The organism is Winogradskyella sp. A2 (assembly GCF_046762865.1).
Lineage (GTDB): Bacteria > Bacteroidota > Bacteroidia > Flavobacteriales > Flavobacteriaceae > Winogradskyella.
In genome coordinates this window covers 259,508-374,850 of record NZ_JBKQXM010000003.1, presented here as the reverse complement: position 1 = coordinate 374,850, position 115,343 = coordinate 259,508, and the positions used below count along the sequence as shown (strand labels likewise).

General features: G+C 33.5%; 104 protein-coding genes and 1 pseudogene (2 of these 105 running past the window's edge). 26 read left to right on the top strand and 79 right to left on the bottom strand.

Annotated features, from left to right (window positions below; translation table 11 throughout):
• The 7 genes from ACFWV9_RS07625 to ACFWV9_RS07595 all read right to left on the bottom strand — a co-directional run.
• Nucleotides 1-2,624: the 5' portion of a choice-of-anchor L domain-containing protein gene (locus ACFWV9_RS07625; RefSeq protein ID WP_411894654.1), read on the bottom strand. The gene continues 2,230 nt to the left of window position 1, outside the view; the window shows 2,624 of its 4,854 coding nt (coding positions 1-2,624); its start codon is at nucleotides 2,622-2,624; the stop codon falls past the left edge of the window.
• Between the two features lie 134 nt (nucleotides 2,625-2,758).
• Entirely contained in the window at nucleotides 2,759-7,585 is a 4,827-nt protein-coding gene (locus ACFWV9_RS07620; RefSeq protein WP_411894653.1) for a choice-of-anchor L domain-containing protein, read from the bottom strand.
• Nucleotides 7,586-7,821: 236 nt separating this feature from the next.
• On the bottom strand, nucleotides 7,822-9,603 hold the full coding sequence (locus ACFWV9_RS07615) for a gliding motility-associated C-terminal domain-containing protein (protein WP_411894652.1): 1,782 nt from the start codon (nucleotides 9,601-9,603) through the stop codon (nucleotides 7,822-7,824).
• 35 nt (nucleotides 9,604-9,638) lie between these two features.
• Nucleotides 9,639-12,101 carry a T9SS type B sorting domain-containing protein gene (locus ACFWV9_RS07610; protein WP_411894651.1) on the bottom strand — a complete coding sequence of 821 codons (2,463 nt, stop codon included), beginning with the start codon at nucleotides 12,099-12,101 and terminating at the stop codon, nucleotides 9,639-9,641.
• Nucleotides 12,098-15,487 (bottom strand): T9SS type B sorting domain-containing protein, encoded by a 3,390-nt coding sequence (locus tag ACFWV9_RS07605; protein WP_411894650.1) that lies wholly within the window; start codon nucleotides 15,485-15,487, stop codon nucleotides 12,098-12,100. Before ACFWV9_RS07605 ends, ACFWV9_RS07610 begins: the two co-directional genes overlap by 4 nt.
• 105 nt (nucleotides 15,488-15,592) lie before the next feature.
• On the bottom strand, nucleotides 15,593-16,420 hold the full coding sequence (locus ACFWV9_RS07600) for an ABC transporter permease (RefSeq protein WP_411894649.1): 828 nt from the start codon (nucleotides 16,418-16,420) through the stop codon (nucleotides 15,593-15,595).
• 48 nt (nucleotides 16,421-16,468) lie between these two features.
• A complete protein-coding gene (locus ACFWV9_RS07595; protein WP_411894648.1) occupies nucleotides 16,469-17,365 on the bottom strand; it encodes an ABC transporter ATP-binding protein in 897 nt (298 codons plus the stop codon).
• A 112-nt stretch (nucleotides 17,366-17,477) separates the two neighbouring features.
• Between ACFWV9_RS07595 and ACFWV9_RS07590 the strand changes: the two genes are divergently transcribed.
• Nucleotides 17,478-18,539, top strand: coding sequence for a hypothetical protein (locus tag ACFWV9_RS07590; protein WP_411894647.1), 1,062 nt, complete (start codon nucleotides 17,478-17,480; stop codon nucleotides 18,537-18,539).
• Nucleotides 18,540-18,542: 3 nt separating this feature from the next.
• On the opposite strand, the gene ACFWV9_RS07585 is transcribed toward ACFWV9_RS07590, so the two are convergent.
• Genes ACFWV9_RS07585 through ACFWV9_RS07570 form a run of 4 tightly spaced genes read right to left on the bottom strand, consistent with a single transcriptional unit; the run spans nucleotide 18,543 to nucleotide 21,969 of the window.
• Nucleotides 18,543-19,058, bottom strand: coding sequence for an IS1096 element passenger TnpR family protein (locus tag ACFWV9_RS07585; RefSeq protein WP_411894646.1), 516 nt, complete (start codon nucleotides 19,056-19,058; stop codon nucleotides 18,543-18,545).
• A 25-nt stretch (nucleotides 19,059-19,083) separates the two neighbouring features.
• Nucleotides 19,084-20,100, bottom strand: a complete 1,017-nt coding sequence (locus ACFWV9_RS07580; protein WP_411894645.1) for a COX15/CtaA family protein — start codon at nucleotides 20,098-20,100, stop codon at nucleotides 19,084-19,086.
• Nucleotides 20,087-20,554 (bottom strand): GNAT family N-acetyltransferase, encoded by a 468-nt coding sequence (locus ACFWV9_RS07575; RefSeq protein WP_411894644.1) that lies wholly within the window; start codon nucleotides 20,552-20,554, stop codon nucleotides 20,087-20,089. The genes ACFWV9_RS07580 and ACFWV9_RS07575 overlap by 14 nt, the downstream gene beginning before the upstream one ends.
• On the bottom strand, nucleotides 20,554-21,969 hold the full coding sequence (locus tag ACFWV9_RS07570) for a CCA tRNA nucleotidyltransferase (RefSeq protein ID WP_411894643.1): 1,416 nt from the start codon (nucleotides 21,967-21,969) through the stop codon (nucleotides 20,554-20,556). Before ACFWV9_RS07570 ends, ACFWV9_RS07575 begins: the two co-directional genes overlap by 1 nt.
• 226 nt (nucleotides 21,970-22,195) lie before the next feature.
• Between ACFWV9_RS07570 and ACFWV9_RS07565 the strand changes: the two genes are divergently transcribed.
• Nucleotides 22,196-22,960, top strand: coding sequence for a lipopolysaccharide kinase InaA family protein (locus ACFWV9_RS07565; protein WP_411894642.1), 765 nt, complete (start codon nucleotides 22,196-22,198; stop codon nucleotides 22,958-22,960).
• Here the strand turns inward: ACFWV9_RS07565 and ACFWV9_RS07560 are convergent.
• Nucleotides 22,957-23,718 (bottom strand): glycosyltransferase family 2 protein, encoded by a 762-nt coding sequence (locus tag ACFWV9_RS07560; RefSeq protein ID WP_411894641.1) that lies wholly within the window; start codon nucleotides 23,716-23,718, stop codon nucleotides 22,957-22,959. The genes ACFWV9_RS07565 and ACFWV9_RS07560 overlap by 4 nt on opposite strands.
• 10 nt (nucleotides 23,719-23,728) lie before the next feature.
• On the opposite strand from ACFWV9_RS07560, the gene ACFWV9_RS07555 reads away from it, so the two are divergent.
• Both ACFWV9_RS07555 and ACFWV9_RS07550 read left to right on the top strand, forming a co-directional pair.
• Nucleotides 23,729-24,589 (top strand): glycosyltransferase family 2 protein, encoded by an 861-nt coding sequence (locus ACFWV9_RS07555; protein WP_411894640.1) that lies wholly within the window; start codon nucleotides 23,729-23,731, stop codon nucleotides 24,587-24,589.
• A 1-nt stretch (nucleotide 24,590) separates the two neighbouring features.
• The gene (locus tag ACFWV9_RS07550; protein ID WP_411894639.1) at nucleotides 24,591-25,211 is read left to right on the top strand and encodes a YrbL family protein; all 621 of its coding nucleotides are present in this window, start codon (nucleotides 24,591-24,593) and stop codon (nucleotides 25,209-25,211) included.
• 42 nt (nucleotides 25,212-25,253) lie between these two features.
• Here the strand turns inward: ACFWV9_RS07550 and ACFWV9_RS07545 are convergent, their stop codons facing one another.
• From ACFWV9_RS07545 to ACFWV9_RS07530, 4 genes are all read right to left on the bottom strand, one after another.
• The gene (locus tag ACFWV9_RS07545; protein ID WP_411894638.1) at nucleotides 25,254-26,198 is read right to left on the bottom strand and encodes a stealth family protein; all 945 of its coding nucleotides are present in this window, start codon (nucleotides 26,196-26,198) and stop codon (nucleotides 25,254-25,256) included.
• A 27-nt stretch (nucleotides 26,199-26,225) separates the two neighbouring features.
• Entirely contained in the window at nucleotides 26,226-27,095 is an 870-nt protein-coding gene (locus tag ACFWV9_RS07540) for an ATP-grasp fold amidoligase family protein (RefSeq protein ID WP_411894637.1), read from the bottom strand.
• A 176-nt stretch (nucleotides 27,096-27,271) separates the two neighbouring features.
• Complete coding sequence (locus ACFWV9_RS07535) at nucleotides 27,272-28,198, bottom strand: ATP-grasp fold amidoligase family protein (RefSeq protein WP_411894636.1); 927 nt, start codon at nucleotides 28,196-28,198, stop codon at nucleotides 27,272-27,274.
• Between the two features lie 43 nt (nucleotides 28,199-28,241).
• A complete protein-coding gene (locus ACFWV9_RS07530; protein WP_224478486.1) occupies nucleotides 28,242-29,057 on the bottom strand; it encodes a 2,3,4,5-tetrahydropyridine-2,6-dicarboxylate N-succinyltransferase in 816 nt (271 codons plus the stop codon).
• A gap of 391 nt (nucleotides 29,058-29,448) precedes the next feature.
• On the opposite strand from ACFWV9_RS07530, the gene ruvX reads away from it, so the two are divergent.
• The 4 genes from ruvX to mazG are packed head-to-tail and all read left to right on the top strand — an operon-like array spanning nucleotide 29,449 to nucleotide 31,703.
• Nucleotides 29,449-29,862 (top strand): Holliday junction resolvase RuvX, encoded by a 414-nt coding sequence (ruvX, locus tag ACFWV9_RS07525; RefSeq protein WP_411894635.1) that lies wholly within the window; start codon nucleotides 29,449-29,451, stop codon nucleotides 29,860-29,862.
• Between the two features lie 38 nt (nucleotides 29,863-29,900).
• The gene (def, locus tag ACFWV9_RS07520) at nucleotides 29,901-30,491 is read left to right on the top strand and encodes a peptide deformylase (RefSeq protein WP_411894634.1); all 591 of its coding nucleotides are present in this window, start codon (nucleotides 29,901-29,903) and stop codon (nucleotides 30,489-30,491) included.
• A gap of 10 nt (nucleotides 30,492-30,501) precedes the next feature.
• A complete protein-coding gene (locus tag ACFWV9_RS07515) occupies nucleotides 30,502-30,927 on the top strand; it encodes a DUF5606 domain-containing protein (RefSeq protein WP_411894633.1) in 426 nt (141 codons plus the stop codon).
• Between the two features lie 2 nt (nucleotides 30,928-30,929).
• Complete coding sequence (gene mazG, locus ACFWV9_RS07510) at nucleotides 30,930-31,703, top strand: nucleoside triphosphate pyrophosphohydrolase (protein ID WP_411894632.1); 774 nt, start codon at nucleotides 30,930-30,932, stop codon at nucleotides 31,701-31,703.
• Nucleotides 31,704-31,943: 240 nt separating this feature from the next.
• Here mazG and ACFWV9_RS07505 read toward each other — a convergent pair whose 3' ends face one another.
• From ACFWV9_RS07505 to ACFWV9_RS07395, 23 genes are all read right to left on the bottom strand, one after another.
• Nucleotides 31,944-33,881 (bottom strand): DUF349 domain-containing protein, encoded by a 1,938-nt coding sequence (locus ACFWV9_RS07505; protein ID WP_411894631.1) that lies wholly within the window; start codon nucleotides 33,879-33,881, stop codon nucleotides 31,944-31,946.
• Nucleotides 33,882-33,959: 78 nt separating this feature from the next.
• Nucleotides 33,960-34,718, bottom strand: coding sequence for a shikimate dehydrogenase family protein (locus tag ACFWV9_RS07500; RefSeq protein WP_411894630.1), 759 nt, complete (start codon nucleotides 34,716-34,718; stop codon nucleotides 33,960-33,962).
• The gene (locus ACFWV9_RS07495; RefSeq protein WP_411894629.1) at nucleotides 34,687-35,706 is read right to left on the bottom strand and encodes a DUF368 domain-containing protein; all 1,020 of its coding nucleotides are present in this window, start codon (nucleotides 35,704-35,706) and stop codon (nucleotides 34,687-34,689) included. The genes ACFWV9_RS07500 and ACFWV9_RS07495 overlap by 32 nt, the downstream gene beginning before the upstream one ends.
• Complete coding sequence (locus ACFWV9_RS07490) at nucleotides 35,707-36,675, bottom strand: DUF368 domain-containing protein (RefSeq protein ID WP_411894628.1); 969 nt, start codon at nucleotides 36,673-36,675, stop codon at nucleotides 35,707-35,709. It abuts the gene before it with no gap.
• Nucleotides 36,676-36,713: 38 nt separating this feature from the next.
• On the bottom strand, nucleotides 36,714-38,120 hold the full coding sequence (locus ACFWV9_RS07485) for a tetratricopeptide repeat protein (RefSeq protein WP_411894627.1): 1,407 nt from the start codon (nucleotides 38,118-38,120) through the stop codon (nucleotides 36,714-36,716).
• Between the two features lie 158 nt (nucleotides 38,121-38,278).
• Entirely contained in the window at nucleotides 38,279-39,457 is a 1,179-nt protein-coding gene (locus tag ACFWV9_RS07480) for an aspartate aminotransferase family protein (RefSeq protein ID WP_411894626.1), read from the bottom strand.
• A gap of 6 nt (nucleotides 39,458-39,463) precedes the next feature.
• Nucleotides 39,464-41,257, bottom strand: coding sequence for an OstA-like protein (locus ACFWV9_RS07475; protein ID WP_411894625.1), 1,794 nt, complete (start codon nucleotides 41,255-41,257; stop codon nucleotides 39,464-39,466).
• Between the two features lie 79 nt (nucleotides 41,258-41,336).
• Nucleotides 41,337-42,617 (bottom strand): adenylosuccinate synthase, encoded by a 1,281-nt coding sequence (locus tag ACFWV9_RS07470; RefSeq protein WP_411894624.1) that lies wholly within the window; start codon nucleotides 42,615-42,617, stop codon nucleotides 41,337-41,339.
• Nucleotides 42,618-42,630: 13 nt separating this feature from the next.
• Complete coding sequence (locus tag ACFWV9_RS07465) at nucleotides 42,631-43,083, bottom strand: Fur family transcriptional regulator (RefSeq protein ID WP_411894623.1); 453 nt, start codon at nucleotides 43,081-43,083, stop codon at nucleotides 42,631-42,633.
• A 25-nt stretch (nucleotides 43,084-43,108) separates the two neighbouring features.
• The gene (locus ACFWV9_RS07460; protein ID WP_411894622.1) at nucleotides 43,109-45,316 is read right to left on the bottom strand and encodes a RelA/SpoT family protein; all 2,208 of its coding nucleotides are present in this window, start codon (nucleotides 45,314-45,316) and stop codon (nucleotides 43,109-43,111) included.
• A gap of 79 nt (nucleotides 45,317-45,395) precedes the next feature.
• Nucleotides 45,396-45,566 carry a hypothetical protein gene (locus tag ACFWV9_RS07455; RefSeq protein ID WP_411894621.1) on the bottom strand — a complete coding sequence of 57 codons (171 nt, stop codon included), beginning with the start codon at nucleotides 45,564-45,566 and terminating at the stop codon, nucleotides 45,396-45,398.
• An 11-nt stretch (nucleotides 45,567-45,577) separates the two neighbouring features.
• Nucleotides 45,578-46,288, bottom strand: coding sequence for a membrane or secreted protein (locus tag ACFWV9_RS07450; RefSeq protein ID WP_411894620.1), 711 nt, complete (start codon nucleotides 46,286-46,288; stop codon nucleotides 45,578-45,580).
• A 60-nt stretch (nucleotides 46,289-46,348) separates the two neighbouring features.
• The gene (locus ACFWV9_RS07445; protein ID WP_411894619.1) at nucleotides 46,349-48,172 is read right to left on the bottom strand and encodes a glycoside hydrolase family 2 protein; all 1,824 of its coding nucleotides are present in this window, start codon (nucleotides 48,170-48,172) and stop codon (nucleotides 46,349-46,351) included.
• A gap of 3 nt (nucleotides 48,173-48,175) precedes the next feature.
• Nucleotides 48,176-50,563, bottom strand: coding sequence for a glycogen debranching protein (locus tag ACFWV9_RS07440; protein ID WP_411894618.1), 2,388 nt, complete (start codon nucleotides 50,561-50,563; stop codon nucleotides 48,176-48,178).
• 20 nt (nucleotides 50,564-50,583) lie between these two features.
• Nucleotides 50,584-51,459, bottom strand: a complete 876-nt coding sequence (locus ACFWV9_RS07435; RefSeq protein ID WP_411894617.1) for a glycoside hydrolase family 16 protein — start codon at nucleotides 51,457-51,459, stop codon at nucleotides 50,584-50,586.
• 8 nt (nucleotides 51,460-51,467) lie between these two features.
• A complete protein-coding gene (locus ACFWV9_RS07430) occupies nucleotides 51,468-52,400 on the bottom strand; it encodes an alpha/beta hydrolase family protein (protein ID WP_411894616.1) in 933 nt (310 codons plus the stop codon).
• A 5-nt stretch (nucleotides 52,401-52,405) separates the two neighbouring features.
• Complete coding sequence (locus tag ACFWV9_RS07425; protein WP_411894615.1) at nucleotides 52,406-53,266, bottom strand: family 16 glycosylhydrolase; 861 nt, start codon at nucleotides 53,264-53,266, stop codon at nucleotides 52,406-52,408.
• A gap of 3 nt (nucleotides 53,267-53,269) precedes the next feature.
• Nucleotides 53,270-53,656, bottom strand: a complete 387-nt coding sequence (locus ACFWV9_RS07420; RefSeq protein ID WP_411894614.1) for a VOC family protein — start codon at nucleotides 53,654-53,656, stop codon at nucleotides 53,270-53,272.
• 126 nt (nucleotides 53,657-53,782) lie between these two features.
• Complete coding sequence (locus ACFWV9_RS07415; protein WP_411894613.1) at nucleotides 53,783-55,309, bottom strand: phospholipase D family protein; 1,527 nt, start codon at nucleotides 55,307-55,309, stop codon at nucleotides 53,783-53,785.
• A gap of 78 nt (nucleotides 55,310-55,387) precedes the next feature.
• A complete protein-coding gene (locus tag ACFWV9_RS07410; protein WP_411894612.1) occupies nucleotides 55,388-56,746 on the bottom strand; it encodes an ADP-ribosylglycohydrolase family protein in 1,359 nt (452 codons plus the stop codon).
• Between the two features lie 63 nt (nucleotides 56,747-56,809).
• On the bottom strand, nucleotides 56,810-57,574 hold the full coding sequence (locus ACFWV9_RS07405) for an endonuclease/exonuclease/phosphatase family protein (protein WP_411894611.1): 765 nt from the start codon (nucleotides 57,572-57,574) through the stop codon (nucleotides 56,810-56,812).
• A 236-nt stretch (nucleotides 57,575-57,810) separates the two neighbouring features.
• Complete coding sequence (locus tag ACFWV9_RS07400) at nucleotides 57,811-59,043, bottom strand: M48 family metallopeptidase (protein ID WP_411894610.1); 1,233 nt, start codon at nucleotides 59,041-59,043, stop codon at nucleotides 57,811-57,813.
• 1 nt (nucleotide 59,044) lies between these two features.
• Nucleotides 59,045-59,842 (bottom strand): TrmH family RNA methyltransferase, encoded by a 798-nt coding sequence (locus ACFWV9_RS07395; protein ID WP_411894609.1) that lies wholly within the window; start codon nucleotides 59,840-59,842, stop codon nucleotides 59,045-59,047.
• A gap of 69 nt (nucleotides 59,843-59,911) precedes the next feature.
• Here ACFWV9_RS07395 and ACFWV9_RS07390 point away from each other — a divergent pair, with 69 nt between their 5' ends.
• Nucleotides 59,912-60,709, top strand: a complete 798-nt coding sequence (locus tag ACFWV9_RS07390; RefSeq protein WP_411894608.1) for a DUF6503 family protein — start codon at nucleotides 59,912-59,914, stop codon at nucleotides 60,707-60,709.
• Between the two features lie 53 nt (nucleotides 60,710-60,762).
• Here ACFWV9_RS07390 and ACFWV9_RS07385 read toward each other — a convergent pair whose 3' ends face one another.
• The 3 genes from ACFWV9_RS07385 to ACFWV9_RS07375 form a co-directional block, all read right to left on the bottom strand.
• Nucleotides 60,763-62,076, bottom strand: coding sequence for an amidohydrolase family protein (locus ACFWV9_RS07385; RefSeq protein WP_411894607.1), 1,314 nt, complete (start codon nucleotides 62,074-62,076; stop codon nucleotides 60,763-60,765).
• 4 nt (nucleotides 62,077-62,080) lie between these two features.
• On the bottom strand, nucleotides 62,081-65,074 hold the full coding sequence (locus tag ACFWV9_RS07380; protein WP_411894606.1) for an amidohydrolase family protein: 2,994 nt from the start codon (nucleotides 65,072-65,074) through the stop codon (nucleotides 62,081-62,083).
• Nucleotides 65,075-65,188: 114 nt separating this feature from the next.
• Nucleotides 65,189-66,259, bottom strand: a complete 1,071-nt coding sequence (locus tag ACFWV9_RS07375) for a DUF3810 domain-containing protein (RefSeq protein WP_411894605.1) — start codon at nucleotides 66,257-66,259, stop codon at nucleotides 65,189-65,191.
• A gap of 88 nt (nucleotides 66,260-66,347) precedes the next feature.
• Here ACFWV9_RS07375 and ACFWV9_RS07370 point away from each other — a divergent pair, with 88 nt between their 5' ends.
• Nucleotides 66,348-67,808: an aminoacyl-histidine dipeptidase gene (locus ACFWV9_RS07370; protein ID WP_411894604.1), complete on the top strand. Its 1,461-nt coding sequence runs from the start codon at nucleotides 66,348-66,350 to the stop codon at nucleotides 67,806-67,808.
• Nucleotides 67,809-67,871: 63 nt separating this feature from the next.
• Here ACFWV9_RS07370 and ACFWV9_RS07365 read toward each other — a convergent pair whose 3' ends face one another.
• Genes ACFWV9_RS07365 through ACFWV9_RS07355 form a run of 3 tightly spaced genes read right to left on the bottom strand, consistent with a single transcriptional unit; the run spans nucleotide 67,872 to nucleotide 70,661 of the window.
• Nucleotides 67,872-69,071 carry a peptidylprolyl isomerase gene (locus tag ACFWV9_RS07365; protein ID WP_411894603.1) on the bottom strand — a complete coding sequence of 400 codons (1,200 nt, stop codon included), beginning with the start codon at nucleotides 69,069-69,071 and terminating at the stop codon, nucleotides 67,872-67,874.
• A complete protein-coding gene (gene gldI / locus ACFWV9_RS07360; RefSeq protein WP_411894602.1) occupies nucleotides 69,064-69,642 on the bottom strand; it encodes a gliding motility-associated peptidyl-prolyl isomerase GldI in 579 nt (192 codons plus the stop codon). Before gldI ends, ACFWV9_RS07365 begins: the two co-directional genes overlap by 8 nt.
• Nucleotides 69,639-70,661, bottom strand: a complete 1,023-nt coding sequence (locus tag ACFWV9_RS07355) for a DHH family phosphoesterase (protein WP_411894601.1) — start codon at nucleotides 70,659-70,661, stop codon at nucleotides 69,639-69,641. The genes gldI and ACFWV9_RS07355 overlap by 4 nt, the downstream gene beginning before the upstream one ends.
• 133 nt (nucleotides 70,662-70,794) lie before the next feature.
• On the opposite strand from ACFWV9_RS07355, the gene ACFWV9_RS07350 reads away from it, so the two are divergent.
• On the top strand, nucleotides 70,795-71,214 hold the full coding sequence (locus ACFWV9_RS07350; protein WP_411894600.1) for a nucleoside-diphosphate kinase: 420 nt from the start codon (nucleotides 70,795-70,797) through the stop codon (nucleotides 71,212-71,214).
• A gap of 130 nt (nucleotides 71,215-71,344) precedes the next feature.
• Here the strand turns inward: ACFWV9_RS07350 and ACFWV9_RS07345 are convergent, their stop codons facing one another.
• From ACFWV9_RS07345 to ACFWV9_RS07285, 13 genes are all read right to left on the bottom strand, one after another.
• Entirely contained in the window at nucleotides 71,345-71,959 is a 615-nt protein-coding gene (locus tag ACFWV9_RS07345; protein ID WP_411894599.1) for an SGNH/GDSL hydrolase family protein, read from the bottom strand.
• Between the two features lie 351 nt (nucleotides 71,960-72,310).
• The gene (locus ACFWV9_RS07340) at nucleotides 72,311-73,102 is read right to left on the bottom strand and encodes a PfkB family carbohydrate kinase (RefSeq protein WP_411894598.1); all 792 of its coding nucleotides are present in this window, start codon (nucleotides 73,100-73,102) and stop codon (nucleotides 72,311-72,313) included.
• Between the two features lie 53 nt (nucleotides 73,103-73,155).
• Nucleotides 73,156-73,842, bottom strand: coding sequence for a DUF6624 domain-containing protein (locus ACFWV9_RS07335; protein ID WP_411894597.1), 687 nt, complete (start codon nucleotides 73,840-73,842; stop codon nucleotides 73,156-73,158).
• Between the two features lie 602 nt (nucleotides 73,843-74,444).
• Complete coding sequence (locus ACFWV9_RS07330) at nucleotides 74,445-74,879, bottom strand: DUF1801 domain-containing protein (protein ID WP_411894596.1); 435 nt, start codon at nucleotides 74,877-74,879, stop codon at nucleotides 74,445-74,447.
• A gap of 127 nt (nucleotides 74,880-75,006) precedes the next feature.
• Complete coding sequence (locus tag ACFWV9_RS07325; protein ID WP_411894595.1) at nucleotides 75,007-75,432, bottom strand: hypothetical protein; 426 nt, start codon at nucleotides 75,430-75,432, stop codon at nucleotides 75,007-75,009.
• A gap of 20 nt (nucleotides 75,433-75,452) precedes the next feature.
• Nucleotides 75,453-76,148: a hypothetical protein gene (locus ACFWV9_RS07320; RefSeq protein ID WP_411894594.1), complete on the bottom strand. Its 696-nt coding sequence runs from the start codon at nucleotides 76,146-76,148 to the stop codon at nucleotides 75,453-75,455.
• Between the two features lie 115 nt (nucleotides 76,149-76,263).
• Entirely contained in the window at nucleotides 76,264-77,022 is a 759-nt protein-coding gene (locus ACFWV9_RS07315) for a DUF6090 family protein (protein ID WP_411894593.1), read from the bottom strand.
• 145 nt (nucleotides 77,023-77,167) lie between these two features.
• Nucleotides 77,168-77,716: a hypothetical protein gene (locus tag ACFWV9_RS07310; protein ID WP_411894592.1), complete on the bottom strand. Its 549-nt coding sequence runs from the start codon at nucleotides 77,714-77,716 to the stop codon at nucleotides 77,168-77,170.
• A 59-nt stretch (nucleotides 77,717-77,775) separates the two neighbouring features.
• Entirely contained in the window at nucleotides 77,776-78,357 is a 582-nt protein-coding gene (locus ACFWV9_RS07305; RefSeq protein ID WP_411894591.1) for an outer membrane beta-barrel protein, read from the bottom strand.
• A gap of 33 nt (nucleotides 78,358-78,390) precedes the next feature.
• The gene (locus tag ACFWV9_RS07300) at nucleotides 78,391-78,879 is read right to left on the bottom strand and encodes a hypothetical protein (protein ID WP_411894590.1); all 489 of its coding nucleotides are present in this window, start codon (nucleotides 78,877-78,879) and stop codon (nucleotides 78,391-78,393) included.
• Between the two features lie 80 nt (nucleotides 78,880-78,959).
• Nucleotides 78,960-79,451 (bottom strand): hypothetical protein, encoded by a 492-nt coding sequence (locus ACFWV9_RS07295; protein ID WP_411894589.1) that lies wholly within the window; start codon nucleotides 79,449-79,451, stop codon nucleotides 78,960-78,962.
• A gap of 152 nt (nucleotides 79,452-79,603) precedes the next feature.
• On the bottom strand, nucleotides 79,604-80,041 hold the full coding sequence (locus tag ACFWV9_RS07290; RefSeq protein WP_411894588.1) for a hypothetical protein: 438 nt from the start codon (nucleotides 80,039-80,041) through the stop codon (nucleotides 79,604-79,606).
• 68 nt (nucleotides 80,042-80,109) lie between these two features.
• Complete coding sequence (locus ACFWV9_RS07285) at nucleotides 80,110-81,918, bottom strand: serine hydrolase (protein WP_411894587.1); 1,809 nt, start codon at nucleotides 81,916-81,918, stop codon at nucleotides 80,110-80,112.
• Nucleotides 81,919-82,101: 183 nt separating this feature from the next.
• On the opposite strand from ACFWV9_RS07285, the gene ACFWV9_RS07280 reads away from it, so the two are divergent.
• Genes ACFWV9_RS07280 through ACFWV9_RS07245 form a run of 8 tightly spaced genes read left to right on the top strand, consistent with a single transcriptional unit; the run spans nucleotide 82,102 to nucleotide 86,766 of the window.
• Complete coding sequence (locus ACFWV9_RS07280; RefSeq protein WP_411894586.1) at nucleotides 82,102-82,524, top strand: DUF2141 domain-containing protein; 423 nt, start codon at nucleotides 82,102-82,104, stop codon at nucleotides 82,522-82,524.
• Between the two features lie 13 nt (nucleotides 82,525-82,537).
• The gene (locus ACFWV9_RS07275; protein ID WP_411894585.1) at nucleotides 82,538-83,164 is read left to right on the top strand and encodes a hypothetical protein; all 627 of its coding nucleotides are present in this window, start codon (nucleotides 82,538-82,540) and stop codon (nucleotides 83,162-83,164) included.
• Between the two features lie 16 nt (nucleotides 83,165-83,180).
• Complete coding sequence (locus tag ACFWV9_RS07270; RefSeq protein WP_411894584.1) at nucleotides 83,181-84,536, top strand: histidine kinase; 1,356 nt, start codon at nucleotides 83,181-83,183, stop codon at nucleotides 84,534-84,536.
• Nucleotides 84,537-84,547: 11 nt separating this feature from the next.
• On the top strand, nucleotides 84,548-84,862 hold the full coding sequence (locus ACFWV9_RS07265; RefSeq protein WP_411894583.1) for a 2TM domain-containing protein: 315 nt from the start codon (nucleotides 84,548-84,550) through the stop codon (nucleotides 84,860-84,862).
• Between the two features lie 8 nt (nucleotides 84,863-84,870).
• Nucleotides 84,871-85,209, top strand: a complete 339-nt coding sequence (locus tag ACFWV9_RS07260) for a 2TM domain-containing protein (protein WP_411894582.1) — start codon at nucleotides 84,871-84,873, stop codon at nucleotides 85,207-85,209.
• Between the two features lie 2 nt (nucleotides 85,210-85,211).
• Nucleotides 85,212-85,535, top strand: a complete 324-nt coding sequence (locus tag ACFWV9_RS07255) for a 2TM domain-containing protein (RefSeq protein ID WP_411894581.1) — start codon at nucleotides 85,212-85,214, stop codon at nucleotides 85,533-85,535.
• The gene (locus tag ACFWV9_RS07250) at nucleotides 85,532-86,011 is read left to right on the top strand and encodes a DUF2306 domain-containing protein (protein WP_411894580.1); all 480 of its coding nucleotides are present in this window, start codon (nucleotides 85,532-85,534) and stop codon (nucleotides 86,009-86,011) included. The genes ACFWV9_RS07255 and ACFWV9_RS07250 overlap by 4 nt, the downstream gene beginning before the upstream one ends.
• The gene (locus tag ACFWV9_RS07245) at nucleotides 86,011-86,766 is read left to right on the top strand and encodes a LytR/AlgR family response regulator transcription factor (RefSeq protein ID WP_411894579.1); all 756 of its coding nucleotides are present in this window, start codon (nucleotides 86,011-86,013) and stop codon (nucleotides 86,764-86,766) included. The genes ACFWV9_RS07250 and ACFWV9_RS07245 overlap by 1 nt, the downstream gene beginning before the upstream one ends.
• 10 nt (nucleotides 86,767-86,776) lie before the next feature.
• Here the strand turns inward: ACFWV9_RS07245 and ACFWV9_RS07240 are convergent, their stop codons facing one another.
• Nucleotides 86,777-87,949, bottom strand: a complete 1,173-nt coding sequence (locus ACFWV9_RS07240; protein ID WP_411894578.1) for an LETM1-related biofilm-associated protein — start codon at nucleotides 87,947-87,949, stop codon at nucleotides 86,777-86,779.
• 139 nt (nucleotides 87,950-88,088) lie between these two features.
• On the opposite strand from ACFWV9_RS07240, the pseudogene ACFWV9_RS07235 reads away from it, so the two are divergent.
• From ACFWV9_RS07235 to ACFWV9_RS07225, 3 genes and pseudogenes are all read left to right on the top strand, one after another.
• A pseudogene (locus ACFWV9_RS07235) lies at nucleotides 88,089-89,327 on the top strand (DUF4331 family protein).
• 73 nt (nucleotides 89,328-89,400) lie between these two features.
• Nucleotides 89,401-90,675 (top strand): cell surface protein, encoded by a 1,275-nt coding sequence (locus tag ACFWV9_RS07230; RefSeq protein ID WP_411894577.1) that lies wholly within the window; start codon nucleotides 89,401-89,403, stop codon nucleotides 90,673-90,675.
• A gap of 2 nt (nucleotides 90,676-90,677) precedes the next feature.
• Entirely contained in the window at nucleotides 90,678-92,897 is a 2,220-nt protein-coding gene (locus ACFWV9_RS07225; RefSeq protein WP_411894576.1) for a TonB-dependent receptor domain-containing protein, read from the top strand.
• Nucleotides 92,898-93,086: 189 nt separating this feature from the next.
• Here the strand turns inward: ACFWV9_RS07225 and ACFWV9_RS07220 are convergent, their stop codons facing one another.
• The 12 genes from ACFWV9_RS07220 to ACFWV9_RS07165 form a co-directional block, all read right to left on the bottom strand.
• Nucleotides 93,087-93,755 (bottom strand): hypothetical protein, encoded by a 669-nt coding sequence (locus ACFWV9_RS07220; RefSeq protein ID WP_411894575.1) that lies wholly within the window; start codon nucleotides 93,753-93,755, stop codon nucleotides 93,087-93,089.
• A 19-nt stretch (nucleotides 93,756-93,774) separates the two neighbouring features.
• Nucleotides 93,775-94,329 carry a toxin-antitoxin system YwqK family antitoxin gene (locus ACFWV9_RS07215; protein ID WP_411894574.1) on the bottom strand — a complete coding sequence of 185 codons (555 nt, stop codon included), beginning with the start codon at nucleotides 94,327-94,329 and terminating at the stop codon, nucleotides 93,775-93,777.
• Between the two features lie 56 nt (nucleotides 94,330-94,385).
• Nucleotides 94,386-94,565: a hypothetical protein gene (locus tag ACFWV9_RS07210; protein ID WP_411894573.1), complete on the bottom strand. Its 180-nt coding sequence runs from the start codon at nucleotides 94,563-94,565 to the stop codon at nucleotides 94,386-94,388.
• A complete protein-coding gene (locus ACFWV9_RS07205) occupies nucleotides 94,562-94,732 on the bottom strand; it encodes a hypothetical protein (RefSeq protein WP_411894572.1) in 171 nt (56 codons plus the stop codon). Before ACFWV9_RS07205 ends, ACFWV9_RS07210 begins: the two co-directional genes overlap by 4 nt.
• 167 nt (nucleotides 94,733-94,899) lie before the next feature.
• On the bottom strand, nucleotides 94,900-95,688 hold the full coding sequence (locus ACFWV9_RS07200; RefSeq protein ID WP_411894570.1) for an anti-sigma factor domain-containing protein: 789 nt from the start codon (nucleotides 95,686-95,688) through the stop codon (nucleotides 94,900-94,902).
• The gene (locus tag ACFWV9_RS07195) at nucleotides 95,678-96,220 is read right to left on the bottom strand and encodes an RNA polymerase sigma factor (RefSeq protein WP_411894569.1); all 543 of its coding nucleotides are present in this window, start codon (nucleotides 96,218-96,220) and stop codon (nucleotides 95,678-95,680) included. The genes ACFWV9_RS07200 and ACFWV9_RS07195 overlap by 11 nt, the downstream gene beginning before the upstream one ends.
• A gap of 106 nt (nucleotides 96,221-96,326) precedes the next feature.
• Nucleotides 96,327-97,115, bottom strand: coding sequence for a cupin domain-containing protein (locus ACFWV9_RS07190; protein ID WP_411894568.1), 789 nt, complete (start codon nucleotides 97,113-97,115; stop codon nucleotides 96,327-96,329).
• Nucleotides 97,116-97,259: 144 nt separating this feature from the next.
• A complete protein-coding gene (locus ACFWV9_RS07185) occupies nucleotides 97,260-98,075 on the bottom strand; it encodes a LytR/AlgR family response regulator transcription factor (protein ID WP_411894567.1) in 816 nt (271 codons plus the stop codon).
• Nucleotides 98,072-99,427: an alpha/beta hydrolase gene (locus tag ACFWV9_RS07180; RefSeq protein WP_411894566.1), complete on the bottom strand. Its 1,356-nt coding sequence runs from the start codon at nucleotides 99,425-99,427 to the stop codon at nucleotides 98,072-98,074. The genes ACFWV9_RS07185 and ACFWV9_RS07180 overlap by 4 nt, the downstream gene beginning before the upstream one ends.
• 11 nt (nucleotides 99,428-99,438) lie before the next feature.
• The gene (locus tag ACFWV9_RS07175) at nucleotides 99,439-100,233 is read right to left on the bottom strand and encodes a formylglycine-generating enzyme family protein (RefSeq protein ID WP_411894565.1); all 795 of its coding nucleotides are present in this window, start codon (nucleotides 100,231-100,233) and stop codon (nucleotides 99,439-99,441) included.
• Nucleotides 100,234-100,240: 7 nt separating this feature from the next.
• Nucleotides 100,241-101,656 carry a hypothetical protein gene (locus ACFWV9_RS07170; RefSeq protein ID WP_411894564.1) on the bottom strand — a complete coding sequence of 472 codons (1,416 nt, stop codon included), beginning with the start codon at nucleotides 101,654-101,656 and terminating at the stop codon, nucleotides 100,241-100,243.
• A gap of 85 nt (nucleotides 101,657-101,741) precedes the next feature.
• On the bottom strand, nucleotides 101,742-102,323 hold the full coding sequence (locus ACFWV9_RS07165; RefSeq protein ID WP_411894563.1) for a superoxide dismutase family protein: 582 nt from the start codon (nucleotides 102,321-102,323) through the stop codon (nucleotides 101,742-101,744).
• 194 nt (nucleotides 102,324-102,517) lie between these two features.
• On the opposite strand from ACFWV9_RS07165, the gene hemN reads away from it, so the two are divergent.
• Both hemN and ACFWV9_RS07155 read left to right on the top strand, forming a co-directional pair.
• The gene (gene hemN, locus ACFWV9_RS07160; protein ID WP_411894562.1) at nucleotides 102,518-103,882 is read left to right on the top strand and encodes an oxygen-independent coproporphyrinogen III oxidase; all 1,365 of its coding nucleotides are present in this window, start codon (nucleotides 102,518-102,520) and stop codon (nucleotides 103,880-103,882) included.
• 10 nt (nucleotides 103,883-103,892) lie between these two features.
• Complete coding sequence (locus ACFWV9_RS07155) at nucleotides 103,893-104,726, top strand: universal stress protein (protein ID WP_411894561.1); 834 nt, start codon at nucleotides 103,893-103,895, stop codon at nucleotides 104,724-104,726.
• A 123-nt stretch (nucleotides 104,727-104,849) separates the two neighbouring features.
• Here the strand turns inward: ACFWV9_RS07155 and ACFWV9_RS07150 are convergent, their stop codons facing one another.
• The 8 genes from ACFWV9_RS07150 to ACFWV9_RS07115 all read right to left on the bottom strand — a co-directional run bounded on the left by ACFWV9_RS07150 (nucleotide 104,850) and on the right by ACFWV9_RS07115 (nucleotide 113,471).
• Entirely contained in the window at nucleotides 104,850-105,551 is a 702-nt protein-coding gene (locus ACFWV9_RS07150) for a sulfite exporter TauE/SafE family protein (protein ID WP_411894560.1), read from the bottom strand.
• Between the two features lies 1 nt (nucleotide 105,552).
• The gene (locus tag ACFWV9_RS07145; RefSeq protein ID WP_411894559.1) at nucleotides 105,553-105,999 is read right to left on the bottom strand and encodes a FixH family protein; all 447 of its coding nucleotides are present in this window, start codon (nucleotides 105,997-105,999) and stop codon (nucleotides 105,553-105,555) included.
• Between the two features lie 8 nt (nucleotides 106,000-106,007).
• Entirely contained in the window at nucleotides 106,008-107,432 is a 1,425-nt protein-coding gene (gene ccoG / locus ACFWV9_RS07140) for a cytochrome c oxidase accessory protein CcoG (RefSeq protein ID WP_411894558.1), read from the bottom strand.
• A gap of 22 nt (nucleotides 107,433-107,454) precedes the next feature.
• On the bottom strand, nucleotides 107,455-108,438 hold the full coding sequence (locus tag ACFWV9_RS07135; protein ID WP_411894557.1) for a cbb3-type cytochrome c oxidase N-terminal domain-containing protein: 984 nt from the start codon (nucleotides 108,436-108,438) through the stop codon (nucleotides 107,455-107,457).
• The gene (locus ACFWV9_RS07130; RefSeq protein ID WP_411894556.1) at nucleotides 108,435-108,623 is read right to left on the bottom strand and encodes a CcoQ/FixQ family Cbb3-type cytochrome c oxidase assembly chaperone; all 189 of its coding nucleotides are present in this window, start codon (nucleotides 108,621-108,623) and stop codon (nucleotides 108,435-108,437) included. Before ACFWV9_RS07130 ends, ACFWV9_RS07135 begins: the two co-directional genes overlap by 4 nt.
• 6 nt (nucleotides 108,624-108,629) lie before the next feature.
• A complete protein-coding gene (gene ccoN / locus ACFWV9_RS07125; protein ID WP_411894555.1) occupies nucleotides 108,630-110,825 on the bottom strand; it encodes a cytochrome-c oxidase, cbb3-type subunit I in 2,196 nt (731 codons plus the stop codon).
• A 10-nt stretch (nucleotides 110,826-110,835) separates the two neighbouring features.
• Nucleotides 110,836-111,021 (bottom strand): cbb3-type cytochrome oxidase assembly protein CcoS, encoded by a 186-nt coding sequence (gene ccoS, locus ACFWV9_RS07120; RefSeq protein ID WP_411894554.1) that lies wholly within the window; start codon nucleotides 111,019-111,021, stop codon nucleotides 110,836-110,838.
• A 74-nt stretch (nucleotides 111,022-111,095) separates the two neighbouring features.
• The gene (locus tag ACFWV9_RS07115) at nucleotides 111,096-113,471 is read right to left on the bottom strand and encodes a heavy metal translocating P-type ATPase (RefSeq protein ID WP_411894553.1); all 2,376 of its coding nucleotides are present in this window, start codon (nucleotides 113,469-113,471) and stop codon (nucleotides 111,096-111,098) included.
• Nucleotides 113,472-113,581: 110 nt separating this feature from the next.
• Here ACFWV9_RS07115 and ACFWV9_RS07110 point away from each other — a divergent pair, with 110 nt between their 5' ends.
• Both ACFWV9_RS07110 and ACFWV9_RS07105 read left to right on the top strand, forming a co-directional pair.
• Nucleotides 113,582-114,259, top strand: a complete 678-nt coding sequence (locus ACFWV9_RS07110) for a Crp/Fnr family transcriptional regulator (RefSeq protein WP_411894552.1) — start codon at nucleotides 113,582-113,584, stop codon at nucleotides 114,257-114,259.
• 21 nt (nucleotides 114,260-114,280) lie between these two features.
• On the top strand, nucleotides 114,281-115,343 hold the 5' portion of the coding sequence (locus ACFWV9_RS07105; RefSeq protein ID WP_411894551.1) for an alpha-hydroxy acid oxidase. It continues 92 nt past the right edge of the window; the window shows 1,063 of its 1,155 coding nt (coding positions 1-1,063); its start codon is at nucleotides 114,281-114,283; the stop codon falls past the right edge of the window.

The following is a 115,343-nucleotide window of genomic DNA, read 5'->3' as shown; positions in this document are numbered from 1 at the left end:
AATGCGTCATTATAGGAAGTGAAAAATTCAATTTCAAATTCATCTAATTCTGTTGAAATTGATGGTAAAACGTTTAGTAAATTTAGTGTTGTAAAACCATCTTGATCATCATCGCAAACAATTATAGGTTCAGGTGATTGAAAGTCTAAACTTTCTACAATATTAATATCTAGCGTTGTAATCCAATAACATTGTGTATTACCATTAATTACTCTTGCAAAAAATTGTTGGGAGTTACCAGGAATATCATATGTCTGTTCAATTTCATTTTCATCATTATTTGCATCTTCAAATGTTTCATAAAACTTAACTTGTGGAGACGGTGTGTTTTGCACCATTATATCTCTATAATATCTCAGGTTAACGTTAGTAGTTCCGTCATCAGCATTAAAATTACCACAGGCATCTGCAGTTCTAGGCTCTAGAGTAGGGACATCGTTTAGCCTTAATGTAACTGAAGAGAAGTCAGAGCATTCATTTTTATAATTAATTCTAATATATAATTGAGTGTCAGGAATATTTACGGTTATTGGTATGTTTGGATCGACCGGATTAGTATCATTTTGCTGATCTTCTTCGCTTAGATAATATGTTAATGTTATGTCACCATAATTATCTAATAATTCATCTGTAACATCGATTAAATCAAAATTATAAATACCATCGTTTGATGGGTCATCGCAACGGTTTACAACCGCGTTATCACCAAGAATATTATAGGTTACGTTTTTATGGAGTTCTAACGGAACCACAGACGTACAATAGCCTCCTTGTTCAGCAACAGTCATATAAATGGTAAGTTGAGGATTCGCCATAGTAATTATCGGATCTCCAACAAAAAGAAATGCATTTGTTTGTGATAAAGCATCTTCAGCTGAAGGGAAAAAATTTACTCTTGGTTCCGGTATCCATTCACGTATTTGCTCTATAGCATCATTTAGATTAAAAATTTCTTCAACTAAATTATAGTTTTCATCTATGAATGTACATTTATTGATAATGATTCTATCATCACCAACAAAAGGACTTTCGTTAAACTCCATTGTAAATGGTACTACAGAATGACAACCGTTAAAGTCATCTACAACTCTGGCATAAATAACTTCCGTTTGAGTTGGATATGGGTAAGGTGATGGAATTGCATTTTCATTTAATTCTGCTTCTTCTTCGGTAAAGTGAAATGTGACAGTTCTATTAAATTCATAATTAGCAACCCAAAAATCATAAAATTCAAAATCAACTGCAGAAATTGATGGTATATAAAGTTCTTCACATACTATTATTGGTTCAATTTCAAGTGTATTTGGTGCCGCTTTTATTAAAATATCAAATGTTCCAATTTGAAGACAACTATCATCTAAACTTTCAATCCTAAAATAAATAGATTCAAAATCTTCAGTATTTTGATAAATCCCATTTATTGGGTTGTTATTAGTTTCGGCATCTTCAAGAGAAGTGAAATAACTTATGATATAATTGGTTGATGTAAGGTTGTCGTAAATCTCATCATTTCTTTCGGTAAAATCAAAATCATATATACCGTCACTTGGCGCTGGGTCACACACTACCAATTCAATTATTGGATCTGCCTGTTCAAAACCAAGAACTTCAATTTCAATTGAATCACCCAAAGTACAAGTGCCACCAGCAATAGGTAGTGTTATTTCAAAATCATACGTACCACTTTCTGTGATAAGCAGAGTAGGGCTGTTTGCTCCATTTATTAAGGTTCCGTTTTGATACCATGCATAATTAGCCTGATTATTATTTATATCAGCATCTAAGGTTAAAGCAGTACCACAAACTGCTTGATCTGGCCCGAGATCTATAGCATCACCAAAGCTTTCTGCCTCAATGAATACAGCAGAATCAAAGCGTTGATCAATATGATCTGCGATTACAAATTTAATGTGATAAGTTGTTCCTGGAATAACGCTCGTTGAAGCTGTCAAAACAGTTGAACTAGCATTAAAATTAATACCAATAGGATCATAACCTAAGAAATACGCCTCATTTTGTGCATTACAAAAACCATCAATTTCTGGTCTAATAGTGCTTGTGCTTACTTCAGATATGGTGTTGGGAACCAAAGCAATATTGGTATATGGTTCATTGTTACCAGCTGGCTTAACTAAAACAGCAAAAATATCTCTAAAATTACATGGATAATCTTGTTGGTACTCCTCAGATGCAAATAAATATTTAAATGCTATAAAATCATTCGCTGCTATTAAATCAAATTCAATTGATGTAGCATTTAAAGTCTGGTCTATACCTAGAACATTCAGTACATCTGGATCTGTTTCCCAATTTAACTCTCCCTCACTTAATGATTGAGGGATGAATGAATTACCTGCTGAATTCACACTTCCTGTAGATAAAACTAAACCACTGGCAAGTGGAAAATTTGAATTACCTCTTTCAAAGTATCCATAACTATTTATGTTATTTACTTGTCCATTTATATTTGAGGTTACATTTGAAGTTATCACACAACTTTCACCAATTAAATTGTCTATAAGTTGCTGTGGTTCAAGGGAATTGTTAGTAGAAATTTGTTGCGCAAATCCTAAATATAGGTACGCAAAAAAGAAGAGAAATATATATGCACTTTTCTTTTTCATTAAGGTAACTTCCGAAAATTATAGCAACAAAGAGAGTTGTTTATTCCTTTTTTTTGGAGTTAAAGATAACAAAATGAACCGAAAAGGTTGTTTTAAAGGAGTCCCTAAAACGTTAAATAAACAATAATAAAAGTTTAACGTCTAAGTGCAAAGTGACCTTTTACTTCAAAAGCTTCGTTGCCTTGTTGAATTTTTGCAACAAACCAGTAATCACTTGATGGCATCTTATTGCCATTATAAGTACCATCCCAACCAGGTGTATTAGAGCCGAGTTGTTTTAAAAGTTTACCGTAGCGATCAAAAACACACACAATACTGCCAGGTAAGGTCTCAATACCAACGATATGCCATGTGTCAAAATCACCATCATTATTAGGTGTCATGTGTTTTGGAGCATCAATTACGATTACCTCTTCAGTTACTTCTGAACATCCATTAAGATCAATTACGGTTATGGTGTGATAACCTAAACCTACGTTTTCAAAAATATTAGATTCTTGTGGTTCAAAATCATCTAATTGATAAAGATAATCTCCAATTCCGCTAACTGTAATTGTAATATTGTTAGGATCCGAGAAATCAACTGTTTCTGTCACTTCAATTATTGCCGCCTCAGACTCTGAAACGCTGAATACGCGAGTGTCTTCGCATCCTAAGGCTGTAGTTACGGTAACCCAATAGGTGCCAATATTATCAATCTGAATTTCTGGAGTTGTTTCACCCGTGGACCAGAGGTATTGGTCACTTCCAATATTTGTATTAGCTGAAACAATTAAAGGAAGGTCATCCAAACAAATTACCTGATCTGGAAGGTCTATAATAGGTAATGGATTAATAACTACTGAAAACTGATCAATAGTATAACAACCTGTGTTATTATTTTCTAGTCGCACATAAATTATTTCACTATCAAAAGCCATATAATCAGTTTCTAATGATGATACATTTTCAATGGCATCAGATTCATTGTTATGATAACTAATAGTATATTGTGAAGGACTGAGTAACCCTAGAATGTCATTGTTTTGTTGAGTTAAATCAAATTCAAACAATCCATCAAAATCATCATCACATGATACCAAATCATTTATCTGATTGACTGTTGGTGCTTCATTCACATTTAGATTAAACTCATAAATCGCATAACAATGAGTTGTTGTAAATTCCACTCTTGCAAAAATTGTATCAAAGTTTGTTTGGTATGTATAATTGGTATCTAGTGGGTTTAGTTGTATTTCTGCATCACTTAAATTTGAATAATAACTAAACTCAACATTAAAGTTAGAATCAGTTATTACCTCATTAATTTCATTTAAATTGAAGCTACTGGTGTCATTTTCACAAATATTATAAACTTGAAAATCATTAATAACAGGTGGTAGATATATGATTAATTCAATAGGAACAGCTACAAAACAGTTAGATATTGTATTTGTAACCTTAATGTATACTGTTTGTGGATTATTATTGTTTGTAAAATTTTCAGGGTCAGCTATCTCATTTGTATGATTTTCTACATCATTTAAAGATCTGAAGTAGGCTATTTCTATATTATCTTGTCTTACATCTAAAATATCAAATTCAGCCACAGTTAAATCAAAAATTGTTGATCCATCATAGTCTGTGTCACATTGTACTATTGGTTGAGAAGGATTAACTTCTGGTACTTGTATTACATTTAAATCAAATGATGTAACAGAGTTACAAATAGTTCCATTATCTATTTGAACATAGATTTGTTGTGGGTTTACAGTATTTGTAAATTGCTCAGGTAAGGGATTAATACCGTTTTCTGCATTAAACTGTGAGGTATAAAAAGTAACATTTAAATTTCCTGGAATACCTTGAGTGATTTCATCAATTTTGGCCGTAAAGTCGAAAGTTTCAAACCCATCATTAGAAGTATCGTCACAAACAAACCAGTCTGTAGGAATGTTGTAAGTTGGATTTGTGCCAACTTCAATAATAAAATTTGAAGTACCATAACAATCCTGATCTGATAAATTTTCTACTCTTGCAAAAATTGTTTGCGGATTACTTGTGTTTTGATAAATATTATTCTTGTCTATGGCATTTACACGATTGTCTGCATCATTTTGGTTTAGGTAGTATAATACTTGTTTGCCGGTTTGTCCGTTCAGTATTTCAGTATCTTTTGTGTTAAAAATAAAATCGCCAAAACCGTCGCTACTATCCTCACATATTTTATAATTACTAATATGATTAAAAACAGGAAGCGTATTCACTATTATTGATAATGTTTCAACCGAATGACAACCTGTAACAGTATTTTCTACTCTTATAAAGACTGATTGTGTTTGTGCATTATATGAAGTAGTGTTGTTAATTTCATTCGTTCCATTATCAGCATTTTGTTGACTACTATGAAAACTTATTGTGCGTTCATTAGTGTCACTAACAACCTCCGAAATTACTCCGTTTAAATCAACAATTGAAAATGCATCTTGATCATTATCACATATAATTATTGGAGTTGGTGTAGTGGTTATAGGTGCTTCTAAAACTGTAATATCAAACGCATTTACGTCATGACATCCAGTATCTAAAGACTGTATCCTAGGGTAGACTGTGAATGGATTTGAAATATTTGTATAGAAATTTGGTAATGCATTAGTGTTGGAGTCTGCATCACTTTCAGACAAGAAATATGTTACTCCAAAATTAGCCTGTCCTTGAGTTACTTGACTATCATATTGAGATAGATCTACAGTAGTAAAACCATCTTGATCTTCGTCACAAACGGTCTGATTGTTAATTGGGTCAAACTCCTGTACGGGCACTAGTATTAAGCTAATTTCTGCTACGTCTTGACAAGTTGTGCTTTCCAGTCTTATGTAAACGGTCTGAGGATTACTTGAAGGAATAAATGGAACTGATTGATCAATTGCATTAATGTCATTATCCCTATCGTTTTCGGTCTCATAGAATTCTACAGTAACATCATCAAGGTCGTTTATAATACCATCTGCAATATTAATCATATCAAATTCTTCAACACCATCATTGTCAACATCACAAAGTGAAACATCGGTAATATTTGTACCAGTTAATAATAGGTTAGAATGCAATTCTATTGGAGTTACCGTAGCGCAACCACTAGTATTACTTTCCACTCTAATATAAACAAACTGTACATCTTGGTCTACATTGCTATAGTCTGTACTATTGGTTATGGGGTTTGCACCAGATAAAGCATCGTTATATGAAACATGGAATGTAATAGTTACATCCGTTAGTCCTTGCAATACATCTGGTATTACCTCTGTTAAATCAAATTGGGCAAATCCATCATGATCAGGATCGCAGGCATCTATGTAATGATCATCTGTATTAATAACAGGATTGTCTAAAACACTAATATCTAATGTTGTAGTACTTAAACAACCCGTTTGAGGATTTTGAACACTCACAAAAACCGTTTCATTGGTATTTGTATTTACATAAGGCATTGGTAAAGGGTTGCTACCTGTTGATGCGTCGTTTGCGGTACTATGGTAGGTTACCACCAAATTATTTTGGCCACTCGTAATTTCATTATCTTTTATACTTAAATCAATTGTAGTAAATCCATCTACCGTTTGATCGTCACAAACATCCAAAGGTGTGGGATCAATAATATTCGGCATTTCATTTACAATTAGATTAAAACTCGAATATGCTAAGCAACCATTATCAATATCTTCTATTCTAACAAAGATTGATTGCGGATTTGCAGTATTTTGAATAGATCCTGAAATGGCGTTATTTCCATTAACAGCATCAGCACTAGAAACATGGTAAGATATACTATAGTTACCTGTAGGGACTGATCCCAAAACTTCTGTGTCTTTTGTAGATAAATTAAATGTTTCTACGCCATCATTACTACTATCATCACAGAGTTCGTAATTTGTTATTGGATCCGCAGATTGAGTAGAACTTAAGGTAATATTTATATCATCTTCAATCAAACAAACTCCGTTAGGCAATGGTATTTCAATTTCTACTCTGTAATTTCCAGTTTGAACGGCATCAAAGATTGGTGCGTTTGCACCAGGAATAGTCGCATTATTATAAAACCATGAGTAAGTAGCTTGTGAGTTTTGAATATCACCATTCAGTACTATATTACTTGCACATGTCTGAATATCGTCTCCCAAATCAACCGAAGCATTAAAACTACTCCCTTCTATAAAAACTGCGGAGTCATAGTTCTCATCTGTTTGGTCTGCTATAACCAGTTTTATTTGGTATTGTACATTGGGTTGAATTGTTGCAGAGGCTGACATTACTGTGGTCCTGCCATTAAAATTTGTATCTCCTAAATTATAGCCTTCAAAAAACTGACCGTTTGAAGCACTACAAAACCCAACAATTTCATCATGTACTGTATTTGTGTTTACAGGTATGGCTGTGCCAGGTACTAAAGCAATATTAGTATATGGATTACCGCTACCGGCTTCTCTAATTAGCAAGGCGAAACCATCTGAATATTGACAAGGAAAATTTCCAAAGTATTCTTCTGACGCAAGAATGTAGTTAAATTGAATTTGGTTTGAAATAGACACAAAATCAAATTCAATAGATGTAGCATTTAAAGTACCAGATATACCTAATGCTGTTTCTAGATCCGTATCTGTGGTCCATGTATCGTCACCTTCATTCAAGACTGCAGTGTTTTGTCCATTTCCTGCGGATAGAGCATCACCTGTGGTGAGTACGATTCCATTTTCGAACGGAAAAGAAGAACTCGCTCTTTCAAAATAGCCAAAGCTTCCTAGTCCAGAAACATTTCCATTTATTGGTGATGAGATGTTAGATACTTCCACACAACCTTGAATAAGAGTATTTTCAACCAAGCTTTGAGGTGAAATAGTATTATCTACTGTAATCTGTTGCGCAAAAGTTAGAGTGCTGAGCGTACAAAAAAGTATGAGGATAATGCGGTTAATGCGATGCATAGATTTCGGTTAAGTTTAAAGTGTAATTAGGTTAATTTGGGGCTAAGACTAAATTCTACTTTTAATGTGCGCGTTAAAGTATGTCTAATTCAGATTAAATACAAAAAAATACGATGAAATACAATAAACGTTAACATTTATCACCTGTTTATGCAAAAATTGATTGATTTGAAGGCTAATTCCGTTGCTTTTATATCTAAAATGAAGAATTCAGATACTAAGTTTAAAACTAAATATTAGTAATTAACATAGACCCAGCCAACCATTGATTCAAAGTTTGGATCGTTTAAATTAAGAACATAAAAATACGTGCCAACCGGCACAACTTTACCATTTGCATTTATCCCTTTATTTACCTCACCATTCCAGAGTTTATCATTATTACCTCTAAATATCAGGTCTCCATATCTATTGAATATTAAAAGCTCGTGCTCCGTGAATATGTCGTAAAGACCCTGTATGTTAAACCAATCATTAGCATTATCATCATTAGGTGAAAATCCATTTGGAACAATAGGTGGACAATTCTCAACACTTAGACTAAATTGATAGATTACGTAACAAGGAGGACTAACTAATCTAACAAAAACAACTTCTGGATTTGAGGTATTATTATAACTGGTTGGGATTAGTATTTCATTTGATTCATTTTCTAAGTCTTCAATACTTTGGAAAAAGGAAATATCTTCTTCATTAAATTCTAAAGATTCTAATGCCTCAAATAAATTAAAAGTTGAAATTTCAAATCCTTCATTACAACCCACCAGTTGAGGCAGCGGAATAATATCAGGTATTATAAGTAATTCAATATCTTCAAAAGTGATATTGTTGTCTTCATTTGTTTCTGTAATGGTTCCATTCATTTCTCCATCATCATCTACAATACCTACAATGGTTAATTCTGAGTCTGATTCTTCAGGAATATTTACTATAATAGAATTGTTTTCACTGCCATTTATCGGTATGTTATTTATGGTTTCACTTTGTCCAATTAAAATTCCATCTAAGTAAAACGCAATTGGTGTATTTGCAGGTAAAATAGCTGTGCTATTAAAGTTGTTTACAGTATAAAAAAGTTCTACACTATTATCTCCACAATTAACCAAATTACCATCAATACTCAATGTAGCATCTGGTAACTGACTATTTAAAACTGTGATTATATTATTTATCATCACAAAGTCTTGACCAGAAGTTAAGTTTATTGTTGCTAAGGTATCACCAATCGATATGTTGTCTTGGATATTGTAAACGTCAATATCCATATTAAAAAGATTAGTGGCACCAGTAAATGAATTAGTGCCATTAAAAGCATTATTTACAGGATTCAGCGGTAGATTGCTTATTACATTTCCATTGATGGTTAATTGTTCATTTACGGCCAAAGTACGGTCTCCTTCCCATGCTATAAAACCGATTTTAGCATCTTCATTATCTAATACATTAAGGTTGTCTAGTGTAATATTTAACGTAGTTGGTACACTTTGCAAACCGTCATAGACGTTTAGTTGGTTTAGTGGTAGATTATCGTCTTGATAGATGACCGTAATTGCCCAGCCACCAAAATTTGTTCCTGTTGGGCAGTATGGAGGGATTATGTTGGTTAGATCAAAATCAGATATAGTATAACTTGTATTGCCTTCTATAAGTACTTGTTCAGTAATATCCGCAAAAGCAGCAAAAAAGACACGGCTACTATCTAATGCATCACTAAAGGTTCGTTGGGCGTTAATTTCTGTCCCATTAAGCAATATGTTGAAATCTCCACTACCAGATCCAGCCCAGTATAAATATGCCGCTACAATATTTTGATTTAGCATTAAATTAAGCGTTGCTGATGATGAAGTTTGAATGGTACACGGAGTTCCAGGACCATTTTCAAAACTATTTAAGGTATTTCCTATAGCTGTATAATCATATCGACCATTAAATTGTTGAAATAGTGTTACGTCTTGTGCAAATAGAGGAGTAGATACACCAAACAAAAGAAAAATTATTATGTATTGAAACTGTTTCAAGAACGATAGTTTGGTATAACTAAGTTACATATTTTTTAACGCTTCAATGTAAAATGACTGGTAAAGCTCCTGCCATCCTGCAGTTTTACACTGAACCAATAGTCTGAAGTAGGCATTTTGTTTCCGTTGAATGTACCGTCCCAACCAGGTCCGAGGGGATTAAGTTCCTTGATCAATTTGCCGTACCTGTCGAAAATAAGGATTTTAGAGTTGGCCTGAAACTGTTCGCTGATGCCAAAGACCTGCCAGAAGTCGTTGTTGTCGTCACCGTTTGGCGTAAAGTATTTTGGGAAGCCTATAACCGAAACAAGATCCTCGGTGATGCCACAGTTGTTCTTGTCCCTTACATAAACCGTATAGAGCCCTGGTTGAACATCCGTAAACATATTGCTGTCCTGGTAAGGTCCGTTAATATTGTCCAGCGCATATTCGTAATCGCCTTCACCACTTACAAAAACCGTAATGGAATTGTTACGTGTAGCATCTACCACCTCTATATCCGTGATAGTTGCAATATTGGAAGGCAGTACCGTAATGGTCCTGTCCTTAAAGCATCCATTGGAATTGAACACACGTACGGTATAATTGCCTGGCTGGTTCACTTCTATGGTTGTGGTATTTTCTCCTGTGGACCAATCATAACTGTAGTTGCTTGGTGAATCATTGATGATACCACCATCCAATAGGATCGGATCTGGGAAGAAGTTGAGGCAGTAAAGTGCTTCGGTCTGTGTCTCTATATTTGGAAGTTCAAATACGGTAAGGTCAACTTCGCTGATACCGAAGCAAGCATTGTCGTTCTCGACCCTTGCATAAATGGTCTGGTTGTATGCAATGTTGTTTGTAAAATTATTTCCAAGAGGGTTGGCCTCGACCAAGGCATCGTTATAAGTTTCATAATAGACAACATCTAGACCTATAGGAGCACCAGCAAGCACTATACCATCGGCATCGGAGAGATTAAACGATACGAATCCGTCTTCTTGTCCGTCATCGTCACAGGCCTCAAGACTGGCATCATTGGTTGCTGTAACGCTAACCTCTAGAGAGACCTGGCTGAAGTTAAGACAACCTGTTGCAGGATTCTCCACACGAGCAATAATCACTTGCGGATTGACAAAGTTCTCAAAGGCATCACCATCGATAGGGTTGGACTGTGAATCTGCATCTGATTGAGAAAGATAGTATTCTACACTGATCTGGTTGTTTCCACCAGTGATGTCTCCAAGAAGCTGGTTGATATTGAAAACGGTAAAGCCTTCCGGTATGCCGTCCTCATCGCACTGCAATACAGAAACGTCGTTGGCCTCTGGGATTTCGTTGACCCTTATATTGAATGATGTGAAACCAATACAACCAGTGTCTAAATCTACAATTCTTACAAAAATATCAGTAGGGGTAAGCGTCGGATTATCATATAAGGTTGGCAAGGGACCATTAGCATTTTCAGCATCCGCTAAGCTTAAATAGTAAGTTATATCATAATTTACTACACCAATATTTTGAGTAATCTCCTGAGATTTAATATCAAAATCAAAAGTTGCGATACCATTGGTTTCATCTCCATCTGAATCATCATCACAAATTTCAAATGCTGTAGGTTGATTGAAGTTTGTTAAAGCAGTAACGTTTATGTCAAATTCATTCAATATATAACATCCTGTGGTCGTATTCTCAATTCTAATAAAGACCGTTTGGGTAAGTGGAAAGCTGTTAAAAATGTCCCCTAAAGGATTAATATTTATATTGGCATCGTTTTCTGTTGTGTGGTAACTTACTGCAATATCACCTTGACCATTTATAATATCTAAAGTTAGTCTTGTGAGATCAATTTCTGTAATGAAATCGTCATAAGGTGCTTGGCTATCACAAAAATCTAAATCTGGCAATTCGGTAACAAATGGACTACTTAATAATGGGTTTGTTGGATTATCAGGAAAGGTAGCTGTTCCTGTCCATTCCAATGAAAAAGGACTATTACCTATTGGTCTGTCTATGACGATAAAATAGCTTTCTCCTGCAAGTACATCTATAGCGCTTACAAAACTATTACCATTTGGGCCTGGTCCTTCTGATGTGTCTGTTTCGGTTGTATTTAAACCAGTAAGATTATTACCTTGATTTGCAGCTGAAGGATTGGTAGTTGAACATCTTATAGCCTGACCAATATTACCGCATGTAACATCAGGTCCAAAAATAAAAAAGTCATAGTCTTCAGTTATACTTGTACTACCTGGTGTTAAAGTAAATGCTAAGGTTCCTGAATTTGCAATATTAACCTGTAACCATATGCTATTATTCTCTTGGCTAGCACAAGTATTTGAACCAGATAATTCTTGTGTGCCGATTCCACTCACGTCCAGACTTAGGCTGGAATTTCCACAAATTGTAATTACATTTTGACAATCGTTTGGTGCTTGTCCATAGGTGTTAAATCCAGTGATAATGAATATAAATGAAGTTAAAATAGATTTAGGTAGCAATGTTCTAAATATCATCTTTTAAGTGTAAAGTGACTTGTAAAGCTCCTGCCATCCTGCAGTTTTACACTGAACCAATAGTCTGAAGTAGGCATTTTGTTTCCGTTGAATGTACCGTCCCAACCAGGTCCGAGGGGATTAAGTTCCTTGATCAATTTGCCGTACCTGTCGAAAATAAGGATTTTAGAGTTGGCCTGAAACTGTTCGCTGATGCCAAAGACCTGCCAGAAGTCGTTGTTGTCGTCACCGTTTGGCGTAAAGTATTTTGGGAAGCCTATAACCGAAACAAGATCCTCGGTGATGCCACAGTTGTTCTTGTCCCTTACATAAACCGTATAGAGCCCTGGTTGAACATCCGTAAACATATTGCTGTCCTGGTAAGGTCCGTTAATATTGTCCAGCGCATATTCGTAATCGCCTTCACCACTTACAAAAACCGTAATGGAATTGTTACGTGTAGCATCTACCACCTCTATATCCGTGATAGTTGCAATATTGGAAGGCAGTACCGTAATGGTCCTGTCCTTAAAGCATCCATTGGAATTGAACACACGTACGGTATAATTGCCTGGCTGGTTCACTTCTATGGTTGTGGTATTTTCTCCTGTGGACCAATCATAACTGTAGTTGCTTGGTGAATCATTGATGATACCACCATCCAATAGGATCGGATCTGGGAAGAAGTTGAGGCAGTAAAGTGCTTCGGTCTGTGTCTCTATATTTGGAAGTTCAAATACGGTAAGGTCAACTTCGCTGATACCGAAGCAAGCATTGTCGTTCTCGACCCTTGCATAAATGGTCTGGTTGTATGCAATGTTGTTTGTAAAATTATTTCCAAGAGGGTTGGCCTCGACCAAGGCATCGTTATAAGTTTCATAATAGACAACATCTAGACCTATAGGAGCACCAGCAAGCACTATACCATCGGCATCGGAGAGATTAAACGATACGAATCCGTCTTCTTGTCCGTCATCGTCACAGGCCTCAAGACTGGCATCATTGGTTGCTGTAACGCTAACCTCTAGAGAGACCTGGCTGAAGTTAAGACAACCTGTTGCAGGATTCTCCACACGAGCAATAATCACTTGCGGATTGACAAAGTTCTCAAAGGCATCACCATCGATAGGGTTGGACTGTGAATCTGCATCTGATTGAGAAAGATAGTATTCTACACTGATCTGGTTGTTTCCACCAGTGATGTCTCCAAGAAGCTGGTTGATATTGAAAACGGTAAAGCCTTCCGGTATGCCGTCCTCATCGCACTGCAATACAGAAACGTCGTTGGCCTCTGGGATTGGGTTAATTATTAAATTAAATGCTCTTGTTCTAAAACAAGTTGTATTTAATGTGTTTTCAGCTCTAATGTATATAGTTTCATTAAAAGCATCAGTATTAATGTAATTTAATGCAATAGGTGAATTGCCCATATCAGCATCGTCTTGTGTAGAGTGAAATGTAACATTGACTTGAGAGGCGTCTTGTTGGCCAAGTATATTTGGAATTAACGTATTTAAATCAATTTCTGCAACACCATCGGTTGGGTCACCAAAACTATCACAAAAAATTTCGTCATTAATATTTGCAATTTGTGGCGTATCAAATACATCAATTTCAAACGTATTTATGTCGAAACAATTGGCATTATTAATATTGTCTACTCTAACATAGATGGTTTGTGGATTTGAAATGTTATTGTAGGGTAGGGTAATTTTGTTTTCTTTATTTGTTGCATCATCAAACGATTCGTAATAACCAACAACAAATATTGAAGGGTCTTGATTTAGCAATACTTCCTGATCTTTATTACTAAAAAGAAATTCAGTGACACCATCATTAATGTTATCATCACATAGTGTGACATCAGTTAAAGGATTTGCAACGGGTATTTCAAAAATACCAACCACAGCACTGCCTTCAATAGGACACTCACCATTATTAGGTTCAATAAAAACTTCATAAAACCCAGGTGTATCCACAAATAATTCTGCTTGATTATTTCCGGCAATAGGTACTCCGTCAAATGACCACACATAATCAGCACCTGGTAAATCGTCAGCTTGTAATGTGTAAGAATCTCCAGTACATAGTTTCAATTCTGTTGTGCTGATACCATTTCTTATAATATCAGTTTGAGAGTTAAATAAGGATTGAATAAATGGTGGTAAGCCAATACGACTAGTATTTAATCCTACAGGATTAGTACTTAAAAACACACCTTGTTCATTATAAACCACATCGTCCCCATCAGCTTCAGGATTTTCTATAACGCCTAAATAACGTGATACATTGTTATCGCCATTAAAGCTGAATTGAGCACGGTAAATGCGTCTGTCAATACCTAATTGAAGGGCACCTGCACTTATAGTATTTGAAGTATGAACAATTTTTATAGAGTTCGGAATATTAGTACTTTCTAAATCCCATTGAAGAACTTGACTAGTCCCACCACCTCCTGGGCCAAAACCAATAGTTGCATATACTTTTCTGTTTTCTGCCGAGAATTCTACACCATAAGGGCTGTCATTATTTTGAGCACTGTATAATTCTAAAGAATTTGACACGACACCAGTATCATTATTAAAATCAAATAAATAAATTCCTCCTCCAGCATCTTCACTTAATACGGTAGATTCTCCAAAATTGGCTGAAACAAGTTTGGTTCCATCAGGTGAGGCTTTTAAATAACCTAAAGCATTACGTCTGTATCCCTCAACTGGGATATTTGGACCAACTGTTGAGGTTACAGGAGTCGTATTAACACCATTTTCATCTATTTTAAAGGCATAAAATGTATCGCCAAAATGTGTTAAAACCCAGAATGAAGAACAGTCGTCTGCGCGCACAGCGGTAATTTTTTCAGAACACTTCAATTCGCTTTCAAGTTGATTTGTTGTATCATAGGTAACTAGTGGAATATTCTTTTCAACAGCATCTACGGCTCCTAATCCGCCATCGTCTAAAATATTAATTCTAGAGTACATAAATCCGTCATTTATACCATCATTGGCACTCATAGTTGGGAATGCCGAGGTATTGTTATGATGCGGTTCATCTACTGTAAATAAGTAATAAAAATCTGGATCTTGAGGTTTAGGTACAATAAGGCCAGATGAAGTACTTGAGTCATCTCCTTTAAGACCTGTACCGTTAAGCATTAATTGATGATTTCTATTCCAAATGGTGCTTCCGTCAGAATAGAACAATAAGTTTCCATCCGTATCAGAAATAGATGTACAGCCTTCTAGTGTATTTAACTGACCATCTGTAACTGCAGTTACAGTACCTAAATCAGCATCAAAACGTACGCCTGCATTTTGACCAAAATACCAATAAGAAGCTTCATTCTGAGCTAATAATTGAGCACAAGCAAATAAGAAAATAAATAATAAAGGTATTCTCTTCATAACATCTTTAGCGTACTAGACACAAAAACATACTAATTAACAATAAGAACTTAAACTCTTATTCTTAGTATGTTGATTTTTTTATAGCAATAGCTATCAAAGATATTATAAATCTCTCTTTTTTAATAATCGATAGGATAAAAAGATGAAAAGCGCTGTCCAACCTAATACGACTGCAATTTCGTACCAATGCACTGCATAGTCATAGGCGATGTCTGTTTTCTCTGGAAACTTGGTCATAACTATACGTTGAATAGGTTGATCTATAAGCTTATACATTGATTCTAAAGGTAACAAATTCTTTACTTTAAAAGCATTATCAGCACTACCTAATGCTTCATAAGCTCCCCAAAATATTAACCATTCAAAAATGTACAATACAAATAAAAATCCTAATGCAAACGCAGATCGTTTTAATAACATTCCGAAGAACAAACACAAACTAAAGAATCCAACAAGTTTAACAAAATAGGCTAATAAGAACTCAATCTCCCTAAATATAATTACAGCTTCCGTATAACTTGAATAGTAAAGCCCAATTAAGAAAGTAGCCACACCAATCAATACAGTTGCACAGAGTGAAAAGAATACAATAGTGTAAAACTTTGAAAGTATAAACTCTTTTTTACTCAGTCCATCAATAAGGTTCTGCTTTAGTGTTTTGTTGCTATATTCATTACCAATCATACTCACTACAACTATAGCAAAAAAGAACTTGAAATAAGACGCAAAGAATGTCGTAATATGCCAAATAATCGGGAAATTAAATATGCCCAATTCACCAAGTTCTAAGGTGAAAAACCCGAAGAAATTTATCTTAATTGAGGATAATACTAAAACAGTAAATGGTAATATAAAGGATACAAAAATTAAGATGCGACTCACCTTGTTGAGCCATAATTTTTGTAGTTCTAATTGTATAAGACGTAACATATTATTGCTTGGTTTACTTCAAATTTTTTGAAGTTGATTTTTAATTGATTATTTGTCGTCGGTTAATTGCAAGAATTGCTCCTCTAAACTTTCTTTTCGTTTTACTAAATGTGAAAGTGTAATGCCTTTGTCAAACATTAATTTATTGAAATCTGAGGCTGACATTGGCTCGTTTAAAAAAGCTGTGATTAAATCCTCTTCAACCTTTACATTTCCAAAATTTTTGTGGTTTTCAAGAAGTTCGAAAAGTTCATCGTGTTTTTCTGATTTTAACTCAAAAAAACCATGACTGCTAATCATTTCATCTACACGGCCTGAATACAATTTTTCACCTTTTCTAAGTACTACAACATGAGAGCAAACTTTTTCTACTTCATCCAATAAATGCGAAGCCAATAAAATTGTTGTTCCATCTTTGGCAATGTCCTTAATAATTTGTCTAATTTGATGAATTCCCTGTGGATCTAGACCATTTGTAGGCTCATCTAAAATTAAAATGTCAGGATCGTTAAGCAAAGCAGAGGCAATAGCCAAACGCTGTTTCATACCAAGTGAGTAGGTTCTGAATTTATGATCTTTTCTATCAAAAAGGCCTACGACTTTTAACTTGTCTTCTATTTTACTTACATCAACGCCTTTAATTTTGCAAACCAATTTAAGGTTTTGCTCAGCCGTCATATAAGGATAAAAATTTGGTCGCTCTATAATTGCACCAACTTGCTTTAAGGCATCGTGAGTTGAGGTATTGCCATCGAACCAGTGAAAGTCTCCACTCGTTCTATTTACAACGTTCAGTACTATACCCAAAGTAGTAGATTTGCCACTACCGTTTGGTCCTAAAATACCATAAACATTGCCTTTGTTAATAGTGAAACTTAAATCTTTAACGGCTGTTAAATAACCGAATTTTTTAGTAAGATTATTGATTGATAAGATTGGTTCCAAATTGTGATTGATTTTAATGCTGATTTTAGATCAGCAAAAGTTGGTTATGAAGGTAAGACGATTGAAGCATTTATTTGTTACAAATTTTAAATAAAAGGTTTAAATTTAACCAATGGCAGACGATGTAAAAATATCAAAAAAGAAACCCTCATATCCTGTGTCAGAAAGGTTAGATGCTTATTTAGCTAAATACAGGAGAAATATAGATTTACCCATTTTTTATTCTGATTTATTACGTTTTCAAGGGTCGGTAGTTGTGTATGACGATAATGATGAAGATACCTTATGGATTAGGGTTTATTATAGCGATTCTGATAGAGAAGAAATAGATCTTAGCTTAAAAAAAGTATACTCCTACCTTGTATCTGATGGTGGTGATTGGATTTTAAAATATCTAAGCGTTGATGCTATTGACTACTGTACTTTTGGTAATTCTAAGCCATTTAGAGTAAAAGTAAGGAATATTTTAAACGATAACTACACATACTTTTACATAAAAAAGGCAGATGCTTCTAGAATATATGGTTTAGAATTAGAACATATGTTGTCACCATATGGCCTCAATTTTTTAGTATGTAAAAACACATTGATTGAGGAGCATATTGCAGGGATTCCTGGTGATGAATTTATTAAGAATAGTTTAGATGATCGCACAGAGTCAGAAAAAGCCCAAATAGCAAAAGAATTCATCAAATTTAATGAACGTTGTACAATTACATTATTGGGTGATATGCGCTCTTATAATTATGTTATTATACCGATACACGATTTTGACCAAGTCGTTTTTAAGATACGAGCTATTGATTTTGATCAACAGTCTTATGAGGGTAATTTAAAAATATATATGCCACAATTCTTTAAAGAGAATTATAAAATGGTAAAGATGGTACAAGATAGAATACAAGAAGAGTCTATTGAGCAATACAAGCTAGAAGAACGTTCTATTGTTGCAAAGCGTATTATTAGTTATAAAGATCGATTGAGTGCCCTGTTAAAATGTATGCGGTCTGATGAGCTTTCAGTAGAAAAGCATATCAATCAACTTAAAGAAGAAATTTATAATTATTCACTAGATAAGAATTTTAGAACCTGTACATCTATGGGAGATATAGTAAAGAATATCTTAGATTTTGTAAAGCGAAATTACGAGAATGTAAGTACTAGTAGATTTTAATTTTTAATTCCAATTTTCATCAAAATCTAGGTCAGTGTAGTCATCTGCATCAACGTCATCTTCAAATTCATCAAAGGCGTCATCGCTCTCTGCTTCAAATGACTTCTCTGGTGCCTCATCAGGTATTTGTCCGTGTACAAACATTAAGTTTGGATAATCCGTCCCTTTTGCTTCATCAACAATTTCAGCAAGTTCTACATAGAAGGTCCACATACTTAGAAAATCGTAAACATAAATCAGTTTTGGTGATGCTTCATGCACAACATCTTTAATGATAGTCTGATTCATTACCCTAACCTCATTACCAGCTTCGCTCATATCGAACATAGCAATCTCTTCACCTTGATTCCATTCGTCATCAGTAATGTAGAATGAAGCCATTTCCATACCATCAAAACCAAAGGATTGTGTAATGATATTATGAAGATCTTCCATAGTATCTGTTTCACGTATTTCTAAATCACGGAACACATCATCTTCGGTGTCATTATCTAATATGACTCTAAATCTGTAAATCATTTTGCAAAGTTAATTCAATTATTGACTATTTACTAAATCGGTGAAGTGTAAATATCATAAAACTTAACAAAATAAATGCGCCTACTTGATGAAGTACGCCTAACCAAACAGGAACAGCTAACAATAAGGTAAGCACTCCAAGAAAAAATTGAACACCAACCATTATCAAAAGGCCATTTATTCCTTTGGTTTGCCAGGAGGTTATTTCTATTCTTTTTGCTTTATACCAAATTGCTAATATGAATATTACTACAACATAGGCCAACGATCTATGCACAAATTGTACGCCACTTTTACCTTCTATAAAGTTTATATATGTAGGGTTTTGCTCGGTATATACTGTTTCATGGATTAACTTTCCTTCATTCATAAATGGCCAATGGTTATGAATCCAACCTGCATCTAATCCTGCAATGAATGCACCATAAATAATTTGTACTATTAATACAACTAGACTAATTCTAATGAAGTTCCTCAGTTTTGCATTAATTGATTTTTTATCCGGAAACATTAAATCTAAAGCTACCCAGAAAGTATAAGCAAAAGTTAAAAAGGCAGTAGTTAAATGCATGGCTAATCTATAGTGGCTAACATCTGGTCTATCTACAAGCCCACTTTTTACCATGTACCAACCTAAAAACCCTTGAAAACCGCCCATAAGGAGCAGTATGATTGATTTTTTGATTGTAGATGAGCTTAGTCGCTTCCTTATAAGGAAATACAGAAATGGTAGAATAAATATTAGACCTATAAATCGCCCAATGACTCTATGAATCCATTCCCAGAAATAAATATCCTTGAATTCTTCCAAGTTCATGTTGTAGTTTAATTTCTGGTATTCAGGATACTGCTTGTACAAATCGAACGCCTCATTCCATTCAATTTCATTCATTGGAGGAACAACTCCAGATATTAGTTTGTAGTTGGAAATTGACAATCCTGAATGTGTTAATCTGGTAATACCACCAACAATAACCATTATAAAAATTAGTATACAACCCGTAAGTAGCCAGTAAATAACTATTTTATTATCCTTTTTCATTATTCAATAATTTTTTTTCAAAACATAGACTATTTTCCATTTCTTTATACTGTCCGTATTTAGGAATAGGAGTGTAATTGTTTTTTTTATAAAAATTTACCGCTTCAAATTGACGTTGTCCTGTTTCAAGAACAGTAAAGTGAAAACCTAGTTCTAGGGCCCAAACTTCTAACTCTTTAAGTATTTGTGCGGCCATTCCTTTATCTCTTTCTATAGGAATAGTAAACATCCGTTTTATTTCAACTTTATCGTTATCAAAAGGTTTAAATGCACCACAGCCAATTGGATTATTATTTTTATAAGCAATGACGACATTATTAAGAATGTCAATAGCGTTAAATTGATTGTAAAAATTATGTTCTTCGCCGTCAGTTATTTTTAAATAAGCATCCAGTTGTTTTACAAGATTGATAAAGTCTTCGTTTTTGGAATTTGTTCTAACGAGTTTCACCATTATTCTTCAGTTTTTAGACCTAAAGATTTTCCTTTTTCTAACATTAATTTGAAGGCGGACTCATATTCATTTGGGATGTCTCCTTCTAAAATTGCTTCTTTTATTGCTTCTTTAATAATCCCGATTTCTTTTGATGGTTTTAGGTTGAAGGTTTTCATGATTTCTTCTCCTGATACTGGAGGTTGGAAATTTCTAACATGATCTCTTTCTTCTACTTCAACTATTTTTTCTCTTACGATCTTAAAATTGTTGTGGTATTTATTGAATTTTTTTGGATTCTTGGTAGTAATATCAGCCTCACAAAGCGTCATTAAATCATCGACAGAATCACCAGCATCAAACACTAATCGTCTTACAGCAGAATCTGTAACACCTGATGCTAAAACAATTGGTCTGGAGCTCATTAATACCATTTTTTGGACAAACTTCATTTTGTCATTTAACGGCATTCTTAATCTCTTGAAAAGCTTGTATACCATTTTAGAACCTACAAACTCATGGCTATGGAATGTCCACCCAACTTTTTTACTGAACTTTTTTGTTGGAGCTTTACCTATGTCGTGCAATAAAGCAGCCCAACGCAACCAGAGATTGTCAGTTGTTTTGCAAATATTATCAACTACTTCAAGTGTATGATAAAAGTTGTCTTTATGTCGTTGTCCTTCTTTTTCATCAATTCCTTTTAGAGCAGTTAATTCAGGTAAAATAAAATCTAATAATCCTGTTTTTTCCAACAGTTTAAAACCAACGGAAGGTTTATTACTTTCAAGTATTTTATTCAATTCAACAACGATTCGCTCTTCCGATATGATTTTAATCCGATCTTTATTTTTAGTAATTGCATTTAATGACGTTCCTTCTATTTTAAAATCTAATTGTGTTGCGAACCGTATGGCTCTCATCATTCGAAGTGGGTCATCGCTATAAGTTATATCTGGATCTAAGGGTGTTCTAATTATACCTTTTTTGAGGTCAGATAGTCCGTTAAAAGGATCTAATAAATTACCAAAATGAATTTTGTCTAAGTTTAAAGCTAGTGCGTTGATAGTAAAATCACGTCTGTTTTGATCATCTTCTAATGTGCCGTGTTCTACCAATGGATTTCTGCTATCTTCAGAATAGCTTTCTTTTCTAGCACCAACAAACTCAATTTCAATATCATCATACCTTAGCATTGCAGTACCATAGGTTTTAAAGATTTTAACCTTTGGTTTGTTGTCGAGTTTTTTCGATACTTTTTCAGCAAGTTCAATGCCACTGCCAATGGCCACGATATCAATATCTTTTGCGTCACCTCTATTTAAAAAATAATCACGCACAAAACCGCCAATAACGTAGCTGTCTATATTTAATTCCTGAGCCGCGTCAGATATAATTTTAAAAATTTTATGATGTAGTGCTTTTGTGTGATTCATACCTTTCTCAAACCGCAATTAATTTTATTTTTTTTGAAACATTAATTGCTTTTTTTGATTGGGCAAAGATACGATATAAGCCTTATGTATTAAAGTCTGAAAGACTAATTTCTTTAAGTCTTTTAGTAATCATTTTAAGAATGGTATTTTTGCTTAAAATACTACGATTCAACTTTATGTTTAGGATTCTTCTGGTTCAAATGATAAATAAAATGAGAAAATATAAATGAGAGAAAATAAGACTATACATACCAGTTTTATTTCTTTCACAAATGAAATTGACGATATCATTAATAATTATGATATCAAAGGCGAGGCCTATGGTAACCAAAATAGAAATTCCTTAAGGTTGTTTCAATTAAATGAGAAGACAGTAAATGTAAAGTCATTTAAAATTCCCAACCTAGTAAATCAAATAGCATATAGATTTTTTAGAAAAAGTAAAGCACAGCGTTCTTATGAGTATGCAATGAAATTGCAGGATTTGGCAGTTGGAACACCACAGCCAATTGCATATTATGAATATGTTACGACTTTTCTTTTTAAAAAAAGTTATTACATGACTTCTCAACTAGATTGTGATTTAACCTATAGAGAATTAACACTTGATTTGAACTACCCAAATCACAATGAAATTTTACGTGAATTTACGAGGTTTACGTATAGTCTACATGAAAAAGGAATTAAATTTTTAGATCATTCACCGGGTAATACATTAATTAAAAAAAGAGGTAGTACTTATGAGTTTTATTTGGTAGATCTGAATAGAATGGAATTTAAATCTTTATCCTTTGAAGAACGAATTGAGAATTTTAAAAGATTAACTATTCATAAATCAATGGTTGAGGTAATGAGTAAAGAATATGCTAAGTGTATTGAAGAGCCTTATGAAAAGATCTTTGATCTTATGTGGTCAGAAACTCAGAAATTTCAGCGCAAATATAAAGCACGAAGAAACATAAAAAAGAAACTCAAATTCTGGAAAAATTAATTCTTGTTGTTGCGATATAATTCTCTAAGCTTAGAATATTTTAAGAAGGTAATATTGGCGGTTTGAGCGCATATTACAAAACCATTAAACCCATCTAAGAACCCAAGTCTTAAGAAGTAGGCTTTAAAAAAGGCCCAAGTGGGATTCCAGATTACTTTCCAAAATGATGCAGTTTGCCCTTTATCATAATATGCTTTGGCCGCGATTGTAGAAAAGTATTCTGTTTTCTGATTAAACTCGGAATAACTTTGATAGGTGTTATGCAGAATATCACCTTTAAGTCTACTGGTTTTTGTATTAGGAACTAATTGAAAATTATCATGCGGATTTATCCCAGCCCATTGTCCTTTCCTTTTATCAAACACCCTAAGTTTTCTGTTGGGATACCAATCAGAATATTTAATCCACTGACCACAGAAATTATTATATCGGTTGCAGTAATAACCATCAAACTTCCAGTTGGTTTTTAAATCTATAATAGACTTCTGAAGTGTTTCAGAAAGTGATTCATCACCATCTAATGAAACAATATAATCGTTGCTTGCTTGTTGTAATGCAAAGTTTTTCTGTTCTATATAACCCAAAAATTCCTGTTCAATAAATGTAACATTGAATTTATTGCAAATGTCCTTTGTATTGTCAGTAGAATAAGAGTCTACAACAATAATTTCATCCACTACTTTGGTTAGTGATTTTAAGCATCTTTCAATGTTGTCAGCTTCATTAAATGTTATTATAACACCAGATAGTTTAATCATAAATCTGTAAATGTATGAGTTTGTAAAAATAACTATTTTTGCACCAATGAATTCTATTGATACCTCAGTTATAATTAGTACCTATAATAACCCAAAATGGTTAGAAAAAGTACTTTGGAGTTTTGGCCAACAATTGTTCAAGGATTTCGAGGTTGTTATTGCCGACGATGGCTCGAGTGAAGAGACAAAGCAATTAATAGATAGAATGAAGGTTGATCTGAACTTTCCAATACAACATATTTGGCATGAAGATAATGGATTTCAAAAAACAGTTATTTTAAATAAAGCAACGGTTGCTAGCAAGGGTGAATATTTAGTTTACACAGATGGTGATTGTATGGCCAGAGCCGATTTTTTGAGTGTTCATAAATCCAAAAGAGAACGTCGTTATTTCTTATCTGGTGGTTATTTTAAACTACCAATGAATATAAGTGAGCTTATAGGTGAAGAAGATATCAAAACACAGCGCTGTTTTGATATTGATTGGTTAAAGTCTAATGGGCTAAAATCTTCATTTAAGAATAATAAGATAACAGCCAGAGGATTTAAACAAAAGTTTTTAAACTTCATAACACCTACAAAAGCAACATGGAATGGTCATAATTCTTCTTGTTGGAAAGATGATATAATGAAAGCAAATGGTTATGATGAACGAATGCAATATGGAGGAGAGGATAGGGAATTAGGTGAGAGATTATTCAATATGGGTATTAAATCAAAACAAATTAGGTATAGTGCCATATGTTTGCATTTAGATCATTCTAGAGGGTATGTGCAGCCAGAAATGATAGAAAAGAATAATAGAATAAGGAAAACAACAAAAAAGGAAAAAATCACAAAGACATCTTTTGGTATAGAAAAACTTAATTAAAATGTTAGAGATTAAAGATGAGGATTACATTTCTGAGGGTGTTGCACGTAAGGTGTACTATCATCCATCCGATAGAAATCTATGTGTTAAAATTGGTAAACCTAATATAGAGGTGGATCATCTTTATAAGGAGATAAAATATTTTAAAAAAATAAGGAAAAAGGATACGTCTAAATTTGAATACCCATTTATAGCGAGATTTCTTGGTGAAGTGAATACAAATTTAGGCACGGGCTTTATTTATGAACTGGTCAAGGATGAGCCGTCAGGTAATATTTCAATAACGTTAAGGGATTACTTAGAAATGGAAGATTCTCCTGTATCTGACGAGCAAATAGAATATGGTTTATTGAGATTAAAGCAAGAAATGATTAAGCATAAAATATTTGTTGGAGATTTAAGAGCAAGAAATATTTGTGTAAAAATCCTTAAGGATAAGTCTATTGAACTTGTTGTTATTGATGGTATTGGTCATCGCGATTTTTTTCCTTTTGCAGATTGGTTTCACCACTTTGCGGTAAAAAAAGTTGAGCGGCGATTTTTTAAAGCAAAATTGAATTCTCTTGAGGTGCAACGAAATTATCTTAAAGCTTTAAGAGCTTCAGGAGCTGAATTTGTTTGAGTAGTTAACCTGGTGATTTTTAAGACGGGATATTCTGTGCAATTACGTAACACGTTTTGAAAGCCAACCAAGGATATAATCTAATTTTTTTTCTGGGCAGTTATTAAGACTCTGTAATCCAAGGAACAATTTCTTTTTCCCCTTAATATTCAATTTAAATTTATACCAATACAAGGATTTTTTATAAGATCTAAAATAAAGTAATTGAAGATCTTTTTTTAATACACAGGTCTTTTGTTTTATTTCTAAATGATTGGCAAATCCTTGAGGAGTAAACTGTTTTGGGTTTCTGAATTTATATTTGATGTTTTCAATAAATACTTGTGGATGTTTTTTAAAGTAATTTTCAAAGGTTGACTTTCTAAGAGGATGGGGTGTATGTCTAAAATTATAATATTTTTTGAATCCTAAAATTTTAGCACCTAATTGTTGTGCATGCTTATGTCCAGTTTTTGCTTTCTTAAATTTATTTTTGAATTTATCTTCAGAGAACTTCAACCATTTTCCTCTAAGAATTGGCATACCATTTTTAAAGAAATCTTCTGGTTTTGTTTGATTAATTAAAAAGAAGTCATCATTAAAGTAAATAAAATGTTCAGACATATCAGGTATGCGGTGCATACAGGTTTCAATAGGTCTGTTATTGAAAGTTGGTAAATAATCTTCGTAATCTTTAAAAATGGTTTTGTGATCAACAATCTTAACATTACCATATTTATCTTTTCTTTCGTTTTCTCTTAAGAAAGAAGGTGTTTGATTATCTGTAATGATATAAATATTTCTTATAAATGTGGCGAACTTTAAAATAGAGTCAATGGTAAATTTTATCTCATTAACTTGGAGGTAGCGTGTTTTAAAACGGTCAGAATTCACCTTAGATTTATCTTCTAAATAAGGCAACATTTTAGAACGATGTTTTTTATCATTACCATCTACCCAGAGGATAACAGCGTCAATAGGATGTTTTTGTTGCTCATGTTTTCCCATTATTTTAAAATACCATAGAAACTTTAGCTAATTAATTTCTGTTATTTCTTTTTGCCCTACTTTAAATATAGGTAATTCAATATAATCTCCGATAATTTTATTGTACTCTTCTGGTATATAATCTTTTCTTCCATCTGACGGATAAAAGGTCATCTCTCCAAAAATAGTTTTACCCTCAATAGAATAAAGGTCTACACGAACGAAAGGAAAATCACCTGCTAAAATTTCGGATATTTTTATCATTTCATCCATGTTACTTGGTTTTTCTACTTTTTTGGAAATACTTTTTTCTAATGAAACATAGCGAAATGGTAAAAGGTTGAGTTCAAAATCATAAAAAGCTCTTTTATGATTGTCTGCTCTATCCATGTGCACTTCTAAAAACTTTGCTGTTCCTTTAAAGCAATAAAATTTATAATCTATGAGCGATCTTTCTTCTTTATCCTTTAAAAATTTTTCGACAATTAATCTCGGTGGTACATTTTTATAAGCCCATTCTTGCCCAATTCTATAATATTGATTTTTGCCTAACCATTTTTTAAACGATTTAAGAGCATTAGATTTGTTAAGGTTATTTTTATCAGTCACTATCAAATTATGACTACTAGTATGAGTTGCTTTAATTATAAATTTATTAGGCAATTCATCGAACGGAACATCCTTAGGTTTGTTATAAACACCATAGATTTTGTTGAGATATTCATCACCTATCTTCTCTTTAACATATTCTCTAACGGCATATTTATCTACTAATTGAGTGAGAATTTTTGGATGATAATAAACTTTTAACCATTGAATTTTCTCATTAAACTCTTCAGGATTACTTAAGTTTAATTTTTTACCTGTGTAGTATTGATACGAAATCTTTGTGTAGATTTTTGGTGGTAGCCAACGCATTTTACGTAGCTGTTTTAAGAAGAACCGATGTAATTTAATTGGCATGTTACATTATTAATTTATAAACTATAGGTTTAGTCTTCTTTCCAAAGTTTTTCCAAGTTTTGATTTGCAAAGCAAGGTGCTGTAGTTTTTACACTAAATTTAAATCCGTTTTTTATACCATTAAATTCTGGTTAATATTCAATTTTTTCTAAGCTGTTTATAACAGTTTTATCGCTACTAAGTTTTGGTAACTTAAAATCATCACCTATTACTTTATTGTATTCTTCTGGATAAAATTTGTTTCTGGCATCGCCAGGGTAAAATGTTAATTCTCCGAATATTGTTTTCCCATTTACAGAATAAAGATCAACTCTAACAAATGGTAGTTTTTTAGCTAACAGTTTTGCTACCTTAACCATTTCTTCAAAATTAATGGGTTTTTGTAAATCTGAAGGACTACTATTAAACTTTTTACTTTTTACAAAAGGAAGCAGATTAAACTCTAAATCATAACACCCTGATTTATGATCTTCTTCTCTGTCTAAATGGACATCTATAAATTTTGGTTCTCCATTAAAACAATAAAACTTATAGTCTGCCAAGGTATCCTTGTCATCTTCCTTTAAGAATTTTTCAATAACTATCTTTGGTTTAATATCTTTATAGGCCCATTCTTGACCTCTTCGATAGTATTGATTTTTACCCAACCATTTTTTAAACTTTTTGATTACCTTTTTCTTATCTAGATCTTTCTTGTTTTTTACAATAATGTTATGACCATTGGTATGATTAGCTTTGATAATAAAACTATTAGGTAATTTGTCAAAATCAATTTTTTCTGGACTATCATAGACTGCATAAAGTTCATTAAGGTATTTTGCACCAATTTTTTCTTCGACAAAAGACCTAACTTCATACTTGTCTGCAAGAGTGGTTAAGATTTTTGGTCTAAAATACACTTTGTACCATTCAAGTTTAGCATTAAAATCCTGTGGATTATTAAGATCTAATTTTTGGCCAGAAAAATACTCGTAGTGAATTTTTACATAGATTTTGGGTGGCAAAGATCTGATTTTACGTAAATGCCTAATGAAAAAACGACGAATAGAACTTGCCATTGATTTTAGAGTTTATTTTAATAAAGTATATAATAATTTAGATTTAAACAGCCACGTCATATTCTCTAAGTGCATCGTTTAGTGAGGTCTTTTTATCTGTACTTTCTTTACGCTTGCCAATTATTAATGCACAAGGCACCTGAAATTCTCCGGCATTGAATTTTTTGGTATAGCTACCTGGTATCACAACCGATCTTGCTGGTACTACACCTTTCATTTCAACGGGTTCATTGCCAGTTACATCAATAATTTTAGTACTCATTGTTAGTACTACATTGGCACCTAATACCGCTTCTTTTTCTACTCTAACTCCCTCTACGACGATACATCTAGAACCAATAAAAGCTCCATCTTCTATTATAACTGGTGCAGCTTGTAAAGGCTCTAAAACGCCTCCGATACCTACACCTCCTGAAAGATGAACATTTTTACCAATCTGAGCACAGCTACCAACTGTAGCCCAAGTATCTACCATTGTGCCCTCATCTACATATGCACCAATATTAACATAACTTGGCATCATAATGACACCTTTAGAAATAAAAGCACCATGTCTGGCAACAGCATGAGGAACAACTCTGATACCTTTTTCTTTGTAATTTCTTTTTAATGGTATTTTATCGTGATATTCAAAAATGCCTACTTCAAACGATTCCATTTTTTGAATAGGGAAATAAAGAACGACTGCTTTTTTTACCCATTCATTAACTTGCCATCCACCTTCAATTGGTTCAGCTACACGTAGCTTGCCTTCATCAATTAGGTCAATTACATTTCTTATGGCATCTATTGTTTGTTGCTCAGATAATAATGAACGATCATTCCAAGCACTTTCTATGGTTTTCTGTAATTCTTTCATTTAATAATCAAAATTTGTAGTGCCAAAGATAACCCTACAAATAGGCATCAGGAAAAAAAAATTAAAAAATTGTGACCTATATTAAAAAGTTGTGTCTTATTAATAATTGAATCGAGGATAATTAACTACATAGTGAGTGTATCTGAGAATTTAATTAATAGCTAATTATGAAAACTCCTCTCCCCTGTAATTGAGGAGTTTTCTTTTAAGAAGAAAGAAAAAATATTATATAAACGTGACCTGCTTAAAAATTTAGTGTCTTATAAATAATTAACGACATGATTTATTTAAATGAGGGAAATAAAATCATAACTTAATTGATAGCTAAATTAAGAACGCTTCTTTTACAAGGAGCGTTTTTTTATTCAATAAGGTTGTACATTTGCAAAATATGGGAAGAATATTGGCCATAGATTATGGGACAAAAAGAACAGGTATTGCTGTAACAGACGAGTTACAAATAATTGCATCTGGGCTAACAACTGTAGATACAAAATCTCTTATTTCCTTTCTAGTTGATTACGTTAATGAAGAAAAAGTAGAAAAGTTTGTAGTTGGTTTACCAAAACAAATGAATAATACAGCTTCTGAAAGCGAGATTCATATACAATCCTTTTTAAAGAAACTGAATAAAGCTATTCCCAAAATACCAGTAGAAAGGATCGATGAAAGATTTACATCAAAAATGGCCTTTCAAACCATGATAGATAGTGGTTTAAAGAAAAAACAAAGACAGAATAAAGCACTCGTTGACGAAATTAGCGCAACTCTAATATTGCAAAGCTATTTGGCTTCAAATTCTTAAATAAGAATTGTACTTTTGCTCCCGTAAATAAACAAATTATGATTTTACCCATTGTTGCATATGGCGATCCGGTATTAAAAAAGAAAGCAAAGGATATTGACAAGGATTATCCAAGGCTTTCTGAATTAATTGAAAACATGTACGAAACAATGTATGGAGCTTATGGTGTTGGTTTGGCCGCACCTCAAATTGGGTTACCAATTCGTTTATTTTTGGTTGATACGGAACCATTTGCAGAGGATGATAGTTTTTCTGAAAAAGAACAGGAGCAACTTAAAAATTTCAAAAGAACGTTTATAAATGCACAGATTCTTGAGGAAGAAGGTGATGAGTGGGCCTTTAATGAAGGATGTTTAAGTATTCCAGACGTGAGAGAAGATGTATTTAGACAACCTAAAATTAAGATTCAATACCAAGATGAAAATTTTGACACTTATGTTGAGGAGTTTGATGGGCTTATTGCGCGTGTAATACAGCATGAGTATGATCACATTGAAGGTGTTTTATTTACCGATAAACTTTCCTCGTTTAAAAAACGTTTGATTAAAGGAAAGCTATCCAACATTTCGAAAGGAAAAATAAAAATAGATTATAAAATGCGTTTTCCTCTTATGAGCAGAAAACGTTAATACAAGATATATGAGTTTAGAAAAAATATTGGCAATATCTGGTAAGCCAGGATTATACGAAATTGTTACCCAAACCAGAACTGGAGCGGTTGTAGAATCGTTGCTCGATAAAAAAAGACTAACGGTTGGTGCGCATAGTAACATTAGTATATTAAGTGAAATTGCTATTTATACACTTACTGAAGAAGTGCCATTAAAGGATGTTTTAAAGAAGGTAAAAGACAAAGAGAATGGTAATCCTACTTCTATTAGCCATAAAGACGGCAAAGATGCTCTTGAAGAATATTTCTTTGAAGTTTTACCCGATTATGATGAAGATAGAGTCTACGCATCTGATATAAAAAAGGTTGTACAATGGTACAACTTGCTTCAGAAAAATAATCTATTAGATTCTTTAGAGTCTGAAGATGAATCTGATACCTCTGAGGAGGAATAATTATGCCTGATAAAAGTTCACAACTTAAAGCCTTTGAACGTTTATTGATTGTAATGGACGAATTGCGAGAGCAATGTCCATGGGATAAAAAGCAAACCATGGAATCCTTACGACACTTAACAATTGAAGAGGTATATGAACTTGGTGACGCCATTTTAGATAAGGATTTAGACGAGGTAAAAAAAGAACTTGGTGATGTGCTATTGCATATTGTTTTTTATTCTAGAATTGCCAGTGAAACCAATGACTTTGATATAGCGGATGTTTGTCACAGTATTTGTGACAAGCTTATTGAGCGTCATCCGCACATATATGGTGACGTTAAAGTAGATAACGAAGAGGATGTTAAGCGCAATTGGGAACAAATTAAACTTAAAGAAGGTAAAAAAAGTGTATTAGAGGGTGTTCCAAGAAGTTTACCAGCAATGGTTAAGGCCAACAGAATTCAGGACAAGGTGGCAGGTGTAGGATTTGATTGGGAGAAGCCTGAACAGGTTTTTGAAAAAGTAGAGGAGGAGCTGTCAGAATTAAAAACTGAAATTGCGAAAGGGAATCAAGAAGCAATAGAAAATGAATTTGGCGATGTTTTGTTTTCTATGATTAATTACGCAAGATTCCTAAAGGTTAATCCTGAAAATGCGTTAGAACGTACCAACAAGAAATTTATAAAGCGTTTTCAATACCTAGAATCTAAAGCAAAGGAACTGAATAAATCTCTTGATGATATGACCCTTTCTGAAATGGATGTTTTTTGGGAAGAGGCCAAATCAATATAGTATAAATCTTACCTTTTACATTTTTAGACAAGTAGTCTGGTCTATCAATGTTAAATCTTTCTAAATATTATTATACTAACGTCCAATAATAAATTTTGTACGTAAATACGGTATATAAAGACTTTCACGTTTTTATATTCTTAGTAGGAGGTCTTAATTATTATATAAGCGGTTGTAATTAAGATTAATTTAGTTTAGTTAGGGCAAAACCCGTCTGTTAATAGCAGATGGGTTTTGATTTTAGCTATACATTCGACGGATTTTAGTAAGCTTAGCTTTCCAAGTATCCAATTCATTTTTGTGCTTATCGATGTTTTTTATTACATCCTTTACCACAGGATTGGTTTCATCTACATTTGAGAAAAATTGAAGATTGTTTTCTAATTGTGTGATTTCACTTTGTACCTCTCCAATCTTTTTTCGAATAAAATTTTGCTCATTGTCTAATAGTCTAGTATCATTGTCATTACTTGCAAGATTTTCAAGCTTGCTTTCAAACTTCACCATTTCTAATTTGGATTTATCCATTTTAAGCTTATCAAAAGCCTCATCAATAGCTTTATAGAATTTACCATCTATATAGCGTTTATTTTGTGGTACATGACCAACGGTTTTCCATTCGGCGATTTTACTCTTTAAGGTTTCAATGGATTCTTTATTATCACCCTTTAATTCTAGAGTTTTTATACCATCTAAAAGTTTTACCTTTTTATCAAATGCGTCATACAAATGTTGATTCTCTGCTTTACGCTGAGAATGCATTCTATCAAAATAGTAATTACATGCATTTTTAAACTGCTTCCAAATCTTGTCACTATCTCTGCGAGGTACATGACCAATTTTTTTCCAATCGCCTTGAATTTTTTTCATAAGAGGAGTAACAACTGCAAAGTCCTCACTTTCCTTATTTTCGTCAGCGATTTTAATAAGTTCTTTTTTCTTCTGAAGATTTTCGTATTGTTCTTTCTTTAAGTCTTTATAGAATTGGTTTTTACTTCTATTAAACGATCTTACAGCATCCTTAAATTTCGCCCATGTGACTTCATTTATTTTTAATGGGACTTTACCTGCATTAAAAAATGCTTCTCTTAGTGCTTCAATCTCACGTATTTTCTTCTGCCATGCACCATGTGAGTTTACTTTGTCCTCAGCAACTGCTTGTATTTTAGAAATGATTTCTTCTTTCTTCTCAAGATTCTTTTCAAATGCTTTGTCTAAATCAGCATAGTATGCTTGTCGTTTATCATGAATAGTTTTAGTAGCAGTACTAAAACGCTCCCAAATCTCTTCTCTATGCTGTTTAGCAACTGGACCCAATTCTTCTTTCCAAAGTTTGTGTAAAACCTGTAACTCTCTAAAAGATCGGTTTATATTATCATCTGTTGCTAATTCTTCGGCTCGTTCTATGATTTTAAGCTTTTGCTCATAGTTATGCTTAAAATCCATGTCCCTTAAATCATTATTGAGATGTAAGAAATCATAAAAACGTTCTACATGATGATGGTAAGAATTCCATGCATTATTGTATTTGTCCCTTGGTATAGGACCTGCATTACGCCATTTTTCTTGAAGCTCTTTAAAGAGTTTGTAAGTTGTGTTTATATTTTCCTCAACGTTTAGAAGCCCCTTTATTTCCTCAATAATTGTAAGTCTGTTTTCGAGGTTTTGTTTAAGGTTTTGTTCTCGTTCTTTATAATAAGAACTTATTGATTGCTTATACTCCTTATAAAGTTGGTTGAATAGTTTTTTAGCGTCATTTGTATAGTAAAAGTCGATTTCATTTCCACCCTCATTAACAAATTCTTCTTTTTTTTCGTCTAATAAAGCACTGAATTTTGAATTGAATTCTGCTTTTATTTGATTAACATGTTTTGAAATGGTCTGAATTTTATGATGGCTTAATAACCTGTTAAATTCAGTAACCAATTGATCTATTGTCATGGCGTGGTAGTCCTTTTCTTCTACTTCATGACGTTCTACATTAGACTCATCTTCAGCATCTTCAGCATTGGATGCCTCAATTTCATCAACATGTTCTTCTTTTGTTTCAGGTTCGTTATCATTTGTGATTGTAACGTCTTCTGAAACTTCAGATATTGTTTCTTCTGTTGGAGTAGAGTCTAAAATTTCTACTTCTTTTATTCCTTCTGCTTTTTGCAGGTTATCATTCTCAGACATAAGTCAATAATTTTAATCGCATGTTAAAGATACTAACAACTCGTTGAACTACAAAGGAAATAGTAGGTTAGGTCAGTATTAAGATTTATTCCATATCTGCCATGACTTCTCGGCTTGAAGTTCTAACATTTTAAGTCCATTAATTACTGTAGCACCTTTTTTTTCACCATAACTCAAAAATTTAGTCCGCTCAGGATTATAGATTAAATCGTATAAGATGTGCTTTTCATTAATTGAGTCATAAGGTATATTTGGACATTGGTCAACATCTGGAAACGTGCCTATTGGTGTACAGTTGATAATAATTTTATAATTTGAAATTATATCATTATTTAAATCTGAATATTGAAATTTAACACCCTTCTTATTAGATCTAGAAACATAATCAAATTTTATTTTCAATTTTTTTAGTGCATAGGCAATTGCCTTAGAGGCACCTCCTGTACCTAAAATCAATGCACTTTTATGATGTTTTTTTAAATATGGTTTTAAAGAGTTTTTAAAGCCATAATAATCAGTATTATAGCCTATTAACTTATTTTCTTTGAATCGTATTGTATTGACCGCTCCAATTTTTCGAGCACGTTTATTCAGATCATCAAGCAATGGAATAACTTCCTCTTTGTAAGGAATAGTAACATTAAGACCTTTGAGGTTTGGTGTAATTTTAATGACATTCAGTAGCTCATCTATAGATTCTATATCAAAGTTGACATAAGAATGTTTCAAGTTTTCTTTTCCAAACTTTTCTGCAAAGTAATTTCTAGAAAAGGAGTATGAAATATTGCGTCCTACTAAACCGAACTTAAACTTTAATTTGTCTTGTGCGTTGTCCATACCATTCTAAACCTAAAACTATTAGGATTCCAATGACAATATAAGCAATTGCCATATATGTTTCTGTACTTAATTCTGGTAAAAAGCGTTTGTAATTTTGGATAATTTGTTTACCTGCAGAATCTAAAACATAATCACCATTATCGTTTATCATATAAATAGTTTCCTTCCATGGCCAAACCACACCAAGGGAACCAATAATAAAACCAATAATCGTTGCAAGAGTAATGTTTTTGTAGTGATGCAAAATATAGTTTAGAATATGCGAGAATGTTACCAAACCAGCAACAGAACCTAAAGTAAAAATGGCTAAAACCTTAAGCATACGCATTCTTACGGCATCTTTGATAAACTCAAAATCACCTGTAAAAATATCTGCGATGGTATCATATAATGCATTTACAGAATCCACAAGGAGTAAAACATAATTACCCAATAGGATTAAAATAAAAGAACCAGAAAAGCCTGGGAGCGTCATTCCAGAGACACTTATTATACCACAGAAAAACACAAAGAATAGGTTGTCATTTTCTTTAGCAGGGTCTAAGAAACTTATACTTAAACCAACAATAGCTCCAATAATGAGAAAAGTTATGGTCCTTCTATTCCAAGCTCCAAAATCTTTATTGATATAGTATATTGAGCCCAAAATCATTCCAAAAAAGGTACTCCATACATAGAGCTCATAATTTACTATTAAGTAGTCTAGAATTTTGGAGACACTAAAATAGCTAATTATCATTCCTAGAAACAGTAAGCTCAAAAACTTACCATTAATATATCTGTAGAAACTACTGAACCGTCCATTAAATAGTAGCTTAAAGGCTGTTTTATTAACGCGTTGAAGTGAATAAATAAACTCCTCATAGAAACCTGCAACAAATGCAACCACACCACCAGAAACACCAGGAACTTTATTAGCAGCACCCATTGCCAACCCTTTTATAACCAAAAACACACGATCTTTAAAGTGTCTTGTACTCTGCATCTAAACCGTAGTTTTATTTTTGCCTAGTCTCTCTAAAATTAAAATAGTAGCAAATCCTATAACCACAAATACAATTGCAACCATTAGCTGATTGTCACCTTCATAGGAAGTGGGTAAAATACTTTTGTCTAGTAAGGTCACTTCCTCTCCTTTGGAATTTATTCTGGTTTTTAAAACTTCTTTCCATGGCCAGATTTTATTTAAAGAACCAATCATAAAACCTGTGAGTATTGCAAGTGTAAGATTCTTTTGGTGTTTAAACATCCAATTTAAAGCTTTGGAAAACACTTTTAAACCAATGACTGCACCAACCGCTAATAAAATAAATTTTAGAAGAGCATCTTTAAACAATGCCATATCACCTTGAAGCAGACCATCTCTTAAATTGTTGATGGTATCAATTGCGGTTTGATAAGCACCTAAAATTAATAATATAAACGCTCCTGAAACGCCTGGTAATATCATTGCTATGATTGCGATAAAGCCACAAAATAATAGATAGTAAGGACTATCTGGCGATGCAAATGGTTCTGCTAATGTTATATAATAGGATAATATCGAGATAAGAATAATTGCCAAAATAACCTTTAGAGACCACTTACTTATTTGCTTAGCTATATAAAGAATACTTGCTAATACTAATCCAAAGAAGAAAGACCATAATAGGATTGGCTCATTATGTAACAACCATTTTATAAGTTTGGCCAGTGAAAGTATACTTATTGCGATACCAAGAAATAAGGCCAAAAGAAAACCACCATTAATAGATTTCCAAGCATTTAAAAATCCCTCTTTTTTCCAAACTCTGAAAAAACCAAGATTAACATTATCAATACTCTCAATTAATTCTTCATAAATACCAGAAATAAATGCAATTGTACCTCCTGAAACACCTGGTACAACGTCAGCTGCACCCATAGCTATACCTTTAAAGGTAATGACTAAATAGTCTATTATCCTACGACTCATCTTATAGATTATAGTAAGTGGCTAAGGTATGGAATTTTTTAGTTGGAAGCCTTTTTAGAATCTGAAATAATAGCTCTCACAATAGCCTTTTCCTCTAACTCAGGAAACAGCTCTGATATAATGAAATTATACTCATAATTGAGCTCAACTGCATTTTTTAAATGAAATCTACCTTCTTCATTTTGATGTAATTTAAAGTATAAACCAGCGAGCCTATATTCAATTTCTGCATTCTCAGGATAAAATTCAGAAGCCTGTAATAAATTGTAGACAGAAGCTTCATACTCACCAAGTGAAATCAAGATATCAGATCTGTCCAGCCAGGTGTCCAATTCATAATTTCCAAGTTCTAGGCTCCGCTTATAACCTCGTTCTGCTTCTTCTAAGAAATTTAGGCGCTTATTCACTGTGGCATATAATTTCCAATATAAAACATTATCGCCATCAATGTTAACAGCTTTATTAATATAATAAAGCGCCTTTTGATAATTAAGTCGCTTCATATAAAATTTTGTAATTGCTAACCAACCCTTATCTAAAAGGGCATCTTCGTCTACAGTTTTTTTAAGAAATTGGATGGCTAAATCATCCTTACCCAATTTTTCATAGCAATAACCAATTCTGAGTAATGCAAAGGATGTAGGTTCATCCAATGCTAAAGTAATCTTGTAATTTTCAATTGCATCTTCATACTGCTTTAACTTCTCTAAAACTTTACCTTTTTCAATGTAAGCACCTACAAAAGTATCATCCGAAATTATTGCAAAATCAAAAGCAGCATTTGCTTTAGCATATTCTTTTATACCAAAATATTGACGACCTAATTGGTGCCATGCTACTTCACAGTAAGGGTGGTTGTCTAAGAAGTCATTTAAATAGGTGATAGCTTCAGAATTCTTATTTAAGAAATCGTAGCAATATATAATATTGTGTAAGGCAGAATAATCTGTTGTATCTACTTCAACACACTTTTTAAAATAGATTATTGCATTTTCAAATTGATCTAAAAACAAATATTCCATTCCAATCAGTGCATACAAATCACTATCTTCATCTGGAGTTTTGGATTTTCCAATTGCCAATAAAAGTATTTCTATAGCTTTATCATGATGATCTTGTTTTGATAAGACGTTGGCTTTTTGGATATATACTTCATCATTATTCGGTTCTAAATCGTGCAACATATCCAAAATATCATTTGCTTCTTCAAATTTATTTTCTATTACAAGAATTTCTACTTGATATAATCTAAGGTTAATTGAAGATGGATGCTGTTCTAAACCAAGTTTAATTGCTCGTTTAGCTAGTGCAATTTTACCACTTTCGAGGTAGTGGTGAATAATGTTTTCGAATTCATTGGAGTCAAAAAACAAAATGTCATTTGTTTTTAACATGGATTCAAATCTAGTAAGTGAGAAATTTTCGTCGTTCTGACTATATTCCATAAGCAGTTTTAAAATTCACTGAAATAAATTTACTGCTATCATTCACTAATAATGGAAATTTGATTTATTGTTTTTAACAAATTAATTAACATATAAATAATCTTAAATAAACCCTGTTTTACAGTTGACTATCAAAGATTTAAAAGTGAAAATTATTTTTAGATTGAATCTAAAACTGAGCAAATTATTTGGCAACCTTCAATAATTTCTTCATTAGAAATGGTTAATGGAGGTGTAATTCTGATGGCCTTAGACTCAAAAAGTAACCAAAACAATATTAAGCCCTGGTCTTTACATTTTAATATAATTTCATTAGTAACATTTGCATTTTCAGTAATTGCTGCAAGCATTAATCCTCGACCTCTAATCTCTTTTATTAGTGGATGTTTTAGGTGTTTTCTAATTAGCTTCTCTTTTTCAAGCGTTTCTGAAATTAGATTATTTTTTGAAATTACTTTTAATGTTGCAAGGGCAGCACTAGCTATTACAGGATTACCACCAAATGTTGTAATATGACCTAATTTTGGATTATCGGAAAGATGTTTCATCATTTTGTTTGATGCTGTAAAAGCACCAATAGGCAATCCTCCACCAAGGCCTTTACCTGTAACAACTATATCTGGTTGACAATTATAATTTTCAAACCCAAACATTTTACCAGTTCGTCCAATGCCTGGTTGTATTTCATCTAAAATAAAAAGAGCGCCAACTTCATTACAGCGTTTTTGTACTTTATTTAAATAATCGTTGGTAGGTTCTATGAATCCTGCACCACCTTGAATGGTCTCTAAAATAACAGCAGCAGTTTTTTCAGTTATTTGTTTAAGACACCATTCGCAATTAAAGCTTATATGTTTAATATCAGGAATTAAGGGTAAAAACGGTCGTTTTCTTTCCTGGTAATCCATCAAACTCAGCGATCCCATGGTGTTGCCATGATATGAATTTTTAGCTGCTATGATTTCAGATCTTCCTGTATACCTTCGTGCTAGTTTGATACTGCCTTCAATTGCTTCTGTGCCAGAATTGACCAGGTAAGTTGTGTCTAATGGTTCTGGAAGTAAATTTGCAATAAGTTTACAAAGTTGAACAGCTGGTTCTTGAATGTACTCACCGTAAACCATAACGTGCATATACTTATCGAGCTGTTCTTTAACTGCACTTACCACAGCTGGGTGACTGTGCCCAATACTGCATGCAGATACACCAGCAACAAAATCGAGATAAGGTTTGTCATTAGTGTCATATATGTAAGATCCCTTAGCATATTTTATTTCCATAGCTAATGGATGAGGTGTAGTTTGTGCTTGATATTTAAAAAAGTCGTTTGTTTGCATTTTGCATTATTGACTCGTTTTTTTCTTCAAACCAGCAGGTACTTTTAACTGATCTGGTGTAGGTATTTGTTTATTTTTTTGAGGCAGATTACGAGCAGCTTTGTTTGGCTTATTAGGTGTGGCTTTGCCAGCATTTTCTATTCGTTCGGTTACTGAATCATCTATAAAATCCTCTGGTGGTACATAATCTTTTAAACCTTTAATCACAGGTAAAACTAGGGGTGGATCGTCTTTAAATAAGTCATCTACAGTCATAGGACGTTCCTCACCACGCCAATCAAATCCTCTTAATCGCCTACCACTTTTGGGAAACTTGGATTCAGGATATAACTCTCCATCAATCTGATTTATAAATCTTACCTCTTCAATAGCCTGTTCTTTAATTTTTAAATTAATGCTGCCAGATTTTGATTTTTGTATGCCAACGAGTTCATTTTCCTCATTACGCATGTAGTAAATCATTTCAGCATTTTTAATAATATCGACGTTATATAGCTCGTTGTTTTCAAATAAACCTATCAATAATTTGCCTTTTACCTGATTAAACCCTGATTCACTAATGGTGTCCTTACTAACTAAAAAGGCATTATTAAAAACTTTGAGTGAGTCTAATTTTTCTGTTTCGACATTCGAAATTAAATGTATGGTATCACCTGTCATCTGATTACCCATATTCCAAAGAATTGGTTTTCTTTTTGTTGCAAACGCATCGTTAGACCTAAATCTATCTAGATTAATCATTTGCGTTAAACCAGTTTGATGATTTACATGTATAGAATCCGATTTACCTGCAAGGTCACTTTTGTAAAGTCTTACATTATAAAAGGCCCTTGTTATACGGTTATTTTCTTTACCAGTTACCATTAAAGTATCAGCATGGATATAAACTGAATCTTGTTCTTGAACAGTAATACCTAACGCTCTTTTTGTTATGAAAATAGAATCTTTATCTCGCCACAGTTCAGCATAATGACCCTTAACTAAACTTCTATTTATTGTATCTGTTACGGTAATGTTATTTGTGGCTGAAGCAAAATTTCTATTCCTATCAAAATAAATACTATCGCCTTCAACTGTTCTATTTTCATAATCTATGCGCGCGTTGCGTTGAAAATGGCCTCTGTCTGTTTTGGTATTATAAAACCCTCTTTCAGTATATATTTTGCTGTCTTCTCCTACAATTGTTGACGGCCCAAATAAATAAGCATAACCGTTTTCTGTAAAGAAATCTAGACGCTCTGTGTTTAAAGTATAATCTGGATTTACAAGAACAACATCTTGTACAAATTGATATTTACTAGAATTGGTGTAGTATCTTCCAATCTGACTCGTTATTGTACCAGAAGAATCTCTAACTACTTTACCCTTAGTATTATAGTAGGCTAGTTGTCTAGTTCTATCAAAATAAAGTTTGTCAGTGGTGAGTACAGATTGAGGTTCTGTTAAAACAACGTCTCCTTTAGCGAACGCGAGCTGTGATTTGCCACTGTATTCTACATATTTGGCAACCATATTTATGGAATCGCCTTGCTTCATCACAACATTGCTAAAGGCTTCTATGAAATCTTGATCTTCATAATAGATGGCTTTATCGCACCACATATTAATGCCTTTATGTACAAAATGAACTTGTTGCGATTTGTCTCTTAAGAATACTTTTGCACCTTCCTCAATATCTGAGTCAGTGTAAGCTGTACCTGCATATTCTATTGTGATTTTTTGTTTTTCTTGGGTGAAACCAAATACGGAGACACTAAAAAAAAGTAAAAAAAGAAGATATTTTATACTATTCAAAGCCATGTGTTTTTACAAAATAACATTTATGTAATAGCTTTATTATAGGTTAACAGAATTTTTAACACTAATAGTTAGTGATAAACTAAACTGTCTTTCTTATAATAGTCTGCTTACGATCAGGCCCAACTGAAACAATAGTTATAGGAATATTCAGTTCTTTTTCTAAGAACTCAACGTAAGCATTAAATTCAGAAGGTAACTGAGAAGCTTCAGTCATTTCTGTCAGATCTTCTTTCCAACCACTAACTTCAGTATAAATTGGTGATACGTTTTCAGCCTCAATGTTATATGGTAAATGTGTAATTGTATCACCTTTGTAATTGTAAGCTGTACAGACTTTTAATTTTTTAAATCCAGACAGTACATCACCTTTCATCATAATTAGCTGAGTTACACCATTAACTTGGCAAGCATAACGTAAGGCTACTAAATCTAACCATCCGCATCGTCTTGGGCGACCAGTTGTCGCTCCGAATTCATGACCAACACGACCCATCGTTTCTCCGTCTTTATCAAATAATTCTGTTGGGAATGGACCAGAACCTACACGAGTTGTGTACGCTTTAAAAATACCGAACACTTCTCCTATTTTACTTGGAGCTACACCCAAACCTGTACAAGCACCTGCAGCAGTTGTATTAGAAGAGGTAACAAATGGATATGTCCCAAAATCAATATCTAAAAGGGAACCTTGGGCGCCTTCTGCAAGTATTGTTTTGCCAGTCGATTGTGATTGATGGATAAATTCCTCTGAATCTATAAATTTTAAACTCTTAAGTGTTTCAATAGCATCAAAGAAATCTGCTTCTAATTCCTCTAGATCATACTGAATATCTACATTGTAGAATGCTATCATTGCTTCATGCTTATCTGCTAAAGCTCTGTATTTATCTTTCCAGTTTACTAATTCAATATCACCAACTCTAATTCCGTTTCTACCTGTTTTATCCATATAGGTTGGACCAATACCCTTTAAAGTCGAACCAATTTTAGCTTTACCCTTAGATGCTTCACTAGCAGCATCTAATAATCGATGGGTTGGTAGAATGATATGAGCTTTACGAGAAATACAAAGTGATTTTCTGTAGTCTACATTTTGCTCATCAAGTTTGTCTAATTCTTTCTTAAAAATTACAGGATCTATAACCACGCCATTACCAACAAGGTTTGTAGTATTATCATGGAATATACCTGAAGGAATTGTATGCAGTACATGCTTTCTTCCATTAAAGACTAAAGTATGTCCAGCATTTGGCCCACCTTGAAATCTTGCAATAATATCGTATTTGGAGGTGAATACGTCAACAATTTTACCTTTGCCTTCATCTCCCCATTGTAATCCTAGTAGTAAATCTACTGCCATTTTAATAAATTAGTTAGTCGTCTTTTTTACGTGTACCGTAAAAATAAAGTGAATGATTGTTAATTTGAATATCGAATACTTCTTCGATGGTTTTTTTAATTGTTTGAATACGTGGATCACAAAATTCAATAACTTCTCCAGAATCGGTTAGTATAACATGATCGTGTTGTTTGTCAAAGTAAGACTTCTCATAATGTGCTTGACTCTGCCCAAACTGATGCTTACGAACCAAGCTACAGTCTAACAATAATTCGATGGTGTTGTAAAGCGTTGCTCTACTAACGCGATAGTTTTTATTCTTCATTTTAATGTAGAGTGATTCTATGTCAAAATGATCTTCGCTATCGTAGATTTCTTGAAGTATAGCGTAACGTTCAGGGGTTTTTCTATGTCCCTTTTCTTCAAGGAATTGTGTAAAAACGCGCTTTACAATTTCCTGGTTACTTTCTTCTGACTTTGCATTCATAATTAAGGTGCAAATTTACATAAATTTATACTCTTGTTACCTTATCAATACCATTAATTTTTTTCAACCTTTCTATAAGCTTTTTCAACATGGTCTGATTCTTTACCTGCACTGTGATTTTACCTGTAAACACACCATCATCACTGGCAAAACTAATGCTTTTCATGTTTACGTGCATGTTATCTGAAATTAGACTTGTTATGTCATTTACGAGCCCTAAATTATCAATTCCTGAAAGGTTAATCTGTGAGGTATATACCTGTTGAGAAGAATCTATCCATTTTGATGACATTATACGATAAGCATAATTAGATTGTAAGCTTACAGCATTGGGACAGTTTTTTTTGTGAACCTTTATACCGTCATTGATGGTTAAGAAACCAAAAACTTTGTCTCCAGGAATTGGATTACAGCAATTTGCTAATTTATAGTTGAGTTTTTCTTCCTCCTTACCAAAAACCAGCATGTCATATTTAGATGTAATTTCATCTTTATCAATATCCTTAGGTATTTCTGATTTTCTGATTTTATTTTTAATATAACTAACAAAAACATTACTTCTCGAAGAAGCGAAAGCCTTAAGCTTGCTATTATCTATTGTGCCAATACCAACTCTGTAAAATAAGTCTAAAGATGTACTTAACTTAAAGTAATTTACAAGTTCATTAACTGAACTTTCGTTAAGTGTTATTTTAAGTTGTTTTAGTTTACGTCTTAATATTTCCTTTCCTTCCTCGGCTATGATTTTGGTATCTTCCTTTAATGCAGATTTAATCTTACTTCGAGCTCTCGCCGTTGTAGCATAATCTAACCAGTTGGCATTAGGCTTTGCATTTTCTGAGGTCATTATTTCCACACGATCACCACTTTGTAACACGTGGCTAAGTGGTACGAGCTTACCATTAACTTTTGCACCTCGGGTTTTTAAACCAACTTCTGTATGAATACTAAAGGCAAAATCTAATGGTGTGGCTCCTTTAGGTAAAGATTTTAAATCGCCTTTTGGAGAAAAGACGAAGATTTCCTTTGAGTAAAGATTAAGTTTAAACTGTTCAACAAAATCAACAGCATCAGCTTCATTGTTTTCTAATGCTTCTTGAAGTTTATTAATCCATAAGTCTAAATTGTCCTCTTTATTATTTTCATTCTTGTATTTATAATGCGCCGCATAGCCTTTTTCAGCTATTTCATTCATACGTTCACTTCTTATTTGTACTTCGACAAATCTACTTTTAGGACCAACAACTGTGATATGTAAGGCTTCGTATCCTGTTGATTTAGGTGATGAAATCCAATCTCGCAATCGTGTTGGGTTTGGTGTAAAGTGATCCGTTACTATAGAATAAATCTTCCAGGCAAAGAATTTTTCATTTTCAAAATCAGATTTATAAATAATTCTAACGGCAAACTTGTCGTACACTTCATCAAAAGAAACACCTTGCTTCTCCATTTTACGTCTAATGCTAAATATAGATTTAGGTCTACCTTTAATTTCATAATTAAGACCTTCTTTATTTAACGACTTCTCAATAACTTTTGAAAATGATTTTATGTAAGCATCTTGTTCTTCTTTGCTCTCCTGCATTTTTTCAGCGATGTCACTATATACTTCTGGTTCGGTGTATTTAAGACCAAGATCTTCTAATTCAGTTTTGATATTATAAAGCCCGATTCTGTGTGCTAGAGGCGCATAAATATAAAGCGTCTCAGATGCTATTTTAACTTGCTTATCACCACGCATAGCATCCATAGTTTGCATATTGTGTAGACGATCCGCAATTTTTATAATGATAACTCGAACATCTTCATTTAACGTTAGCAACATTTTACGGAAATTCTCAGCCTGGAGAGAAACATCCATATCCTTTTTGAGGGAGGATATTTTTGTTAAGCCATCTACAATTTTAGCAACAGATTCGCCAAAAAGTTGCTCTATATCTCTGATTGTGTAATTAGGATTGTCTTCTACTACATCGTGGAGCAGGGCAGAAGCAATTGACGTGGCATCTAAACCAATTTCTTGTGCAACAATTTTTGCAACAGCAATTGGATGGAAAATATAAGCTTCACCAGATTTTCTTCTCTGATCTTTATGCGCATCTACAGCTACATCAAAAGCATGTCGGATCAATTTTTTATCCTCCTTGCTTAATGTTTGATAGCTCACTTTTAGAAGTTCTTTGTAAGCTTTTGCAATAGCTGCATTCTCTTTTTCTATATCCACCTCAGTCATAGAACTAAAGTAGTGAAAGCTTATTTAATGTGCAATGCTTTATTGATGCGAAATCACACTAAGATGTAGTAAATCATTTTTAACGGCTTGTTTTATAATCTTGGTAGCCTTTAATTGTTACAGCGAGGCTAGCGATAGTTCCAAAAACACCTATCATTAAGTTGTCTTGGAAAATTAAAATAAGACCTGCCACTGAGCCTAAGATTCCAATGGCTAATGCTAGTTTACCGTTGTTTTTATTTTTTGGCATTTATAGCAATTTTAATTTCTAACACTCCAAATTTCGTGAATAGGACTTCCTTTACTAGATAAGCCCATATGGTGCCAATTCCCTTCAATTAATTTAAAGTCGAATTTTAGACTTAAACCTGACTTAGAATTATCTCTTGAAAAGAACTCAATATTCTCAATATACTCACCATTGATGGTTGTGTAAGTTCCACCACCAGTCCCTTTGAATTCCTTTGTTTCTGTATTGTAAGCTATCCATTGAAATCTGGTTCCAGACAAAATTTTCATAGTTTTTCTTGGTCTATTGGTATCGCGTAATTGGGTATTACCATCCCTTATTCTTCCAGACATTAGCCAAGCGCCTTGTAATTTACCTGGATTGCCATCATCAATTCTTTTGAATATTTTCTCTTGGTCTACTATTCTTATTTCGTTATCTGTAATCTGGACTTTAAAACTAAATTGTGACCCGATCATTTCTGGATTGTCTGTGTGAAATTCAACTTTTTCAGTCATTACATTACCATCTAAACTCCAAGTACCTCCATTAGTGTTTATAAATTCTCCTGTGACTGCATTGTAAGTTGTTAAGACTTGATATCCGTCTGCAATAATGAGTACACTTTTTAACTTTTCACCAGAAGTTGAGGTAGAAGAGGATTCCCAAGCTCCAATTACACTTTGGGCATTCAAACTTATAATGAAACATGTAAATATTATTAAAAATGTAATATTTTTCATAACAAAAGAATTTTCTATATTATTTGATTTGTCATACCACTAAATATACTTTAAATCGAATTAATTTTTTGATTCATAATAGTTTTTCAAGACAAAAAAAGCTTTTTTCTTTTCGCCTTTTTCGGAAATCAGACCTTTTCTATTGAAATTATCTTGAATTTCTGGCAAAACTCTTCTAGGTGATTTAAAATCTACTAAGATCCACGGAGAGACACCTCTTAATTGTTCAATTTTATCAATCATTTTTAAAGTTTCCTGATATAAAAATTCTTGATATTCTTCTGTCCAGCGATCATCTTTATCTCCATTTAAACCATATTTGGCACCGGCACCAAATTCTGATATCATCACAGGCTTATTATGAGTAATTTTCCAATTAATGGTTTTGCATTTTTCAATACCACCATCGTACCATCCTATATATTGATTAAAACTAAGAATGTCTACAACATCTGCAAAAGGATCTGCAATTGTTCTTGTATTTGGGTCATCATTATAATTTTGCTGTTCTAGTGCGGCACTAATTAGCCTTGTTTTATCCTTGTTTCTTGTAAACTTGGCAAGTTTGGTTAAGAAGTTGGTTCTTAAATTGCTTGTAGGTGTTTCGTTCGCCATAGACCAAATAATAACACTAGCTCTATTTTTATCTCTATCTATTACTTCTGAAATTTGGTTTTGTGCGTTTAAATATGTGTTTTCATTTTCCCAAGAAATGGTCCAGTAGACAGGGATTTCTTCCCAAACCAAAATTCCCATTTTATCTGCCATCCGAACCATATATTCATTGTGAGGATAGTGGGCCAAGCGGACATAATTACAGCCAAGTGATTTGGCCCATTTAAGTAATTGTTCAGCATCTTCGTAAGAATTAGATCTACCACCATTAATAGGATTTTCTTCATGTATTGATATCCCTTTGAGAAATATATTTTCACCATTTAAAAGAATGTCTGGTCCTTTGGTTTCTATAGTTCTAAACCCAATATTGTCAGTTATTCTATCTTCATTTGTACTCAGTATTACATCATATAATTTTGGAGAATTTGGTGACCAATATTCAATTCTATTGGTTATGAAATTAAACTTACAAGTTCCAGAATCATCAGTTTTAAATTTCTTTTTAATTCCCAATTCAGGTATTTCAACAGTGACCTGTGAGTTAATTTTATTTGAACCATTAAGGGAAATTTCACCTTCAATTTGCTGATTATTTTTTTGGTTAAGGTGAATTGAGTAATCATTTATAAATGTTTCTGCTGTTTCAATTAACTTTATGTCTCTGGTTAATCCACCGTAATTCCACCAATCCGTATTTAAGGTTGGTACACCTTCTTTGATTCTCTTATTGTCAACTTTAATTATTACAAAGTTTTGCTTTGGTTTTAGTAATTCTGTAATTTCAAATTGAAATGGTGTAAAACCGCCAATATGTTGTCCTAGTTTTTTTCCATTGAAGTAAACATCAGTTTTATAATTGGACCCTCCAAAATAGAGAAAGACTCTATTGGTGTCATTGGATTTATTATAGTCAAATGATTTTTTATACCATAAAGTTCCCTCGTAGTAGAACAGTTTTTCCTTTTGCGAGTTCCAATCACCAGGAACTTTTAAACTGTCCATTTTATCAAAATCATATTCAATTAAGTCTGATTTGTCTTTTCTTTTTGAATTAGTAAAAAAAGCACCATTTACTGGATTTTTTTGATTTTCAAAAGGTTCATATCTATAGTTATAAAACCCATTTTCGTACGGGTCTACAATGTAATTCCAATACCCATTTAATGATGTCGCTTCTCTATTAAATGCATTTGTCATTAATTTTTCTTGAGCGAAAACTGAGCAAAAGCATAAAATTGAAATTACTAGAAGTAAGGTTTTTGTCATTGTTTAATATTTCAGAACCATTTCTGTTATTTTAGAATTAGAATTCATTGTAAATTCATTATTTGTAGTAATTATTTCAGACGTACTTTCAATTATCTCGAAGGGTTTATCTTCATTGACTTTTGGAAAGATAATTTCTATTTCCCATTCAGGATTTTCTTGTTCAACCTTTAAAATGAGTTCACCGTTTGATTTTGAATAGTAAACTGAAATGGAATTATCCGCAACAACAACATTTTCTATTGATGCATTGTCCCATTGCTCAGGCATTTGAGGTTTAATTACAATTTTTTTCTTGGACGCCTGAGGGTTAATTCCAAAAAACTGTTGCACTATAGGAACTGCATAACCATAAATATTCCATGCTTGTGTAATCATTCCATAGTCTGGTGAAACTTCATAAATACTTCCTGGAAAGGCATAACTGAAGGTCCGAGTCATACGTTGAATATAATTCAATGCTTTGTCAGGATTACCATAATTATTTTCTGCCACTGCTTGTACACTAGTTGGTAGGGTCATTACAGCACCTGTATAAGAGAATACTTTAGTGCCTTTGAAAGAGCCATCGTCCGAACCTGCAGATTCGTCTCTATCAATTCCTGTTACAAAAACACCAAATGGATTCACAAATTTTTCTGCAGTTTTTAATGCTTTGTTTGCTTTTTCTTCATCAGCAATATTCATTTCCATAGGTGTGTTTACCACCCAATTATGGTGCAATACAAATGGCCTAGGTTTTGTAGAAGGATTTTCTAATATTGATGCTTTTGTAGTTTTAAGTTCTTCTACAGCCCATGGTTTATTTAATGACTTAGCCCTTTTTATAGCATCTTCAATAAGGTGAAGCGCTTGTTCATCCGTACCTATAAAATCTGCATAAGAGTTAAATTCTTCTGACCAAAATTCTGAATTGATTTTATCTTTAATGGCCTTGGCTGTAATTCTATATTGTTTCACTAATTCATTTTCACCCAATTCAGTAGCAATTTTTGAGGCATCATCAAAAGCGCGTTGTGTATATGCTGCAACATCAATCATTTCACTGTCCATGCCATGAATCTCCATCATACCATAACCATCAGGAAATAAGTTTTGGTCAGCATCCTTTTCGGTCATTAACCATTTTAGTCCTTTTTTTATGCTAGGAAAATATTTTTTTAAAAAGGTTTTATCTCCATTCCATTGATAAACTTCCCAAATTAAAGAGACATACTGAGGTGTTTCGTTAATATTCCCTTTATTAAAAACTGCACCGTTAGTAGACACTTCATGAACAATTCTTCCATTGCCATTTGTAGTTTCAGATAAGCTATCTAGTAATCTAATGGTATTATAAACTGCCTCGGTTTGTCCTATGGCCATATATCCTTTTAGAGCATATTCACTATCAACACCAAACCACCATGGGTAATCCGGTATACCTGCAGTTATACCAGTTCCAATTTCAGGAACTGTTCTTACTAACCAATCGCAATTGTATTTTAACCATTCGAATGCTTTTTCAATATCTTTATCTGGTATGGTAAGTTTAGATTGATTAGCTAATTCTGTATAGCGATTCTGTTTAGAGGAGAAATTAGAGTTAATGTTGTTTTTTATTGCGTCAAAAGTATCGAAGGCATCTTTCTCAGAAGTATATGAACCTGCCACGACGTAATTGATAATATGCGTTTTACCTGAAAATAAGAAGAGTGTATCCTCAACACTGTTCATTGAGGTATTATCTGGAGTATGATAGGAGTTGACTTCAGAATCTTGCTCAAACTCTAGTTGCGATCCAAAAACAGTATACCATTGATTAAGACTATCTTTAATTTTCCATGCTTGGTGATCTTTAATATATATAGCCTGATCCTTTCCATCTATCATATCAGTCCGTTCACCTAGCCAAGTAGGTCTTAGGTCTGAGGTACCTGTAAACTTTAGTTTTAGTTTTTGCTCATTTCCAAGGTTTTTTATGACAAGTTGTATAACGGCACCTTGCTTATTATCTGGTACATATTGCCATCGTTCAATTTCAATATTCTTTTCTTTCCAAAAATAGGTGAACTTGCTCGCCATTGGATAGTTAGTGAAGCTGTCAGCCTTATCCAGATGTAATGTGTCAGTAGCATCATAAATTTGAATATCAAAACCATCCATTAGTTTTATTGGGTGATTCCATATACCACCCATTTCACCTTTTATGTGCCAGCCTATATCAGGGAAGGATCCATTTTGATGACCGACCATGTAAACTCTATTACCTGCTGTGACATAAGGCGATTGTAGGTATTCTTTTTTACCGGAAATATTAGGGCTTTCATCTGCTAAGTAACTCAAATTGGTGGTTTCTTTTTCGCTACAGCCCATGAGAAGGAATGAAGCAAATATAAGTTTAAATAGCATTTTCATAAAGGCTTAGTAATTTACTGATATATCCTTATATAATCCACAACCATAGGACTTTCAACAAAATCAGGATTTATATCTCGTTCTATGGCTATATTTAAAATTAGATAGTAATCAGAGTCGTATGGCCAGGTCTTAGTATCTTTCACTAATGGGTTATATTGAAAATGTTCCTCACCATCAACACTAAAAATTAATTTATCCACAGTCCATTCCAATGTATAAATATGGAAATCATCCGAAGCATTTTTTATTTGCTGACCTCCAACATTTTTTACATTGTAGCCATAACTTGATCCGTTATGTACTGCACTAGATACATAATCTTGGTTTTTCCCCCAATGCTCGAGAATATCAATTTCACCACAATTTGGCCACTTAACAGTGCCAAATCCTTTATTATCCCAATAAGCACCATCTTCGTCAATATTTGTGTTTAGCATCCAAATTGCTGGCCAAGTACCAACACCTTTAGGCAGCTTAGCTCTAACTTCTACCTTGCCATAGGTAAATGCGAATTTGGAATTTAATCTTGCTGAAGTATAATGCTTTGTTTCTCCTTGATCTGTTAATGTTTCCTTTTTTGCAACAAGATTTAAGTGCCCATTTTCTATATAAGTATTGCCTTCTCTATTGGTATAGTGCTGTATAATTCCTCCCCACCAATTGCCTCCAGGTGGTAGCTGTGTTTGGTGAAACCACTTCTCTGAATTTAATTTTCCATTTCCATCAAACTCGTCTGACCAAACTAATTTTTCAAAGTTGCCAGATGGGTATTTAGCTATATTATTAGAATAATCGTTTTGTGCAGAACTGTTTATATTTAAAACAAGATATAGTAATAACATTAAGATTGCTATTATTGAGATATATGCCGCTGATTTTTTTTTCATAATATATATTAAAATTTATTGTAGAGAGATATCCATCTGATAGCATCAATCTTGTATTCATTTGGAAGTATATGTCCTGAATCAAAAAACTTTATTTCTTTTTCGTTAATAGAGACATTATTGAAAAAACTATTGGCATCTTCAACAGGTGTAAAATAGTCGTTTTTGCCCATCAAAAGCAGTATTGGATTTTTTTGATTTACAGCGTATTTCATTGGTGTAATGTCTAATTGTCCTTGTATTAAATCATCTGGCCAATTAAATGCTTCTAATCCTTTTGCAGGAAGGTTAATTGGAGGAACACAAGCAACAACGGACATTATGCGATCGTCATAGTTACTAAGTAATATTGCGAGATTACCACCCATACTATATCCAATAACGCCAAATGACTGATTGGTGTTTTTTTTACGTTGCTGAATATAATCCATCATTATTCTTAAATCCTTTACAGTAGATGTCACTAAGGTTTCAAAAAGTTTTGTGTCTTTTTCGTTTCTAGATAATATTGGAGGTAAAGATTCAGGTGGTCTAAAATCTAATTCATAATTCCGTTCTCCATGAAATTTAGCATCTGGGATTAATAAACTATAACCTAAGGTTAAAAGAGAATCTTTAATTGAGGTTATATTTTTACTCCATTCTAAGTATGGTTCTGAAGGATATACCCAATCTTTTTTGGAGTCTCCTAAACCATGCAATAAAATAACGTAGCTGTCTTTTTTACTTCTTTTATTTATATAATGATAAAATGGAATTTTGGAGTCGAAACCTTCTAAAACTACTTTCTCAAAAACTGTTACAGAATCTAATTTTTGACTTTGAACTACAACTCCTAGCTTTTGTTTATCCTTTTCGTATTCAAACAAATTTGAATTAGACTGTGAAACTATTTCTCCTAGAAATAAAAAAACAAATAATAAACTGAAAGGAGTTTTCATATAATCTAAGATTTTCTATACTCATGCTTTACCCAATCAACTTCCATAACCCATTCGCCTTCCATTGGTGAGTCAGTAATCTTAGCGAAATTTAGAATTGCAAACATTGGTTCCGGGTATTTATCGCCTTCACCTTCATTACGATAAACTTCTTTACCATCTAAACGGTATACTAAGTCTTTGCCTTCCCACTCTACAGAATACTCATGAAACTCATTTAGTGTAGCTGGGAAATTTCTGCGTTTACTTTGCCAGTCTCCTTTATCACATTCGCCCAAACTAACAATAGCACCAGTTGTAAATTCATCTTTCATGTGATCTCCATGATGTTCAAAAATATCTATCTCACCAGAGCCAGTTAATGGCCAGCAAATATTCTCATCTTCTTCTTGTACTGGAGATTCGTTATTCTGTGCACCTAATAACCACCATGCCGGAAACATACTTGCTTCTCCATTACTCGATAGTTTAAGGCGAGCTGTCCATTTGCCCTTTATAAACTCCTTGCGGTTTTTTGAGCAAATACGGCCAGCCACATATTCTGTGTCAGGATGTTGTTTACCATGCTTGTCTAAATTATCACAAGGTCGTTTTTCATCAATTTTTACAACCTTTATTTTTAATGTACCGTCACTTACTTCTCTAGTCCCATATTCTCCATCAGGAACATAGCAATGATTTTCATTATTAACCCAAATACGTTGGTCTTGCCAATTATCTGGATTAAAGGTTTCAAATTCATCCAGGAAATCTATTTCCCATGTGTCGGTCGTTTCTTGCATTGTTTTATTCGTTTTGTTTTCATCTTTACAACTATATACTGTAAGCAAAAGTGTAAGTATTATAATGGTTGGAATTCGTTTCATTTTTTATGGTTTGTAATTGTGTATTTGTTCTTCAAATTTTAAACTGTCCTTAAATGCACAGAGATTACCATCTGGATCATAGAATTTCGCAACTGTTCCCCAATTATGTTCTTGGTAATCTACTTTAATGCCTTTTGTTATTAATATATCTGCCATAGATTTTACATCTGGCACATTCATTCTTAAGCAGGTTTCTACACGCTCTGTCTGTGCAGATGAACCTATGGATTCATTATCATTCTCTACCATTAAATAAGAACTTCCAAATTCGAAACAGGTCAAACTTTTTGTTTCAAACATTTTGGTTAAACCTAGAATCTTCTCATAAAACGTCACACATTTTCTATAGTTTATTGTGTATAGAATAATACCTGTTCTATCGAATTTCATTAGCTGTTAGCTTGAGACAAATGGCAATAAATTATTTTCATTTTAAAGATATAAATTTCTCTTTAAAACTTAAAAGGTCGGAAACTTTTTAAACAGGGCAGACTAAATACTAACCTGTAAAAACCTTTATAGTATTTCCTTAGGTATAAGTTTTCGAGTCCAGGTTTTAAGTCTCTTGAATTTTTCTACTTCACCATCAGGATTATATGTTAATGTCGTTTCCCAAGCATTTTCTGGCTTAAACTCAATTTCCATACCCTCAATTACACCTTTTGCAATGTCTTTAGAGTTTACAACAACTAAACATTCAGTATTAAGGTTTGCACTCCTTGGATCTAGATTAAACGTGCCAATCACAGTAATTTCATTATCAATTACCATGGTTTTAGCATGCAATCCAAAAATTGGTTTATCAACTAATACATCTTGTAATTCACCTGTCATAATATCATTTCTAATTTGCGCATCAGGTCGGAATTCAAAGATTCTAACACCTGTATTTAGAAGGTCTTCTCGGCCAGATTGATAACCACTAAATGCTTCTACGTTGTCTGTACTTGCTAGACTATTGGTGAGTATACGTATTTTAACACCACGTTCTATGGCTTCTTTAAACAAGGATTGACTAAGTTCTGTAGTAATAAGGTAAGGCGTCTGTATGTCAATAGATGATTTTGCGTTTCTCACAAGCTCTATAAGTTTGTCAGTAGATGCTCCGCCACCACCTAAGCCCATATTACCATCATTCTTTCCTGGTTTATCAGAAACAAAGTCTACGTCTTCCAACCAAACTAAATTACCCGATGATTCAATAGCTTTAAAAGCTTCTGGGAGGGTTTTGATACGTTCTCTAACTTGAGGCCAAAAATTCTCAGGATTACATGCATATTCATGTAAGTTTTCAAATCTATTATCTGCCGTTAAGTTCTCAGGCTTATCATTGATAACCTCAGTAACGTCTTTACTTAACTCATTATTCCAAAATTCATTAAAGGATGCCTCCACCTTATTTGATGCTCTACCAAGTAATAAAATATCTCTATCTCTAAAGTTGTATTGATGGTCATAATCAAAATATTCATCTGCAATATTGCGACCTCCTGTAATAACTACCTTACCGTCTACAATAAAGGTTTTATTATGCATACGTTGATTAGCCGATCTGAACTCTGTTGTAAATTTCTCTATTTTTTGAAAAATGTTCTTTCCTAAGTTAACTCCCGGATTGTATATTTTTACTGATATATTTTCGTGTGAATTAAACACTAATATATCTTCTGCATCAGCATCGACCATAATATCGTCAACAAGAATACGTACTTTAACACCTCGGTCTGCCGCTCTTATCAAATAGTCGCAAGCAATTAAACCTACATTATCAGTTGAGAATATAAAATATTGAATATCAATGGTTTTTTCTGCATACTCACTTAGCCAAGCTCTAGCTACCATAGAACCACTTCCATCCTCCAATACATAAACTCCTGTTTGAGTTTTCATCTTTGTAGCGACATCTTCAAGTTCATTAGCAAGAGTCGTTGAGTCGTTTCTGTGAATACTTGAGCAAAAATCCGTTTGGACTGTTAAATAGGATTCTTTTTTACAACCAAAAACTAAAATTAAAATTATAAAGAAATAGTTTTTAATTTTCATTAAGTGAAAGCAATAATTAATAACTTTTTGAAGATACAGAATAAGTATTTAAAATTATGGAATAAAGTAATTGATTATTTATTTAAGATTTAAATTTATTTCTTTATCCACTGGGATAATCCATATGTTTTTTTCAGAGTTAAATACACCTCCAATTTCTTCTAAAATGACCATATCTGTTATAATTAAGCCTTTATGGGCCATATTTTCAAATGTGTCCATCCCATTATTAGGGAAGTTTTGCCTCGTCCTATGAATATTAAATCGATTAGAAAATTTTCTTTTGAAAGTACTTTCTATTCCATCTTTTCCAATCATAAAACCAATTAAACCTCCCCATGTTGCCGTTGGATTGTCAGAGTCCCATCCCGCAAGTGTTCCAATTTTTATAGTGTTTTTTAAATCACCTTCTCCGTAAAATAAACTAACTAAGCTAGCAGCAAAGTTAATACCAGCAGCAAAGCAACCATTACAATATAAGTTTTGAGAAGTAATGTTATAACCATCTTCTTCATTTACTTGATACTTGTAATAAATTGAATCTCTTGTTTGTTCCCAAGGGAGTCCTGATTTGTATAATTTTAGTGTATAGTCAAACATTTTGGCTGGATAAGAACTGTCAATAAGGATTTGTCTAGCTTTATTAGCCATCCAATTAATTCTTTCCTTCATGGTTTTGTCAGTTTCCAGAGAGGCTAAAGCATACATGGTAACATAAAATTTTGAAATATCTTCGGATTCTTTTCGTGCAGTAGTTTGAATGGGTAAATGAGCAATTTTAGTTGCGATATCGGGTCTAGCAGGTGAAAAAAAACCAAAAATTTCAGTTGTTAATTGAGCATCTATCATAGCGAAATGCTCATTCTTTTCAGGGTTTCCTGTTTCCGGAGGATAAATACCATCTTGCATTAAATCAAATGCCTTTTGATTGGATACCCATAGATAGTTTTCTTCTTCTGATTTTATATATTTTAACCAACCATTTCGTATTTGCTCAGGGGATAGTAAACTAGTCTTATTAGTATAAAGAAGATGCTGATAAATATATTCAATATCCGTATCGTCATCTGCACCCCAAACTTCATCAATGTCTTTAAATACAAAATCTATGTTAGGAGAGAGGTCACTAGGGATTCCTTCTCCCCAAATGCTAGGTTGATCAGGTTTACCCCAGTCTGCTCTGGTATAGAAATCACCGGTTTTAATTTCACCGATGTTGCCTATTTTATCCATCTCGGTCACAAGACCTGTCCAGTTCGCTATGCATTGTCCCAACCAAAAACCATATAACTGATCTTTATATTTATCTCGTGAAATATTGACGAATGCACCTTTTTCTTGTAAAATAGAATTCTCATTTAAATCATTTTTATTAGACTCTGTTTTACAGGATAGTAGAGCAATAAAAGATATTAATATTATGGTATTGATTTTCATGAGTTTTGATAAGGTTAGTGTAAACTATAATACGCTTTTTAAGTGCCGTATTTCTTTTGAATTTTAATTCAAATATTCTAATTCTATTAACACCGGTAAATGATCTGACAGGTAATTATTGTCCTTCATCTTATCATCAATATGTCTGTAAGTATTAACCTTTAGATTTTTTATAAAAATATAGTCTATTCTCCTTTGTGCTTTGGTGTTTATCTTAAACCCTGTAAAAGTACCAATTGGTCCATAAATACCATTTTTAGCCTTTTTCGCCCCATCTTCCAATTCTTTAGTTATCAATTTTATGGGTTTACTATTTGGTTCTGAATTAAAATCTCCCAAGAGGATTACTGGAAAACCATTTTTGTTTATTTCTTTTATTTTATTCAGTATTAATTCGGAAGATTTTTCCCTAGCTATTTTACCTATATGATCATAATGTGTATTAAATATCAGGATTTTATTATTATTGATTTTATCTTGAAACAAGCCATAAGTACAAATACGTTCCATTGAAGCATCCCAACCAACTGAAACCCTGTTATCTCTTTGTGAAAGCCAGAAAGTGGACTCATTTACCAGTGACAATTGATTGTTATCGTAATAGATAGCACAAAACTCTCCTTTTGCTTTTCCATCATCTCTTCCTACTCCGATTCTTGAATAATTTGTAAGATTGTCATCAAGATAGTTTAATTGATGTTCCATAGCTTCCTGGACCCCTAATATTCTTGGTTCATAGTATTCAATTAAATTTACTATACCTTGTTTTCTATTTTCCCATTTATTCAATCCATCTTGTTCATTATCAAATCTAATATTATATGTCATAATTTTTTGATTCTGACTATATAAGGGACTCGTGGCACCCGCCATTAGTAATGTGCATATTAAGAACTTATAGATAATGTTCATGAAATTGATATTATTATAATGTGGTGTTTGTGTATGATTTTGTTATGATGCGTCAGCTATGTTTTGATAGCTTATTTTAAATATAATCAAATGTTATGAATTTTAACTTTTGGTATGAGATGGTTTTATTTGTTTATTTAATTAGCTACACTTTATTTCCTCAAATTTTTTACGCGATCAAAAAGCGTTGGATGCGAGTAGTGCATAAACACATAAGCCTTATGAGGTGTTAAATTGCTTAGGCTATTTTTGGAGAGTTTTTTTAAGGAGGTAATCAGTGGTTCAGCCTTATAAGTAGTTTTAGCATAATCGTCTGCTTGATACTCAAATACACGTGATACATAATTCATTATCAAACCTGTAAGTTCTGAAATAGGTGAGTAGAGTAGACCAAAGGTAATCAGCCCAACATGAAAACTTGGTGTTTCTACACCTATGGCATTAGATAACAATGGGTTTGAAATAAAAATGGAGAGAATATACAGTGTTAAACCAGTTAGTAAGATTGAGGATGTTAAGTTAAAAATGATATGTTTACGTTTATAATGACCAACCTCATGAGCTAATACAGCAACTATTTCTTCATCATCTAAATCATTAATCAATGTATCGTAAAGTGTGACTCTTTTTTCACTACCGAAACCAGAGAAATAGGCATTGGCTTTTGTACTTCGTTTAGAACCATCTATCACAAATATTTTATTTAGGCTAAATCCTACGGACTTGGCGTAATCAGATATTTTTTGTCGCAATTCTCCCTCCTCCAAAGGTTGCTGTTTATTGAACATTGGTACAATGAGTTTTGAATAGAACATATTCATAAACACTGTAAATACAGTAACTATTCCCCAAGCATAAAGCCAAAATTGATTTCCAGTTATTTGATAAAACCAAATAACAGTAGCTAAGATGCCACCTCCTAATATAGCCATCATAATTAGACCTTTAAGCTTATCTAAAACAAAGGTCTTTTTTGTGGTTTTATTGAAACCGAATTTTTCTTCTATTACAAAAGTCTTGTAATAAGCGAATGGTGCAGTAATAACATCACTGGCAATCATAATAATACCAAAGAATAATAATCCGATTATGATAGGATTATCTGAAACACTTCTGGCCAAATTGTCTACATATTCAAAACCATCTAAAAGTAAGAATGTAAGTGTAAGTGCAAATGAGAATAATGATGTCCAAAGGTTAAATCCGTAATTGGTGGCTTTGTATGCTTGTGATTTTGCATAATCGTCTTCATCATAAACATCACGTAACTCTTCGGGTATTGGATCATTATAGTGCTTTGCATTAAGTGAATCGAGAATTTTATCTTTTATAAAATTGATGGTAATGATACCTATGATTATGTAGAAGAGTATATCTGCAGTCATATTATTTAAAATCGCGTTGTCTTTTGGCTTCAAAAATAAGGATTCCTGCAGCAACTGACACGTTCATAGAGTCTATAATTCCTTGCATTGGTATTCTAATTTTAACTTTAGCTGCATCTCGCCAATCTTGAGTTAAACCCGTAGCTTCAGTACCTACAACTATTGCCGTAGGTAATGTGTAATCTTGAGTGTGGTAGGGCTCTGATTCTTGTAATATTGCAGAAAATATATTGAAGTTGTATTTGTTTAAATATTCAATGGCATCATTGTTACTAGCCATAGCGATTTCTGTAGTGAAAACACAACCGACACTAGACCTAATGACATTTGGATTGTAAAGATCAGACTTAGGATTGGCAATAATCACAGCATCAACATTGGCAGCATCGGCAGTTCGAAGCAATGCACCAATATTTCCTGGTTTTTCAGGAGCTTCAGCAACAATTATTAAAGGATTCTTAGAGGTGAGTTTTAATTCTTCTAAGGTATGTGGTTTTGCATGTACAATAGCTACAACCCCTTCAGTTGTATCTCTATGTGCTAATTTTTGAAAAACGTCCTTGGAGATTTCAATAATATCAATCCCATATTGAGACATGGCTCTTGCCTCACTTTCAGAAAACAAATCAGGATAAAACAATAGCGTTTCAATTTTATAACCACCTTTAATTGCTAATGAGAGCTCACGCTTACCTTCAATAAGAAATTGCCCTTTTTTCTTTCGTTCACGCCCTTTATCTTTTAATAGAACTAATTGTTTTATTAAAGGATTTTGAGTGCTTGTAATCGCTTTTATCATAATTACAGCAAAAGTAATGTAATTTTAGAGTTTGGTTAACGTCAAATACACCAAACCAAAAATTAAGACGTGAAAAACATTCTAAGAATATTTCTAATTGCTACAATCTTAGTTGCTTGTAAAAATGAATCAAAGATTGAGACAACTGAAATTCAAGAAATAAATAAAGAAGACATAACCACAAGTATTTATCCTGAGGCTATAACAAAAGTATTCAATGCGCATGGTGGTATTGACCAATGGAATAAAATGCAAACTTTGTCTTTTACGATGAATAAGCCAAACGGCAAAGAAGTTACTACAACACATATAAGAAATAGGGCAGAACATATTGATACGCCAACCTATACTATGGGATTTGATGGTAATGTTTTGTGGGTTATTGAAAAAGATGGAAATGAGTATAAAGGCAATGCTAAATTTTATAAAGGTCTAATGATGTACTTCTATGCGATGCCATTTATACTTGGTGATAGTGGTATTATTTATGAAGACACTGAACCGTTAACTTTTGAAGGGAAGATTTATCCTGGGATTTTAATTTCTTACGAAGCTGGTATCGGAGAATCGCCAGATGATCAATACCTTGTATATTTTGATGAAGAAACAGGGCAAATGCAGTGGTTAGGTTATACTGTAACTTTTGGAAAAGATGGTAAGAGTAAAGACTTTTATTTTATCCGTTATAACAACTGGCAAACAGTAAATGGATTGGTATTACCTAAAAGTATTGATTGGTATAAATATGAAAACAACTTACCAACTGAAAAAAGAAATACAATTGAGTTTATAGACATTGTAGTGAGCGAGAAAGCTCCAGATTCAAGTTTGTTTACAATGCCTGAAGGCGCTTATGCTATAGAGTAGAAGAATAAATAATAAAACTAAAAAAGCGAGCTATTAAGCTCGCTTTTTTAGTTTTAATCTTCAATGCCATACTTCTTGGCGTAGCGTTGCCAGAGTTCAGTTTGATGTGATTCTAAACTTAGTTTTCTACCGTTAATAAAAGCATGATGTATAATATTTGATCTCATATCTAAAGCATCACCTTCACTTATAAAAAGTGTAGCACTTTTACCTTCTTCTAAGGTACCATACATATCATCAATACCTAATATCTTAGCTGGGTTTTCTGTGATGAGCTGCAGTGCTTGTTCTTTTGTTAAGCCATAAGCAACCGTTGTACCTGCATAGAACGGAAGATTACGGGAATTCATACGTTCCATTTGTCCGCTAGGCTCTAAGGCAACTAAAACACCTCCATCAACCAATTGTTTTGCAAGCTTAAAAGGTAAATCATAGTCATCATCTTCTGCATTTGGTCTAGTATGTACTCGTCTTAAAAATACAGAAACATTGTTCTGCTTCAAGAAACTTGTCATATTGCCAGCTTCATATGCACCAACTATGGTAATTTGTTCGACACCTTGAGCTTTAGCAAAGTTCACAGCATCTGTAATTCCTTTTTCATCATTTGCATTGATATATAGTCGCTTAGTGCCATCAAATACTCCTGCCATACCTTCAAAAGGTAAATGCACCTCTTTTTTTGTTCCGTTATTGTAGCTTTTCGCTTCCTTAAAGTAATTCTCTAATTCTTTGACCTGCTTGGCATAATTTTTATTTGGTTTTAGACCTGGATCTTCACCTAACCACCAACGTCCTCTACTAAAACTATTTGGCCAGTTAATGTGCAGGCCATTATCCATTTTTATTGAAGCATCTTCCCAGTTCCATGCATCGTACTGAACTACAGAAGAGGTTCCGGTAATACGTCCACCTCTAGGAACTACTTGTCCTAAAAGCACACCATTTGGTCTCATGGATTCTACAATCTTAGATTCTGCATTATATGCTATAATACTTCTAATATGAGGATTGTAAGTTCCAAGTTCAGACAAATCATTTGATGCCTTTACTGCATCTACTTCAACTAATCCTAAGGTGCCATTGGCTACAATAAAACCTGGATATACGTGCTTGCCTTTAGCATCCATAACATCCATTGCTTGTAAGGTTACAGCATTTGGTTGGCTGTTATCTAATACTCTAGAAATTTTACCATTACTTAAAATGATTAAACTGTTTTCTATAACAGTACCATTACCAACATGTGCTGTAGCACCAACTATAGCAATATCTTTGGTTTGCTCTGGAGCTGGAGTTTGTTGTGCTATACAAAATGAGAAACACAACAGCATTAATACGAGGTTTATATGTTTTAAGGTTTTCATCGTTTTACTTTTTTTCAGTTGTGTTAAAATCCATTGAGTCACAGTGTAACAACACTTTTTCCTTTTTCTTAACTGGCTGTGTTTTTAGCCCCTTGTTTTTATCTTGAAGCATCATATTTACCAATGTGCTTTTTTCTTTTTTCATAGCTTCACGCATTTGCTTGTCTTTGGCTATATCAAAATAAGTAATACCTTCTATAATTGTTTTTTCTGCTTTTGCATAAATAGACAATGGATGGTTAGACCATAACACAACATCAGCATCCTTGCCCACCTTAATACTACCCACACGTTCATCTAAATGCAAAAGTTTAGCAGGATTGAGAGTTACAAACTTAAGCGCATCCTCTTCACTAACACCTCCATATTTTACCGATTTTGCGGCTTCTTGATTTAATCGACGAGACATTTCAGCATCGTCACTATTTATTGCTGTAACCACACCAGCTTTATGCATAATTGCAGCATTGTATGGAATAGCATCGTTTACTTCGTATTTGTAAGCCCACCAGTCACTGAAAGTAGAACCTCCCACGCCATGTGCTTTCATTTTATCAGCTACTTTATAACCTTCAAGAATGTGTGTGAATGTATTAATGTTAAAATCAAATTTCTCAGCCACTTTCATTAACATGTTAATTTCACTTTGAACATAAGAATGACAAGAAATAAAGCGTTCTTTATTTAAGATTTCTGCCAATACCTCCATTTCGGTATCCTTGCGGTAAGGTTTTCCGCTTTTCTTTAATTCGTCATAGGCTTTTGCTCTGCTGAAGTAGTCCATATAAACCTGTTCTACACCCATTCTAGACTGCGGGAAACGCACATTAAATCTACTACGTGATTGTTTAACATTTTCACCTAAAGCAAACTTTATAAACTTCGGTGAGTTGTCATATATCAAATCATCAGCCGATTCACCCCATTTTAATTTTATGATAGCTGAGCGTCCTCCAATTGGATTGGCACTACCATGTAAAATTTGAATAGAGGTAACACCACCAGCTAGGTTACGGTAGATATCAATATCCTCATCATCAAGTACATCTTCTATGGTAACTTCTGCCGAAGAGTTGTGACCACCCTCGTTAATTGAAGCTGCTGCGATATGTGAATGTTCATCAATAATACCTGCAGTTATATGTTTGCCAGTAGCATCAATCACTTTGGCATTTCTAGAATTTAGGTCTTTACCAACTTTCTCTATTTTTCCGCCCTTAATTAAAAGATCCATATTTTCTAAAACTCCATCAGCTTCGTTCGTCCAAATAGTAGCGTTTTTAAATAATAAAGTCTCTGACTGTGGTTTTTCTGTAAATCCGTATGCCAAGTTAGGGTAAGTAACAGGACTCATGTAAGGGTCTTTAGAAACATCTTCCTTCTTCTCTTTCATTTCCTTGTCCGTTTCCGTTTTGGCATTTTTAACTTCCTTACTTGCGTAAAATGACAGTTCATTGCCATTTGGCATGGTAGCTTTACCATTAAGGCTATTACCACTTGCTGCGTTGGCAACAATTCTTATGAATTCTTTCTTGGTACTGTCGGCTGTTTTAAAGGTCATGGTTACCCAATCATCTTTGTAACTCATTTTAGTGCCTAGTTCTTTATCACTACTCACCAATTTAGCTTTAGGTTTGGATGCACTTCCAGAAATATTAAGTTGATAAATATTACCTGCAAGTTTAAAGTTAAAATCACCATCAATATCTCTGATGGTCATATCTGCTATAATATGAGGTGTACCCTGTACCCAATTTTCATAGAGTTTTGTTTTCTTGTCGAAGATATCACCACTAGTAATTAAAAAGTTGGCATAGCTACCAGCTTTTAATGTCCCTAACTCGTTAGATTTTCCTAAAAGTCCTGCAGGAACGGTAGTAAGGGCCTCAAGTGCTTTTTGTTTTGATAAACCACTTTCAATTGCCTTCATTAAATTATCCTTGAAGGTTTTTTTAGATTTTAAACCGTGTGTTGTTAAGGCGAAGTTCACACCATTCTCAGCTAATAATCTTGGGTTATGAGGTTCTTGGTTCCATGCGCGCATATCACTTAGTGATAAAGTCTTTGCTAAGAAGGCATTATCAACATCATAAGCCAACTGAAAGTCTAGAGGAAGAATCAGTGTTGCATTTGTGGTTTTGATTTCATCGATGCGCTCATACTCGTCACCACCACCAACAATGGTATATTGAATATTAAATTGATCTCCGACTTTATCAGCGCGCATTATATTAGCTCTACTATTCGCTTCAAAAATTTGTAGTAAGTTTTTATTACCGTTTAAGGCTTCTAGAGATAGATCTCTTGTGTCGACATTTCCATTAGCATACCATTTTGCATCATTGTACATCTGTCTTAATAATGCCATGCTTCCCATTAAAGAAGAAGGATAAGATTGACGAGATGCTAAACTTTTACTAAATGACAAATGCTGTGATGTTTCACCATCAACAACACGCATAGAATTGTCTGCATTGTTGTTAAGCGCAATCAAGGCACCAGTTCCTCTAACGATACCATCTGGCATGTGTGTATTTACAACACCAAATCCAAGTTTGTGCATTTCTGTTGCAGACTTGTCGTCGTATTTAAAACTTGCCATAACATCTTGTTCTGGCATAATATGATCATTCCAGTAAAAACCACTTCTACTGGCTTCATATTGTGGTAAATTACCTGTAGCTCTTTTAGGTTTTTTTACACCAAATGAGGTGTAGATATCAATGAATGAAGGGTAAATTTCTTTCCCGTCGAGATCGATGATTGTTGTATTATTTGGAATTGATACTGTTTTCCCAACACTAATTACTTTGCCTTCTTTTATTAAAAGTGTACCACTGTCAATTACTTCTGTTGGTGATACATGAATTTTGGCATTTGTGAATGCCATGTAATTAGTGTTATTGGCAATTACTCCAGAGTTGCTAGGAAAGTAATCTTGCGCTAATAACGAAAAACTGCACATGAAGATGAGCAGCCGTAAATAAATTTTTATCATAAAAAAATGGTTAGTTAAATAAGATTTTTAAAGATAGGAATATAAGACCAGTCTCTACTTTTTGTTAAGAATTTTTAACGTTTAAGAGCAGTGTTTAAATATGAATTCACCAAATTATAGCGGTCTATCTTCAAAATAGTTGACCAACAAAGCGACAACGTAATTATAACTTTTCATGCCATTGGCCTGATTATTTACCTTTAAAAAACTGTCAAATGTTTTTTCAAATAATGGCTCAAGAGGATTTTCATAATCCATCCAAAAAGTTTGTATTTCTTGATAATTTCTAATGATACCATAATTCACCTTCGGGAGAATATTATAATAAATTTCTGAATCTCTTCTAAACAATTCGGCTAGGCAATATCTTAACGCGAAAGTATAACCAGCATATTTAAAATAGTCATCTTTATTATGAATAGCTGCTAAACTACCTATAAAATTGGCTTCATTCTCCGCAGCATATCCTAATTGATGTGCAACTTCGTGGCATGAGGTCGTTGGGAATTTATAAGTAGGGATTAATCCATCTACTTGTGCTTCATTGGTAAAAGGGTTGAGGTAGCCCGAAAACCCCATATAAGTTAAGGGTAGGCTATAAAAAGACTTTTTAATACTAGTTGGATTGTACTTTAAATGTGGAAAGGTTTTGGCAAGTTCATCATAACCATCAATAACCATATTAAATATTTCAGGTTTTGAGTATGGTATTTCAACTTTTAATGAATCATCTTCTGGACTTAATTTTTTATGGAAGCTATTCGATTTTTCAATTAAACGTTCAGTAAAATCAACAAGAGCATTGGTTGTATATTCAGCTTTAATATCTAAAGACTTGTAAAGTGGTTGTCTGTAGTAATTAAATGCCCAAAGAATATGGAAAGAAATGAAAGTTATTGCTAATGTCGCTACAATATCTAATATCCAATTTAGTGTATCATTCACAATTCGCTTACGATTAAGAATGATCCATCTTATAATGTAAATTGAGGCAATAGTATAAAATACATCTCCAATAGAAAAAGGAAGCCAACCAAAGGCATAGCGCATTAATTTAGAAAGGAAAACATATAAACCATGGCTGTAATATTGCTCAACAAATTCGGGATAATGTTTTAATACATTATTCAAGATAATTTGTATACCGAGGAGTATGGATAAAACAAGTCTTTTGTTTTTTAGCATGACTCAAAAATAAGCAAAACTAATGGTCTAGTAAATCCATACAAATGCATCTTGTTTTGTAATTTTGTATTTCTAAAAATTGAGAGATATGAGTGCAGAAATAAGAGCATTAGAACCAAAGGAATTATGGAATAAATTTGCCGATTTAAATGATGTACCACGACCTTCTAAAAAAGAAGAACGTGTTATTCAGTTTATGAAAGATTTTGGTGCGAAATTAGGTTTAGAGACCATTGAAGATGAGGTAGGCAATGTGATTATCCGTAAACCTGCATCACCAGGTATGGAAAATAGAAAAGCAATTGTAATGCAATCGCATTTAGATATGGTTCATCAAAAAAATAACGACACTGTTTTTGATTTTGACACTCAGGGCATTGAAATGTTTGTAGAAGGGGATTGGGTAAAGGCCAAAGGAACAACTTTAGGCGCAGATAATGGGCTAGGAGTGGCTACCATAATGGCAGTATTGGAAAGTGATACTATTGTGCATCCTGATTTAGAAGCCTTATTTACAATTGATGAAGAAACTGGTATGACAGGTGCTAAAGGTCTTAAAGGTGGAATTCTAAGAGGTGAAATTCTACTGAATTTAGATACCGAAGAAGATGATGAGATTGGTGTAGGTTGTGCTGGTGGTGTAGATGTAACAGCTACAAAAACCTATGAGGAAGAAAACGTCCCTCAGGACTTTATTGCTTATAACATTGAAGTTAAGGGTTTACAAGGTGGTCATTCTGGTATGCAAATCCATGAGGGACTGGGTAATGCGAATAAGATTATGAATAGACTGTTGTATTCTGTCATTAATGCCATCCAAATTACTGAAATTGATGGAGGTAGTTTACGTAACGCCATTCCAAGAGAAAGCTCAGCTATTGTAGTATCTCATAAGAATAATGATAGGTTTATTGAGTCCAGTTTACTCGAAATAGTTGAAAGAATTAAAATGGAATTAAAGACTAAAGAGCCTGACTTAGAAATCAATTTTAACACAATTGAAATGCCATTAAAAATGGTTAATCAGGATTTGAGTCAAAATCTAATTAAGGCAATTTATGCTGCACATAATGGCGTTTATCGTATGAGCCCGGATATACCAGATTTGGTAGAGACTTCTAATAATATAGCAAGAGTAATTGTAAAGGATGGTAAAATTAAAATAGGGTGTTTAACTAGAAGTTCTGTGGAGAGTTCAAAAGCAGATTTAGCAAATGCGCTGACTTCTACTTTTGAACTAGCAGGATGCAAAGTTGAATTATCTGGTGATTATCCTGGTTGGGCACCTAATATGGATTCAGACATTTTAAAGGTAATGGTTCCAATTTATGAGCGCATAAATAATGGTGAGAAGCCACATGTTGCCGCATGCCATGCAGGATTAGAATGTGGTATTCTTGGAACAAACTATCCGAATATGGATATGATTAGTTTCGGCCCAAATATTAAAGGCGCACATTCACCAGACGAGCGCGCACAGATTTCATCTGCCCTGAAGTATTGGAAGTTTGTTTTAGAGATATTAAAGAATATACCCAAAGCCAGTTAACTAAAAGCCATAATAAAAAAAGCAGCGATTTCGCTGCTTTTTTTATTTCTATTTTTTCGGAAATTATTCTTTAATACTTACCAATTCAATATCAAATACAAGGTTAGTGCCACCTGGTATTACAGGAGCTCTTCCTGCATCACCATAGCCTAAATAGTAAGGTATAAAAACTCTTGCTTTATCTCCTATTTTCATGTTAAGCATTGCTTCTCTGAAACCTGCAACCAAACTTGCTGTTTCGTTATAAGGCATCGCAAAAGGCTCATAGTAACCTGCTTTGTCTTGACGCTCATCATACTTGCCATTCTTTTCGGCAACATCTTTCCAAGTTGTCCAAAATAAGGTGCCATCTTCAAAATACCCTGCACAATCAATATTTACACTTTGTGTAGCTGATGGTTTAACACCATTACTTTCGTGTGTAAAAATCATTGCCATACCTGTTGGTGAGTCAATTCTACGACCGTCTAAGGCTTCGTTTTTCTTCAACCAATCCTCTTTAGCCGTTCTCGCTAATTCTTCAGATTTCTTCTTAGCTTCTGACCTGATTGACATAAATTTAGCTTCAACCTTTGGCATTTCTTCTTCAAAAACTTTAGGCGCATCAAAGAACTTAGCATCACTTCCTTTTCTAACAATATTTATCTTCTCAATTACGACATCTACTTCTGGCTTATTTCTAGCTCCTACCTTAACGTTAGAAATGGAGTCCTGCACCTCTAATCCCATTACTAGTTCTCCAAAAACAGAATGGCAACTTATACCAGGTTGATCACATGGTTTTAAATTACCATTAGCATCATAAATATCTCCTCTTGGGTATGGTCTTTCAGTTATAAAAAACTGACTCCCATTAGTATTAATACCACCAGCATTTGCCATAGATAAAATTCCTGGTTTATCATGTTTTAAGTCTGGGCTAAAATCAGCTGCAAACTGATATCCAGGAGTACCAGTTCCAACACCTAAGGGATCACCACCTTGAATCATAAAATTATTCATTACTCTATGAAATATAAGACTGTCATAGAATGGTTTTCCTTGATATTTTTCTTCAGCCATAGGATGGTTTCCTTCAGCCAGAGCCACAAAATTAGCTACAGTTACTGGGACCTTATCATAATGCAATTTCGCGATCATTGTTCCTTTTGTAGTTATAATCTCGGCATAAAGTCCATCTTCTAAATCAGGATAACGTTCTTGGCAAGAAATATTTGCCAAAACGAGTAATACAACAAATGCTGTAAGCGCTTTTCTAATCATTGTTTTTATTTATATTATTTAATGTTACTTCACAAATCAATGGGACATTAGTCCCTATTTTATTTTCATCACCATAATAACCATATGCTATTTGAGATGGAAAAATAAAGGTTACACTTTCTGAGGGTTTCATTAGTTTTAAGCCTTCACGCAAACCCGTAAATAGCTCTTCCTTATCCATGATATAAGTCTTGCTTTCAGATGCATAAATTTCTGAACCCTCAAGATTTGATACACTGAAGTCAAAATCAATAACATCGCCAAACATAGGTGTTAAGGTGTCTGATTCGATTTTATTAGTATAATAATACCAAAATCCATTTTCTGAGGCTATGTAATCTTTGTCAGGATTACTTTGCATGATGGACTCAATCATTTTTTGTTCTAAAGCATTGAGTTTTTTATTCCGTTCTGCAGATTCTTTTAAGAAAGAACCAGATTGCACGGACTCTGGCATTCTAGCTTCGGGAGACTTACAACTAAAAGTAATTAAAACTAGTAATATGAAGTATAGGTTTTTACGCACCACACATACATTTACCTTATCGTGTTTGTGGATTTTAGATTTCATGTTTGGGACAATTGTTCTTTATATTGTGGTAATATACTAATAAAATTATCAATGGTGCTTTTTAGGCTGGTATGGCTACGTCCGCCGGCTGCGTTGGTATGCCCACCTCCATTAAAATGTTTTCTTGAAAACTCATTTACTGAAAAGGCTCCTTTACTACGTAATGAAATTTTTATGATGCTTTCTACTGTGTTCTCAATAAATATTCCTGCGAATATGATCCCTTTTAAGGATAAAGCATAATTGACAAAACCTTCGGTATCCCCTTTCTTAAAGTTAAACTCATCTAATTCGGCCTGAGAAAGTGTAATGTATGCGGTTCTCATTTCCGGGATAACTTGTAGGTTTTGCAAGGCTTTACCTAATAATTGCAAACGACCATAGCTGTTGGTATCGTATACGTTATTATGAATTTCAGAATTGTTAGCACCTTTATCAATAAGTGTTGCAATTACTTGGTGTGTTCTACTTGTTGTAGATAAAAAACGGAAAGAACCAGTATCAGTCATTATACCAACATATAAACATGTAGCAATGGTAGTATCTATTTTTTCGCCATCACCGAGCATTTCTATGAAATTAAAAACCATTTCGGACGTAGAAGACATGCTTACGTCTGAGTAGGTATATTTAGCGTAATCATCTGGTTGCTGATGATGGTCTATCATTATTTTTGTGCCAGTTGCTAATTCTAGAACTTTACCATAGTCGTTGCCAGCTCTGTGCAACGCATTAAAATCCAAGGTGAAGATAAGATCTGCTTGTTCAATTAGTTCTGTGCATTCTTCAGCTTGGGTTTCAAATATTAAAACTTTCTCGTCACCGGGTAACCATTTTAAAAACTCAGGATAATCATTAGGTGCAATCACTTTAGCATTATGATTATACATTTTCAAATAGTGGTAGAGACCAAGTGTAGAACCCATGGCATCACCATCTGGACTTTTATGTGGCACAATGACCACATTTTTAGGTGTTTTTAAAAGTGATTTTATTTCTGAGATATGCGCTTTAATCATAGTTGGCGAAGATACAATTTTTTATAATTTCAGTACTGATTTTTAGATTTTGTAATGATAAAGATTTATTAAAATTAGGGACTTGATAAATTAAAGAATTACATTACTTTTGCACCACATTAAAAAAAGATACATGGCAACTAACAGAACATTTACAATGTTAAAGCCTGATGCTGTTGAAAAAGGACACATTGGTGCAATATTAGAGAAAATTACGGCTTCAGGATTTAGAATCGTAGCAATGAAGCTTACACAAATGACTGCTGCAGATGCGGAAGAATTTTATGCAATTCACAAAGAACGTCCATTCTTCCCAGAATTAGTGGAGTATATGACTCGTGGACCAATCGTAGCGGCCATATTAGAAAAAGATAATGCTGTTGAGGATTTTAGAACTTTAATTGGTGCTACTAATCCTGCTGAAGCTGCAGAAGGTACTATTAGAAAATTGTATGCAGCATCAATTGGTGAGAATGCTGTGCATGGAAGCGATAGTGATGATAATGCAGCTATTGAAGGCGCATTTCACTTCTCTGGTAGAGAGATGTTTTAAGCATAACATTATATAAAAATTAAAGACCAGCGGAAACGTTGGTCTTTTTTTATTGTAAATGAGTATGGAAAGTAATTACATTAATGCATTTTCATTATGTTTCATAAATTTATCAATCTCTCAAGTCTTATTAATTCTCCAATAGGCGTTTTACAATGACTTTAGAAGCTCTTTTACTGCCAGCTAAGGAAGGATGAAAACCGTCTGGTCCATAATATTGAAAATCATTTGTACGATCAAAATAATCTTTCCAAACTTCACCAACTGGTAGGAGGATAGCCTCGTTTATAGTAGCTGCGTCTTTATGGTTTTTAATTACACCATTATAGGTATGGTAATACGTTCTAGAAGGCCAAACCATGTAATAGCAAAGCTGCGTGTTATATTCCTCGCAGAGTCGCTTATAGTCTTTGCCAGATTCAATGAGCATTTGTCTACCCTCATTTTGAGATGATGGTCCTTGCTGTAAGATCACGTAGTCGTATTTACCCTTTGAAATTAGCTTTTGCACTTTACCCTCTGCCCAATGATCTACAATGGCATAATTGGGTTTGGCTACCATATCATAATTTACTCTCACACCATATTCCTTTGCATTTTGTTTTACCAGTTCTGGGAGATTATTATAATAAGTTAGGCTATTGCCAATAAACAAAATGGAAACCTTCTTTTTTTGATCAATGTTTGATTGACCAAAACATATAGTCACTGCAAATAATAAAACAAGCATTGTTATTTTACGCATTTTATATTACTTATTCCAGGTCCAATTAATATACAATATAATCTAACCATTTCCAATATAGCTAAATCCATACTTTTCATTAATTAATAAGATATTAATCCAAGGATATAAATCGCCTCTGCTAATAAAATCATTAGTAATTAGACCAGCACAACCGATTGTTTCGTCTTCCTTTTTTAATAAGTACCATTGTGGCAAACTGTTTTTGGCGTTAATACTGTGTTTTATACAATCCTCGTAAATAATGGGAAGAACACTTGGCCGTTTTTCTTGAAAATATGATAGGCTTCGTCAATATATTCCGGATGTTTTCTGATGGATATGATATTCATTTTCATGTTAAATTTTTTGCTATTCAACACCTCCGACAAAGCCTAATACATTTTTTGCAGCCAAAGCTCCTTGATACAAGGCTTCTTTTATATTTCTATTCTTATGCCACTCAATTACAAATGCCGCCTGAAAGGCATCACCACAACCAGTAGTGTCAATTATTGTATCTGTTTCAATGGCATCTTGAACATAGGTTATGTTATCATAGAACGCAATGCTTCCCTTAGCTCCTAAAGTAGCAACTATCATTTTACCTTTTTCTGTGGACAATTTTTGTAGTGCATCAAATTGCTCTTCTTTGCCACTTAAAAATACAATATCAATATGGTCTATATGCTCTCTGATAAATTCAATACCTAGATAATCTAGAAAATCTATAATAACTATTTGATTTTCCTGTCTTCGTTTTAATAGTGCTTTAAGATTGGGATCTCCACCAGGCATGGCTATAATTGTACTGTCCGATAAAGACAGCCAATCGTGTTCAGACAACCTAAAAGCATCAAAGGCACCACCATTCCAGCTATCTGGCTTAAAATACCTATCGCCATTATCGTCAATAAAAATCTTATTTGATGCCGTTTGTTCTTTAAGTCTATATAATTTGGAACTATTGATTTGCAATTTATCCAAATGCGCTTTAATAAGATTACCAAAGGAATCATTTCCAACAGCACCGATAATAGATACATCATTAATACCTGAAAGTTTGCATTGTGTTGCAAAATTTAAGGAGTTGCCACCTACATAAACTTCATTTAATTCTGGATATATATCAACACATAAGGAGGTTAGTGCGGTAATTTTCATTATAATTTAATATTCACTATTTAGAAAAGTTACTTCAATTTTAAGCAATGCTACTAATTTTGATTTCTTTGTTTGTCCCTTGTTCTTTCAAACTCCTCGGTGCGTTTAATTTGCTCTTCGAGATCCCAATCAAAATCAAATCTATTCTTAAGGAACACCGCAATTGGTTCAAGTCCGATTTCTGCCCGTCTTTTATCTATATTTTTAGGGTCAAATACAGGCCAAACATTAAAACTTTTGGTTTCGGGATAATATTTCATTTGGCCACCATAAATCTGTGGTTCTCCTTTTTCGGTTGCTATTCTATCCTCAGCTCTAACTAAGAACCGAGGTTCTAATTTTTTATCTTTTACAGCTTGTCGCATTAATGGAAGATACATAATACGAATTTCATTATCAGAATGCTGAATAACATTACATATTGTCCAATTACCTTGATCACCAATCATTTCATGGCTTGGCCATCCATAAGTATCTAGTATATCCTTAACTTTTTTTTCGTTGGCAATATGATTTTGTTCATAGATTTTTTGTTGTTCCAGGACTAATTCTGATTCTGCACCATACTTCTTCATAAATGAGTCTCTTAATCTAATCGGTTGTTGTTCTTTTATCCATATAGTATCAAGAACTGCTATGAGATTTACGGTATCTTCAGTGCTTTTGACATTTTCTGTAGACTTAACTTTATCAGTACAATTCAATTTAACAAGACAACTAAGCAATAAAATATATTTCATTATGTAGATTTCGTTTTTTGTAATATGGACTTGTGATTTACAAATCTAAAAGAAAAATTATCCTGAACGATTTAAATTTTTCATACTCTATGTATCTTCATTACCTGAACTACTGTCGGACTCAAATTTCGTAAAGCCCTTTTATCATCTTATTTTGCTTTAATATCATCTTCTGTTTCAAATTCTCCATCATATCCAGCTGAATCAATTAAGAAGCTTTCGCAATTGTAAGTCACTAAAAATTTGTAAAGTAAGATAAAAACATCTTTTTCGACTAATTGCTCGTATAATCTAATAGTTGGTTTGAAAAGGTTTCAAATTGATTATTAACTAAAATTAGAAAAAATGAAAAAGTTGAATAGTAAACTAAGCGCAGTAAGACCGCAGTTCTTACTCTTTGCGGTGTTGATGTTACCATTTTACTTAGTGTATTGGATGGTAGACGAAAACAGTAAAAGAAATTAACACCTATTACATATTTAATTTGACAAACAAAAGAAGGCGTTTTAAACGCCTTCTTTTTTTATATGCTAGTACTGTTGAGATATTACTTTTTTACGATAAGTTCTAGAAAATATATTAAAGACCATATGGGTTAGTCATTATTGTCTGCAGGCACATTCATGGTGTTCATTGAGATATGCAATGGTTTCCATACTCAATTGTTCTACAATTGGGATGTTTATGTCATCTAGTTTCTTAAAATAAATACAGGCTTTACCCATTTTAAATTTGCCCAAATCCTTTAAAAGTTCATCACTTTTTTCTGTTTTGGAATAGACATAGAGTGAAAATTGTGCTTTTCGAGGTGAGAAACCCAACATAGGTGCATCTCCTTCATGACCACTGGCATATTTATAGTGATAGCTCCCAAAACCAATTATTGTCGGTCCCCACATTCTCGGTTTAAATCCTGACCATTCAGTCATTAATTCTATTAATTTATAACTATCAGCTTTTTTTTGATCCTTCTCTACATAATATTCTATAAAATCTGAGACATCTACTGATGTTTCGGTTGTTTTGTTTTTAGCCATTTCTGTAAATATTTGAGTTGCTTTAAAGATTGCAACATGTTAGCATAAGGCTATTTGGGGAGAACCAATATGATTTTCATATTCATTAACAAGATAACAAATTGTGTGCTATTAACCTCAGGTAATATCAAATTATAAAATGACTTACTAAGCTGTCATAATTTAATGCTAGGTATAGTAGGGTTGCCAAATTTGCATAAATTAATACAGGAATAAGCCATATCAAAAAAACCAGAATCCCACCGTGCAAAGAAATTAGAACTAGAGGCAATAGGAGTCCTATGTACAAGTCAATACCTATTTGCCAACCCCAAAACTTCTTGCTAAACAGACTTAGCGTTTTAAAAAAGTTTTCTTTTGTGCTCGCATAAATTGAATACGCCAAAAAGCAAAAGAATATGGTCCATACAATGTATTTACCTAGGGCATATTGACTCTGACTCACAAAAATAAATTCATCTTCTCTTTGCCAGATGGCATAAAGTGAGAAACCAATAAATAAGATCCATAATAAGTTTCGTTTCAGAAGTTTAATATTGCGCTTATTTCCCATTTTTATTCGTTGAATATATTTTAGCTCGCAAAACTATCCATTAGTGTTTGCCACCAGACCCACTCATCAGAACTATACATAAGTGCGTGCTGAATAACGATAAACACAAGAAAAGGGATATAAGTAAGCTTTACTTCTTTAATAAGTCTTTCTTTCCAAATAATAATTAAGAGCGTAAGTTCTATGGCCAGGTAAGAGTAAGTGAGGGCTTGGTCAAAGTTAGAAGCAATGCCAAATGTAAATAAGAACATCCTTGCCAATGCAGGTAATAATGGACCAAATATGGTAGCGACCATAAACCTGGAGTGTAGCATCAGTTTCTTGCGGTAATACAAAGCCAATACGTATAACAAGGCAAAACTTAACAAGGTGCAGGCATCAATAAATGCAAGTTGATAAACCAAATTAGGAGGGTAGTTTGCCTGTCCTTGTATCATCATTCTCATCATAATCACGCCACAGATTACTAGTGTGGGAACCAATAGTAAAGACGACCAACCTAAATACCTATGCCATTTAAGTTTGCCCTTTTGAAACAAATAAGGTTGTACTATGAGTAAAACCATCCATAAGGTAGCACTTATACCATGGATATGATACGGAAGCGTAAAATCACCTAATCTACTGAAGTAAGTGGTACTAAACCCTAATAGAACGACAATTAATCCAAGAGTTAAATATAAATGTGCGTGTTTGTAGTATTTCCTCCTTGCCATAGAATATCTTTAAATCTTCACGAAGTGAATTTTTATGATACCCTCTAAGTTACAAAGTTTCGCTGAAACTGTTAGAACGGCACATTACTTATAGCGAATGTTGTACATTCGATATTTAATTTTTAGTATTTAATTCACCATCAATAGAAAGAATTAGCGCTTCTACCTGTTTTATCAACCTACTTCTATAATGAAATTCTAAAAATAGATTAAGTCTATTCTTAAAGGATTTTAAAAAATACTTAAACTCTTGATCCGTTTTTAATGCTTCATAGTTTATAGGCGTAATTCGCGGGTTATATTTGGGTGCATTAAAATCATAAACATAGGACTCCTCAAATCTGGTCGAAAATAATTCACGAAGCGCACGTTCAGCTACTTCCAAAACAATTTGAGATTCATTTTTTAAGAAAAAACTATATTGAGAATAGTAGACATTAACGATTTCGTCTCTTAAAGTATCGTTTTTAATCAAATTTATTCCTTTAGATTTAAGCGTCTCAAAAGCACTAGTAGAATGCACAAACATTACAGGGAACATCATATGTCCAATATGATAAGGTATAGAATCTTCATAAGGCATATTATGCTCTAAACTATATATAACCATATTTGCTGAAGCGATACTCGATTGGATGCTTTTTTCGTTAAATTTTAAATCTGAAAGATCAGCTTCCAGGCCAATTTTTATGGCTTTTAATATGTGTGTCTCCTCATTTGATCTAATGCGGTTTTCATTCCAATTATTAATCTGTAAAGCAATCAAAATTCCAATAACGACAAGTACAATTTCGCCTATTGCATATTTAAAATACTTTCCAGTTTTTCCTTCCGAAAGTAAGTTTTGTCTAATTTTTCTAAAGAATTTTATCATTGGTTATTGGTTGGTCAAAATGAAGCACAACGGTTTTGTGTATGATTTCGCGGCGTGTTTCAGCATCTAATTTAGTAAACAAAAGTTAGTGCGAGAAAATTCCGAAGGAATTTTCTAACTAGGCAAGGATTGTTATACTTAGGCTTTATATTAATCTTATTTCATAAAACATGTCAGCAATTATTAAAACAGAACTTATAATCATTATGATTAAATAGGTTCCCAATTGAAATTTCGAGTTCAGGGCATACTTTTTTGAAGTTCTATAGACCATATAAAATAAAAGCCCACTTACTATTATCGATAGGGTAAAAGTTCCAATTCCGAGATACTGACTTACACGTCCCTCATCATTCACGTTTATGAAATTCATAAGTCCTGCTAAAAGTCTCATGTAAAAAGCTGTGAATAAAAAAGGGTAAAGGTATTTATTCCAATTTCGTGTTTTTAGAATGATAAAAACGAAGAGTCCTTGTAAAACCGTAATAATTGGTGCAGATATAGAAATAATAGCCATATGCAATTTGGTTGGATATTCACCATCAATAGGCGATGTTCCGTTTAATCTCATAATTGTATCATATCCAAATAATTCGCTCGTCATCCAATGCGCAAATTCGTGAATAATCCACGTAAAAATCACAGATAATAGTCCCGCCAGAATATATTTTATTGTAATTTTTTGATCATTCATTTTTTTGATTCAATTGACTTTTTCGGTTTTGCACAGGTTATAAATTTTTGCAAGTGGTTTTAAAAGTTAAGACCGATTCCAATTTTAAGTAAATTAACATTGGTATTAAATGTTATATCTGGTACATCATCATCTACACTTACTTTGGTAAAATCATATTGAATCTGAATAAAAACTTTATTACTTATGTCGTAGGCCACGCCAACATTGAATCCAAACCCACTTAAGTTATCAGATTCATCAGACACATCCATGCCGTTAAGCGAACCTGATACTTGAAAATTCATAAACGTATATCCCAAACCTATAAAAGGATGCAGTTTTTCTAAGGATGGCGCATGGAGCTCCGCAAAGATTTTGGGTTGTACCATATATGTGGTCACTAAAAAGTCTTGTGCACCATTGTTTTGGTTGGAGTTATCTACAAGCACACCACCATTTAAGCTCACTCCAATTTTTACTGGATATACCTCTGTAAACCTGTATTTTACGCCAAGATCTACAATGCCATAAGCTTCATCTCCCAGAAAATTATTGTCTACAGGTATAGGATAATTGGCTTCAATGCTAAATTTTTTGTTTTGAGAAAATAAGCTAATAGAGCTTAGTAGGATAAGGAGTGATACGAGTGGTTTTTTCATAGATTATATTTAATTTTTTTCAGGACATTTCTGTTATCTTAAGTTCTTTTTCATTTCATTTTTGACCATAGACATATCTTTTCCTTTATTCTTGCAATATTCAATTAAATCTAGTTCAATAGAAATTTGCAAGGCTTTAGCATTATCTGACAGTGTCTTTGATCTATTTATTATGTTCTTGAAATAAGAATTTGATTTAAAATTTTCTTTATCACCGATCACACTTTCATGGATAAGCCAATTTCTTTCATCTAGAATTTTTAACAATTTATTTTCCAAAGATTTAGGTAATAATGACTCTTTTTTGGCAATATTTATTCCTTTACCAAACGTATAACGCTGTTGTTTTTTTAAAAGTTCAATAGCTTCTTCCTTTTGATGTGGGTCTTTTTTCTTAATTACCATTGAATGACTCAATGCATCTTCTAAGATTTGTACTGCGCATAAAGCTTCACCTAAAAAAAGATAAAGAGATCTTTCTTTATCTGTTGCTTCTTTAAATTGAAAATTATGGTGTATCATTCTTATACTTGATTCATAAATTTAGCAAAAAGGCTTGAAATTCCGATTAGGAATTTCAGCCTAATGAACTATAGCCGTTGTTAGCACAAGTTTTTCTTATCAGATATATCGTGATGAAATTCATAAAGTGCTTTTCCGTTTTCTACTTTTCTCCATTGTTTTCGGATAGGTCGTGATTCCAAGGTCATTTTTCCAGAATTGTACATTCTGCTTTTATAAATTCGGTTAATTAATTCCTGTTCCGATAATTTTATCCATTTTCCATTGAGCTTATAACCTCCATGATTTCCTAATCTTGCTTTATAATCAGTTCCGTATTTCCTAACTTCTGTAAACGCACCAGAGTTTCCACGAGTTGTGGGTTTTTGATTCGGTTGTAATTCATAAAAGGCATCATAAAAATTTAAAACACAACGTTTATCAATTTCGGCAATGATGGTTTTTATTCGCTCGATAGAAGTTTCCTTATTCAATTCCAATTCAACAACGGTTTTTTTTCCGTATTTCACACCTTTTATTTTGTCATAAAAGACTTGAATAAAATTTTTAAATGGATTGACTTTTGGGTTCATTATCAAATTTGTGCTAACGGTCTCGGCTATGAGTAGTTGCGCGGTTTAGCACTTAACTTTGCAAGTACACTCCAAACTGAAAATCCGCGAGGATTTTCAGAAGTAGGCGAGAACAAGCAATTACTTATAGCCATTGTTGTGCATAGTATTTTTTATTCTTTACACATTTTTCCTTCTATAATTTGCTCTTCTTCTCCAACTTTTAAAGTGGACTTATAGTAAAAGCAAGTTCCTTCAATTTTTATTAACTCAGTTGTAATTCCTCCTACACTATTTATAAATTTTTGGCTTTCGGTCAATTCAGACTTCGAGTCATCATATTTTGCTCGATATGAGCAATCATTAATCCATTCAATTTTCACATACTGAGGGTCAGTTGGATAACCTAAATCTTTGTATTCATCAGGTATTTCTTTAATCGTTTCAGTTTGCTCATTTCCTTTACGAACTATTTTCCAGTTGAGTTTTACTGGGTCCAAAACAGTTGTATTAAATGTTCCTTTTTTAAAATCTTTGCAAGTCAAATCCTGCGCATTGATTTTAAGTCCAATTAATAGAAATATTCCAATTAAGAATATAGTTTTTTTCATTCCCACTATGTTTTATCCTTCTAAGTTAAATTAAAATGTAAGATTTTAAATACGTAACCTTACGTATTTTACTCTTTTTTACGCGTCCCAATAAAAGTGCCGTTAGGCTGTATAAACTTAATTTCAATGATGCTGTTATCTTCTTCTATAAACTCTACTTTAAAGTCTTCCAATGTCTTAAAGTTAAATTTATGTTCGGCCGTGGGTACCAGAGGATATTCGGGTTGGCCTGGTACAAAGACATAGAGCACATTCTCGTCCTTGATATAGGTTTTAATTTCGGTACCCATTAAATCATAAAGCCCTACATACTGCTCTAAGGTCCCAGCATCTACATCTATGGTATTTGGTGTACGCTTAAAGGCAATAGGATCTGTCATAGGTTCTATATTGGCCTTTAAATAATCAATATCACCAGCCACATTGGTGGTAAAAGTTACTTTTAGTGCACCACCAAATTGTGTGCTGTCTATGACGCCCTCGTTAACATCGATGAGTTCAAAGGTGTCGTAGTGGTAATGGTGCAGATACTGTCTGTTGTTATCCAATTCGGCGTACATGGCGTCGTTTTCTACAACCACATCAAATTTACCATAGCCTTTATGTTCGTATGTACCTGTATAGTCTAATAAAATATGTGATGGTTTGGTGCCTTTAACATTAGCATCTTCTTTGCCACCATCTTCTGCCTTGGCCTGTGCTTCAATGGCTTTGTCTACATCCTTTTTATACTCCTCTGCCCATTCGGTTTTTTCAACCTTAAGCATATGGTCTGCGGCAATACTGCGTACTAATCGTGGTACGGCAGAGCCGTTTTGGTTGGTCAGTACCACAATACCTAAATTATCCATTGGGTATAATGCTACGCTTGCTGAGAAGCCGTCTATATTACCACCATGCTCTACCAAATAATGCCCTTTATAAGAGTGTAAAAACCAACCATAACCGTAATTGGCATATTGTACGTCTGGTAATTCTTCAGAAGGGAAACCTGCAGCGGCAACCATTTGTGAGCTCATGGCTTCTTGGATATAATCTTCGGGTAAAATCTGCTCTTCACCAAGTTTTCCTTTATTGAGCCATAGCATCATCCATTTGCTCATATCATTAACGCTACTGTTAATGCTACCTGCTGGAGACATACCTGAGATATCGTAATAGTCCATTTTCTTTACCATTCTATCCTCATCTAGTCGGTAACCCACGGCAATATTGCTAGAGCTTTTCCAACCTGCCAGGTTGGTTTTAGAGCGGTCCATACCTAAAGGCTTAAAGAATTCTTCTTCAATATTACGTTCCCAAGATTTACCTGTAAGTTTCTCCGTGATAACACCTTGTAGTAAAAAACCAAAATTATTGTAATACCAACGCTGGCGTACACCTGTAAAGGGTTCGTGATATTTCATACGTGCTACTAAGGTATCCTTGTCTTTATTTGGGAAAAAGTACCAAGCACCATCGTGTCGTGGTAAGCCTGTACTATGGCGCATCAGGTCTTTAATGATAATATTGTTGTTCATATCACCATTATAAAACTCCAAACCTGGGACATGCTGCATTGGGCTGTCGTCAAAATCCAGTTTGCCATCCTCACGTAATAATCCTAATAAAGCTGAGGTAAAAGCTTTAGTAGAGGATCCAATAGCGTATAAGGTATTGGCATCTGCAGGTTGTTGCTTTTCATAGTCCTTGTAACCAAAACCCTTGGCATAGACAATTTTATCGCCTTCTACAATAGCCACTGCAAAACTTGGTGCCTTGCTGGTTTCTAATATAGAATTGAATTGTTTTTCTATACCCTTTAAACGCTTGTCGGTCTGTGCGAAAGCGAAGGTTATACATAAGGAAAAGACAAATAGGATGAAATTGCGTTTCATATTTTGATTGGTTTATAGTTAATTATACATGCTATAAGTAGCAAATGACCATAACAAGTTACTGATTTTTAGGACTAATTTTAGAAAAATTACAATTCGTCTCTAAAATTTTACAATTCGGTAATATGGGTTTTAAAAAACTACAAATGTGTCGGATATTTGTATCAAATAAAAAAGTAAGTCATGAACGTGTTAGCAAAAATTGCAATTATCATCATATTGAGTCTCGTATCTTATATGTCTAATGCACAGAAGGTATTTAACCTTACTGTGAATATTGAGGAGGCAAGCAGTAATGATGGCCAAATGATGATTGCGCTATATGATAATGCATCAGACTTTTTGGAGAAAACCTTTAAAGGTACCACTAGTGAGATTAGTAATTATGGTTGTGTGGTGACATTTGAAAATATACCAGAAGGGACTTATGCGGTTTCAATTTTTCATGATGAAAACAAGAACGATAAATTAGATAGTAATTTTATTGGTATCCCAAAAGAAGATTATGGATGCTCTAATAATGCTAAGGGTTTTATGGGACCTCCTAAATGGAAAGATGCCAAATTTGAAATAAAAGCAGACAAATCAATAACAATAACACTTTAAAATCAATCAACAAATGAAAAAATTACTCATCATGGCCTTATTAGTCGTTACAGGAATGACACAGGCACAGACAAATTACGAAAAAGGGATGTCTAAGGCCTTTCAGTTATGGGAAGCTGATCAATGGGATGAAGCTGAGAACTTATTTGTACGTATTTCAAATGCAGAAGAAAAAGAGTGGTTGCCAAATTACTATGTTGCTTTTATGAACAGTTTAAAAAGCTGGAATGTAAAAGACGAAGCGGTTTTAAAAGCACAATTAGATAAAGCACAAGAGCATTTGGATATTGCTATGGTAAAAAGTGAAAACAACCCAGAGCTTATGGTACTGCAAGCACAAGTATTAACCAATTGGATTGCCTATGATGGTATGACCTATGGTATGAAATACTCTGGTAAGGTAAGCGAGCTCTATGCTAAGGCTTATGAGATAGCTCCGGAAAATCCAAGAGTGGCTTATTGCAAGGCAAGTTGGGCTATGGGTAGTTCACGATATTTTGGACAGGATACTAAACCTTTCTGTGCATCTATTGAAGCGACGATAGAACTTTTTGATACCTTTAAGGGAGAGAGTGAATTTCACCCAAAATGGGGAAAAGACAGAGCAGAGGGTGATATTGCCACTAATTGTAAAGAGTAAAAAAACTAGATAAGAAATGTTTAAATCAGTTAAGAGTATTCTCGTTGTTTTTATTATTGGATGTGGCATATATGCTATTAGATTTTTCATGGTAGTTAATGAGGTTAACTATGATAACATCAACTTATACCTAATTGATTTTGGCATAACGCAGTTGTACACGTTTGCTTTAAGTTACGTCAACACCTTATATTTTGATTTTGTCCAAAAATTAAAAATCAGAAATTATGATGTGCTAAAGCGCATTATCTACGGTATTTCTGGAGCAACGGTAATAACCTTGGCAACAATATTCTTTTTGAGAATTATGATATTGGTCTTTCTGTACGGTCAGTCCTTTAAAACATTTTTTCAAAACGATGGATGGAGTGGCTATGCATTTGGCCTGTGGATTACGCTGAGCATTTTATCAATATTTTATATTACTTTTTTCTACAACCGTTATCAGAAAAATAAGGTTAAGGAACAAAAAGTAATAGCTGGTGCCGCGAGTGCCAAGTTTGATGCTTTAAAGAATCAATTAGATCCGCACTTTTTGTTTAACAGCTTAAATGTGTTAACGAGTTTAATTGAGGAGAATCCGGATAGTGCACAGAAGTTTACAACGTCTTTATCTAAGGTCTATCGCTATGTATTAGAGCAAAAGAATAAGGAACTGGTCACTGTAGATGAGGAGCTTAAATTTGCTAAGACCTATATGTCGTTATTAAAAATGCGATTTGAAGACAGTATCATTTTTGAAATTCCTGATAAGTCTTCAAACCCAGAAAATAAAGTAGTGCCTTTGTCATTACAGCTACTTTTAGAAAATGCCGTAAAGCACAATATGGTTACATCTAGTAAACCATTGCATATAAAAATATACGAAGATGGCAATCACCTAGTGGTGATGAACAATCTTCAACCAAAACAAATCGTAAAGAAGGGTAGTGGTGTTGGATTAGAGAATATTAAGCAACGTTATGCGCTTCTTACTGAGAGAAAAGTTTACATCAATCAACGAGAGAAGGATTTTGCAGTAGCAATTCCAATGCTCACAAAACAAGTATCAATCATGAGAACAACACAACAATCAAAAGACCGACTTAGCGACGAGTATGTAAGAGCTCGTAAACGCGTAGATGAACTAAAAGGATTTTACTACAGCTTAATTTCTTACTGTGTAGTTATACCATTTTTATATTTTATTTGGTACAATTTTACGCCGTTTACCATTCAGTGGTTTTGGTTTCCACTTGTATTTTGGGGACTAGGATTAGTATTTAATGCGTATCGTGTATTTGTAGATCAAGGTGCCTTTGGTGCTAAATGGGAAGAGCGTAAGATACAGGAGTATATGAAGGAAGAGGAACAAAAGAAGCGTTGGAATTAATAGCAATTGTCATGAAAGGAAAGAATTCAAATTTAAGTTATACAAAAGCCAAAAACAGGGTTGAAAGACTCAAAGGCTTTTATAATCACCTTGGTATATACTTGGTTGTGAATCTTGTACTGACCGGATTTAAAGTTTGGGGAGATTTAAACAACTGGGATGATTTTATCAATGAGATTATAAGTATTAATGTATTGAGTACTTGGGTAATTTGGGGCATATTTGTAGTGCTACATTTTTTATCGGTTAAGTACGGACAAGCGTGGGAAGAGCGCAAAATAGAACAATTTATGAACGACGAATTATCTAATAATTCGAAAAAATAAAAGATATTATGGAAAAGTATAGTATAGAACCTTATGATAATAAGGAAGATGTTTCGGACTACAGAAAGGAAGAAGCCTATATAAGAGCAAAAAAGAAAGTAGAATCATTATTAGGATTTTATTGGCACCTGGCCGTATATATTGTAGTTAACCTATTCCTAATTATACTCATAGGTGTAAATGCTGGATTTCATGGATTTGGACCATATGCAACAGCCGTATTTTGGGGCATTGGTTTATTCTTTCACTTCTTTGGTGTATTTGGACCTGATTTTTTCTTTGGGAAGAATTGGGAGAAACGTAAAATGAAAGAGTTTATGGATGAGGAACGAAAAAATTGGGAGTAGCCATGACAGAATTCAATGAACAAGAAAGCCTCATTAGAGCAAAGAAAAAGGTTAAACAGATACAGATTTTTTATCTGCATTTGGTAGGTTACCTTGTGGTAGTTAGTCTGATTCTGTTTAATTTTTATATTATGGATGATGGTCCACACAAAAAGGCCATTACATGGGTTAATACCAGTACCTTAGTCGGTTGGACTATTTTTATAATCATCCATTGGTGGCGAACGTTTAAAGGTAGATTCTTGTTTAAGAAAGAATGGGAAGATCGCAAGATTAAAGAGTACCTTGATAAAAATACAGAGGAAGAAACAACTATGTGGGAATGATGGATTATCTCAATCAAATCATAGAAGACTGGGTAGGTTGGTTTCACTTTATCACTTCAGTATTGGCGTTAATTGCTGGTACTATTGTCTTGCTCAACAAAAAAGGAACGCTTTTTCATAAACGCACAGGTTATATTTATGTCGCTTCGATGTTAATGCTTAATATCAGTTCGTTTTTTATTGTAAATTTTGGTGGATTTAGCCTCTTTCATTTTTTCGCCATTGCGAGTTTGATTACTATTTTTGGTGGCATGATACCAGCATTTCGAAGAGGTAAAAATTGGTTGGTCAAACATTTTTATTTTATGAGCTGGTCTGTGGTTGGTTTGTACTGTGCCCTTTGGTCTGAAGTAGGAACACGATTTGTAAATAACATGAAGGACTTTTGGTGGATGGTTGCTCTTGCTACCTTTGTCACGGCCTTTATTGGTGCAAGAATTATTAATAAAGAAGCAAAAAAACTGAATTTTAAGTAATGAATGTAATAATTATTGAAGACGAAAAACCCTCTGCAAGACGTTTACAGCGTATGCTAAGTACTATTGGGATAGAAGCTGAGACAATGCTACACTCTGTGGAAGAATCCATAGAATGGTTTCAGAATAATGAACACCCAGATCTTATTTTTTTAGACATTCAACTTAGTGATGGGCTTTCGTTTGAGATCTTTGAAACACTCGAAATTAATTCTGCTGTTATATTCACTACGGCTTACGATGAATATGCCCTACAAGCCTTTAAACTCAATAGTATAGATTATTTGCTAAAGCCAATTGATGAAGACGAATTACAAGCGGCCATAGAACAATATAAAAGTACGACGTCACAACAAAAGTCAGTTACATTAGATTTTAATGATATTAAGAAACTCTTGGTAAACCCAATTGAGCGTGAGTACAAAAAGCGTTTCTCTGTAAAGGTTGGCCAGCATTTAAAGTTGATTAATATTGAAGATATTGAATGTATCTACAGTGAAAATAAGGGTACTTATGCACATACCAACCAAGGCAGAAATTATCTTTTAGATTTAACTTTAGATCAATTGGAAGATGACTTAGAACCTCACATGTTTTATAGAGTTAGCCGTAAGTTCTATGTAAATATTAATGCCATTAAAGATATTATTAGCTATACCAATTCAAGGCTTCAGATAAAGCTTAACCATTTTAACGAACAAGATGTTATTGTGGCAAGAGAACGTGTAAAGGATTTTAAAAATTGGTTAGAATAAGTCTAACATTTTAACCGTCCTCGATTCTATTGTCATCAAAAGCAGACGGCAATAACTTTGGAATAAACTTCACAAAAAGTGGAAGTAGAAGCATACCTCCTGGCAACATAAAAATAGCCAAACTAGGGATGGATTTAAAAATATCTAATAATTGGGTCTGAATCTTCTTTTGCTCATCATCAGTAAGATGTCGTTGTGTAGATTGCGCTAATAATGACATGGCTTCTTTGCTTTCAGACAGTTCTCTAATCAGCCGTTTACTATTTCTTTTTATAAGTCTGGTAACTACCTTACTGCTATTATCATAAAAACTTTGAGCCAGATTTTTAGAGCTTAAAAAAGCCACATCTTCCTTATGTTCGTTGTAGAATGTGTTAATATCATCAACAGACTGTGTAATTACAGTATTATCTAATGCTAAACTCGACTTTAATTCGCTCAAAAACTTACGTTCTGCCTTATCAATTATCTTGTCAGTCCATGATGCCATACAAACAAGATCTACAACATAAAGTTTTTCTAAAGGTGTAGTGATTAATGATATTGCATCATGATAGGATGGTGCCTGTGATTTTTTGTGTCTAATGGAACCTTCAAATAACTTAATAAGGTTTTGGTCGTAATGGGATTTGTTGACTTTTTTCTCCATTACCGAAAAAATGATTGTCTCTAAGGATGCTTCGAGATTATTTACGTAGGTCTTTATACTTTTATTGTCAATTAAAAAGCGCTGGTAGCCCAAAACGTCCACAAATAAAAGAGCATTTATCAAAAAGTAATTGAAGCTCTTTGTAATAAAATTATCATCAACATGGATACGTTTATGTATCATTTTCTCCAATAAACTATCAGAAGAATTGTCACTAAACAACTCCTCAAAAAACGATCGTTTTTTTTCACTAATAGCTTTGTAATAATCAATTAAGCTTTCAATAAAATCTTGACTGGTATTCGCTTTTTTATTTATAAAATAATAGGTGAGTAAAAGGTTTATTTTACAACGTTCTTCCTCAGTTAAATCAAATGGTTTTACAATATCTAAGACAACTTTGATATTGCTTCCGTAAATGAAACCTGTTTGCTTAAGTTTATTGTAAAACTCAGTTAATTCAGTATCTGAATACATGGTTTCAGAAACTTCCTTAATTAATTTTTTAATCCAGCCGTGAGCTGATGGATTCATAGATTTTTATTTACAAGATAAAGATACTTTTTATCTCCAAAAATAAAGCAGTTTAATTTTTTTTAAAAATTATAAAACCGCCCCTTTGATTTTCTCGTAGGTAGAACAGAGACACAAATAATTAACAAAATCTCAAATTATGAAAAAAACAAAAATTTTAATTGCATCAGCAGTATTGGCTATAGCCACTTTTGTTGCAATTGCAGCAGATCACATTGATGCTCCTGCTGTTCAAGGTGGTACAAGTGATATCACAGACTATTTTGCCTTTCAAGGTGAAAACTCATCAAACATTGTATTTGTTGCAAACGTTCAAGGGCTTTTAAGCCCAGGCGATGCTACTGCGAATGCATCATTTGATGAAAATGTTATGATTGAATTTAACATTGACACTACTGGTGATAATGTTGAAGACCTCGTTATTCAGGCGGTTGCTAAAGACGGTAAAATGTATGTATTTGGTCCATCAGTTCCTGGACAAACTGGACTTAATAGTACAGTTTTATCTAATGCCATCAGTCAGTTAGCCGTAGATATTACACCATACGGACAAGATGCTATTGTGGAATCTTCTGGTGGAATTATGGCTTTTGCAGGTCCAAGAGACGATCCATTTTTTATGGATTTTGCCCAATATGGACAAATTATAGCTGGTAACGCGACAGGATTTAACAATCCAGGTAGTGACACTTTTGCAGGAACCAATGTAATGTCGGTAGTAGTAGAGGTACCTAAATCAACTATTGGAGGTTCGGGGACCATAAATACGTGGGTAGAAACAAAAAGAAAACAATAATCTTAAAACTTAGAAAATATGAATTTTAGATATATTAAATTATATACCATTGCGCTTTTAGTAGCATTTAGTGCTGTTAATTGTAACGATGATGATGACAATATTAGCCAGCAACCAATGGGACCTGATTTTTCAGGAACCTATGTACAGGAAGATCAAATGGGTAGACCAGCTGTAAATACAGTATTTGTCTCTCCAGGAACGAAAGACAATTTTAATACAACTATACCGTCCCAACAAAGCGCCTCGTTTCAATCCATGTTTCAAACTAATTTAGAAGCTTTAAGTCCTGCATATAATGACGCAAGTGATACAAATGCTTTGGGCTTAGATGCTGCAAGTTTCACAGGTTTGTTAGCCACAGATGTACTTAATGTTTCTTTAGATGGTACAACAACATTTTTTGATGGTACTAATGTATTAACAGGTAGAGCATTGACAGACGATGTAATTACTGTTGAATTGCTATTGATTTTTGGTGGCGAGGATTTCACTGAAAATCCTGCGCTTTCTGATGATAATGTAGATGCCAACGATAAAGTGTTTTTAAGCTCGTTCCCCTACTTGGCAACACCATGGTAATCTGTTGTTAAAATCTGAAGTGAGATAATTTATCTCACTTCAGATTTATTATAAAACTCAAAAAACAAAACACATGAAACTTTTTAAAATATTTCCCCTAATACTATTTAGTCTTTTAATCAATTGCAATACTTCGGTAACAGAAAAAAAAGAATATGTGACTTACCTCAATGACAGTGTAAATAAGAATGAATTCTTTGCAACAATAGATTTTTGGACAAAGAAATTAGAAAATAATCCAAACCAATACCCATACTTAGTAAAGCGTGCAAATGTCTATACAACGCTATTCAGTAAAACAGGTGATATCTCTTACCTAATCAAGGCAGAAGAAGATTTGGTTGAAGCCAATGCTGTAACAAAGGAGCAGAATGCATCATATCTCAGAAGCTTAGCATCAAATTATATTTCGCAGCACCGCTTTAGAGAAGCATTGCAATTACTTAATAAAGCGAAAGCAATTGGTGACCAAATGTTGAGCACTAAAAAAATGCTTTTTGATGTACACATGGAATTAGGTAACTATATAGAAGCTAAGGCCTATTTAGTCGAAATAAAAAATCCATCTGATTTTGATTACAGGATTAGACTTGCAAAATGGGAAGATCATCAAGGAAATCTCGATGTTGCTATAATAAATATGGAAAAGGCGATGCAAATCGCAGAAGCCTCAAACCTTAAAGAAATAAAGCAATGGTCTTATACCAATATTGCAGATTTTTATGGACATGCAGGAGAAATAGAAAAATCATATAATTACTATTTGAAAGCTTTAGAATTAGATCCTAATGATGCATATGCTAAAAAGGGTATCGCATGGATATTATATTCTCATGAAAATAATCCAGAAGAGGCACTAAAACTATTAGATCACATTTCGACGTACTACAGCGCACCAGATTATGATTTACTTATTGCGGACATAGCAAGTTATAAAGGTGACCTGAAAACCAAAGAACAAAAATTATTAAAATACCAAGAAGCTGTAAGAAATGAGGCTTATGGTACGATGTACAATAAGTACAATGTTTTGGTATATACTGATGAATTGTATTTACCAGAATTAGCCGTGAAAATTGCTGAAGAAGAAGTGCAAAATAGACCTACTCCAGAGTCCTATGATTTACTGGCTTGGAGCTATTTTAAGAGTGGCCATCCTACAAAAGCAAAACAAATTATTGATACATATGTTGTTGGTAAAACATCAGAACCAGATGTGCTCTACCATATCGCAGAAATCCAAAAAGCAAGCGGTGATTTGGAGTCGGTAAAGCCATTAAAATCTGAATTGCTTGCTAGCCTTTACGAATTGGGTCCTACCATGAAGGATAAAATTAAAAATCTATAGTCATGAAACATTATTTTTTGATTTTCGTATTCAGTGTTATAGGCCTTTGGATCAATGCACAAAGTGTTTCTGGTAAGATATTTAATGAACTAGATCAGCCCTTGGAAGGCACTTATGTTTTCAATACTAATTCAGAAAAACATGCGCATTCTAGTGAAAATGGGCGTTTTATCATAGAACAGACTAAAATTGGTGATAGTTTACAAGTTGGTCTATTGGGTTATAAAACAAGAATTGTTACGGTTACTTCTGATCAGAAATTGAACATTGTTCTTGAAGAAAAAACCTTTCAATTAGATGAGATGGTTTTAACCGAAGAACTGAACACAGTTAGCACTATATCAAGATTAGATTTAAGTATCAATCCAGTAAATTCTTCACAAGAAATACTACAACTTGTCCCAGGTCTAATTATTGGTCAACACGCTGGTGGTGGTAAAGCTGAGCAATTATTTCTTCGAGGTTTTGATGTGGACCACGGAACAGATGTTAGTATTTCTGTAGACGGAATACCGATAAACATGGTTTCTCATGCACATGGACAAGGGTACAGTGATTTGCACTTTATTATACCAGAAACTATTAACAAAATAGATTTTGGTAAAGGAAGTTACTATGCGAATAAGGGCGATTTTAATACTGCAGGATATGTAGATTTTTCAACTAAAGATTATTTGAATGAAAGCAGTGTATCCTTTTCGTTGGGACAATTCAATACCCTAAGAACGGTTGGATTATTTGACCTAATGGAAAATGTAAGAAATAAGAATGCCTATATAGCTGTTGAATATCTTGAAACTGACGGACCTTTCGAATCATCTCAGAATTTTACACGTCTGAACCTAATGGGTAAATATGTATTGTATACACCAGAGGACGACAAAATTACATTATCAGCATCGCACTTTACAAGCCGTTGGGATGCTTCTGGTCAAATTCCACAAAGAGAAGTCGATAATGGTAATATCACAAGATTTGGTGCTATAGATGACACAGAGGGTGGATTTACAGAGCGATCAAATATCAATGTAGAATTTAATAAGTATATCAATGATAATACACGATTTAATACAAATGCATTTTATTCCCATTATGCCTTTGAACTCTATTCTAACTTTACCTTTTTTCTTGAAGATCCCGTAAATGGTGACCAAATTAGACAAAAGGAGGATCGTTCTATTCTAGGCTTGAATTCTAATTTTGAGTACACTAAATTTTTAGGTAAAACAGAATTTAATCTTAATAGTGGTCTAAGTTTTAGACATGATATAATTAATGATGTTGAGCTTTCTAGAACATTAAACCGAATCACCACTTTAGAGAATATTCAATTAGGAGACGTCAACCAAACTAATGTGTCTGCATTTATAAATACAAGTTTTGAATTTGGTAAGTTACGTGTAGATCCAGGTCTAAGATTAGATTACTTTAAATTCCTTTACAATGATAAATTACAGACCAATTACGAAACACAATCGCAAACCAAATCGATTTTAAGTCCAAAACTTAACTTTTATTTTGATGTTGATGATAATCTTCAACTGTATTTAAAATCCGGAACAGGTTTTCATTCCAACGATACAAGAGTTGTGCTTGCCAATGAAGCAGATAATATTCTACCAAGATCTTACAATGCAGATTTAGGAGGTGTTTGGAAACCATCACCAGACCTCATCTTAAAATCGGCACTATGGTATTTATTTCTTGAACAAGAGTTTGTTTATGTTGGCGACGCTGGTATCGTAGAACCTAGTGGAGAAACAGAAAGATATGGTTTAGATTTTGGTTTGCGTTACCAATTAAACGATTGGTTGTTTTTAGATGGCGATGCCACCTATACTAAAGCAAGAAGTGTAAACGAACCTGAAGGTAGTGACTTTATTCCATTGGCTCCAGATTTTACATTGGCAGGAGGATTGTCAGTAAATAATTATAAAGGATTTTCAGGAGGATTACGATTTAGATATTTGGATGATAGACCAGCAAATGAAGATAATAGTATTGTAGCAGAGGGTTACTTTGTTACAGACTTTAATATCAACTACGAAATCAATGATATAACTATAGGGCTAAGTATAAATAATCTTTTTGATGTAGACTGGAACGAAACGCAATTCGCGACAGAATCTAGACTGCAAAATGAAGCCCAGTCTGTAGAAGAAATTCACTTTACACCGGGCACGCCATTCTTTCTAAAGGGTGTGGTGTCTTACAGGTTTTAAATAGTCACACCTAATTAAAGATCTAGGGAAGTAATTTAGTTAGATTGATTGGTAGCTAGCAAAATAGATTGGCTTTGTGGTTAGGGGTGAAGCTAATCAGCATCATGAATGTTCATGATAGTTTTTTGAGTTTTTTTGTTAGTTGAACACCCACTCACTTGAGTGGGTGTTTTTTAATTTATCTGGGCTTTAGTTGATTTTTTGGTAATCGATTATTCTTTTTTCTATTCTTACAAGTGTATCATTGAAGAACATTTGACGCTCTAACCATTCATCTTGATCATCAAATTTTAAATAGTCCCAAGTAAATTTGCCATATAAGCTATCATTCTCATCATATTCTACCAACGAGACAAATTCGTTTTGATCGTTATACTTATAAATGGAATTGGGTTTAAATGGTTTACCTTCTTCAATTGGTCCTTTCTCTTCAGTACGTCCATTATCCTTCCACTGATGGATAAAGCCTGATACAAATTCGTTGTTTGGATTAAATGATTCGCTTTTAATAAGCTCATCTTTTTCATTATAGGACATCTTAACGTATTTGACTTTTTTGTCTTCGCCATTTACCCAATCGATTTTGGTTTTGTTTCCATTGGTAAACTGATTGACAAATTGCATCATCATTTGGTCGTCTGCAGTATAATATATTGACTTGGCCTCAAGGCCTTCGTCATTAAACTCCTTTATAATATAACTCGCTAAAGAACTGCTGTCTGCATTGCCCTCTTTTATGGCATAACGCTCTATCTTAATTTTAGAGAAATCTTTCTCCACAGCGGTTTTGTTCTCAGGCTTGTTTGTGCAAGAGGTAATAACAAGAAGACAAATACAGCATTGTAATAGTTGTTTCATAAGTTGACTTTAATATTATTTATAATTTGAATCCGTTCTTTTTAAGAATATTGGAATACCAAGTATAGGAAATCTCACCTCTTTCGTAATATTCCGTTACTTCACTAATATTGCCTTTTTCACCATAATCTTCTGTGGTTTTTAATTGACCTTTCTGGTTATAATAATTCCAAACACTAATTCTAATACGCCAATCTTTATAATTGCCAGATGCTTTTAGGGTCCCATCTTCATAGAATTTTTTAATAGGACCTTCAACACGGTTTTCGTTGTAGTTACCAACTTCTTTGAAATTACCGTTGGGATAATAATTTATCCACTGGCCTTGGCCAATTCCATTTTCAAACTCTTGCCAAGATGCTATCTGACCATTTTCATGTTTTGAAAATAATATCCCTGTGTAGGGTTTAGTTTCGCCCTTGGCATAGTACCGATAGATACCATCAGTACGTTTTCCATCAACGTCTGCCATGGAAACTTCACGTTTTAACTCTACATCGCTCATGGCGTTCTGGTTTTGCCCAATTAGGAAAGCATGGTAAACCAATACCATTATTAATAGTCTATATTTCATAAGATTTAATTTTACTTGGTTGGTAAAACGTAGTAATAACGCAATGCAACTTTAGATTACTTTTCAGCAGTTTCATCGCTATTGGCTTCTTCGTACTCTTCGAAAATTTCATCCTTAGTTAGCTCAGGATAGTGATTTTCTTTCTGTTTTCTGTGTGATACGTAAATATTCCAGTAAGTAAAGTAAATGTATACTGCAAATATAACCGCACCAAAAAATAAAAATCCCTTATTCATGTTGTACGTCTTTGTCTTATTGCTATTGCAAACAATAATATTGTTCCTGGCCAGTGTGCTGAATATTCAGCTTCTTGATCCATACCTAAAAGGCCTAAGCCTACCGAATAAAGTAAACAGATAAATGCAAGGATAATTGGATACCACTTGTAGATAATTTTTTTCATGTTTTTAAAATTTAGTTTAACGTTTTTCTTAAAGATACGAATAATAAGTCGCGGAAACCTTGTATTTTAAGGCGTTGGGAAAGATTTAAAACTATTTGTTAATAAATGTGAAGTAATCTCCAGAAGATGAGATTATGATAAAAAAATTGTATAAATAGTTTGTTTTACTACGGTGTTGTTGGTACTACACCCAGCGTATATAATTGCTCCATTGTGGGAGAATCACTACCACCTTCTGGCTCGAGTGTTATACCAAATGCCTGACTTTCATTGGCATTGGCAATTGGGAAAATTTTATTATCGTCTGTATTGAAATTGTCTATGGTACCCAGACTGGTCGGTGTTAGCGGGTTAAGGGTTAAGGACCAAACCTGCCAGACTTTACCTTCTGGTGCATTTGGTAAGCCTTCAGCATCTAGATAAATGGTATTATCTGATTTGTTCCAATAGACCTTGGCATAAGAGGATGCAAAATCACCTTGTCCGCCTAATGGAACTGCAATAATATTCTTGTCACGAATACTTTCTAATAGATTTTTGGTGTTGGCAAGGTTTTCTCTGGCATCTTCAATCTGAATTTCAAGATATTGTTTTTCTGTTTCAACAGTTTGGAGTTGTTCTTCTAAATTATTGTTTTTGGAAAGAGTCCATAATAAACCACCAGCCAATAAAATTGAAGCTGCCCAGCCCGTGTAAGAAATCCAATTTGGTTTAGAAGGCTTAAGATCTATGACTTTTGTATCTTCAAGTTTATCCTTAAATGAATCAAAATCTATGGCATGTGGTGAAACAGCAGACGTCAATTTTACAATTGCAGCTTCAATTTCTAAAACCTCTTGCAAAATCTCGGGATGTTTTTGCATCAGCTCATAGACCTCCTGATTTTCTTTTTCAGAAAGTTTACCAGCTACGTATAGCTCTAAAATACCAGATTCTATGTATGCTTTAATTTCCATGTAATAATACCATATCTCGCAATTGCTTGATACAGTTTCTGTTTCTCGTTTTTATAGTTCCAATAGGTGTTTGCAAAGTTTCCGAAGCCTCTTTTTGGGTATATCCCTTAAAATATAATAGCTCAATAACCGCTTTGCATTTTTCACCCAATTTGGTTACAAATTTTTTAATTCCAATGGCGTCGGTACGTTCATTGAGATTTTCATTGCTCTTTATTATATCTACGAAATAATCTACATCGAGGTTTTGTTTTGATTGTTTGTAAGTTTTAGATCTTACTTTATCAATAGCCGCGTTTCGGGCAATATTCAGAATCCAAGTAAAAAACCGTCCTTTTTGTGAGGAGTAGGTGTGGGATTTATGCCAAGCTTTAATAAACACGTCTTGCATTAGTTCATCTGCAATTGCACCATCTTTAACAATATTATAAACAACACCATGTATGCTCTGACCATACATGGTATATAGTTTTTCAAAAGCAGATTGGTCCTTGTTTTTAAATTGCTCAACAAGACGATCTAAATCTATCATATATTTTTTACCTGACTAAGGCTCTAAAATACGAAAGCCTATTTATTTTAGCGTATTCAAACTAAAAAAACTTGTTTTAAGTGTTTGATAAAATGATTATATTTTATTAAGCACCTTCACCAAACATTATTAAAACAGCTTCCGTGGCTTCTTTTGTTTCATTCCACCATTTATGGGTTGTATATGGTGGTACAAATAATGTATTTCCTTCAGTAAGAGAAACACGTTTCCCACCAACTTCGCCTTCAGTTGTACCTTTTATAGCTACAATCATGATCGGAAAAGGCATCACTTGCTCTCTGGGGTCGTCTCGTACAATTTCGTTAGGTAGAACCCTATACCAAGCTGTTCTCAAACCTTTCTGATAATAAAACACCACAAAGTTAGAACCATGAGCTCGTCGTGTTAGCCCTTCACCAAATGGAACAACTTCAGGGAAGCCTTTTGTCCAAAAATGGAATGAGAATTTGTTGATTTCGCTATCAATATCTTCCGAAGTTTTAAAGCCTTCCATTTCCTTTACGCTCATTGGCGTATAATCTCCTACAAAAGCTTTTCCTTGTGCAGTAAGAGCATTTAATTCACCATTGTGTATTGCTTGTAAGGTTTCATGCTCAATGACATAGATAAAAGTTGGGTTGTTAGGCAAACCGCTAGTAATACTGACATCCCATAGATTTTCAACTTTTTCGCCAGAAACATTTACCGTCCATTGTCCCTTGTCAACAATGTTAATCCCAAAGGTCATTGGATGTTGTGCATGCTGATCATTTTTGTAATCCTCAACATAAGATTTGATAATCTCTTCTGCACTCAATTTGTTTTCTTGAGCTTTAATTGTAGGCAATGTGATTAAAACCAAAAATAAAAGTGATTTAATTTTAAAAGTTTTCATTTTTTACTGTTTTAGAGTAATGTAGTTTGATTGATAAAAGATATACATCACGAATTAATACTGATACAAATGAACAAATGAAAACAACAATAAAACCTATATATAATAGGCTTTGTGGAGAATTTGCAAGAAAATGTGGTGAATTTACAACAAGGACTTAATGGTCTCTATATATTGGGATGAAACAGGAATTACTTCATCTTCGGTTTTTAGTTTAACGGTCATACTTCTACTCGTAATTTTGTCTATTTCGAAGTACTTAATATTGATGATATATTTTCTATGGCAACGATGCATTGGCGAAATAGGATTGACTAATTGGGATTCTATATTTTTTAGACTAGAGCGGAAGAGTAATTTTTGTCGTCCTTGTTCATTTTTAAAATGAATATTTACGTAATTATCATCACTACTAACAAACAAAATATCCCTAAGTTTTAGTTTTAGTGGTTTGCCATTTTGAGAGGTTACTAAGTAATCTTCATTTGTTGAAATTCCTGCAAGGGCTCTTCGATTTATAAACTGGTAAAATCCAACGATAAAAAAGGAAACGGTTAAGGCAATTAGTAATGTCCGTCCAAGTACAAAGAAATATTCCTGAATTGTGAAGTCACTATAACCGCCTAAATAGCTTTTATAAATGAATACAATTGCGCCAATAATTAATATTACAAATGTATACCAGATAAGGCTTTTGCCAAAAGTCCAGTTTCTAAATAATTTAGGTAAAGCAAGGGGAATTACCCATTCAGTAAAAATGATTGATAAACTTAAAAGCACACCAATACTAATAATATAAACATTATAGTACCAGACACCAGAAGTGTTCTCAATGCCGAAGGGTTTGAAGAAAATGACGAATAAACTACATACAAATCCAATACCAAGAATTTTAAGGAAATTACCCTTGCTTCTTTTTGGTCTTGGGAAAGGTGAATTTATTAGTCTTTTAAAATTCATTTGTCTATGAATTTATACTTCATTAAAAAATCAATTATTGACACTTGAACACTTGGTGAAATTCTGAAAAAACGCCAATATGAATGTTTTTCATTTATGTTTATGTACTTACCTTTTGTTTCTGTGCCATGTTCAGCATCGTGTGCAATAGTGATATTTAATAATTTTAGCCTATCACCCTTGAACTGTTGAGTGAGTCTTTCTATATTTTCCTTGAAAGGTACAATCCAGTCGATTTCTCCATAAATAGCTAAAAAGGGTTTATCAAATGAGGAAAGCGATATGTTAGGGTCGTAATTATGACGTCTAACCCATAAGTTGTCTATACCGGCAACATCAGGTGGTATATCTGTGTCATCTAACAGTTCATTCCATCCATCTTTTTTGGCGTTCGCAAGTAAGGCTTTAAATCGGTCAAAATTGGTTTTTGTTGCCTTAGCTTTAAACATCATATTGGTGTAGTCTATAAGATCTACTTTAGCAGATTCTGGCAATTTATACACATTGAATCCATATTCCATGGATTGCATTTGTTGCTGGTAAACAGAAGTTGAAGGCCCAACGATACTAATCATAAAATCAAAATCAGTAGTTTCTTCTGCCTTAGCAATGACCCAACCACCAGCACTGCTGCCAATAACACCAATATTTTCATAGTTGTTGGGATGTTCAGCCAAATAGTTTCTGCAAGCAACGACATCATTAGCAAGATCGTCTATTGTGGCGATTGAGCAATCACCAGTAGATTTCCCAGTGCCACGTTTATTGAATACCAATACAGAAATACTATATTGTCTTAAAAGCTTCGCATAGAGGTCGTATTTGGTGCTACCAGCATAGCAACTTCTACCACCAACAATGATAATGGCCGTTTTATTACTCTTATCCTTTGGTTGATGTAGATGACCATAAAGAGAAACATCGTTATTTTGAATGGTAATTTCTTCAACAGTATAGTTCGGAGCAGGAGGCGTGGGGATTTTTTTAAGATGAACATAGACAGAAGGAGTACTATTTATAATACTACCATTAAGCTCAAGTGACTTTTCATCTAGTTTTAATATGGCCTTACCTAAGCCAGTATTGAATTTAATGTGATTAAGTGAGTCTATTTCAACTGGTATTACAAATTCTCCAAACTGAGGATGCCATTCTTCAATGATCTGTAGTGATTTTATGCCATCCTCATCTTTATAAAACCTGAGCTCAAACTTTTGTAAGCTATTACTCTTAATAAATCCACCTTCCCAATGACCTTCAATGTCATTAAAAATTGTATTAACAGTTTCCTGTGCATGTAAGTAGTAAGTGGATAGCAGTATGATAAGTATTTTTATCGCTTTAATCTTCATAAGTATTAGTATTACAGATTTTTAGCCAATCTAAAACCAGGGCGTTCAAACGTAGGTTTTACATATGATCTACTTGCAGATCTCGAATGCCAAGGATCTGCAGTATAGCTTCCGCCACGACCAACTTTTTCCTCACCATTTTCAACTCCTTTTGGATTATTTTTTGCATCATTAGTGTAATGAGAATAGGAATCGTGACACCATTCCCAGATATTTCCATTAATATCATAAACTCCTAGCTGATTTGGTTCAAAAGAACCTACTGGAGACGTAAAGGCAAATCCGTCATTATAATTTTTCCAAATTCTAGTACTATTATTGGTAAGACCAAAGGTAATATCTGCTAAATTTTCATTTATAGAATTATCATCACTCCATGGATAGACGCCTGATTGTCCACCATTTCTAATAACATATTCAAACTCAGCCTCTGTTGGTAATCGATATTGTTCTGACATTGTACTATTCAACCAATCAATATAGTCTTGAGCATCATACCACGACGTATTAATAATTGGATGATTGTCAATCCAACCCCATTCAGGTTGTTTAGGCATTTCTCTATCTGTTGCAATGCAGAATTGGCGAAATTCTGCAACAGTTACCTCATACTTACTAATGTAAAAATCAGAAATTGTCACCTCATGCTCAGGTTTTTCATCACCTTCACCTGAATTTTGTCCCATAGTAAAAGTTCCTCCCTTTATTTTTATCATATTGTAATTGAAGTATAAATGATCATTTGAGGAACCTTCGTCACATACCATTGATAACAGAAAAAGTAAGAGATAGAATTTTGGTACCATTTTAATTTTAGTTAAAAATTGTTACGAGATTTATCCTTTTTGATTTAATCTTATAAATATCATTACCATCTGTATACATAAAAATCTTACCAGACGCATTTACGGATGGATTCCATCCATATGGTAATTTTTCTAATTTAAACGGTTTACGCCACTTTGGATTGTCATAACTTCCATCATTATAGCTCACAAAAAAACCTTGGTTGTTATCATCATCTTCTAGATATCTTGTAAAAATGATATAGTCTTTATTGGGCGCTACAAATGGACTAAACTCAGTAGCCCTATCTGTATTAAGTGCCTCTAATTCATTTGTAATAACTAATTTGTTTTCTTTCAATTCAGCGAGAATGAGATCTCCATTATTTTCAAGAGACTGAAAACAAAGTTGAGTTTCATTGATCCAATGAAAGTAACCGCCACTTATACCTGAAGTTCTGGTTAAATCAACAATTTCTGTCCACTGATCATCTTTTTTGGTAGCTAGAAAAATTGTTAAGTCGTCGTCTGATCTTTTACAAAAAATTATCTTATTTCCCGAAGGTGAAATGGTCCCATTGTAAATGATTCCGAGCTCTGTTAATTGCTTAGGTTCCGTATAAACTCCATTTTTTAATTGGGAGATATATGGGATTTGGTTTATCCAGTCGGATGTTCTCGTGAAAAACAACAGTGATTTGTCCTCAGTAAAACTAAAGACATTCTCCGACCATTCAGCAGTAGAGATAAATCCCTCATAAAATTTGTCATTTTCGGCGATATAGTTATCCTCATAATGAATTTCTCTCACTTGTGTTTCCCTAATGGTATCGTCCATAATTTTTCTACGTATAACCCAATCATTGTTTGAGTTAATAGAATCGTATTCAAATTGTCTATCATTATAAACTTTTCCTTTAGTATTAGTAAAGAAAATGCGTTTTTCAAACCCTTCCTTTGTATAAAACGTGGAATCAAAGCCATGAGTCTTGTCTCCAATAAATTCTGCTCGATAGGTCTTATTGGATTTATTAAGATTATCAACCATAGAGTAATAAACATTCCCAATGGAATCTAGCCATTCCGTAACCATAGTAGTGTCATTTTTATATGATACTTTTTCTATAGAAAAATCTGTTGTACCATCTTCTCTATACAGTGCACCAACCTTATTCCAATTTTCATTGTAGTTGTAAATGTAGTCTGTCATAACCTTTCCGGCCGAATCTAACTCCAACCAACGATATGGTTTTTGGTTATCATAATTGTAGGAGAGTCTATATTTGATAGGCTTGTCATTTTGAGAGACTGGATACTTGTAATAATTAATTTTATCAAAAATTAAATTCTTTTTTGAAAGATTGTCTGGATTAGTTTTTTCTGATTTACAAGAAACAATGATTGCTAGAAAAATTAGTAAAAAATTTAATACCTGGTGTTTCATGTTATGTACGATTCTATAACCTCTCTAAGTTAATAAAAAAAGCCATCATTATTGATGGCTTTTTTTATGACCGGTAAGTGCTAAATTACTCAATAATCCCGGCACAACTTACTCTGGCGCCTGCAGCACCTGATGGTTGTGAGGTTAAATCATCTTCACCTTGGTGAACAATTACAGCTTTACCCATTATATTTTTCGTGTCATCACCACATCCTATGCACCATTGATCTGTGGTAAGCGATATTTCAGCATTACCTTCTGCATTGGCAGTCATATTACCAATATCACCTTTGTGGAAACCAGATTCTGCTCCCCAAGCGCCATGAGGTTGGGCTGTAGGATTCCAATGGCCACCAGATGATTTTCCGTCTGGTGATGAGCAATCTGCTTTTTCATGCAAATGAATGGCATGTACACCTTCAGTAAGTCCAGAGAATTTACCTTTCATTGTTACTTGACCCTCCTTATCGGTAAATACCACAGTACCTGTAACGTTACTATCACTTTTGGGAGTCATTGTTACAGTAATTGTTTTTTCGGTTTTTGTATCTTCTACAACTTCCTCAACTTCTGTTTTGATAACCTGCTCTACTTCTTTTTTCTCTTTTTTACATGCTGTAGCAAAAATTAGAGTAAGTGCTAGTGCAATTAGTTTTAAATGTTTCATTTTAGATATATTATTTAGACGTTAGTAAAGTTAAGCAACTGACTGCTTCAAAACAAAATAATACATTGTTTATCTGTAAGTGAAACTTCAAAAGGTTGAGAATTAAGCATCTGCCTATATATTAGGAATCTACATGACAAATATCATATTTTTTAACAAGCCTTACCAGTAAATTTGAGTAAGAATGATTTGAAATGTGCATATCCTTAGTAAATAAATACAATGTGGCAGGACCACGATATACAAGTTACCCAACGGTTCCTTATTGGGATATCAATACATTTTCGGTAAATGGTTGGGAGCAATCTTTGAAGCGGTCCTTTGATGAAAGTAATGAACTAGAAGGAATTAGCTTGTACATTCATTTACCATTCTGTGAAAGCCTTTGCACGTTTTGTGGATGTCATAAACGAATTACAAAACAACACGAGTTTGAAGCACCATACATTGAGGCATTGTTAAAGGAATGGCATTTGTATTCTGGCCTTTTAGAAAACAAACCTAAAATTAAGGAACTACATCTTGGAGGTGGTACACCGACTTTTTTTTCACCAGAAAATTTAAACTACTTAATTACAGAAATCCTAAAAGTTTCAGAGGTGGCACAAGACTACGAGTTTAGTTTTGAGGGCCATCCAAACAACACTACTCGAGAGCACTTACAAGTAATGTATGATTTAGGATTTAGACGAGTAAGTTATGGTGTACAAGATTATAATCCAAAAATTCAAAAAGCAATTAATCGTGTACAACCATTTGAAAATGTAAAACGTGCTACTGAGATGGCAAGAGAAAAAGGATATACATCCATAGGGCATGATATCATTTTTGGTCTACCATTTCAAACAGAAGAAGATGTTGTAGAAACCATTAATAAAACACAATCCTTAATGCCAGATCGTATTGCTTTTTATAGCTACGCACATGTACCTTGGATTAAGGGTAATGGGCAACGAGGATTTAACGATGAGGATTTACCAAGTGCAGACTCTAAGCGTCAGCAATATGAAACTGGTAAATATTTATTAGAAAAAGTTGGCTATGCAGAAATTGGTATGGATCATTTTGCACTTAGGACCGATTCACTATTTAAAGCTATGCAACACGAAACCCTGCATAGAAACTTTATGGGCTATACAGCTTCTAAAACAAAAGCTATGATAGGTTTAGGGGTTTCGTCCATAAGTGATAGTTGGTACGGTTTTGCCCAAAATGTAAAATCTATTGAAGACTATTATCAATTGATTGATAAGGGTATTTTACCAGTTTACAGAGGACACATTTTGAATACTGAAGACTTAATTATTAGAAGGCATATTCTGAACCTAATGTGTCATTTTAAAACATCTTGGTTAGATCCAAAAAAGGCATTTAGTGAGTTGCCAGAAGTACTTATAAAACTTAAAGAATTTGAATTGGACGGATTACTCGAGTTTGAAAGAAAACAAGTATCCGTAACTGAAAAGGGTAAACCTTTTATTAGAAATATATGTATGGCTTTTGATTTGCTTTTACAACGAAAAAAGCCAGATACTCAATTATTTTCAATGACCATATAAAACAGTAAAAATGAAACGAATAATAGTACCTATAGATTTTTCAGAGCAATCAGAATTTGCTTTAGAAGCTGCGGCCAATTTAGCTCAAAAATATGGTTCTGAACTTATAGTATTGCATATGTTAGAGTTATCTAATGCCATACTTACTACAAATGGAACTACTATTAATGATGAGGCCGTTTTTTATTTAAAACTAGCAGAACAAAAATTTGATACCTTTTTAGATAAACCTTATTTAGAGGGTATTAAGGTAACACGAATAGTAAAGCATTTTAAAGTATTTAGTGAGGTTAATGAAGTTGCAAATGAACACCAAGCCAACCTAATAGTTATGGGTTCTCATGGTGCTAGTGGTGTAAAGGAAGTATTGATAGGATCTAATACAGAAAAAGTAGTTAGAAACTCAGATATTCCTGTATTGGTAATTAAGCACAATCCAATTTTATTAGATTTTGAAAACGCTGTATTTGCAAGTGATTTTTCAGATGATGCGATAAAACCGTATTTAAATGCAAAAGTAACATTTGATAAGCTTGGTGCAAAGATGCATCTTGTCTATGTAAATTCACCAGATGGTAATTTTAGAAGTTCTGCTGAAATTGACAAAAAAGTTTCACTATTCTTGAAAAAAGCAGATGGTGATTTGTCAAATATTAGCAATGTAAATATTGTTTCAGATTATTCAATTGAAAAGGGTATACTAAATTTTGCTAGTATCATAGGTGCAGATTTAATTGCAGTAGCAACACATGGTAGAAAAGGATTAGCACATTTCTTTGAGGGAAGTATATCAGAGGATATAGCCAACCATAGTACATTACCTGTGATGACATTTAAAATATAGTTTCTTGATGTTTATTAGTTAGTATTGTTTATAAAAATGTCAAGTTAAACGCCAGAGAAGAAATTCTCTGGCGTTTTTGGTTTTAAGGAATATCAAATTATAATTAAGTTAGCTAAAAAAACATTAATGGCATTCCATCGCGCTAGTTGCCATTTCTACAACTGGAGCAGGAGATAGGTAAGGTATACCAAGACCAAGTCCGCGCAGAATAAATAAAGCTCCAATAATAACAACAAAAACAGGAATAGCTTTTTGTATGCGTTGCTTTATGGTACTATTGAGAAATTTACCAAGGTAAATTGCTGAGGTCATTAATGGTATAGTGCCTAAGCCAAACAAAACCATATATAAAGCACCTTCTAATAAACTGCCTGTAGCTATAGAACCAAAAACTGCCATATAAACTAATCCACATGGTAAAAAGCCATTGAGAAATCCGATGGTTAAAAAAGTATCTGAAGTTTTCTTCTTTAATGCCTGTCCTAAACTAGATTTAACTTTTGAGATGACTTTATGAAGCGGTTTAGATAAGTTGTATTTACTAAATGTTTTGTAAGGAATAAGAACTACAATAATCATTATTACACCAATGGCAATAGACAACTGTTGTTGTATCCCAAAGATATACAAGCTTTTACCTACCAAACCAAATATAAGGCCAATGATACTATAGGCTATTAATCGACCAAAATGGTACACACTAATTTGACTTACTTTTTTAAATGAATTTGATCGGTCTACAGGTAGCATAAAGGCAATTGGGCCACACATGCCAACACAGTGCAAACTACCTAAAAGCCCTAATATTAAACCAGATAAAAGCATATTAGTAATTTATTTCTTTTTTAAAGAGGTAGTCCTTATTATTATAAGTCCAATCTACTTTAATGTTCCAACGACCATCTAACAAACGCTTGTCAGGTATGAGCAAATTGTGGTCAGATAATGAAATCGGTGTTTCAAAATCTAGTTGTTTATTAGATGGTCTATATAGGAACACTTTACCTTTAATATTTTCGATTTTTAAGTTTTCTGGAAACGAAATGACAATACCATCATTAGTTTTTTTCCAAGTGACATTTGTAGTTAAGTCCTTAGCATTTTTTTCCTTGTCAATATCTGTTTGGAACTCTAATTCTTGTTTGTAATAATCTTCAACCACTAAATCATGGTTGTATTTATTGTCTGTACTCATATTTATAACGAAGTACATAATAAAACTAATGAAGCAAATAAATGCTATTACTATTGCAGTTCCCCAGTTTAATTTCATAATTTATCTTAATTAAAGCTTCGAGGTCCTAAGAAACTAACATCTGTAGTTTCTATTAGTTTCTCTCCACTATACACATCAATTCTTAATTTCTTTTTGTCGCCTCCAATATCACTTTGTTTAAGCTCAATAAACATAGTGCCTTCTGCAATACCTTGTTCCTCTATTGTGATACTTTCTAATGTTGAAACCATTTTTATGTTACCGGCTTGTCCTCTTAATCTAAAACTAACGTTTTCAATAGTTTCACTGGTTTTATTTACCAGTTTATAGGTAAAAACATTACTTATAATATTATTCTCTTTATGCTCATAAAGTTGACCTGGTAGTCTTAATACTCTTGCTTCTACATCATTTCTCAGGGCTAACATTCCTAATAATACACCAATGAGTATTACTAATACAGCAATGTAACCTTTCATACGTGCTGTAAGCTTAAAAGGTGTTTTCTTTTCTATATTTTCCTCACTAGCATACCTGATAAGACCTTTTGGTAAGTTAATCTTTTCCATAATTGTATCACACTCATCGATACATGCGGTACAATTAACACATTCTAATTGTGTGCCATTACGAATATCTATACCAGTAGGACACACATGCACACATTGAAAACAATCAATACAATCACCATGACCCATTGCTTCACGATCTTCATTTTTTCTAAATTTCTTTCTGCCATTTGATCCTTCACCACGTTTATGATCATAAGCAACTACAATAGATTTTGTATCCAGTAATACACCTTGTAATCGTCCATATGGACAAGCAATAATACAAACCTGTTCTCTGAACCAAGCAAAAACAAAATAGAATACACCAGTAAATATTAAGAGCGGTACTAGTGTTCCCATATGCTCTTTTGGCCCTTCTGTTACATATGTTAGAAGCTTATCGCTCCCAATTAAGTAGGCTAAGAATATATTTGAAATTAGAAATGAAATAATCAAAAATATAAACCATTTAAACAATCGCTTTTTGATTTTTTCGGCGTCCCATTTTTGACGATTTAAACGCATTTGTTTATTGCGATCTCCATCAATCCAATATTCTATCCTTCTGAATACCATTTCCATGAAAATGGTTTGAGGACAAATCCATCCACAGAAAATACGACCAAAACCTACAGTGAAAAGTGTAATGAATATTACACCAATTATCATGGATATAACAAACAAATGAAAGTCTTGTGGCCAAAATGGAAATCCGAAAATATTAAATCGTCTTTCTAATACATTAAACATTAGAAATTGATTGCCATTTATTTTTATGAAAGGCGAAGCAAATAAAAATGCTAATAAAAAGTAACTTACTATTTTACGCTTATCGTATAATGGACCAGAAGGTTTTTTAGGGAATATCCAGCTACGTTTACCTTCTTCGTTTATCGTTGCAATAGAATCCCTAAAAACTTCATTTGATGGTGTTTCCATCTTAAATATACTTTGCGAGTTTCTAATTATTTGAAACTACGGTTGTTGTTTCAGCAGTTTCAGTGACTCCTTCAGTGGCCTCTTCACCAGTTGATTCTTGAACTTCCGGGTCTGTTTCATCTGCTGCTGATTCATCTATCCAGATTTCACCTTCTGAATCTTTTGGATTAGCAGGTGTTGTACCTTGAAACTTTAACAAATAACTTGATACCTGAGCTATTTCAAGAGGTTTTAAGCTGGCTTTCCAAGCTACCATCCCTTTACCATCTCTACCACCTTCTGAAACGGTTTTAAACACATTTTTAATACCACCACCAAGAATCCAATATTCGTCAGTAAGATTAGGTCCAATACCACCTCCGCCATCTGCCATGTGGCAAACAACACAATTTACCTCAAATATTTTCTGACCTGCATTTAAATCAGAAGCTTCGGTTAATAATTCAACCGTATTTATATCAACAAGGTTTTTTGCTGTTTTTTTGTATTCTTCAATAGCGCGTTGCGCTTCGGCATATTCGATCTCATATTCAGCAAATTGGTCATCAGCATTTAAAACATGATAGCGTACCATATAAATCACACCAAAAACTATGGTAGCATAGAAACCGTATATCCACCAAGGTGGTAAATTGTTGTCGAGCTCTTTTATACCATCGTAATTATGATCTAATATAATTTCACCTTCCTCTTCAATTGGTTTAGAACCAAGTAATTTTATGTAGGTGTCTTTTACCCATGCTACTAGTTTGGATGGTTCTGCACGTTTTGCATCGTAACGTGCTTTTGCTTCTTCATCTAAACTCTGATACAAGATATTGTCCATTGAACCAACTATACCTTCAATTGCTAAAAGTATAAGAAGTACTAATAATAAGAATAGCATTATTATAGGTTGTTCCATAAACGCTGGTTGGTCTCCAGAATCTACAAAGTATTCTACGAGTCCTGCAATGATTAAAAATACTACAGGAACCCTAATGTATGATGGAATTAAATGTCTCATAATATTGTATCGTTTTGATGGTTTTCTAAAGGTAAATTACTTACGGTTTTTATGTATTCTTTTTTTGCAGTGAATACCCAATAGAATAATACTACAAAGAAAATAAAGAATATAAGGAGCGATATAATTGGGTATATTTCAATACCAGCTATACTTTCCATATGGTTTTTTACAAATTTCAGCATGATCGTTTAGTTTTGAGCGGTTTGGTTAATAACATCTTTGACTTTAATGTCAGTTCCTAAGCGCTGTAGATAAGCAATCAATGCTACAATTTCTCTATTACGCATTTCTACAAATCCTTCGCCAGCTGATGCTTTATCTGCTTCGTAGGCTTTAACAAAGTCTGGGTCAGCATATAAGTTTTTCTCAATTTCAGTTCCTTGTTCTAACATTGCCTGTTGTGCGCTGGCAATTTCTTCTTCAGTGTAAGGAACACCTAGACTTACCATTACCTCCATTTTTTTCTCGGTCATGGATTTATCGAGCTCATTTCTTATGAGCCACTGATATGCAGGCATTATAGATCCACTTGATGTACTTTGTGGATCGTACATATGGTTGAAGTGCCAATTATCTGAATATTTGCCACCAACTCTATGTAAGTCTGGTCCGGTACGTTTACTACCCCAAAGGAATGGATGATCGTAAACAAATTCACCAGCCTTAGAATATTCGCCACCGTAACGTTCAACCTCACTTCTAAATGGTCTTACCATTTGCGAATGACAACCAACACACCCTTCTCTGATATATAAATCTCTACCCTCTAATTCTAATGGAGAATATGGTTTAACACTGCTAATTGTTGGGATATTAGACTTCACAACAATCGTTGGAACAATCTGCACAATTCCACCTATTAATATGGCTACAGTAGCATAAATAGTAAGTAGTACTGGTTTACGCTCTAACCACGTATGCCATCCTTCACCAGCAACGCGTCCTTTAGATACACGTTTAAGAGCTGGCGCTTCTGCAAGTTCGTCAGTTACCTTATTACCAGATCTAACAACTGTTATAATTACATTGTATACTAGGATTAACATACCTGTAATATATAATGTACCACCAATGGCACGCATCCAATACATTGGCATAATTTCAGTAACAGTTTCTAGGAAGTTACCATATACTAAAGTCCCATCTGGATTAAACTGTTTCCACATACTTGCTTGGGTGAATCCAGCAACATACATTGGTAATGCATAAAGTATAATACCTAATGTTCCAATCCAGAAATGCAGATTTGCTAATCCAACAGAATGCAGTTTGGTTTTAAATAATCGTGGTATTAACCAATATATCATACCAAATGCCAAGAAACCATTCCATGCAAGTGCACCAACGTGTACGTGAGCGATAATCCAATCGGTAAAGTGAGCAATGGCATTTACATTTTTAAGCGAAAGCATAGGTCCTTCAAATGTTGCCATACCATATCCTGTAATAGCAACGACCATAAATTTCAGAACAGGGTCTGTACGTACCTTGTCCCATGCACCTCTAAGTGTTAAAAGACCATTTATCATACCACCCCAAGAAGGTGCAATAAGCATTATTGAAAATGCAACACCTAAATGCTGTGCCCATTCTGGTAAAGCTGTATAAAGTAAATGGTGAGGTCCTGCCCAGATATATATAAAAATTAATGACCAGAAGTGAACAATGGATAATCTATAAGAATAAACAGGTCTGTTCGCGGCTTTTGGTACAAAATAATACATTAAGCCAAGGAATGGTGTTGTTAAGAAAAATGCAACTGCATTATGTCCATACCACCATTGTACTAAGGCATCTTGCACACCAGCATATACTGAATAACTCTTTAATGCACTAACAGGTAATTCTAAACTATTGAAAATATGAAGTACTGCAACGGTAACGAACGTGGCTAAATAAAACCAAATCGCAACGTATAAATGGCGTTGGCGACGTTTTAAAATTGTACCGATCATGTTTACACCAAATGCAACCCAAATTAAGGCAATGGCAATATCAAATGGCCATTCTAATTCAGCATATTCTTTTGATGTTGTGATGCCTAATGGTAATGTAATGGCTGCGCCAACAATTAGTAACTGCCAAGCCCAGAAATTAAAATTACTTAAAAGGTCGCTAAACATTCTAGCTTTAAGCAAGCGTTGCAATGAATAGTAAACACCGGCAAAAATGGCATTACCAACAAATGCGAAAATTACAGCATTGGTATGTAATGGTCTTAAACGCCCAAAACTTAGCCAAGAAATACCATCGGTCATATTTGGGAATAAAAACATAAAGGCCAGAATTAGGCCAACAAGCATCCCAACAACTCCCCAAAGTATGGTGGCGTAAAGGAATTTTTTAACGATTTTGTTATCGTAGTAAAATTGTTGCATTTCCATATTAAATAAATTAGTCAGTTTCTGATTTTATTGATTCTTTTGATTTTTCTGTTACGAGTTCATCTTCAAACAGCATCCGTACTGAAGGTGTGTAACTATCATCATATTGGCCTGATTTTACAGCCAATAAAAAAACGACAAAGAAGGCAATGCCAACAATGACGCTTACTGTTAAAACAATATATATAACACTCATACCTATTTGAAGTTACAGTTCAAAAATAATTTCATACTTTATTTAAAAACATGATATTTATCATATCAAGTAATTTAATTTAATTTTTTTCCCAACAAATTGGTGCATACTGTTGTAAACACCACAATACTAATAGAACTCAATGGCATTAGAATAGCTGCAACAACAGGTTCTAATTGACCTGTAACCGCAAAGTATAAGCCTATAACATTGTATATAAATGAGAGGACAAAACTCCATTTAATGATTTTTATCCCTGCTTTAGATGCTTTGATGTATGCATGTAAATTATTCAACTTAGAAGCATCTAAAATGGCATCACAAGCTGGGGAAAATACATTGACATCCTCAGAAATTGCTATGCCTACGTTACTCTGTGCTAATGCACCAGCATCATTTAAACCATCTCCAATCATAAGTACTTTAGAACCTTCTCCCTGATGATATTTTATAAAATCTAATTTGTCATCTGGTTTCTGGTTAAAGATTAATTTTGTTTTGGCGGGTAATAGTTTTTTTAAATTCTCACGCTCACCTTCATTATCACCAGATAGGATTACCAAATCAAATTCAGTTTTTAACTGATTGAATAATTTTGAGACGCCTTTACGGTAGCTATTGTAAAATGTATATTTTCCCTTATATGCATTATTACTACTTATGTGTACTGCAGTATTTAACGTTGAAGTATTATCTGCGTTATCAACAAAACTCGCAGATCCTATTTTTAAATTAACTCCTTGGTACTTTGCTTCAATTCCTTTGCCTATGTGTTCTTCAAAACTATCTAATGTTAGAATGTTGTGTTCATCGAGGATATTATACAAAGTTCTACTCAATGGATGATTTGACCCTCTTAGAGAATTCTTTAAAACCAGATTTTCGCTTTCTGAAAGTGATAATCCCTCATAAACAGCGTTACTACTTTTATTTGAGGTAATGGTACCGGTTTTATCAAAAATTATCGTGTTGATTTTAGCTAATTGCTCAATGACACTGGCATTTTTAATATAAAATTTAAGCTTTCCGAAAATTCTCAATAGGTTACCAAATGTAAATGGTGCGGAAAGTGCAATAGCACAAGGACATGCAATGATGAGTACTGCAGTAAAGACATTCATAGCCTTACTTGCATCTGTAAACAACCAAAAACTTGTTGAAATAACTGCAATAGAAAGAATTGTAATGGTAAAATGTTTACTAATGGTATTCGTTATATTGGTAAATTGATGCGCTTTGTTTTTACTAAAGACATCATTACTCCAAAGTTGAGTAAGGTAGCTTTGTTCAACAGATTTAATAGCTTCAAGTTCAATAACTCCAGACGTTTGCTTACCACCAGCAAACAACTTATCACCTGACTTCTTACTTATGGTTTGGGATTCGCCCGTAACAAAACTATAATCGATTTTGGCATTTCCATTTATCAAAATACCATCAACTGGTATAAGTTCTTCATTCCGTATTAATAATCTATCACCTTTTTTAATATCATAAGCTTGAATGGATTCTTCATTTCCTTCTCTATCAATTAAGGTTATAGCTATTGGGAAGTATGATTTATAATCGCGTTCAAAGGACAGGAAGTCATAGGTTTTTTGTTGGAAAAATTTACCAATCAATAGAAAGAATACCAATCCTGCGAGACTATCAAAAAATCCAGAACCAATGTTGAAAGCTATTTCAATTGTACTCCTTAGAAATAGCACTGAAATACCTAAGGCTATGGGTACGTCAATATTTAGAAGCTTTGCTTTGAGCCCTTTAAAAGCTGAAATAAAATAATCCTGTGCCGAATAAAATACTACAGGTATTGCAAGTGCAAACATTAACCAACGGAACATATGTTTATACTGCTCTAACCAGAATTCGTTGATTTCAAAGTATTCTGGAAAAGATAAAAACATAATATTTCCAAAACCAAATCCTGCTACACCAAGCTTGTAGATTAATGTTCTATTAATATAGCTTGCACCAGAGCTAAAATCATCTAAGCTGATGTAAGGTTCATAACCAATAGAGCTAAGCAATAATACAATTGCTTTTAAACCTGTCTTTTCTGAATTGTATGTAACCCGTACAGTTTTCTTACCAAAATTTACTTTAGAGTCTGAAATGTCTTTATTGAGTTTGTTAAGATTTTCAAGAATCCAAATACAGGAACTACAATGAATATGTGGAATGTAAAGTGTTGCAATTTCTATATTGTCACTTCTAAATTCAGTTAGCTTTTCAATGATATTTTCTTTAGATAGAAAATCGTATTTACCTTCAATTTCTTTTGGAATGGCTCCAGGAGAATTTTGAAGATCATAATAACAGGTCAATTCATTTTCGTTGAATATCTCAAAAACAGTTTTACAACCGTTACAACAGAATGATTTGTCCTGGAAAGAAATTGGGTGATTACCACAATCATCACCACAATGAAAACAGGTGTTATTTCCCATTTAATATTTGCTCAATTATACCTGTAACAAAAGTGGCATTATAATAATACTTAAAATATGATATTTGTCATGTAATTCTTATATTTGATATCGTCACAAAATCAATTGGTATGAGTAAATGTGAATCTTGTATTGTTAAGGAATTTAATTCTTTAAAATCCTTGACAAGAGAGGAGCTAATGAGAGTATCGGCATGTAAAACTGGTAAAGTCTATAAAAAGGGTCAAGTTATTTTTGAAGAAGGAGAGACCTTAAATGGAGTTTACTGCGTTAAAGATGGTGTGTGTAAATTAACTAAGCTAAGCGAAAACGGTAAAGACCAAGTTGTAAAACTAGTTGTTAAAGGTGGATTGTTAGGTAAACGTTCCTTAGTTACCGAGCAAAAAACCAATTTAAGTGCAGTTGCTCTTAATGATATGGAAATGTGTTTTATCCCTAAAAGTGAGATTATGATGGATCTTGCAAAGAATCCAAAATTCACAATGGATGTATTAAAGAAAATGGCAAATGACTTAAAGGAGTCTGATGTCTCTTTGGTTAATATGGCTCAAAAATCTGTTAAGCGGAGAATGGCCGAGATCTTAATGTATATTCATGACAATTTCGGGACAGATGATGATGACTATTTAAATATTGTTATTTCCCGCGAGGATTATGCCAGTATCGTAGGTACTGCGACAGAGTCGGCTATTAGAATTTTGTCACAGTTTAAAAAAGAAGGTTTAATTTCTACAAAAGGAAAGCAAATAAAGATTGAAGACTATGGCAGTCTTAAATGGATAGAATAAATCTGTCTTTAATTAGCTTTCATGCAGTATCAGAAATATCAAACTAAGTATTCTAATCAATTTCCTGCTATACAGGATTTGGCTAAAAAAGCAAAGCAACGAATTCCAAATGTGGCTTGGGCATATTTAGAGTCTGGGACTGGAGACGAGACCTTATTAAAGCGAAATAGGGAAGCTTTCCAAGATATTCAATTCACTCCCCAATTTTGTAAAGGACATTTAGAAGCTGATACAGGTATTACACTTTTCGATAAGGATTATTCAAGTCCTATAGGCATCGCTCCTGTAGGATTAACAGGTTTAATATGGCCAGAAGCCGAACTTATCCTTGCCAAAGCAGCAAATCGACTCAAAATTCCATTTTGCCTTAGTACGGTTGCTACAGAAACACCTGAGCGTGTTGGTCCTTTAGTTGGTTCTCAAGGGTGGTTTCAATTATATCCTCCAAAATCTATGGACCTGGCATATGCATTACTAGACAGAGCTAAACAATCAGGATTTCATACATTGATAATCACTGCAGATGTTCCTATGGCAAGTCGTCGTGAGCGCATCAAACGAGCAGGAATGCGTATACCTCCAAAATTAACTTCTAGTCTTATTTGGGATGGAATAAAGCATCCTATTTGGACGTATTATACACTACGTAGAGGATTGCCAAGGCTTCGCACTGTTCAAGATTACGCTGAGCAAACCGATTTTAGATTTGTTAGCGGATTTGTTGGTAATCGATTAGGCGGAACTCTTGATTGGGATTACTGTAAAGCACTGAAGACATATTGGGATGGACCCGTTGTAATAAAAGGAATCCTGCATCCTAAGGATGCAGAAAAGGCTATTGAAATAGGGTTGGATGGTATCTGGGTTTCTAATCATGGAGGACGTCAATTTAATGGTGCACCTGCTGCAATCGAGATGTTATCTAGTATTGCATCTGTTGTTGGTAATCGCGCATCTATAGTATTTGACAGTGGAATTCGTACAGGATTGGATGTGATGCGTGCCTTACATTTGGGTGCCGATTTTGTAATGCTAGGAAGATCATTCCTTTATGGTGTTGCTGCATTAGGTAAGTATGGACCAG

Coding starts and splice junctions, on each gene's coding strand:
- ACFWV9_RS07620 (WP_411894653.1), bottom strand. CDS start 7,585: ATGCATCGCATTAACCGCATTATCCTCATACTTTTTTGTACGCTCAGC.
- ACFWV9_RS07610 (WP_411894651.1), bottom strand. CDS start 12,101: ATGATATTTAGAACATTGCTACCTAAATCTATTTTAACTTCATTTATA.
- ACFWV9_RS07605 (WP_411894650.1), bottom strand. CDS start 15,487: ATGAAGAGAATACCTTTATTATTTATTTTCTTATTTGCTTGTGCTCAA.
- ACFWV9_RS07600 (WP_411894649.1), bottom strand. CDS start 16,420: ATGTTACGTCTTATACAATTAGAACTACAAAAATTATGGCTCAACAAG.
- ACFWV9_RS07590 (WP_411894647.1), top strand. CDS start 17,478: ATGGCAGACGATGTAAAAATATCAAAAAAGAAACCCTCATATCCTGTG.
- ACFWV9_RS07585 (WP_411894646.1), bottom strand. CDS start 19,058: ATGATTTACAGATTTAGAGTCATATTAGATAATGACACCGAAGATGAT.
- ACFWV9_RS07580 (WP_411894645.1), bottom strand. CDS start 20,100: ATGAAAAAGGATAATAAAATAGTTATTTACTGGCTACTTACGGGTTGT.
- ACFWV9_RS07575 (WP_411894644.1), bottom strand. CDS start 20,554: ATGGTGAAACTCGTTAGAACAAATTCCAAAAACGAAGACTTTATCAAT.
- ACFWV9_RS07570 (WP_411894643.1), bottom strand. CDS start 21,969: ATGAATCACACAAAAGCACTACATCATAAAATTTTTAAAATTATATCT.
- ACFWV9_RS07565 (WP_411894642.1), top strand. CDS start 22,196: ATGAGAGAAAATAAGACTATACATACCAGTTTTATTTCTTTCACAAAT.
- ACFWV9_RS07560 (WP_411894641.1), bottom strand. CDS start 23,718: ATGATTAAACTATCTGGTGTTATAATAACATTTAATGAAGCTGACAAC.
- ACFWV9_RS07555 (WP_411894640.1), top strand. CDS start 23,729: ATGTATGAGTTTGTAAAAATAACTATTTTTGCACCAATGAATTCTATT.
- ACFWV9_RS07550 (WP_411894639.1), top strand. CDS start 24,591: ATGTTAGAGATTAAAGATGAGGATTACATTTCTGAGGGTGTTGCACGT.
- ACFWV9_RS07545 (WP_411894638.1), bottom strand. CDS start 26,198: ATGGGAAAACATGAGCAACAAAAACATCCTATTGACGCTGTTATCCTC.
- ACFWV9_RS07540 (WP_411894637.1), bottom strand. CDS start 27,095: ATGCGTTGGCTACCACCAAAAATCTACACAAAGATTTCGTATCAATAC.
- ACFWV9_RS07535 (WP_411894636.1), bottom strand. CDS start 28,198: ATGGCAAGTTCTATTCGTCGTTTTTTCATTAGGCATTTACGTAAAATC.
- ACFWV9_RS07530 (WP_224478486.1), bottom strand. CDS start 29,057: ATGAAAGAATTACAGAAAACCATAGAAAGTGCTTGGAATGATCGTTCA.
- ruvX (WP_411894635.1), top strand. CDS start 29,449: ATGGGAAGAATATTGGCCATAGATTATGGGACAAAAAGAACAGGTATT.
- def (WP_411894634.1), top strand. CDS start 29,901: ATGATTTTACCCATTGTTGCATATGGCGATCCGGTATTAAAAAAGAAA.
- ACFWV9_RS07515 (WP_411894633.1), top strand. CDS start 30,502: ATGAGTTTAGAAAAAATATTGGCAATATCTGGTAAGCCAGGATTATAC.
- mazG (WP_411894632.1), top strand. CDS start 30,930: ATGCCTGATAAAAGTTCACAACTTAAAGCCTTTGAACGTTTATTGATT.
- ACFWV9_RS07505 (WP_411894631.1), bottom strand. CDS start 33,881: ATGTCTGAGAATGATAACCTGCAAAAAGCAGAAGGAATAAAAGAAGTA.
- ACFWV9_RS07500 (WP_411894630.1), bottom strand. CDS start 34,718: ATGGACAACGCACAAGACAAATTAAAGTTTAAGTTCGGTTTAGTAGGA.
- ACFWV9_RS07495 (WP_411894629.1), bottom strand. CDS start 35,706: ATGCAGAGTACAAGACACTTTAAAGATCGTGTGTTTTTGGTTATAAAA.
- ACFWV9_RS07490 (WP_411894628.1), bottom strand. CDS start 36,675: ATGAGTCGTAGGATAATAGACTATTTAGTCATTACCTTTAAAGGTATA.
- ACFWV9_RS07485 (WP_411894627.1), bottom strand. CDS start 38,120: ATGGAATATAGTCAGAACGACGAAAATTTCTCACTTACTAGATTTGAA.
- ACFWV9_RS07480 (WP_411894626.1), bottom strand. CDS start 39,457: ATGCAAACAAACGACTTTTTTAAATATCAAGCACAAACTACACCTCAT.
- ACFWV9_RS07475 (WP_411894625.1), bottom strand. CDS start 41,257: ATGGCTTTGAATAGTATAAAATATCTTCTTTTTTTACTTTTTTTTAGT.
- ACFWV9_RS07470 (WP_411894624.1), bottom strand. CDS start 42,617: ATGGCAGTAGATTTACTACTAGGATTACAATGGGGAGATGAAGGCAAA.
- ACFWV9_RS07465 (WP_411894623.1), bottom strand. CDS start 43,083: ATGAATGCAAAGTCAGAAGAAAGTAACCAGGAAATTGTAAAGCGCGTT.
- ACFWV9_RS07460 (WP_411894622.1), bottom strand. CDS start 45,316: ATGACTGAGGTGGATATAGAAAAAGAGAATGCAGCTATTGCAAAAGCT.
- ACFWV9_RS07455 (WP_411894621.1), bottom strand. CDS start 45,566: ATGCCAAAAAATAAAAACAACGGTAAACTAGCATTAGCCATTGGAATC.
- ACFWV9_RS07450 (WP_411894620.1), bottom strand. CDS start 46,288: ATGAAAAATATTACATTTTTAATAATATTTACATGTTTCATTATAAGT.
- ACFWV9_RS07445 (WP_411894619.1), bottom strand. CDS start 48,172: ATGACAAAAACCTTACTTCTAGTAATTTCAATTTTATGCTTTTGCTCA.
- ACFWV9_RS07440 (WP_411894618.1), bottom strand. CDS start 50,563: ATGCTATTTAAACTTATATTTGCTTCATTCCTTCTCATGGGCTGTAGC.
- ACFWV9_RS07435 (WP_411894617.1), bottom strand. CDS start 51,459: ATGAAAAAAAAATCAGCGGCATATATCTCAATAATAGCAATCTTAATG.
- ACFWV9_RS07430 (WP_411894616.1), bottom strand. CDS start 52,400: ATGAAAACTCCTTTCAGTTTATTATTTGTTTTTTTATTTCTAGGAGAA.
- ACFWV9_RS07425 (WP_411894615.1), bottom strand. CDS start 53,266: ATGAAACGAATTCCAACCATTATAATACTTACACTTTTGCTTACAGTA.
- ACFWV9_RS07420 (WP_411894614.1), bottom strand. CDS start 53,656: ATGAAATTCGATAGAACAGGTATTATTCTATACACAATAAACTATAGA.
- ACFWV9_RS07415 (WP_411894613.1), bottom strand. CDS start 55,309: ATGAAAATTAAAAACTATTTCTTTATAATTTTAATTTTAGTTTTTGGT.
- ACFWV9_RS07410 (WP_411894612.1), bottom strand. CDS start 56,746: ATGAAAATCAATACCATAATATTAATATCTTTTATTGCTCTACTATCC.
- ACFWV9_RS07405 (WP_411894611.1), bottom strand. CDS start 57,574: ATGACATATAATATTAGATTTGATAATGAACAAGATGGATTGAATAAA.
- ACFWV9_RS07400 (WP_411894610.1), bottom strand. CDS start 59,043: ATGACTGCAGATATACTCTTCTACATAATCATAGGTATCATTACCATC.
- ACFWV9_RS07395 (WP_411894609.1), bottom strand. CDS start 59,842: ATGATAAAAGCGATTACAAGCACTCAAAATCCTTTAATAAAACAATTA.
- ACFWV9_RS07385 (WP_411894607.1), bottom strand. CDS start 62,076: ATGAAAACCTTAAAACATATAAACCTCGTATTAATGCTGTTGTGTTTC.
- ACFWV9_RS07380 (WP_411894606.1), bottom strand. CDS start 65,074: ATGATAAAAATTTATTTACGGCTGCTCATCTTCATGTGCAGTTTTTCG.
- ACFWV9_RS07375 (WP_411894605.1), bottom strand. CDS start 66,259: ATGCTAAAAAACAAAAGACTTGTTTTATCCATACTCCTCGGTATACAA.
- ACFWV9_RS07370 (WP_411894604.1), top strand. CDS start 66,348: ATGAGTGCAGAAATAAGAGCATTAGAACCAAAGGAATTATGGAATAAA.
- ACFWV9_RS07365 (WP_411894603.1), bottom strand. CDS start 69,071: ATGATTAGAAAAGCGCTTACAGCATTTGTTGTATTACTCGTTTTGGCA.
- gldI (WP_411894602.1), bottom strand. CDS start 69,642: ATGAAATCTAAAATCCACAAACACGATAAGGTAAATGTATGTGTGGTG.
- ACFWV9_RS07355 (WP_411894601.1), bottom strand. CDS start 70,661: ATGATTAAAGCGCATATCTCAGAAATAAAATCACTTTTAAAAACACCT.
- ACFWV9_RS07350 (WP_411894600.1), top strand. CDS start 70,795: ATGGCAACTAACAGAACATTTACAATGTTAAAGCCTGATGCTGTTGAA.
- ACFWV9_RS07345 (WP_411894599.1), bottom strand. CDS start 71,959: ATGCGTAAAATAACAATGCTTGTTTTATTATTTGCAGTGACTATATGT.
- ACFWV9_RS07340 (WP_411894598.1), bottom strand. CDS start 73,102: ATGAAAATTACCGCACTAACCTCCTTATGTGTTGATATATATCCAGAA.
- ACFWV9_RS07335 (WP_411894597.1), bottom strand. CDS start 73,842: ATGAAATATATTTTATTGCTTAGTTGTCTTGTTAAATTGAATTGTACT.
- ACFWV9_RS07330 (WP_411894596.1), bottom strand. CDS start 74,879: ATGGCTAAAAACAAAACAACCGAAACATCAGTAGATGTCTCAGATTTT.
- ACFWV9_RS07325 (WP_411894595.1), bottom strand. CDS start 75,432: ATGGGAAATAAGCGCAATATTAAACTTCTGAAACGAAACTTATTATGG.
- ACFWV9_RS07320 (WP_411894594.1), bottom strand. CDS start 76,148: ATGGCAAGGAGGAAATACTACAAACACGCACATTTATATTTAACTCTT.
- ACFWV9_RS07315 (WP_411894593.1), bottom strand. CDS start 77,022: ATGATAAAATTCTTTAGAAAAATTAGACAAAACTTACTTTCGGAAGGA.
- ACFWV9_RS07310 (WP_411894592.1), bottom strand. CDS start 77,716: ATGAATGATCAAAAAATTACAATAAAATATATTCTGGCGGGACTATTA.
- ACFWV9_RS07305 (WP_411894591.1), bottom strand. CDS start 78,357: ATGAAAAAACCACTCGTATCACTCCTTATCCTACTAAGCTCTATTAGC.
- ACFWV9_RS07300 (WP_411894590.1), bottom strand. CDS start 78,879: ATGATACACCATAATTTTCAATTTAAAGAAGCAACAGATAAAGAAAGA.
- ACFWV9_RS07295 (WP_411894589.1), bottom strand. CDS start 79,451: ATGAACCCAAAAGTCAATCCATTTAAAAATTTTATTCAAGTCTTTTAT.
- ACFWV9_RS07290 (WP_411894588.1), bottom strand. CDS start 80,041: ATGAAAAAAACTATATTCTTAATTGGAATATTTCTATTAATTGGACTT.
- ACFWV9_RS07285 (WP_411894587.1), bottom strand. CDS start 81,918: ATGAAACGCAATTTCATCCTATTTGTCTTTTCCTTATGTATAACCTTC.
- ACFWV9_RS07280 (WP_411894586.1), top strand. CDS start 82,102: ATGAACGTGTTAGCAAAAATTGCAATTATCATCATATTGAGTCTCGTA.
- ACFWV9_RS07275 (WP_411894585.1), top strand. CDS start 82,538: ATGAAAAAATTACTCATCATGGCCTTATTAGTCGTTACAGGAATGACA.
- ACFWV9_RS07270 (WP_411894584.1), top strand. CDS start 83,181: ATGTTTAAATCAGTTAAGAGTATTCTCGTTGTTTTTATTATTGGATGT.
- ACFWV9_RS07265 (WP_411894583.1), top strand. CDS start 84,548: ATGAAAGGAAAGAATTCAAATTTAAGTTATACAAAAGCCAAAAACAGG.
- ACFWV9_RS07260 (WP_411894582.1), top strand. CDS start 84,871: ATGGAAAAGTATAGTATAGAACCTTATGATAATAAGGAAGATGTTTCG.
- ACFWV9_RS07255 (WP_411894581.1), top strand. CDS start 85,212: ATGACAGAATTCAATGAACAAGAAAGCCTCATTAGAGCAAAGAAAAAG.
- ACFWV9_RS07250 (WP_411894580.1), top strand. CDS start 85,532: ATGATGGATTATCTCAATCAAATCATAGAAGACTGGGTAGGTTGGTTT.
- ACFWV9_RS07245 (WP_411894579.1), top strand. CDS start 86,011: ATGAATGTAATAATTATTGAAGACGAAAAACCCTCTGCAAGACGTTTA.
- ACFWV9_RS07240 (WP_411894578.1), bottom strand. CDS start 87,949: ATGAATCCATCAGCTCACGGCTGGATTAAAAAATTAATTAAGGAAGTT.
- ACFWV9_RS07230 (WP_411894577.1), top strand. CDS start 89,401: ATGAAACTTTTTAAAATATTTCCCCTAATACTATTTAGTCTTTTAATC.
- ACFWV9_RS07225 (WP_411894576.1), top strand. CDS start 90,678: ATGAAACATTATTTTTTGATTTTCGTATTCAGTGTTATAGGCCTTTGG.
- ACFWV9_RS07220 (WP_411894575.1), bottom strand. CDS start 93,755: ATGAAACAACTATTACAATGCTGTATTTGTCTTCTTGTTATTACCTCT.
- ACFWV9_RS07215 (WP_411894574.1), bottom strand. CDS start 94,329: ATGAAATATAGACTATTAATAATGGTATTGGTTTACCATGCTTTCCTA.
- ACFWV9_RS07210 (WP_411894573.1), bottom strand. CDS start 94,565: ATGAATAAGGGATTTTTATTTTTTGGTGCGGTTATATTTGCAGTATAC.
- ACFWV9_RS07205 (WP_411894572.1), bottom strand. CDS start 94,732: ATGAAAAAAATTATCTACAAGTGGTATCCAATTATCCTTGCATTTATC.
- ACFWV9_RS07200 (WP_411894570.1), bottom strand. CDS start 95,688: ATGGAAATTAAAGCATACATAGAATCTGGTATTTTAGAGCTATACGTA.
- ACFWV9_RS07195 (WP_411894569.1), bottom strand. CDS start 96,220: ATGATAGATTTAGATCGTCTTGTTGAGCAATTTAAAAACAAGGACCAA.
- ACFWV9_RS07190 (WP_411894568.1), bottom strand. CDS start 97,115: ATGAAAACTTTTAAAATTAAATCACTTTTATTTTTGGTTTTAATCACA.
- ACFWV9_RS07185 (WP_411894567.1), bottom strand. CDS start 98,075: ATGAATTTTAAAAGACTAATAAATTCACCTTTCCCAAGACCAAAAAGA.
- ACFWV9_RS07180 (WP_411894566.1), bottom strand. CDS start 99,427: ATGAAGATTAAAGCGATAAAAATACTTATCATACTGCTATCCACTTAC.
- ACFWV9_RS07175 (WP_411894565.1), bottom strand. CDS start 100,233: ATGGTACCAAAATTCTATCTCTTACTTTTTCTGTTATCAATGGTATGT.
- ACFWV9_RS07170 (WP_411894564.1), bottom strand. CDS start 101,656: ATGAAACACCAGGTATTAAATTTTTTACTAATTTTTCTAGCAATCATT.
- ACFWV9_RS07165 (WP_411894563.1), bottom strand. CDS start 102,323: ATGAAACATTTAAAACTAATTGCACTAGCACTTACTCTAATTTTTGCT.
- hemN (WP_411894562.1), top strand. CDS start 102,518: ATGTGCATATCCTTAGTAAATAAATACAATGTGGCAGGACCACGATAT.
- ACFWV9_RS07155 (WP_411894561.1), top strand. CDS start 103,893: ATGAAACGAATAATAGTACCTATAGATTTTTCAGAGCAATCAGAATTT.
- ACFWV9_RS07150 (WP_411894560.1), bottom strand. CDS start 105,551: ATGCTTTTATCTGGTTTAATATTAGGGCTTTTAGGTAGTTTGCACTGT.
- ACFWV9_RS07145 (WP_411894559.1), bottom strand. CDS start 105,999: ATGAAATTAAACTGGGGAACTGCAATAGTAATAGCATTTATTTGCTTC.
- ccoG (WP_411894558.1), bottom strand. CDS start 107,432: ATGGAAACACCATCAAATGAAGTTTTTAGGGATTCTATTGCAACGATA.
- ACFWV9_RS07135 (WP_411894557.1), bottom strand. CDS start 108,438: ATGAGACATTTAATTCCATCATACATTAGGGTTCCTGTAGTATTTTTA.
- ACFWV9_RS07130 (WP_411894556.1), bottom strand. CDS start 108,623: ATGCTGAAATTTGTAAAAAACCATATGGAAAGTATAGCTGGTATTGAA.
- ccoN (WP_411894555.1), bottom strand. CDS start 110,825: ATGGAAATGCAACAATTTTACTACGATAACAAAATCGTTAAAAAATTC.
- ccoS (WP_411894554.1), bottom strand. CDS start 111,021: ATGAGTGTTATATATATTGTTTTAACAGTAAGCGTCATTGTTGGCATT.
- ACFWV9_RS07115 (WP_411894553.1), bottom strand. CDS start 113,471: ATGGGAAATAACACCTGTTTTCATTGTGGTGATGATTGTGGTAATCAC.
- ACFWV9_RS07110 (WP_411894552.1), top strand. CDS start 113,582: ATGAGTAAATGTGAATCTTGTATTGTTAAGGAATTTAATTCTTTAAAA.